The following is a 113,627-nucleotide window of genomic DNA, read 5'->3' as shown; positions in this document are numbered from 1 at the left end:
CGCGCGTTCCTCTCCATTTCGGCCATGCCGTGAAGGCGGCGCAGGGTGAACAGGCGCTGGAGCGCATCGTGATCGCGCCTGTCGGTGGTGACGGGGCTTATGCGAGCGGAGCGGAGATGACCTTTGAGGCCGACGCGCTCTGCATCGGCCATGGGCTCGTTCCGGGCGCCGAGGTCACGAAGCTCCTGCGCGCCGAACATCGCTTCGATCGCCTGCGTGGCGGTTTCGTCCCGGTGCTCGACGCCTATGGCCGAACGACGGTCGAGCGCCTTTTTGCTTGCGGCGACGGCGCCGGCCTGCGCGGCGCCATCATCGCCGAGCAGGCCGGGCGTTTGGCGGGCCTCACTGCTGCCCATGATGCCGGCGCCCTGCCTGCCGACCGGTTTGCGCAGATCGCAGATCCGATCCTGGCCGCGATCTCGCGTGCCCGCCCCTTCTCCGACGCGATGGCCGGCATCATGGCGCTTCGCCCGGCGCAGGTCGCGGCGATCGCGCCGGAGACGGTCGTCTGCCGCTGCGAGGATGTGACGCGCAGCGAGATCGATGCGGCGCATGAAGCGGGCGCACATGACCTGAATCAGCTCAAGCATTTCACGCGCTGCGGCATGGGCCCGTGCCAGGGCCGCATGTGCGGCGACGTCGCGGCCGAATTGCTGGCGAGCAAGGTCGGCTCGCGCGAGCGGGCCGGCTACTGGACCGGGCGACCGCCGCTGCGCCCCGTGCCGTTCGACGCCCTGATGGGAGCGTTCGACTATTCCGACATCCCCATTCCGGAGCCCGCCCCCCTGTGATCCACGATCTCGCCGTTGTCGGGGGAGGAGTGCATGGTGCGACCGTCGCGTTGTTCGCGGCGCGCGGCGGCATGGATGTGACCCTGCTCGAGCGCGGCGCCCTCTGCCGCGAGGCGTCCGGCGTCAATGCCGGCACGCTGACGATGCAGATGACGCGGGTCGCGCTGATTCCCTATGCGCTGCGCGCCCATGCGATGTGGGCCTCGACGCGGCAATGGCTTGGGCATGAGGTCGGGGTCGTCATCTGCGACGGGCTCTCGCTTGCCTTCACTGAGCGGGAGGAGGAGCTTCTGACCTATCGCGCCGGCAAGCGGCGCGAGGCGGGAGCGCCGATCGAGCTGATCACGGGCGCACAGGCCAGCGCGGTCGAGCCAGGCGTCTCCGACACGGTGCGGCTGGCCGGCTACTGCCGCGTCGACGGCTTCGCCAACGCCTATCTGACCGGGCTCGCCTATCGCCGCGCGCTTCTCGACGCTGGCGTCGCGCTGCGCGAATACATGCCCGTCATCGGTGTCGAGCGTGAGGCGGGCAGTTTCGCCCTGCAGACGCCAGCCGGATTGGTGCGCGCGCGTCGCATCGTCCTTGCGGGCGGTGTCTGGCTCGAACCCATGCTGGCCTGGCTCGGCGTGCATCTGCCGATCAAGACGCTGGTGAACCAGCTCGCCGTCAGCGAGCGTGTCGCCCCTGTCATGCGCACCGTCGTCGGCATCGCCAACGGCCTGCTTTCGCTGAAGCAATATCCGCATGGCACCGTCGTGATCGGCGGCGGTTGGCAGGGCCTGGGTGATCGCGAGCGAGGCGGCGTCGAGCTCTTGCCCGACCGGCTTATCGGCAATGTCCGCCTTGCCTGCCACGCCATTCCGGCGCTGCGGAGCGCAAGGCTGGCGCGCGCCTGGGCCGGGCTCGAGGCCGAGACGAAGGATGCGCTGCCCGCCGTCGGCCCCGTTCCCGGCGTTGACGGCGCCTATGTCTGCGGCAGCGTCCACTCCGGCTATACGAGCGGCCCCTATATCGCGCGCCTGCTTGCCGACCATCTGCTCGGGCGCGAACCCGAACTTCCGCTCTTTCCGATCGATCGCCTGCTTTCGCCGGGCGACGCCGCGCGAGGCCGTGCATGACCAAATCCGTTTCCGAGACCAAGTTCTTATCCGAAACTAAGTCCTTTTCCGAACGCCTGCGCGGCATCCATGCGGCGACGATCGTGCCGATGAAGCCGGACTTCTCGATCGACGAGGCCGCCTTGGCGCAGCATATTGCGTCCGTCACCGCCGTTGCCGGCATCAATGGGCTGCTGGTCAACGGCCATGCCGGCGAGAATTTCGTGCTGTCGCTGGCCGAGAAGCGGCGTGTCGTCGAGATCGCCCGCGAACAGTGCCCGCGTGAGTGCCTCATCGTCTCCGGCGTGAACCATGAATCCAGCCTGGAGGCTGCGCGCGAAGCGGCCGTGCTGGAGCAGGCCGGCGCCGACGGGCTGCTGGTGTTTCCGCCCAATAGCTGGGCGCTCGGGCATGCCGATGCCTGCGTGATCGAGCATCATGAGCGCGTACGCGACGCCACGAGCGCGCCGCTGATGCTTTACGGCGCGCCGGTCAGCGCCGGCGCCATGGCCTATTCGCCGGCCGTGCTGGGGCGCCTGGTGACGGATCCACGCTTCCTGGCGATCAAGGAGGGAAGCTGGGAAGTAGCGGCCTATGAGGAAAATCTGCGGCTGATCCAGAAGCTTCGCCCCGATTTCAGCGTGCTGGGCTCGGGCGACGAGCATCTGCTGACGAGCTACATCATCGGCAGCGCTGGCAGCCAGGTCAGCCTGGCTGCGGTGGTGCCGGAACTCGTGGTGGCTCTCTGGAACGCGGCCGAGGCCGGCGATTGGACGCGGGCGCGGGCGGTGCATGAAAAGCTCTATCCGCTCTCCGTCGCCGTCTATCGCGATGCGCCGGGCGGACGCGCGACCGCACGCCTCAAGGCCTGCCTGAAGCTGCTAGGGCGCCTCCCGAACGATGTGTTGCGCCCGCCGCAGCCCTCCGTGACGGAGGACGAACTGCGCACGCTCGCGGCGGCCCTCCAGACCGCCGGCTACGAGAGTCGGCCCATTGGCGTGGACGCCGTCACGGGAGCAGCACTGGGAAGGCGAGCCAGCCGATGAGCCAGCCGAGCGACGCTTCATGACTGCGGCCACGGCATGATCTCGAAACGGCCCACGCGGGAACGATGCTTGCAGCACCGGTAAGGCGACCGCTACTGTATGAGGACGGGGATCAAGAGCTGGAAATCAGCCGGAGCGAGGAAACGGCATGTCGGATGCCTTGCGCATTGCGCATGGAGCCTTCGGGCGGGTGGCGTTGCTCGACATGGACCGAAGCCTGGTCCGGCACGCGCATCCCCATTGCCATGTCCTGCTCAAGGTCGATGGCGACGATACCCAGTTCCTCGTCGGCGATCATGTCGCGCCCCTGACCGATGATCTCGCGGTGCTGGTCAATGCCTGGGAGAGCCACGCCTATATTCACGATTCGCGCCGCAAGAACGCACTGATCCTGGCGCTGTATATCGAGCCGGACTGGCTGCGCAGCTTCAGGCCGAACTGGGCCGCGAGCGGCGCTCCGGGGTTCTTCGAGCATTCGGCTGGCGAGGTTACGGCACATATCCGCCAGACCGCGCTCGACCTTGCCGCCGAGATGGTTCACGAGCCCGGCGCCTCGCATCGGCAGGAGAGCCTGCTCTCGGAACTGATGATCGCGGTGATCGAGCGTTTCACACCCTGGCGCACTATCGGCGCCTCGCTGCGCGAGATCGCGCGCGCCAATGCGATCGACTGGCGCGTCGGCAAGGCGATTTCGCTGATGCGGACCGATCCGGCCGCTCCTCTCAGCATCGACAGGCTGGCGAAGGAGGCAGGTCTTTCGCGGGCGCATTTCTTTCGCATCTTCGAGGATTCGACCGGCGTGACGCCGCATGTCTTCCTGAACGTCGTCAAGGTCGAGATGGCGGTAGGTGCGATCGTCGAGGGCGAGGAGACCTTCTCGGCGATTTCGGACCGGCTCGGCTTCAGCGTGCCCGCCCATTTCACCCGCTTCTTCCGCGATCACTGCAGCGTCGCGCCGAGCGCCTTCCGGCAGGTGGCGCGGCTGGGTCGATAGGAAGCCTTCCGCCGCCGCATCATTTTGAGACTTTTCGGTAAGTAGCGAGACCCTGCGGGATCGCGCTACGACCGCTGATCGCCGAGCCTCCCGCCCCAGACGCCCATCAAGAGCGCGTCATCGGGAGCAGGCGACGGTGCGGCCAGAGACCATCACATGGACGGGACAATCGGTGGAGCGCGTCGAGGACGCGGCCCTGCTGACCGGCCGTGGCCGTTTCATCGACGATCTCGGCGTCAGGCCCGGCACACTCCATGCCGCCATCCTGCGCTCGCCCCATGCCCATGCCGATATCCTCTCCATAGACGCAGCGACTGCCGCCGCCATGCCCGGCGTCGCCGCGATCGTCACGGGCCGCGACCTCGCGAGGCTGACGACGCCGATGGTCGCCGGGCTCAAGGTCGCGGTCGAGAACTGGCCGATGGCCGTCGAGCGCGTGCGCTATGTCGGCGAGCCGGTCGCTATCGTCGTCGCCCAGGATCGGTATCTCGCCGAGGACGCTCTGGACGCGATCGAGATCGAATACGAACCGCGCCCCTGCGTCGTCGATCCGCTGGCGAGCCTCGGGGCCGATGCGCCGGTCCTCCACGACAAGGCCGGAGCCAACCTCGTCAGCGACCGTTTCTTTCGCTATGGCGAGCCGGAGGCCGCCTTCGCGGAGGCCGCCCACCGCATCGAAGTCTCCATCGCCTATCCGCGCAATACCGGCTCGCCGATGGAGACCTTCGGCGTCGTCGCCGACTACGACCCTCATGAGGACGCCTACGAGATCCTGGCCAATTTCCAGGGACCGTTCAGCATCCATGCGGTGATGGCGCGCTGCCTGAAGGTTCCGGGCAACCGGCTGCGCCTGCGCATGCCGCCCGATTCGGGCGGCAGCTTCGGCGTCAAGCAGGGCGTCGCGCCCTATGCGGTGCTGATCGGCGTTGCCGCGCGGTTGGCCGGGGCCCCGGTCAAATGGATCGAGGATCGGCTCGAGCATCTGAGCGCCGCCGTGGCGGCGACGAACCGCGTCACGACGCTGAAGGCCGCAGTCACCAGCGAGGGCCGCATTACGGCGCTGGACTGGGACCAGGTCGAGGATTGCGGCGCCTATCCGCGCGCGCCCGAGCCCGCCACGCTCTACCGCATGCACGGCAACATGACCGGCGCCTATGACATCCGGAATCTCGCCATTCGCAACCGCGTCGTGCTGACCAACAAGGCCCCGACCGGCCTCGTCCGCGGCTTCGGCGGCCCGCAGGTGTATTATGCGCTGGAGCGGCTGATGCAGCGCATCGCCGTCGCGCTCGGGCTCGATCCGCTGGCCGTGATCCGTGCCAACCTCATTCAGCGCGGGCAGTTTCCCTACCGCACAGCCTCCGGCGCGCTCTACGATTCCGGCGACTATGCGAAGGCAATAGACCTCGCCGTGGCAGATGGCAGGCTCGCCGAGCTGGAGAGGCGCCGCAATGAGGCCCGCGCCGCCGGCAGGCGCTACGGCATCGGCTTTGCGGCCACCGTCGAGCCCAGCGTCTCCAATATGGGCTACATCACCACGGTTCTCACCGCAGCCGAGCGGCAGAAGGCCGGCCCTAAGAACGGTGCGCAGGCGACGGCGACCGTATCGCTCGATCCCGTCGGCTCGGTCAGCGTCCATGTCGCCTCCGTGCCGCAGGGACAGGGCCATCGCACGGTACTGGCGCAGGTCGTGGCCGATGTCTTCGGCCTGCCGCGCGAAGCGATCAGCGTCGTCGTCGATCTCGATACCGGCAAGGACGCCTGGTCGATCGCATCGGGCAATTATTCGAGCCGCTTTGCGGCTGCGGTCGCCGGCACGGCGCATCTGGCCGCCACCCGCCTGCGCGACAAGCTGGCTGCGATCGCCGCGAGCCAGTTCGACGTCGCACCCGCTCAGATCGGGTTTGCGGGCGGCGCCGTCTTCGCGGCGGGCGACGCGACCAAGACACTGCCCTTCGGCCGCATCGCCGCTCTCTCGCACTGGTCGCCGGCGCTGCTGCCCGACGGTGTCGATCAGGCGATCCGCGAGACCGCCTTCTGGACGCCGCCGGAGCTGTCGGCTCCCACGGAGGACGACCAGGTCAACTCCTCGCTCTGCCATGGCTTCATCTTCGACATGGCGGGCGTCGAGGTCGATGTCGATACCGGCAAGGTTCGCATCGACCGCTATGTCACCATGCATGATTGCGGGCGCGTGCTGCATCCCGGCATGGTCGAGGGGCAGATCAGGGGCGGCTTCGCGCAGGCGCTCGGCGCGACCTTCTACGAGGAACTCGCCTATGCCGATGACGGCGCTTTCCTGACCGGCACCTTCGCCGACTACCTGCTGCCGACCGCGACCGAGACGCCCGATATCGCGATCCTGCATATCGAGACGCCATCGCCCTTCACGCCGCTCGGCGCCAAGGGCGTCGGCGAAGGCAACTGCATGTCGACGCCGGTCTGCCTCGCCAATGCCGTGGCCGACGCACTCGGGGTGGCGGAGCTCGATTTGCCGCTGACGCCGGCGCGGGTCGCCGCGCTCGTCGCCGCCCCCGAGCCGGCGAGGCCGGCATCGGAGCGCGGCCGGGCAGCCTTGCTGGGCGCAGCCAAGCCCGGCGACCGCACGCTGCGCGGGGAAGGACAGGCCAAGGTCGCGGCCCCACCCGAAGCGATCTGGGCGATGCTGCTCGACGCCGAGCAATTGGCATCGATCATCCCTGGCTGCCACGGCGTCAGGAAGCTGTCGGAGACTCATTTCAAAGCCGATGTGACGCTCGGCGTCGGCCCGGTTAAGGGGCGCTACAAGGCCGAGATCAGGCTCTCGGACCTCGATGAGCCAAAGGCCGCGACGCTGACCGGCTCGGTCTCCGGCGCGCTCGGCACCGGCAGCGGGTCCGGCCGCGTGATCCTGTCGGCTGGCGAAGGCGGGCTGACCGTCATCTCCTATAGCTACGAGGCCGCTGTCGGCGGCAAGGTCGCGGCCATCGGTGGACGCCTGCTCGACGGCGCGGCCAAGGCCATCATCGGGCAGTTCTTCGCGGCGCTTGCGCGCAAGGCCGCCCCTGCAAGCGCCAGGACCGGCTTCTTCGCCCGCCTGTTGGGGAGGCGCGGATGAAGCCCTCGGCTTTCGACTATATCCGTGCCGGCGACCTCTCCGAGGCCCTGGACGCGCTCGCCCGGCATGGATCGGATGCCCGCATCATCGCCGGCGGCCAATCGCTGCTGCCGATGCTCAATATGCGGCTGGCGAAGCCCGCCGTGCTGATCGACGTGATGGGCATCCCCGGGCTCGACAAGGTTCGGCGCGAGGGCGATGCCATCGTCGTGCCCGCCGGCGTGCGGCAGGCCGCGCTGATGCGCCGGCCCGACCTCAGTACCAAACAGCCGCTGCTGGCGGCCGCGCTGCCCTGGCTCGGCCATTACCAGACACGGGCGCGCGGCACCGTCTGCGGCTCGGCCGCCCATGCCGATCCAAGCGCCGAGATTCCGCTCTGCCTCGTGGCCCTCGACGGCGAGATCAGGCTGCGCTCGCGCAAAGCGAGCCGAACCGTGAAAGCGGGCGATTTCTTTGCCGGCATGATGGTGACCGACAAGGGCGATGACGAGCTGATCGAAGCAGTCGTCTTCCCGGCCGCCCGCCCCGGAACCGGCCATGCCTTCAAGGAGGTCGCGCGCCGCCACGGCGATTTCGCCATCGTCGGCTGTGCCGCGGTGGTGACGGCGGATGCGATTCACCTCGCCGTCGCAGGCGTCGCCGACAAGCCGGAGCGCCGCAGCTTTCCTTTGCTGGACGGGTCCGCCCTGTCCGACGCGCTCAACGCCTTTGCCTGGGATCTCGACGCGCGCGACGATTTCCACGCGACCGCGCGGCTGCGCCGCGATCTGGTGCGTTCGCTCGGCCGTGAGACGATCGCGGAGGCGCTGTCATGTCGCGCCTGAGCGCCGCGACGCGCCACCGCGTCGCCTTCACGCTGAACGGCAGGCCGGTGTCGCTGGAAGCCGAGCCGCGTCTGCTGGCAACCGACGCGCTGCGTCATGGCCTTGGCGCCACCGGGACCCATGTCGGCTGCGAGCACGGCGTCTGCGGGGCCTGCACCATCCAGATCGACGGCGCGCCGGCACGCGCCTGCCTGACGCTGGCGGTCCAGCTCGAAGGCCGCGATGTCAGGACGGTGGAAGGCTTGAGCCCCGCTGCCGACAGGCTGTCGGTGATGCAGGCGGCCTTCCGCCGCCACCACGCTTTGCAATGCGGCTTCTGTACCGCCGGCATCCTGATCTCGCTCGACGCTTTCCTGCGCGAGCAGCCTCACCCGACCGAGGATGAGCTGCGCGAGGTCGTTGGCGGACATCTCTGCCGCTGCACCGGCTACACGCCGATCATCCGGGCCGCCCTCGATGCAGCCGCCCAGTTGCGCGATGCGCCATCCCTCCCGGAACCTGCCCATGTTTGATCTCGGCACCAGCTTCATGGCCAGCGTCGCGCGCGATCCCGATGCGCTCGCGATCGTCGATGGCGATGTCCGGCTGAGCTATGCGCAATGGCTCGCGCGAATCTCGTCGCTGGTCGCGGCCTTCGACGGCATGGGCCTGAAGGCCGGCGAGCATCTCGTGACCGTGCTGCAGAACCGCTGGGAGGCTGCGACCCTGCACTGGGCCTGCCAGTTCGCGGGGCTGACGATCGTGCCGATCAACTGGCGCGCCAAAGCCGACGAGATCGATTTCGTCATCGAGAATTGCGGCGCCCGTGCGATCGCGTTCGAAGCCGTCGCCGGGCCGGCGATCGGCGAGAGCCGGCTCGCATCATCCATCCCGCGCATCACTGTGGGTGCCGATGCGGGCCAGGCCGAACTGAGCTTCGCCGAGATGGTGGCGGAGCCTGCTGCCACGGTCGTTCCGCGCGTCGCCGCCGATGCCTGGTCGCTGATGCTCTATACCTCCGGGACCACGGCCAAGCCCAAAGGCGTGCCGCGCCGGCACCGGGCCGAGCGCATGGCCGGCCTCGCCCATGTCGCCCAGAACCTCTATGCGAACGGCGAGCGCACGCTCGGCGTCATGCCGCTCTATCACACCATGGGCGTGCGCTCGCTCATCGCCATGTCGCTGATCGGCGGCGTCTTCGTCTGCCAGCCGCGCTTCGATGTCGGCCAGGCGCTGGCGCTGATCGAGGCCGAGGCGATCACCAATCTCTATCTCGTGCCGACGCTCTATCATGACGTCGTCCACCACCCGCTTTTCGCACGGACGGACGTGACCAGCGTGCGCAAGCTCGGCTTCGCGGGCGCGCCGATGACCGACGGACTGCTCCGCAAGCTCACCGAAGCGTTTTCCCCGGAGCTCTTCGTCAATCATTACGGCTCGTCGGAAATCTACACCTTCACGATCAACCAGAAGGCCGCCGACAAGCCCGGCTGTGCCGGCAGGGCCGGGCTGAACCAGCTCATCCGCGTGGTCAAGCTCGGCGCGGCTTCGGCGCATGAGCTCGCCGTCGCCGGCGAAGAGGGCGAGATCGTTGCGCTCGCAGCAAGCGACGAGGCCTTCGAGGGCTACTGGAAGCGCCCCGAGGCAGACGCCAAGTCCCTGCGGGACGGTTGGTACTTCACCGGCGACACCGGCTATTTCGACGGCGATGGCGACCTCTACGTCTCAGGCCGCGTCGATGACATGATCATCACCGGCGGCGAGAACGTCTCCCCGGTCGAGATCGAAAGCTGCCTTTCGCTGCATCCGGGCGTGTCCGAGGTCGCCGTCGTCGGCCTGCCCGACGAACGCTGGGGCAAGATCGTCGTCGCCTTCGTCCAGCGCGCGGGCCCGGTCACCACTGACGAACTCGACCAGCATTGCAAGGCAGCCGGGCTCGCCAACTTCAAGCGCCCGCGCCGCTTCGAATTCGTCAAGGCCATCCCGAAATCGCCCGTCGGCAAGCTGCTGCGCCGCGAACTGGTGGCCGGCGCCTACGAACGCGAACAGCCCGCCACCGCCGGATGACCGTCTCCCTTCACAACGAGCGAAAGACCAACCCTATGAACGCCCCGACCCCGCTTCATCCCGCATTGGCCGATCTGGACGGCTTCAGCGTCGAGATCGACGCCGCCCGCGAGCGCGCCGACGTCATCCTCGGCCGCCCGCCGATGAACGTCATCTCGATGCCGCAGCGCGACCAGTTGCGGAAGGTGTTCGAGGCGCTGGACGAGGACGATCGCGTCCGCGTCATCGTGCTGCGCGCCATCGGCGAGAACTTCTCTTCCGGCGGCTACATCAAGGGCTTCCTCGAAGCCTCCCCGGAGCATGTCTCCAAGCTAGCCTGGAACATCGCCGCCCCCGCGCGCTGCACCAAGCCGGTGATCGTCGCCAATCGCGGCTACGCCTTCGGCGTCGGCTTCGAGATCTCGCTCGCCTGCGATTTCCGCATCGTCTCGGAGACCTGCCAATACGCATTGCCCGAGCAGAAGCTCGGCCAGATTCCAGGCTCGGGCGGCTCCGCTCGGCTCCAGAAGATGGTCGGCATCACCCGGACCAAGGACATCGTGATGCGCTCGAAGCGCATCTCCGGACAGCAGGCCTATGACTGGGGCGTGGCCACCGAATGCGTACCCGACGCCGAGCTGGAAGCGGCGACCGACCGGCTGGTCGAGGAACTGCGCGGCTTCTCGCCGATCGCCCAGCGCACCGCCAAGAAGCTGCTCAACGACACCGAGGATTCGACGCTCGCCATCGCGATCGAACTGGAGGGGCATTGCTACAGCCGCCTGCGCCAGTCCGACGATTTTCGCGAGGGCGTCGAGGCCTTCCACGCCAAGCGCGCCCCGAAATTCAGCGGGCGTTGAGCCCATCCGCGCGGCGAAGGACACGCCGCGCGACCGCCTGAAGCTGTCCAACCAGAACAAGACAAACCTGAGGGAAACGACCATGAAGACCGCAGCCAAGACGATATTCGCCGCCGGCCTGCTTGCCGCAACAGCCCCGAGCGGGAGTGCATTCGCCCAGTCGGGCCCGATCAAGATCGGCGTGGTCACGCCGCTCTCGGGTACCTACACGCCGATCGGCCAGCAGGTCCGCTGGGGGCTCGAACTTGCAGCCAGGGAAATCAACGCGGCCGGCGGCATCGCCGGGCGCCAGGTCAATCTGCTGTTCGAGGACGAGGAGGCGAACCCGTCGGTTGCCGTGCAGAAGGCCGAGAAGCTCTTCCAGGTCGAAAAAGTCGACTTCCTGACTGGCACCGTCAATTCCGGCTCGACGCTCGCCGTCGCCCAGCTCGCCGAGCGCAATGCCAAGCTCGCGGCAACGACGGTCTCCTTCGCCGACTCGATCACCACAGACAAATGCTCGCCCAACATGTTCCGGGTGAATGCGCGAGCGGAGCAGCAGTCGGTCGCGCTCGCGGCCTGGCTCGCCAAGGAGAAGCCCAAGGCCAAGGTCTACTATCTTGGGCCCGACTACGAGATGGGGCGCTCAACCGTCGCCGCGTTCAAGAGCAGCGCCGAAAAGACCGGCTCGGCGACCGGTGGTGAGGTCTTCGCGCCGCTCGATTCCAAGGATTACACGCAGTATTTCGGCCAGATTCGCGCGACCCGCCCGCAGGTGCTCTACACCTCCGTCGCCGGCAACGACACGGTGCGGCTGCTGACGCAGCTGCAGGATTTCGGACTGCTCACGGGCCTGACCGTGGTGGGCGCATCCGGCACCGTGACCTCGCAGAACATCACCGCGATCGGCGCGGCCGCGGAGGGCTTCGCCACCGGCGTCGGCTATTCCCCGCAGATCGACAGCCCCGCGAACAAGACCTTCGTCGCGGCCTTCCGCGCGGCCAACAAGACCGATCCCGATCTCTACGGGGCAGACAGCTACGGCCTGCTCTTCGCCTACAAGGCCGCCGTCGAGAAGGCGGGCTCGACCGAGACCGACAAGGTCCGCGAGGCCTTGCGCGGCCTGAGCTGGCAGACCCCGCAGGGCACCAAGACCATCCGCGCCGGCGACCACCAGGCGATGCAGCCGATGTATGTGGTGCGCGTGACCAAGGGCAAGTTCGACATCATCGACAACGTCTCCTCGGAAAACGCCATCGGCCCCGACACCTGCACGCGGTTCTGAGCCGCCACGGCACGCCCCTCCCCCTTCTGGGGAGGGGCGACAGCGCCGAGCCCTTCATCGAGGCCCCGCCATGACCCCCATCGACTATCTTCAATTCGTCCTCGCCCCGCAGGTCGTCAACGGGCTCGCGCTCGGGGTCGCGGTCGTGCTGGTGGCGCTGGGGCTGACCATCATCTTCGGCATGCTCGACGTCATCAACATGAGCCATGGCGAGTTCTACGCGATCGGCGCCTATGCGGCGCTGGCGCTCGGCGCGGCCGGCATCGGCTTCTGGTTCCTGCTGGTGCTGGTGCCGGTGCTGATGATCCCGCTCGGCATGGCCGCGGAACGGCTGCTGATCCGGCCGGTCTTCGACAGCAGGGACCGCCACGTCACCACGCTGCTCGTGACCTTCGGCCTTGGCCTCATCGTCGAAGACGTGCTGAAGATCGTCTTCGGCGCCAACACCCAGCGCCCGCCGACGCCGATCCCCGGCGCGACCGAGATCCTCGGCATCATCCTGCCGAACTACCGGATCTTCCTCATTCTGGTCGGCGCGGCGATCGTGCTGGGCGTGGCCTTTGTCGTCTACAAGACGCGGCTGGGCGCGATGGTCCGCGCGGCGGCCTTCGACCGCAACATGGCGGCTTCGCTCGGGGTGCCCGTGTCGCTGGTCTATGCCGGCACCTTTGCCTTCGGCGTCAGCCTTGCCGGGCTCGCCGGCGTGCTGCTCGCACCGATCTATTCGGTCTTCCCGACCATGGGGCGCGACTTCATCCTGCTTGCCTTCACCGTCGTCATCGTCGGCGGCATGGGCTCGATCTGGGGCGCGGTCGTCGCCGGCCTCCTGCTGACCCAGGTCCAGGCGCTGGCAAGCCTCGTGATCTCGCCGGTCTGGACCGACCCGATCGTGTTCGGGACCATGGTCGCCTTCCTGGTTTTCCGCCCGCAGGGCCTGTTTGGGAGGCTCGGCCATGCATGACCGGCTGACGCAATCCATGCGCGCGAGCCATCTGCTCGCGCTGCTCTTCGTCCTCGCCGCGCTTGGCCTCGCCGCGACGGGCGCCGCGACCGGCGACACCTTCTATCTGCGGCTCGGCACGGAAGCCCTGATCTTCGCCGGGCTCGCCCTGTCGGTCGACCTGCTGCTCGGCTATTCCGGCGCGCTCTCGCTCGGCCAGGCACTCTATTTCGGCATCGGCGCCTATGTCTCGGCGCTGACGCTGATGAAGCTGCCGTCCTTCTGGCTCGCCATGGCTGCAGCCTTCCTGGCGACGCTGATCGCCTCCGTCATCGGCGGTTTGATCGCCAACCGGGTGCGCGGCGTCTATTTCGCGCTGATCACCTTCGGCCTGGCGCAGGTCATGGCCAAGGTCGTCTACAACACCCGCGAACTCGGCGCCTCCGACGGCATGATCGGCATCCCCGTTATCGAGATCGGGCTGGGGCCGTTCTCCGTCTCGGCGGGCAGCCCGGTCGGCTTCTTCCTGATCGTGCTCGTCATCATCATGGCGCTCTACGCGCTGACCGCCTATCTGCTCGATACGCCCTTCGGCCGCGTCCTCACCGCGCTGAAGGCCAACGAGAAGCGCGTGCCGTTCCTGGGCTATTCGGTCTGGCGCGCGCGGATGGCAGCCTATGTGCTGGCCGGCGTCATCGCGGGGCTTTCGGGGGCGCTGTATCCGATGCTGCGCGGCTTCGTCTCGCCGGAGCTGATGTTCTTCGCGACCTCCGGCAATGCGGTGATCTCGGTGGTGCTCGGCGGCGTCGGCACGCTGATCGGCGCGATCTACGGCTCGGTCCTGCTCGTCATCCTGAAATCGATCATCGGCAGCTGGACCGAGCACCACCTCATCGTCATCGGCCTGCTCTTCATGCTGTGCGTCATGTTCCTGCCCAAGGGACTGGCGGGCGTCGTGCGTCCCGCCATCGAAACCTGGCTCTCGCGCCGGCGCCTTGCCCCCGGCCCACAGGCAGACCCAGCGGGGCTGCCCGCGATCGTCGCCGAAACCGCGAGGACCTCCCCATGAAGCCCGTTCTCGACATTCGCGATCTCGGCATCTCCTTCGGCGGGCTCAAAGCCGTCGATCAGGTCAGCTTCCAGGCGCAGCGCCACAGGATCACAACCGTGATCGGGCCCAACGGCGCCGGCAAGTCGACTTTGTTCAACCTGATCAGCGGCGCGCTCAAGCCCCATCATGGTCAGGTCCTGATCGACGGCGTCGACATGACAGGTGCTGCGCCCGAGCGCACCAAGGCGGCCGGGCTTTCGCGCTCCTTCCAGATCACCAGCCTGTTTCCGGAACTGACCGTCGCAGAGAACCTCAGGCTGGCGGCGCAGGTGCTGGAGCCGACCGGGCGTGCCTTTCTGCCGGTCGACCGCTCGACGCGGGCGCTGGCCAAGACCGGCCAGATGCTGGAGCGCTTCCAGCTCGCCCATAAGCGCGACGATCTGGCCGGGAATCTCTCTCATGGCGACCAGCGCCGGCTCGAGATCGCGGTCTGCCTCGCCTCGGAACCGAAGATCCTGCTGCTCGACGAGCCGACGCAGGGCATGAGCCATGGCGACACGGCGCAGACGGCCAGGCTCGTGCGCAGCCTGACCGACGACGTCACCATACTCCTGATCGAGCACGATATCGGCCTCGTCATGGACCTGTCGGACCATGTCGTGGTCATGCATCAGGGCCGCAAGCTGGCCGAAGGCCCACCCGATCTGGTGCGGGCCGATCCTGCCGTCCAGGCCGCCTATTTCGGACATGCTTGAGGAACCGGCCATGCTCGCCATCAGCGGACTGCACAGCCATTACGGCCATAGCCACATCATCCAGGGCGTCGATATCACGGCGGGTCCAGGCGAGGTCATCGGCATCTTCGGCCGCAACGGCGTCGGCAAGACGACGCTGCTCAAGACCATCGCGGGCTGGGTCCGCCCCAGCGAAGGCGCGATCACGCTCGACGGCGAGACGCTGACCGGCCTGACGCCCGACCGCATCTGCCATGCCGGCGTCGGCTTCGTGCCGGAAGACCGGCGCATCTTTCCCGGGCTGACCGTGGAGGAAAACCTCTCGCTCGGCCTGCTGCAGGTCAAGAACCGCTCGTCGAAGGACGAGAAGCGGACGATCGAGGGCATCTATGACCGCTTTCACCGGCTGGGCGAACGTCGCCACCAGCTCGGCACGACCCTGTCGGGCGGCGAGCAGCAGATGCTGGCGATGGCCCGGGTCATGGTCGGCAAGCCGCGCCTCGTCCTGATCGACGAGCCGAGCGAGGGCCTCGCCCCGATGATCGTCGCCGAGATCTTCGCGATCGTGCGCGAACTGCGCGACCAGGGCGCGATTATCCTGCTGGTCGAGCAGAACGTGCATGAAGCGCTGTCAGTCGCCGACCGTTTCCACGTCATCGAGCGCGGTCAGATCGTCTTCAGCGGCGAGGCCGAGTCCCAACCGGATCGCGAGCAACTGCTGCGGCTCATCGCTGTCTAGTTGCGATGCGCCGGGCGGACGCGCAGATCGCCCGGATCTCGGACATAGCAGCAAACGCTCCACGCATGCCGACTGCCGGCTCCAAGAACAGGGCAAGCCCTATCGAAAGGGAGAATCGAGCGCTTCCCCGGGAGACGCTGGATCGGATGGCTCAGGCAGGACGAGCGGCCCGGCGACATGGTGCACGGCACCGGGATCGATCCGGCTACGACGCCGGTGCTCGCGCGGCTCACGCTGCTCTTGAGCGACCGTCGCGCGGGCCGCCGACCGGCGCCACCTCCGTGACGATCTCGGCGTCAGGCAAACTCACACAGCACCGCTTGGCCACCACGGCCGCGACCTTGACCAGATCGACGGACCCGTCGACGACAACAGCGCGGAGATCGTGATCAGCGTCGATCATGCTGCGCGCATCGCGACCGAGCTGCTTGGCCATCTCAAGATAGATCAACTGCCCGAGCCGTTGCAGTTCAGAATCGGAGAGTCCCTCGCACATCGCACACACCCGCCCACGGACGCGCTGGCGCCCTCGGACGGTAGATGGTGGCAACGGGTCGGCTGCGCCAGAGGCTGCGTCAGCGCTGCTGTTTGCCCGTCACTGCAGCCGCGGCCGGCTCTGGCCGGCGGCAAGCTGATCCACCCGTACCGCAGCTAGCCTAAATCCACTGACTGATTGTGCCAGGGCCGATCTGATGCAGATCAAGTTCTGAGTCGCTGAGGCGCCGCTGCAATTTGAAGACCGGATCTGACAGCAAGCCCGAATGGGCCGTCAGGGCCAGGATCGCAGCGTCTTCCGAATCCGCCTCGACAAAGAAGACCTGCTTCAAGCTCTGAGTCGCCGAGGTCACTTCGATCTGAAATGCTTTTATCAAACTCATTCACGTCCCCCATCGCCGAGGGGGCGCGGTAGCACGGCCACCAGCGCCCGACCATCCGCGATCGTGGGCGACACGCCTCCCTGAACAGCGTCCCCGTCCGCCTGATCTTCGTGCGCAACGAAAACGGCAACCACGATCCCCATGAAGCGATGGAGATCGACGATGTCCTCGACGCCTGCGCCGTGCTGACGAGCTAGTTTGCGGATCGGGCCATCTAGAACATGCTGCCTTGGCTCGGAAACGCTGCGTCACCCTGCACAAGCTGTGAAGCCACGTAGTCCCGGGATCCATCGTGGAGTGCAGTTCTCTACGATGGATCCCGGGACGACCTTCGATCGCCCAGGATGACGGCTTGGTTCAGAGCATGAACAGTGCGCGCGAGAAACAGATGCGGTCACCACCAAGCCAGGGCGGGATCAGTCAGAAAATAAGGATGTTCGCAGCGCTGCGCTGCGCCCAGCTCGGTCACAACAAACGAAGCTCGCTGCGCCTTAAGGCTGGCAACAAACGCAACGTCTCATGGCAGGCGGTAGAGTTGGAAGCTCTGAACCACCCCTAGCCAGTGACGACAACCATTAGTTGTCTCTCGACTCCAAAAATTCCTGCTCGCAAAACCACTCGTCCGCCGCTAATGCCGCAAACATTACTCGCCGCCAGTTGTTTACAGGAAACGACAATGTCCGAGATTTCTCAGAAAGATAGTTCGAAAATTCTTGTGGGCTACTCATCACCATCGATGTTCGCCGCGTTTGAATGGTTTCCGGCAAATCCGCAGCCGCCTCGACCGAAAACTTATCCGCTAACCCATAATCGTCGAAATGCGCCTTTACACGAGATTTATGGGATGAATCCCAACTCTCCGGCGGCCTAACAAAATATTCTAGAACGGGAGGTGAGCTCTGAATGACATTCGCATAGATCCATTTATCGTCAAAGAATCGATCATGATCAAAATAGGGATGAAGGGTTTGATCTTTCATCGCGCCGGCAAAAGCATTAAGCTTTTCAGAATTGCAGTCCCGACAACACGGGATCAAATTAGCCGGCATGACCGAATAAAGCGGAAAGTTAGACTTCGGTAAATAATGATCCAAAGTTCGAACATGACCGACACCACCGCAAAGAGGGCACTTTCCATTAGCAGTAACCTTTATGTCCTCGTAAATTCGTCTTGCCGCCTTATCTTTTGGGACGAAATACTGCGTATACAACCTCATCAAGTCAGATTTTCGAAGATGTGCAATAATAATTGGGTCGTCCAGCGTCGTCACCCTCGGCTGCGCGTGCAGCGTAGCGGCTGTTGCGCAATCCGCGTAATGGGTTTCGATCGCATGCGCGTCGAGGAAGGCGCTCTGGTAAGTTTGGCGTTGTGAAACGTCACCAATTCCCGAAATAGCTTCATTCAAGGCAGTGGCAAAATTCACGGCCGGCAACGATAGTTTTTTCATCGGATTATTGCCGCTCGGCCCTGTGCATTATGGAGCGCAGGATCGCCCTCCCCTCAAATCCCAACTGATCGTTGAAAGTCGCGAGAACATCCTCGTAGGTCCTACTCCGGTCGGCCTCCGATATCAGCAGCGCATTAAAGCCGGACTTCGAGACCTCAAGGCCGAAAACCTCGCGCGTCAATAAGCCGACATTTTCACCGAAGGTCTCCGTCTCTGGTCGCTGCCATGCGGACGAGAGACCAGAACGTGTGATTTTCCACACACAAGACCTGGGGACCTCTTGGAGCACTACCGGAGAATGCGTCGCCAAGATCGCAATCGCGTTTCTGTTCGAGAGCAGCCTGCCAAGGCTGCGGACCAAGGCCGACAACAATGGGGGGTGAAGATGGCTCTCTGGCTCATCGAATAAAACGAGAGTTTTTTCGTCAACTCTCGCAACCAATTTAGTAATCGTTAGCAAAACGATAGCGTGCCCGGAGCTCATGCGCTTCAACAGCGAGCGCGCAAGCTGTTCGAGCGACTCTCCCCGAAGTTCAGACAACTGAGTAAGATTCATTTCGGCGAAGTTGTCATCGGACTCTAGATTTCGTATCGCTTCTACCCACCTCAGATTCCGAGAGGGCTCACTTAGACAAATAGCTAGACTCTCTATTAATTCATCCGACAAATCGTTCTGAGATTTTAATAATGCGCCGCTGTCGTCGGCATAATTCTTAAGACCAACATAAAAATAACACGTTCCCTTCGAAGGATCAGATTGCTCTTCTGGCGGATTGAAAGGATCAAAAGCGCTAAATGAAATTGACACAAGACCGCTAAAATAATCGCTCGAAATTACGTCATACTGAAACCAACTAGAAGTTTCGAAGCGTGAATCTGGATTATTTTGAAGCGCGATAGACTTGGTCATATTATTTAACAGCGTTGTCTTCCCGACACCATTTCGCCCAATTATCGCATGAATATTCGTAGACGGAGTTGACCCTGCCTTGACCTCAAAATCCAACACGTAACCGGCGCGGCGCTCGCCTTCATCTTGAGTAAATCGAAACGAATAATCGGTTAATGGCGCCCCGCCAGACAGCACGCGCCGAAACTGATCAACAACTGTATTGATACTCAGGGACCTGAGATGAGATACCTGGAATACCTTCTCGCCAGCAGCAAATTGCAAAACCGCGTCATCGTGAGCGACATCACGAAGAGAACCTAGATAAAAATCGCAAAACTCTCGAGAAACCTTTCGTGACAAAGTCAGATAATAATCGATATCGAGACCAACCGAAAAATAACTCGGCCCCAACTCTTTGAAATCAGGAGTAAGTGTAGAAAACGTAGAGGTAGATTCGGTTTGGTCCTGGAAACCAACTTTAACGTTACCGAGATCGTGTCGAGCCGAATTCTCGTCAAATATGACTACCTCGAACATTGTAACGAATGAATAATCGTTCCAATGATCAATTTTCAGATAAGCCGCGTTTTTTCCTTCGGAAGGAAAATTCCCGCTTCTAGGAATCACATGGAAATGGATCAATGGACTACCCCCTGCCGGATTTAGGCCGGCAAAATGATGGCTGTAAAGAAGGGCATGGCGTCGCACTTTTTGCGTGCAGAACGCGCGCTCTGGACCAGCGCTGCTTTTTCGATGGCGAGGCGATATCGCGACGGTGAAGGTCAGCGCGATCAAGAGCGATCCGATCGAACTGAAGCAACGCAAGGCGGGCCGCGCGACGTGCCTCCCTATCATGCCGATGCTTGGCAAAGTGCTCGATGCCGCAGACCTGCCAGGACCGACCGACCTTTAAACGGCCGATCGTGAGACATTCTCAATGGAGGGGGCAGGCAGGGCGTATGGTGGAATGGACTGCAGCAGCCGGAATAGGGCCGGGATGCACGATCCACGGCCTCGCAAGACGCTCGGATCGATGCCTATGGATGGCGGCGCGACGACGCCCCAGATCATGGACACCCACGGCCATACCGACATTACGCACGCCGAACTCTAAGCGCGGGTCGCTTATCAGGAGCGGCTCGCATGCGATGGAATGGGCCATGCCGTGCGATTGATGGGCAAGAACACGATCAAGCCAATTTGGGCTTTGTCAAATCCTCGCCGATCACATTTGGCAAAGGCATCAGAAAACGTCTGATTTCTTAGCGCCGAATGGCGCTCCCACGAGGAATAGAACCCCGGTTTTTGCCGTGAGAGGAAGGCGGCAAGCGCATCGCGTTTATAAAATTCAATAACTTAGACCTGCATCTGTAGGCACACGCCATAGGCAATTCGTTTCAAATATTTTGGACGAAATTTCTGAGGCGCATTATCTGTCGCTGGGGGGAGGAAATTGGGAGCCCACCATGGCCCCGCCGGGGTGCAGGAGCTGAGGAAGTTCTTCGGTCTAGGCACTCTCATCATCCACTTCGACCCGATCGATGGCCAAACCGGCCCCGGCGTCAATGCCCGGCTCCGCTTCTACCTTGCGCCATGCCGTAGCTCGACCCCGCTTGCCCGGGACCTGCTCGATCACCCCTTTTTTTCGCATCCCAACGAAGATGTCCTTCATCTGAACATCTCGACGGATGCCGGTAATCCTCCGAGCTTCCTGGTTGGTAATTGTAGGGTTCTCGTCGAGGTACTCTGCCACGATCGATGCCGGAGAATGCAACCTGGTGTGCCTGACGAAGACCGTGACGGAGTTTTCATTTTCGGTGATCTCAGGGTCTTTGAGGCGAATGCGCCTCATGGCCTCGAAGGCCGTATTCAGCCCCTCTCCCACATCCTTGTTCGGAGGATTTGGGAACTTGTTGATCAGCCTGACGATCTTCGGATTACGGGCGAACTGCTCTTCCAGGATGTTGTTCGCCGTGATGTGCCCCGGAAGGCGACCGGGACTCTCCACTTCAACCCGGTCGTCGTAGACGCGGATTTGCACATCGGTGGGGTGGCTGTAATCCCGATGAAGAACCGCGTTCGTAATGATCTCGTGTAGAGTTTCGTCGGGATAGCTGATGTCTTCTAGACCGTCTTCGCCAAGTCGTTTGATGCCCTCAACGATGTCCTTTGTCGTACCGACAGCCTTGGAGATCAGGTCGTAAATCGGGCCCTCAATCGTCAAAGGGTCGAATGCAAGGCGCTCCCTGTCGATCCCCTCGTCGGCGGTCTTGAAGCGGAACACCTTGATGGCGGCCCGCTTTGGCAACGCGGCCTGAGGTTCATCCGCGAACAACAGGATGCCTGCAACGGTTGGTTTGTCCCCGTGAAGCAGAAACTGCGACTTAAGCCATGGCTCCGGCTCTGCCGATGGAACTTCTCCGATCAGGAATTCAATGGTCGTCACGGAATTGGAGATCGTGTCCGGTGGAACATTGACCGTTTCGTCCTCAAAACTATGGAGACCTTTGTCGAGCCGAAGACGTTTGAGGGCTTCATCGCCCACTACGGGTATTTTTTGCGCCCCGCGGCGAACGTAAGCAACGCCGTCAGAACTCGTAATGAGATCACGGGTCTTCTGAATAATAAGATGCAGAACTAACCCAGGGAGCCCGTCGCACTCCAAGAACTGGACAACATAGAAGTTGCCGAGTGGCGATAGCCCGTGGACCGCTTGAAGGAGACCATTGGCTGCTTCAATATTCGCGAAGCCGCTCCAATTGCGGTCAACATCTGCTCCACGATTGATCTCTTCAATACCGATAAAAAGTTCTCCGCCGGCCGTATTTGCGAAGGCTGAGATGGTCTGAGTGAGTTTTCCGGGGGCGATCTCCTTTCGCTTCAGGTCACGAAAGTGGTTCTCATCGTAGGCGAGGACTACTCGCGCCTCCTCGTGATCGATTTTCCTGACGTCCAAGTCGACCTCCCCGAAATCCGATATGTAGTAGATCAGAACCCGCAGTGCCCAGCAATGGAACCTCCGAAGTCCGCAAGGGTATGCCGTTGCGGACAATCAAGTAGGGTGTTTTGGGCACGATTTCGCTGCTCATGACTGCCAAATGTATGACACACGAGCCGAGTAAGGCGTTGATTTTCCGAGAATTTAAGCCTTTCAGAGGCTTATCTGGCCGATGGCGCTCCCATGGGGAATCGAACCCCAGTTTTCGCCGTGAGAGGGCGACGTCCTAACCGCTAGACGATGGGAGCAGCGCGGCAAGGGCTGCTGTGTAATCGGGCTGCGGCCGCTCTGCAACTGCTTTTTGCGCAAAGCCCGCAAGGAATTCGCGGCGACGGCCGAAGGCCGTCGCCGCAGCACCACATTGGAAGCCGCGAAGCCTGGCGGCTCAGGCCGCCTTGTCGGCCAGGGCGGGATAGTCGGTATAGCCCTTGGCATCGCCGCCATAGAAGGTCGCGACATCGGGTTCGTTCAGCGGGGCGTTGCGCTCCAATCGCGCGACCAGGTCGGGATTGGCGATGAAGAGCCGGCCGAAGGCGATGGCGTCGGCCTCGCCCTTTTCGACCGTCTCGATGGCGAGCTCGCGGTTGAAGCCGTTATTGGCGATATAGGCGCCCTTGAAGGCGCGGCGCAGCGCGCCATAGTCGAAGGGCAGGTAGTCGCGCGCCTCGCGCGTCGCGCCCTCCACGACATGGATGAAGGCGATGCCCTGTTCGCTGAGCTTCGTCACCAGATGGGTGAACAGCGCCTGCGGATCGGAATCGCGCGCATCATTGGCCGGGCTGACCGGCGAGATGCGGATGCCGACGCGGCCCTTGCCGAACACCTTCGACACCGCGGCGACAGCCTCGAGCGCGAAGCGCACGCGGTTCTCGATCGAGCCGCCATAGGCATCGCTGCGCTTGTTGGAATCGTCGCGCAGGAACTGGTCGATCAGATAGCCATGGGCGCCGTGCAGTTCGACGCCGTCGAAGCCGGCGGCCTTGGCGTTCTCGGCGGCGGTGACGAACTCGCCGATGATCGCGGGGATTTCCGCCAGCGCCAGCTCGCGCGGGGTCGAGACCTCGGCAAAGCCGCTTTCGATATAGGTCTTGGTCTTGGCCGTGATCGGCGACGGGCTGACCGGAGCCTGGCCATCCGGCTGCAGCGAGACATGGCTGACGCGGCCGACATGCCAGAGCTGCGCGATGATCTTGCCGCCTTGCGCATGGACGGCGTCGGTCACGGCCTTCCAGCCGGCGATCTGCGCCTCGCTGTACAGGCCCGGCGTCCAGACATAGCCCTGGCCCTGCTGCGAAACCTGCGTGCCCTCGGTGATGATCAGCCCGGCGCCGGCGCGCTGGCGGTAATATTCGACATTCAGGTCATTGGGGGCGTCATTGCCGCGCGTCGCGCGATTGCGCGTCAACGGCGCCATGACGACGCGGTTCCTGAGTTCGATGTCGCCGAGGCGAAACGGCGTGAACAGGGCAGGTTTGGCAGAGCTGGATTGGCTCATGGGAGTGGTCCTTCGGATCGCGGCTGGCGCCGCGTGAGTGACTAGCTATTGAACGCCCGACAGCGCGCCCGCGCCCGGCGGCATCGGCATTCGACAAGGCTCAGATAGGCATGACACAGTGGAATGGCAGGGGCGTGGGGAGCGCCTCCGCCATGCCCGAAAGGATTCCCTCCGCGGAGGCCTGTTTGGAGACGATCGATACCGCCGAACCCGGGTCGGGGAGACCGGGATTGCACACCCGCCTTCTCGTCGGAGGCCGCCATGCGCTGCGCGCCGGGCTCAATGCCGCGCTCGGCATCGTCTATCCGCCGAGTTGCATCGCCTGCCATGCTGCGACCGGGGAAGCGCAGGCGCTCTGCCCCGCCTGCTGGGCCGGCATCGGCTTCATCGAGCGTCCCTTCTGCGAACGCCTCGGCACGCCCTTTGCGGTCGATCTCGGCGAGGGCCTGCTCTCGCCGGCCGCGATCGCCGATCCGCCGGTCTTCCGCAGGGCGCGCGCGGTCTGCCGCTTCGACGGCGCCGCGCGCGAACTGGTGCACAGGCTGAAATATGACGACCGGCTGGAACTGGCGCTGACGCTGGGCCGGATGATGACGCAGGCCGGGCGCGAATTGCTGGGGGAGGCCGAGATGATCGTGCCGGTGCCCCTGCATCGCACCCGGCTCTGGAGCCGCCGCTTCAACCAGGCAGCGGCGCTGGCCCATGTCGTCGCCAGGCAGAGCCGGGTCCCGCTCGCGCCAGGCCTGCTGGCGCGGGTCAAGCGCACAAAGCAGCAGGTCGGGCTGACGCGGGCGCAGCGCGCTGACAATCTGCAGGGCGCGTTCAAGGTTCCGCTCGCGGCGCGACGGCAGATCGAAGGGCGGCGCATCCTGCTGATCGACGACGTGCTGACCACGGGCTCGACCGTCAACGCCTCGGCCCGCGCCCTGCTGCGCGCGGGCGCCGCCCAGGTCGATGTGCTGACCTTCGCCCGGGTGGTGACGGATGCGTGAGAGCCCGTTTGGAAACTCCAGCCCTCATCCTGAGGAGCTGCGAAGCAGCGTCTCGAAGGATGCTCCAGATGGTTCGGGAGCCTCCTGGAGCATCCTTCGAGACGCCATTCCAAAGGAATGGCTCCTCAGGATGAGGGCTCGCGAAGTTTCCAAACGGGTTCTGAGCGCACTGCAGCACCGAACCGAATACCGTATTCAGCCCGATGCCGTAGCTCTTTGATTTTGCGTCGGCTTCGTCCGAAAACCGGACTCCACTTTTCGCGCCGGCGCACTAAATAGGATGCAGCACACCATCCACGAAGGTCATTCCATGCCGCCCGTCACGATCTACACCACCTCCTGGTGCCCCTATTGCCAGTCGGCGAAGGCGCTGCTGAGCAAGAAAGGCGTCGCCTTCGAGGAAATCGACGTCGACGGCAAGCCGGAGCTGCGCCAGGCGATGACGGCCAAGGCGCGTGGGCGCACCTCGGTGCCGCAGATCTTCATCGGCGCCACCCATGTCGGCGGCTCCGACGATCTGCACGCGCTCGACTCGCGCGGCGAGCTCGACAAGCTGCTGGCGGCGTGAGGCGCAAGCAAAACCGCTTGGCGGGAGAGGCTGCTTGCAAAGGGCTCGCAAGGGATTACCTGCTGGAGATGCAATTCAGCACCGGTCCCTCGCACTGACATGATCCGCTACGCCCTCATCTGCGACAACGCCCACGACTTCGAGAGCTGGTTCTCGACCTCGGCGAGCTTCGAGGAGCAGGCCGGGCGTGGCCTGGTGAGCTGCCCCTTCTGCGGCAGCCCGAAGGTCGAGCGCGCGATCATGGCGCCCAATGTCGCACGCACCGATCGCGAGCGGGCCGCTCCGGCCGAGACCGGACCGGATGCAGCCACGACGGAGGCCCCCGCCGCGCCGGCCCCCGTCGCCCTGATGGGCGAGAAGGAGATCGCCTTCCGGGAGATGCTTGTAGCCCTGCACAAGCATGTCGCCGAGAACGCCGAGAATGTCGGCAAGCGCTTCGCCGAAGAGGCGATCAAGATCCATCACGGCGAGAGCGACGGCCGCGCCATCTATGGCGAGGCGACACCTGACGACGCCAAGATGCTGCAGGAGGAAGGCGTCGCCTTCATGCCCCTGCCCCGCCTGCCCCGCGCGGGGAATTGAAGCGCTCTTCATTGCAATAGCGCGCGCGACCAGCCCGCAGCGGCGCTCGCCTTTGGTTGAGAAGCGCTCCATGGAAACCGGCTCGGCGCTTTGCTCCGGCTGGAATGACGGGCTTTTCCAGTGCGGCATTCGCGGCGCTATGGATGGAATCCTTTCGCTCCGAACGTTAAAATTTTTCGTTTAATCATAACAGCTTAATAGAACTCTCGCCGGAAAGAAGCGCCCTCCGCAGCTCCCTTTCCTGCCTCTGCCCTTCCTTTCCGGATTAACTTTCTGTTAAGGGTTATGGGTTTCCTTGCCCGTGATCTCGGTGCGCCGCCCACGGCAATTCAGGATCCCGAACCCAGGAGTTACCGCATGAAGCGGATCGTGATCGCTGCACATGGTCTCCGTTCCAACGGAGTTGCCCGCCGCGGCAGTAGATCGATCCCGCTTCTGATGTCGCTGCTGGCACCGGCTCTGGGCGCCTGCAGCGTCTCGCCCGTCCAGACGGCCGCGGTCTCCGCACCGGCAACGAAGGAACCCACCGCCGCGCGCAAGCGCGCCGTCGCCCTGGCGAAGGCCGACCCCAGGGAAAAGGACTGCCTGGTTCGCGCGATGTATTTCGAATCGAACCGGTCGAGCGAAGCGGGGCTGCTCAGCGTCGGCACGGTCGTGATGAACCGGGTTGAAGCCCCCAAATACCCTGAGACGATCTGCGGCGTGGTCGGAGCGCCCCGCCAGTTCGCCTCCGGCGTCCTGACGCGCCCGATGACGGAGAAGAGCCTGCCGAAGATCGAGGCGATCGCCGAGGACATCCTCAACGGCCGCCGCAATGAGACGATCGGACCGGCCAAGCATTTCCACACGGCCGGGCTGCGCTTCGGCTACACCAACATGCACTACATGACGGTCGCCGGCGGCAACGCCTTCTATGTTAAGGGCGAGCGGCCCGAGCGTCGGCGCATCGAGGAGCCTGCATTCCAGGTCGCCGAAGCCTCCGCGCCCGCGCCTGTTGCAACGGCTTCGCCTGTCGCCTCCGCCTCCTTCGCATCCGCTCCGCTGGCCTTCGCGCCCAAGACGCCTGCGTTCGAGACGCCTGCGCCCAAGACGCTCGCGCTCGACACCCCCGCAGTGATGCTGGTCAAGAATGTGCGGCTGCCGCCGGACCGGCCGCTCGATCTCGATCTGCCCAAGCTCAAGCGCGCCTTAGCCGCTCCGCCCAAGGTCGACCGGCGCCTGGCGGCGCTTATGCCGTCGACCGTCGAGATCAAGGGCAGCCTTTCCCCGCGATAAGCGCCATTCGGGAATTTCCACAGCCCTCATCCTGAGGAGCGCTCCGTAGGAGTGCGTCTCGAAGGATGCTCCAGGAGGTTCCCGAACCATCTGGAGCATCCTTCGAGACGCTGCTTCGCAGCTCCTCAGGATGAGGGCTGGAGTTTCCAAACGGTGTCCAAGCGCTCGACATCTGGCCGGCGCGGATTTTGGGACACCAAGGAATTGCGCGTGTCCATGAAAACCGGACGCGCTCGCACCAAATTTTCGTCCTCCTAACGTCGAGGGGGACATCGCCACGGCTCTGGCGCTATCTTCGCCGCAGTGCAACATTCAGATTGCTCTGCAATACGGGGAAACGCCATGACCGCGACGAAGCCCGACGGCCAGCAGCCCACGCCGCGCGATAAGCCCACGCCACGCGACAAGCCTTGGATCTTCCGCACCTATGCGGGCCATTCCGACGCCTCGGAATCCAACAGGCTCTATCGCAACAACCTCGCCAAGGGGCAGACCGGCCTCTCCGTCGCCTTCGATCTGCCGACGCAGACCGGCTACGACCCCGACCATGTGCTGGCGCGCGGCGAGGTCGGCAAGGTCGGCGTGCCGATCAGCCATCTCGGCGATATGCGGGCTCTCTTCGCCGACATCCCACTTGCGCAGATGAACACCTCGATGACGATCAACGCGACGGCGGCCTGGCTGCTCTCGCTCTATATCGCGGTGGCCGATGAGCAGGGCGCGGCCCGCAACGCCTTGCAGGGCACGACCCAGAACGACCTCGTCAAGGAATACCTCTCGCGCGGCACCTATGTCTTCCCGCCGCGCCCCTCGATGGCGCTCACCACCGACATCGTCGTGTTCACGGCGCGCGAATTGCCGAAATGGAACCCGACCAATGTCTGCTCCTATCATCTGCAGGAAGCCGGCGCCTCGCCGGTGCAGGAGCTCTCCTTCGCGCTGGCGACCGCGATCGCGCTGCTCGATTCGATCCGGGCGCGGCCCGAGGTCTCGGCCGAGGAGTTCCCCGAGGTCGTCGGGCGAATCTCCTTCTTCGTCAATGCCGGCATGCGTTTCGTCACCGAGCTCTGCAAGATGCGCAGCTTTGTCGAGCTCTGGGACGAGATCACGCTTGGCCGCTATGGCGTGGCGGATGAGGCGATGCGCCGCTTCCGCTATGGCGTGCAGGTCAATTCGCTGGGGCTGACCGAGCCCCAGCCCGAGAACAATGTCTATCGCATCCTGATCGAGATGCTGGCGGTGACGCTCTCCAAGAAGGCGCGCGCCCGGGCCGTTCAGCTCCCGGCCTGGAACGAGGCGCTGGGATTGCCGCGCCCCTTCGACCAGCAATGGTCGCTGCGCATGCAGCAGGTGCTGGCCTATGAGACCGATCTGCTCGAATTCGGCGACATCTTCGACGGCTCCACGGTGATCGACGCCAAGGTCGCCGATCTCAAGGCTGCGGCGCTTGAGGAGCTGGCGAAGATCGCCGATATGGGCGGCGCGCTGGCGGCGATCGAGACCGGCTATATGAAGCAGGCGCTGGTCGAGAACGGCGCCCGCCGGATCGAGGCGATCGAGCGTGGCGAGCAGATCGTCATCGGCGTCAACAAGTTCACCAATAGCGAGCCCTCCCCGCTCTCGGCCGGCGAAGGCAATGTCGTGACCGTGCCGGATTCGGTCGAATTGGAGGCCGTCGGCCGGCTCAAGGCCTGGCGCTCGGCCCGCGACACGAAGGCTGCGGAAACCGCGCTGGCGGAACTGGCCTCCGCGGCGAAGGAAACGCGCAATGTCATGCCGGCTTCGATCGCCTGCGCCAAGGCCGGCGTCACCACCGGCGAATGGGCCCAGACCCTGCGCGAGATCTTTGGCGAATACCGCGCCCCGACAGGCGTGGACACGAGCAAGCTCGGCGACGATGCGGGCCTCGCCACGGTCAAGGCAGCGGTTGCTCGCGCCACTGAAAAGCTCGGCCGCCCGCCGCGCTTCCTTGTCGGCAAGCCGGGGCTCGACGGCCATTCCAACGGCGCCGAGCAGATCTCCGTGCGCGCGCGCGACGCAGGCATGGCCGTGAGCTATGGCGGCATCCGCCAGACGCCCGAGGAGATCGTGGCGCAGGCCCAGGAGACCGACGCCGACATCATCGGCCTGTCGATCCTCTCGGGCTCGCATCTGCCGCTGGTGCGCGATGTCACGGCCCGCCTGCGCGTCGCAGGCATGACCACTCCCGTCGTGGTCGGCGGCATCATCCCGCCCGATGACGAGAACGCCCTGCGCAATATGGGGGTGGCCGCAGTCTACACGCCGAAGGATTTCGCGCTGGACGGCATTATCGCGGATGTCGCGGGGCTGGCGGCGAAGGGGCGAGGCTGAGCCGCAGCGTCATGCTCGGGCTTGACGCGAGAATCTCATGCAGGAGAATCTTCGGCGAGAGATGCTCGGGTCAAGCCCGAGCATGACGCTGCCGCCTAAACCATCCCCACGCTCTTCAACTGCTGATAGGCCTTCAGGATCTCCTGAAGCGTGCCTTCGCGCGAACGGTCGCCGCCATTGGCGTCGGGGTGGAAACGCTTCACCAGTTCCTTGTAGCGCGCCTTGATCGCGGCGGAATCGGCGGTGATGTCGAGATTGAGGGCCTCGAGCGCCTTCCGGGCGACGACGCCGACGCGCGGCTCCGGATTGGCCGCCTCCTGGGCGCGCCGGGAGCCGAAGATGTTGAAGCCGTCCTGCACATCGGCCTCGCCACCACCCGCCACGCGCCCGCGCTGGGCCATCCGCGCCGCCTTGGAGTTGACGCCGAGCTTCCAGGTCGGCCGATGGCCTATCTCTTCCTGCTTGGCGTAGGCGGCCAGCGCCTCGTCATCCATGCCGGCGAAATAATTATAGGTCGCGTTATAGGCCTTCACATGCTCCATGCAGAACAGGAAGAACTTGCCCTCGCGGCCACGCCCCTGGGGCGCGCGGAATTCACCCACCCGGGAACAGCCGGCGTGGTCGCAGCGGGGCGCATCGGACTCCTCGACCGCTTCCGCCTCGGAAGGGCCGATCCTGATACGGTCGAAAAGGCGTGAGTTGAAGTTCATGCTCGAATGGTTATGAGACGCGCAATCGGAACCGGCAAGTGCGGCGCAACATGCGCCAGCCGATCCCCCCAAGAGCAGGATGCGAAAAAGTGGGAACCGGTTTTTCGCATTGATCCTGCTCTCACTCTTAAGTTGTAGAGACGGATTCAGATTTCAGATGGAACCACTTCGTGATTCCATCTGAAATCATCCGGCTCTATGACGACCGGAAGAATGTCGCGATCATGACCGCAATGGCTGAACGGATTACCAAGAAGCTGGAAAGCGCCTTGTCGCCGCAGCGCTTGAAGGTGATCGATGAATCGCACCAGCATCAGGGCCATGGTGGTTGGCGCGAAGGCGGCGAGACGCATTTCAGAGTTGATATCGTATCGGAAGCCTTTTCCGGCAAGAGCCGATTGGAGCGTCACCGCATGGTCAACGCCGCCCTGGCGCAGGAATTGGCGGATGGCGTGCATGCGCTGGCGATCATGGCGCGCGGTCCCGGCGAGAGCTGAGCCCGCTCACGGCGTGATCAACCTGACCGACGGAAAATAGTTCCGATAGCGCTTCGGATCGCGGGTCAGCAAAGACACAGCGGCAACCGCCGCATGCGCGCCGATGAAGAAATCGGGCAAAACGCCATTTCGCTGGCCTCCGAGGGAACGGTAGCGCCGAAACGCCTTGCCGGCGGCAAACAACGCCGGCCGCGACATCGCATCGATCACGACGCGAAAATCCGCCAGCATGGCGTCGAGCCCCTCGGCATCATCGAAGCGGACCGACAATTCGGCATAGATCACATCGATGATCACCAAGCGGCCTCTGGTCAGCGCGGCGCCAAGCTGGCCGGCGGACCATTCGCCCCACTCGCTGTCATTGGTGACGAGATCGAGAAAGACGTTGGTATCGACAAGCGTCACCGTCACGGCTCACCGCGGGTCATGGCCATGACTTCGTCCGTGCTCAGGCCCGGCCCGGCGCTGCCGCGCCATTTGTCGATCAAGCCTTCGCTTGCCGCGCTTGCCACCTTGAGCAGCACGACCCTGCCATCGGCCTCCATCCGGAAATCGACAGCGCTGCCCGGAACGATGCCGAGCCGATCGCGCACCGGCTTCGGGATCGTGACTTGCCCCTTGCTCGTGACAGTCGTCGCCATGGCAGCCTCTGTATTACCAACCCTGAGGAAGGTAATACCTCGCCATCTCCCGCACAAGCGCCGCGCCAGTCCTTGACCTCTCAGCTCTCCGCCCGCTCCGGCGTGAACGCATAGACCACGGCAGCCCCCAGCAGCAGCGCCGCAAAACCCCAATGCAGATTGGCGAAGGTCGTGGCCGCGTCGAAGCCTGAGGCGCGCTGCGTCGCGATGAACCAGCCCGAGCCGGACTGGAGCAGAGCCGCGCCCGAGATGAACAGGAAGTTCACCGCCGTCATGCCGCGCCCGAGCAGATGGGCCGGCAAAAAGATGCGCGCATGCGCCATCAGCACCGCATAGGTGAAGCCGACGGCTCCGATCGCCGAGAACAGCACGACCGCCAGCGCGGCCGAGGAGGCCCCTGTCAGCGCCAGCAAGGCGAAGGCGACCGCTGTCGCGACCGTGCCCCAGAGCACCAGCGGCTTGACCCGCCCGACAGCCTTTTCGAGCCCGCCATAGAGGAACGCACCAGCGACCATCGCAAGCGCCATCGCGGTCGCGGCATTGCCGGCGGTGATGGCGTCGAAGCCATGGACGTCGCCCATGAAGGGAGCGATCCACAAGCCTCGCGCGGTCGCCACGATGGCGTAGCCGATCAGGGTGATCGGTGCGAGCAGCCAGAGCGGCCGCAACCGCAGGATGCTGGCAAGCCCCTCGACCAGGCCCTCGGCCTTGCCGGAGGCGCTTTCGGCCCGTGGCGGATCGCGCAGCAGCATAGCGGCCAGCAGCGTCGCGACCAGGAAGCATGCGGCCATCGCCAGCATCGCCGCCCGCCAGCCATAATGCGCCGAAGCGACCGCCAGCGGGCCGGCTGCGAGGAGATTGCCGAGCGAGCCGAGGCCGATCAGCACCGAAGTCAGGAAGGCGAAACGCGCCGGCTCCGCCGTCCGGGCGAACAGGAACAGCGAGGCCATGAAGATCGGCGCGCAGCCGATGCCGATCAGCGCCATGGCGAACGTTCCCGCCAGGGCATTGTTCGCCATGGCGAAGAGAAAGGCGCCGACCGAACCGACCGCCATCGCGACCGAGACCGTTCGCCGCGGCCCGAGCCGGTCGAGCGCCCAGCCGATCGGGAATTGCGAGACGGCGAAGGCGATGAACCAGGCCGCACCGAGAAAGCCGAGTTCGCGCGGCCCGATCCCCAGATCCGCCATCACCGGATTGGCGATGACGCTTAGGAACGACCGGTAGAAGATCGAGAGGAAATAGGCCGGCAGCAGCGCGAAGAAGACGGTCACGGGGCGAACCGGCGTATCGGCCGCGTCACTTGATCCGCTCGAGCACCGAGACGTAGTTGGCGACCGCCGCCCCGCCCATGTTGAAGATGCCGCCGAGCTTGGCGTCCTGCACCTGCATGCCCTCCGGCGCCTCGCCGACGAGCTGCATCGCGCTCAGCACATGCATGGAGACGCCGGTCGCGCCGATCGGATGGCCCTTGGCCTTGAGGCCGCCGGAGACATTGACCGGCAGCTTGCCGTCCTTCTGGGTCCAGCCTTCCTTGATCGCGCGCGCGCCGTCGCCTTCCCGGGTCAGGCCCATCGCCTCATATTCGATGAGTTCGGCAATGGTGAAGCAGTCATGCGTCTCGACGAAGGAGAGATCGTCGAGCGTGACGCCGGCCTGCGCCAGCCCCTGCTTCCAAGCCAGGGTGCAGCCTTCGAACTTCAGGATGTCGCGCCGCGACAGCGGCAGGAAGTCCTGGACATGGGCCATGCCGCGGAAACCGACGGCGCGGCGCATGCCCATCGCTGTCTCCTCATCGGCCAGCACGATGGCTGCCGAGCCGTCAGAGACCAGCGAACAATCCGTGCGCTTCAGTGGGCCGGCGACGTAGGGGTTCTTCTCGCTCTCCTCGCGACAGAAGGCGTAGCCCAGATCCTTGCGCATCTGCGCATAGGGATTGTCGACGCCGTTCCTATGGTTCTTGGCGGCGATCATCGCCAGCGCGTCCGACTGGTCGCCATGGCGCTGGAAATAGGCGGCCGCGATCTGGCCGAATACGCCGGCGAAGCCGCCGGTCGTCTCGCCCTCCTCCTTGAGATAGGAGGCCTTCAACAGGAACTTGCCGATATCGGCGGAGGGCGTCTTGGTCATCTGCTCGACACCGACGACGAGCACGATCTTGGCATCGCCGGCCTTGATCGCGCGCACGCCCTGATGCACCGCGGCGGAACCGGTGGCGCAGGCGTTCTCGACGCGGGTGGTCGGCTTGAAGCGCAGCGCCGGATCGGCCTGCAGCACCAGCGAGGCGGTGAAATCCTGTGCGGAGAAGCCGGCATTGTAGTGTCCGAGCACGATCTCATCGACCTGGTCGGCCGTGATCCCGGCATCGACCAATGCATCGGTGGCGACCCGCACGATCAGGCTTTCGATGGTCTCGGCATCCTGCTTGCCGAACGGCGTGTGGGCCCAGCCGACGATCGCAGCGCTCATGACATTCTCCCTAAAAACCAGCTTTTCAGTCTAATTGCGCTTCGCAAGCGCACCCTGCAAGCCGGCAGAAGCGCATTTCTACCGTGCGCGGAAAGAGGGGCCACGATGCGGACCTTGAGACGGGTTTTCCCGCCTCTTTGTCGATTGAAACCGGTTGCGGGGGCGCTTTAGGAAATCGCCAGCAACAGCAACGCGCCGACACCGAGAACGATCAGCGCCATTCCCGCGAGCTCGCGGCGGCTCGTGCCTTCCGCGAAGATGCGGCGCGAGGCGATCTGCGCCAGCGGCACCTCGATCAGCGCAAGCGTGCGCACATTCGCGGCGCTGGTCAGCGAGAAGCCGAGGAACCAGCATTGCGAGGCGGCAGCGCCCAGAAAGCCCGCCGAAAGCGAGCGGCGCCAGTTGCGCAGGCTCATGACCAGGGCCGGGCGGTTCGCGACCAGCATGTAGAGCGTCAGCAGCACGGTCTGGAGCGTGAGGCCAAGCGCCAGGATCGTCGTGGCGCGGATGAAGAAGCCGCCCTCCGGCAAAGCCTGGATCGCACCACGAAAGCCGATCGCCGACAGCGCGAAGAAGGCTCCCGAGCCGATACCGAGCACCGCCGGGCGCATGCCGGCGGCGGTCAGTTTCTGGCCGGGCTTCCAGGACACGACGATGACGCCGATCGTCGCGACGATGATCGCCGCGAATTTCCCCCAGCCAAGTGGATCGCCCAGCAGCAGCGCCCCGAAGATCGCCACCTGCACCGGTTCGGTCTTGGTATAGGCGGTCGTCACGGCGAAGGAATGGGTGCGCATCGCCGCCAGCATCAGCGCGGTCGCCGCGATCTGCGCCAGCGCGCCGCCGAGCGCGAAGGCAAGCACCTTGCCGTCGATCGCCGGCGGCAGCCGCGCCGTGACGAGGCAGACCAGGACCAGGAACAGCAGCGCGAAGGGCAGGCCGAACAGGAAGCGCACCTGCGTCGCGCCGACGACGCCGATGATGTCGGTCAGCGAACGTTGCGTCAGATTGCGCGCCGTCTGCAGGAGCGAGGCCGCGATCGTCGCGGGAATCCAGAGAAGGGCGAGGCTCACGCGGCTTAATCCATCACAAGGGCAGAGGCCTTTTGGACCCCCGGCCGCGACTAGGCAAATCGCTCCGCTCCGGGTAGGTATGCGTCTGCGGGCGGACAAAAACCTCCGCCGTCTCGAAAATGCCGCACGCGTCGCGTTGAACCCGCCAGCCTCCGTCTCCGCGTCCCCACAGGTTCAAGACCGCACGATGATCTCATCCCGCTTTGCCGCCGTCCTCGCCTTTGGCCTTCTCGCCGGCCCCGCAGTGGCTGGCACCAGCCTCGTGATCGACGCCTCCAGCGGCGCGGTTCTCTCCGCCGAGAATCCGAGCCAGGCCTGGCACCCGGCTTCGACGACGAAGATGATGACGACCTATCTCGCCCTGAAGGCGGTGCGCGAACGGCGGCTCGGCCTGGAGACAGCGATCCCGGTCTCGAAGCTTGCGGCCGGCCAACCGCGCGTCAAGGTCTATATCAAGGCCGGGCAGGAGATCACGCTCGACAACGCGCTCCGCATCATGCTGGTCAAATCGGCCAACGACATCGCCTATGTCATCGCCGAAGGCGTCGGCGGCAATGTCGAGACCTTTGTCGGCATGATGAATGCGGAAGCCGCGCGGCTGGGCATGCGCGACACCCGTTTCACCAACCCCAATGGCTGGCACAACCCCGACCAGCAGGTCAGCGCGCGCGATCTCGCCATCCTCGCCATGGCGCTGATGCGCGAATTCCCGGATTACGCCGACTACTGGAACACGCCCTCGGTCCAGCTCGGCAAACAGGTGTTGAACAACACCAACGGGCTCGTCGGCCGCTATTCCGGCATCAACGGCATGAAGACCGGCTTCGTCTGCGCCTCGGGCTTCAATGTGGTCGCGACCGCGACGCGTGGCGGCCGCACCTTGATCGCGGTCGTGCTGGGCGCACTCTCGGGCGCCGAGCGCACCGTGAAGGCCGCGCAGCTGCTGGATGAGGGTTTCGGCAAATGGGGCGGCATCGGCTACGACGTCGCCTCCCTTCCCGCCAGCGGAACCCGTGCTCCCAATATCTGCGACGACGTCCGCCGCAAAGGCGGCGGGGCAGCGCTCGCCGACGATGTCGATGTTTCCGGGCCGATCTCCGCCCTGACGACGGCGGGCGGGGTCGGCGGCAACTCCGATGGCGCCGGCGACCGCTTCCTGACCATGAGCCCGCAGCCGCGCGCGACCGGCGCCATGCTGTCGCGCGCGCCGTCGGGCCGCATCGTGCTGGGTCCGCGTGCCGAGACCACGCCCGTTCCCGTCGCCTTCGGCCGCACGGCAGGCTCGGCTTCCGCCCCGCTTGCGGCCAATGCCACGGGCCGGCCCGACAGCCAGTTCGCGCGCGGCGCAGCACCCGTGATCGCGCCCGACAAGCCTGTCGCCGCCAGCCTGTTCGGCGGCGGCACGCCGGGCCTGTTCAGCGACACACGGCGCACAGCCTCCAGCAATGGCGGCATCCCGGGAGCGACCAGCGCCTTTGCGCCGACGGATGGCGCGACGCAACCGCCGGCCGATGCCTTCCAGGCAGGACCTCTCAAGCTCCAAGGCGCCGTGCAGCCGGGCAAGGCGACGGCCTCGAGCCTGCGCCCCGGTGCCGCTGCCGGCATCAAACCCGCAGCCCGCCCGCCGGCCAAGCCCCTGCTCGCCAAACCCAAAGGCGACAGCAAGACCGACCCCAAGAGCGAGGCGGAGAAGGCCAAGCCCGGCGCAGCCGCAGCCAAGCTCCAGCCCGCCAAGCCGCCGGCGAAGACCAAGGCCACGCCTGCTCCCAAGCCCAAGCCAAACGACGACGCCTGAGCAGGATATCTTGACCGCCGATCGCGACCGCGCCGCTGGGCAGCACGGGTTCCTCTTCGCCCTCGGCTCGGCGGCCGCCTACGGCACCAATATCGTCAGCGCCCAGATCGCCGGGCAAGCCGGCCTCAGCGGGCCATTGCTGGTGTTCTACCGCGTCTTCCTGATGCTGGCGCTCGCGAGCCTGGTCGCCCTGCTCTGGCGCGTCTCGCTCGCCGTGCCGCGCGGCGAGCGCCGGGCCCTGGCCCTGTTCGGCTTCGCCAGTGCGGGGGTCGGCTGCGCCTATCTCTCCTCGGTCGCCTTCGTCCCGGTCAGCGTCGCCGCCGTCGTTTTCTACACCTTCCCGATCCTGATCATCCTGGCCGAGCCTCTGCTCACCCCGGCCCGCTTCAGCCCGGACCGGCTGGCGGTAGCGCTGCTCGCCTTTGCCGGGGTCGCAATGGTGGTCGGGCCGGACCTCCACGGCCTCGACCCGCGCGGGCTCATGCTCGCGCTGGCGGCAAGCCTGCTCGCCGCGACGCAGTTCTTCGCTGCCAATGCCAGCCCCACCACCCCGCTGCTGCCCAGATTGTTCTGGTCACATCTGATGATCCTGCCGATCGCCGCCGGCATCCTTGTCCTGACGGGCGGATTCCTGTCGCCCGGCGCGCTGACGCTCGCGCCCGGCGCGGTCGCTGTCACGATGGGCGGCTACCTGATCGGCTTCCTGCTCCAGGTTCTGGCCCTGATGCGCGTCGCTCCCGGGAATGCCGGCCTCGCTTTCTGCGCCGAACCGGTCTTCGCCGTCGCGGTCGCAGCCTTCATGCTCGGCGAACGCCTCGGCGCCTTGCAATATGCCGGCGGCGCCCTTGTCGTGGCCGCGATCATGGCTAATGTAATACTAGAACAAAATCGACGCCGCCTGGCGCCGGCCTGAAGCCAGAAACCCAGACGCATGACCGGCCCCGACACCAGACCCACGCCAATCCCGCTGACCTTGCTGACCGGCTTCCTCGGGGCAGGCAAGACGACGCTGCTGAACCGCCTGCTCAAGGACCCGGCGCTCTCCGAGACCGTCGTCATCGTCAATGAATTCGGCGAGGTCGGCCTCGACCATCTGATGATCGAGGGCGTCGAGGAGAACATGATCCTGCTCGCCTCCGGCTGCCTCTGCTGCACGATCCGCGACGATCTCATCGTCACGCTGGAGGATCTGCTGCGCCGCCGGGACAATGGCCGGATCGCACCGTTCCAGCACGTGGTGATCGAGACGACAGGCCTTGCCGACCCCGCGCCGATCCTCAACGTCCTGATCAACCACCCCTATCTCGCCATGCGCTTCAAGCTCGACGGCGTGGTGACGCTGGTCGACGCCGTCAACGGCATGGCAACCCTCGACGCCCATGAGGAAGCGGTGAAGCAGGTCGTCGCGGCCGACCGCCTCATCCTGACCAAAGCCGACCTCGTCGCCAACGAGGCCGAACTCGCGCCGCTGCGCGACAGGCTGGCAGCGCTCAACCCGGGCATCACCCTGCTGAAGCCCGACGCGGCAGCGGAAGCCCTCGTCGGTTCCGGCCTCTACGATCTCGCCGAACGCCCGCAGATGCTGAGGCAATGGCTCGCAGATGAGGAGCTGGGCGAGGCCGATCACCATCATGGCCACGACCATGCTCATGACGACCATGCCCATGACGACCATCACGGCCACGGCCATCACCATCATCACGGGCAAGATTATCACGGGCATGACCATCACGACGTGAACCGGCATGACGCCAGCATCCGCGCCTTCGCACTCACAGCGGATGCGCCAATTGCCCAGGCGACCTTCGATCTGTTCTGGACCTTGCTGCGCTCGACGCATGGCCCCAAGCTGCTGCGATTGAAGGGGCTGGTGAACCTCGCCGAGCATCCCGGGCAGCCCCTGCTTGTCCATGCGGTCCAGCAGATCCTGCATCCACCGCTCCTGCTCGTGGCCTGGCCGGACGCCGACCACCGCTCGCGGCTCGTGCTCATCGTCAGGGATATCGACCCAAGCGTGGTGGAGCGGCTCTGGGCCGCCTTTCTCGGGCAGACTACCCACGCCGGAGCTGCGGCGCCCCCAGCCATAGTGTCACGGCCTGAGGCGGGAGCCTTGCGGCCTCGTTCTTGAAGCCCTCCCGGCCAGGGATCGCTCCCGACGTCGCGCCGTGCCGTTCCGGTACAAGCCCGCGCCGGAACGATCCAGCACAGCGGCGGGCAGGATCGGATGAACCAGATCATCGCTTTGAAGGGCGTCTCCCCGGGCAGCTCCACAGCCTATGCCGCGCCGAGCCGAACCCAGGACGCAGCCATCACGACCGAGATCCGCCTGCTTTCCGCCTGCGGCGAGATCCGGCAGGCCTGGACGGAGCTCGCCGCGCGGGCGGTCGAACCCAATCTGTTCTTCGAGCCGGATTTCGCGCTCGCGGCGGCGCAACACCTCATCGCCTTCCGCGACGTCGCGGTGCTGCTCGCCTGGCAGGGATCAACCGGTTCCCCGCAGCAACGCCTTCTTGGCCTGATCCCCTGCTTTCCGCGCAACCGGCTCTTCGTGCCCGACGAATTGATCGGCTTCTCCGATCCGCACATCTTCAACGGTGTGCCATTGCTCGACGTCACGCAGGCGCAAGCCGTCCTCGCGGCCGTGCTGAGCCTGCGCCAGGGCTGGGTGCTGGAGGGGCGCGGGCTCGTTCTGCGCCAGATCGACATGACCAGCCCCCTGGTCGCGCCGATCCGGCGCGCGGCCGAAACGCTCAGGCTGAGCACGACGTTGAGCCCTGCTAACCTGCCGCTTCCGCGGCGACACGGCATACCAGCGCCCAACGATATCGAGGCGATGCAGCACGCCCTGGCGCGGCGCGGCAAACTCGAACTGGTCGAGGCCACATCACGCATGGAGCTGCGCGACGCGGTCGAGATCCTGCTGGCGCTGGAGGCTTCCGGCCCGAAAGGCCGCGCCGGCAAGGCGGTCTTGCAGGACACGCGCGAGGTCGGGTTCCTGCGCGCCATGACGCGGGCGCTTGCCCGTTCCAGGCAATCCCGTGTCGCCCTGCTGACGCTGGACGGACGGCCGATCGCCGGTGCGCTGGTCATCGGGCGGGCGAAAGATGGTTGGCTCTACATGGCAGCGCGGGACGAGAGCGAAGCGCCCTTCTTCCCTGGGCAAGTCCTGCTTGCGCTGATGCGGCAAGCGGCGCCGGAGCGGACGATCCTGCAGCCGATGTCGCCAACCAGCGGACCCGACGCCGTCAGTTTTGGCGAAATACGGCTTTCACCTCGAGCCACAGGCAAGCCGCGCGATCTTGCCGGCCGGGCGCGTGCGGCGCTGCGGCGCAGCTTCAGGCTTCCGCCCGCAAGAGCCGCCGGATGATCTTGCCGGTGGTGGTGAGCGGCAACTCGTCGCGAAACGCGATCTCGCGCGGATATTCGTGCGCGGAGAGCCGCTTGCGCACGAAAGCCTGAAGCTCGGCAGCGAGCGCCTCGGACGGCTCGCGGCCGGCTTTCAACACGACGAAGGCCTTGACGATCTCGGTCCGGAGCGCATCGGGCTTGCCGACGACAGCCGCAAGCGACACCGCCTCATGCTTCAGCAGGCAATCCTCGATCTCGCCCGGCCCGATGCGATAGCCCGACGAGGTGATGACATCGTCGTCGCGACCGATGAAGCGGACATAGCCTTGCGCATCCTGCACGCCCTGATCGCCAGTCGTCATCCAGTCCCCGATGAATTTTTCCGCCGTGGCCTCGGGCTTGCGCCAATAGCCCAGGAACATCACCGGGTCGGGTCGCCTGACCGCGATCTGCCCCTCCTCGTCAGCCATACAGATGGAGCCGTCGGGGCGGATGATCACGACCTCATGGCCCGGCACCGCCTTGCCGATGCAGCCCGGCCGACTGACGCCGATGGCAGCACAGGAGGCGAGCACGAGATTGCACTCGGTCTGGCCATAGGCCTCGTTGACGGTGAGCCCCAATGCTTCGCGTCCCCAGGCCAGGGTCTCGGCGCCCAATGCCTCCCCGGCCGAAGCGATCGTGCGCAGCTTGAGCGCGAAGCGCTCGCGCGGCCTGTCGACGCTGCGCAGCATCCTGAGCGCGGTCGGCGGCACGAACGCATTGCGGATGCCGAGATCGGCGATCAGGCGATAAGCCTCCTCCGGCTCGAAGCGCGTTACCGGCCGCGCCACGACGGCGACGCCGAAATGCAAGCTGGGCAGCAGCATGTTGAGCAGGCCGCCGGCCCAGGCCCAATCGGCCGGGGTCCAGGCGAGATCGCCAGGCTGTGGCAGGAACTCATGCGGCATCTGCACGCCCGGCAGATGGCCCGGCAGGACCCGGTGGCCATGCAGGGCGCCCTTGGGATTGCCGGTGGTGCCTGAGGTGTAGATCATCAGGGCCGGGTCGTCGGGACCGGTATCGACGGCTGTGAAATCCGGGCCCGCCTGCGCCAGCAGGCTGCCCCAATCCTGCGCCGTCCCCTGCGCGCCGTCGGTCGAGATCACCAGGCCGAGTTCGGGCAGCGGTTCGGCGATCTGCCCGACCTTGATGAGCCCGGCCGCATCCGTGATCAGGACCTTGGCAGCGGCGTCGCTCAGCCGGTAGGCCAGCGCATCGACCCCGAACAGGGCCGCCAGCGGCACAGTGATGGCGCCAAGCTTGTAGGCGGCGAGATGCGCCATCAGCACGCTGCGTCCCTGCGGCAGCAGGATCGCGATCCGGTCGCCCCGTTCGACGCCGCGCGACCGCAGCGCATTGGCGAGCCGGTTCGACTGCTCGCGCAGGTGCCCGAAGCTGACCGGGCTCACGCGCCAGTCCTGTGAGACCTCGATGATCGCGGTGCGCCGCGGCTCGGCAGCCGCCCAGCGGTCGCAGATGTCGACAGCGATGTTGTAGCGGGCGGGAATGCGCCAGCGGAAGGCCGCACGCAAGCCGTCATAGTCGCGCAGGTCGGGCAGTATCAAGGCGATGGGGTCCGGAGAAAAGGCGCGGCACGATAGGCAGAGCGCCTTGCCCTGTCACCCTAGCGCTAGGTCACGCCGGTCGCGGCGAGGGAAGTCGCTCAGAATTGCCGCTCCGCGGCGGGCGGCAGAAACGCGCTCGTGAACGCATCGCCCGCCCTTGCCTTGTCCTTGAAGCTGTAGGTCAGGCTGATCTGGTCAAGCGCGCGCTCCCAGCGCGCCTTGTCGATGCCACCGAACCCGTTGGCTTTGGCGAAGGGCGTCACCACATTCTGGTCGAGCGTCATCTTCAGGCGCTCCAGCTCGACCTCGACCCTGGCGATGTCGTTGCGCTTGACCACCACTTGCGCACCGAGATCGGGATCGGCGACCGTGTCCTTGATGCTCCTGGCGAGCGCCCGCAGCAGTCCGCGCACCGCCTCGGGCTTTTCCGCCAGGAATTTGGGCGAGACCATGATGGCGTTGCCGTAGAGCTCGACGCCGTGATCGGCCATCAGCAGGACGACGATGTCGTCGACCGGGACGCCGCGCGACTTCAGGTTGATGTAGGAAGAGTTGGCGTAGCCGAAGACCGCGTCGACCTCGCCCGAGGCCAGCATCGGCTCGCGGACGGGGAAGCCGACATTCTCCAGCCGCGTCTTGCTGTCGTCGAGCTTGTTGATCGTCTTGAAGATCGGCCATTGCGCGAAAGCCGCATCGGCAGCGGGCGCACCGAACTTGCGGCCTTCCAGGCTCTTCACATCGGCGCTGACGCCGCGGCTCTTGCGCCCGACGATCGCGAAAGGCGGCCTGTCATAGACCATCATCACGGCCTTGAGATCGACGCTGGGATTCTCGTCGCGGTAGCGGATCAGCGAATTCACGTCGCCGAAGCCGACATCATAGGCGCCCGACGCCACACGCGGGATCGCTTCGCGCGAGCCATTTCCGGGCTCGATCGCGACATCGAGCCCCTCGGCTTTGAAATATCCCTTCTCGATCCCCATCAGGAACAGAGCCGCCGGCCCCTCGAACCGCCAGTCCAGCGTGAGGCGCACGGTTGTCTGCGCCTGGGCCGGTCCGATCATCGCCATGGGCGCGGTCGCCGCGAGCAGGAAAGCTGCACCGAGGCGGGCGATGCCACGCCGGGACAACGCCACGGCCGGGGCATGCGAAGGGTTGGGCATCTCGAACTCCGGAGGAACGGACGGGTGCGGACCTGGCTGAACGTAGAGATCGAACCGGCGACCGGCAGGCCGAACGATCATGCCTCCAAACTGGCCGAGCCACACGACAGGTCAAGCACAAAGCGCCCTTTGTGCAAGCAGAACGCGAAGAAAAAAGCGGCGTTCCGCTCGATCACGTTTTTCGTATTCGGACGGCACCGTCCGAATACGAAAAACCCGATCGCTTCTAAAAATTGAGAGCATTGCTCCCACGGAAAAACCGGTACCCACTTTTCGCGCAATGCTCCGACAGGATCAGAGCGGCAGCGCCCCATCGGTCTTGACCTCCTCCATCACCGCATAGGTGCGCGTCTCGCGTACCGCCGGCAGGGCCAGCAGAACCTCGCCGAGGAAGCGGCGATAGGCATTCATGTCGGCGACACGCGTCTTGACCAGATAGTCGAAGCCGCCGGCGACCATGTGGCACTCCAGCACCTCGGGCGCACGCTTCACGGCCGCAGCGAAACGCTCGAAAGCATCGGGCGTCGTCTTGTCGAGATAAACTTCGACGAAGACCAGCAGGTTGAGCCCAAGCTTCAGCGGATCGAGCGTCGCGCGATAGCCGGTGATGTAGCCCTCGCGCGACAGGCGCTTGAGCCGTTCGCCCACCGCCGTTGGTGAGAGCCCGACCTTTTCGGCAAGCTCGACGCCGGCAATGCGGCCATCGGATTGCAGGAGGGAGAGGATACGGCGGTCGGTGCGATCCAGCACGGGATTATTCTCTATAGCGAAAGCTAACAGCCAACATTAATACGGACGATATCGGAAAATAGCCAATTGATATGCGGCCCAAGAGGCCCGATCCTTCAGATCATCCCGCCCGCTCATCTGGAGCCGTTTCATGGCCACCGCCACCCCGCGTTTCGTCGAAGCGCCAGCCCTGTCAGCTTTCCGCGTTCCCTATGCGGAAGACGATGGCGCTATCGCCGCGACGCTGCTGACTGGGGCCCGGCGCGAGCCCGCCGCCAAGGCGCGCATCGACGCTCGCGCCACCGAACTGATCGAGGCGATCCGCACCCGCAAGGTCGGGCTGGGCGGCATCGAGGAGTTGCTGCGCGAATATTCGCTTTCGACCAAGGAGGGGCTGGCCCTGATGGTGCTGGCCGAGGCGCTGCTGCGCGTGCCCGACGCGGCGACCGCCGACCGGCTGATCGAGGATAAGCTCGGCCAGGGCGACTTCGCCAATCACGAGTCGAAATCGGACGCCTTCCTGGTCTCGGCTTCGGCCTGGGCGCTCGGTATCACCGCGCGCGTCATCCAGCCCGGCGAAACGCCGACGGGCATCATCGGCAGCCTCGCCAAGCGCCTCGGCGTGCCGACAGTGCGCACCGCGACGCGCCAGGCCATGCGCGTGATGGGCAACCATTTCGTGCTCGGCCAGACCATCGAGGAGGCGTTGAAGCGCGCCGGTTCCAAGACTGGCAAGCTCTATCGCTATTCCTTCGACATGCTGGGCGAAGGCGCACGCACGCAAGCCGACGCCGACCGCTATCTCGCCTCCTACAGCGCCGCGATCGACGCCATCGGCCGCTCCGCCGGCAATGAGCCGCTGCCGAACCGGCCGGGCATCTCGGTCAAGCTCTCAGCCCTGCATCCGCGCTATGACGCGACCAATCACGAGCGCGTGCTGGCCGAACTGACACCCAAGGTCATCAGGCTCGCGCAACAGGCCAAATCCTACGATCTCAACTTCACCATCGACGCCGAGGAGGCTGACCGGCTCGAACTCTCGCTCGACGTCATCGACGCCGTGGTGGCCGATGCCTCGCTCGCCGGCTGGGACGGCTTCGGCCTTGCCATCCAGGCCTATCAGAAGCGTGCCTCGGCCGTGATCGACCATGTCGCGGCGCTGGCCGAGGCCCATGGCCGTCGCATGATGGTGCGCCTCGTCAAGGGCGCCTATTGGGACACCGAGTTGAAGCGCGCCCAGGAGCGCGGCCTCGCCGACTATCCCGTCTTCACCCGCAAGGCGATGACCGACCTGAATTACGAAGCCTGCGCCGCGCAATTGCTGCGTCTGCGGCCGCGCATCATCCCGCAATTCGCGACGCATAACGCGCTGACGGTCGCAAGCGTCGCCGAGATGGCTGGCGATGCCGAGAATTTCGAGTTCCAGCGTCTGCACGGCATGGGCGAGGCGCTTTATGAGAAGCTGCTGGCCGACAAGGCGGGCTATGCCTGCCGCACCTACGCCCCGGTCGGCGGCCACCAGGATCTGCTCGCTTATCTCGTGCGCCGCCTGCTCGAGAACGGCGCCAACTCCTCCTTCGTCAGCGTCTCCGGCGATCCTGACGTGCCTGTCGCGCAATTGCTGGTGCCGCCCGCCGACCTGATCGGCAATGCCGGCGCCGCCCGGCATCGCCGCATCCCATTGCCAGCCGACCTCTACGGCCCGTCGCGGAAGAATTCGGCCGGCGTCGAACTCGGCCATGCCGAGAGCCTGGACGCCCTGCTCGCCGAGATCGCGGCAGCCACCGCCAAGCCATTCCCGGACGCCAGAGCGATCATCGACGGCAAGGCAGTGGGCGGCACACCCCGCCCGGTCCTCTCGCCGATCGACGGCAAGGCGATCGGCACTGTCGCGGAAGCCGACGCTGCCTTGGCTGGCCGCGCCATGCTCGCCGCCAAGGCCGGCTTCGATGACTGGAACCGCACGCCTGCCCGCACGCGCGCCGCAGCCTTGCGCAAGGCTGCCGACCTGATGGAGGCAAAGCGCGGCCTGCTGCTCGCCCTTCTCCAGGCCGAGGCCGGCAAGACGCTCGACGACGCCATCTCCGAGGTTCGCGAGGCGGTCGATTTCTGCCGCTATTATGCCGCCGAGGCCGAAGCCAAATTCGCCACGCCGACCGCCCTCCCCGGCCCGACCGGCGAGGAAAACCGCCTGATCCTGCGCGGGCGCGGCCCGTTCCTCTGCATCGCGCCGTGGAACTTCCCGCTCGCCATCTTTGCAGGGCAGGTCGCGGCCGCACTCGTCGCCGGCAACAGCGTCGTCGCCAAGCCAGCCCCGCAGACACCGCTGATCGCCACAGTAACCGTGCGCCTGCTGCACGAAGCCGGCGTGCCCGTCTCGGCCCTGCATCTCACGCCTGGAGACGGAGCGCTCGGCGCGGCGCTGGTTGCGCATCCCGCTGTCGCCGGCGTCGCCTTCACCGGCTCGACCGCCACCGCCCGCGCCATCAACCGCGCGCTCGCCGCCAAGGACGGGCCGATCGTCCCGCTCATCGCCGAGACCGGCGGGCTCAACGCCATGATCGTCGATGCGACGGCGCTGGCCGAGCAGGTTGCCGATGACGTCGTGATGTCGGCCTTCCGCTCTGCCGGCCAGCGCTGCTCGGCCCTGCGCCTGCTCGTGGTGCAGGAGGACGTCGCCGACAAGATGGTCGAGATGATCACCGGCGCGGGCGGCGAGTTGAAGCTCGGCGATCCGCGCCGGATCGAGACCCATATCGGCCCGGTCATCGACGCCGCCGCCAAGCAGCGGCTGGATAGCCATGTCGAGGCGATGCGCAAGCTCGGCCGTATCGTCTGGGCCGGCGACACGCCCGCGCTGGGCGGCACTTTTGTGGCCCCCCACGTCGTCTCGCTGAACAGCATCGCGGAGCTCGATCGCGAGCATTTCGGCCCGATCCTGCACGTCGTGCGCTGGAAGTCGGGTCAGCTCGACAAGGTCATCGAGGCGATCGAGGCGACCGGCTACGGCCTGACGCTGGGCGTGCATTCGCGCATCGAAACCACCGTCGAGGAGGTCGTCAGTCGCCTCTCGACCGGCAACATCTACGTCAACCGCAACATCATCGGTGCGGTCGTCGGCGTGCAGCCCTTCGGCGGCCATGGCCTCTCCGGCACCGGCCCCAAGGCCGGTGGGCCGAACTATCTGATGCGCTTTGCCACCGAGCAGACCGTGACCGTGAACACGGCCGCCGCCGGCGGCAATGCCAGCTTGATCGCCATGGGGGAGTGACAGGAGGGGCCACAGGCCCCTCTAGAGCAGGATGCGAAAAAGTGGGAACCGGTTTTTCGCATCCTGCTCTAACTCTTAGTTGAGAGACGGCTTCAGATTTCAGATGGGATCACTTCGTGAGCCCATCTGAAATCATCCGGCTCTTGCATCACGCCCTTGCATCACGCCGCGCGGTAGCGCGACAGCCAGTGGGCGTAGGGCGCCGGCAGCGTCTTCCAAGCCGCGTCCTCGATGCCCAGTGCCTTTGCCGCCGCATAGGGCCAGTGCGGGTCGGCCAGCAGCGGCCGACCCAGCGTGACGAGATCGACCTTGCCTTCGCGCACCAACGCATCGGCCTGCTCGGGCTGGCTGATGTACCAGCTCGTCGAGGCCGGAAGGCCGCTCTCGCGCCGCACACGCTCGGCAACAGGCGCCAGGAAGGCCGGCCCCCATGGAATCTTGGCCTCGTTGGTCGAGAAGCCGACACTGACATCGATGAAGTCGAGCCCCTCGGCCTTGAGGCGCTTCACCAGTTCAATGGCCTCGGCCAGCGTCTCCTCGTCCTGCCCGTCATATTCGATCACGCCGAGTCGGGCCGAGAGCGGGCGATCCTCCGGCCAGACCTTGCGGACCGCCACGAGCGTCTCGATCAGGAAGCGGGCGCGGTTCTCGAAGCTGCCGCCATAGGCGTCGTCGCGCTTGTTGGCGTGGCGCGACAGGAAGCTCTGTGCCAGATAGCCATGGGCGAAATGCAGCTTCAGCCACTGGATGCCGATATCGCGGGCCCGCTCCGCCGCCGCGACGAAATCGCCGCGCACGCGCTCGATATCGGCCAGCGTCATCGCCCGCGGCACACGCCCGAGGCCGCCCCCTTGAGCGACGGCGGACGGCGCGATTGTCTCCCAGCCGCTCGGGTCCCCTACCGCGATATGGTCATCGCCTTCCCAGGGAAGGTTGGCGCTGGCCTTGCGGCCGGCATGGCCGATCTGGATGCCGGCAACCGCACCGGCCTTGCGCATCTCGGCGACGATCGGCGCCAGCGCTTCGGCCTGCGCGTCGTTCCACAGTCCAAGACAAGCGGGTGTGATCCGCCCCTCCGGCGAGACGCCGGTAGCTTCGATGACGACGAGGCCGGCACCACCCCGCGCCAGCCCGGCGAGATGGGCGCGGTGCCATTCATTGGCGACGCCGTCCTGCGCCGAATACTGGCACATCGGCGAGGTCACGATGCGGTTGCGAAGCGTGATGTTCTTCAGGCTGAAGGGGTCGAAAAGACCGGGCATTGAGCGGCTCCGCGCTAAAGGGATTCCATTATTCGATGGTTCGATATTTTTCGAACTTTGGCAATATCAAAACCCTGTGATAGGCTCGTCACCATGCGACATGCCCGCCTGCCCGCTTCGGAAGAGATCGCGATCGAGGACGTCTTTCACGCGCTGAGCGATCCGTTTCGGCTGGATGTCGTCCGCAGGCTGGCAGTCGAAGGCGAGGCGAGCTGCCAGGCGCTCGAAGGCGACCGTCCGAAATCCAGCGTCTCCCATCACTTCCGGGTCCTGCGCGAGGCCGGGCTGATCCGGACACGTAACGAGGGCGCAACACGGATGAACGCATTGCGTCGGGAGGATATCGAGCGCCGTTTCCCGGGGCTGCTGTCCTGTGTTCTCTCGGCCCGCAACGACTGAGGTTTTCGCCCGCCCGTTTCGCTCACCGACACGGTGTCTTAAGCTCGCCGGATGGACCTCCCTTATCGCCCCAATGTCGGCATCGCCCTGTTCAATGCCGGCGGCCTGGTTTTCGCCGGCCGCTCGCACAGCGCCGGCCCGGAGATCGTGCAGCCCGGTTTCGACTGGCAGATGCCGCAAGGCGGCATCGATCCCGATGAGGACATCGTCGCGGCAGCGCGTCGCGAGCTCACTGAGGAAACAGGCGTGACGAGCGCCACGGTCCTGGCGCTGACGCAGGAGTGGTGGACTTACGACTTCCCGCCCTATGACGGCCCGGCGCATAAGCTCTGCGCCTTCCGGGGCCAGCGCCAGCGCTGGGTCGCCTTCCGCTTTGAGGGGCAAGACAGCGAGATCGACATCACCCGCCCCAATGGCGACGAGCCGGCGGAGTTCAGTGAATGGGCCTGGCTGCCCTTGGCTGAGATGCCGTCCCGCATCGTGCCGTTCAAGCGACCGGTCTATGAGCGGGTCGTGCAGGCCTTCTCGCACTTCGCCGCCCCCGGTGCCCTGATTTCGCCCTAACCCCCTGGAGCCTGCGATGAGCCTGATCAGCTTCGACCATTGCGTCATTCACGTCTCGGACTGGGAGCGCTCGAACGCCTTCTACCGCGATGTGATCGGAGCCGAGATCCTCCCCAACGGCGCGGGCTTCGTCTATCGCATCGGCGCGGCGCAATTGAACTGCCATGGGCCGGGCCTGAACCCGACCCCGGTCGCGCGCCTGCCGGTGCCGCCCGGCGGCAGCGACCTCTGCTTCACCTGGTCAGGGCCGATCGCTGACGCCATCGCGCATCTGCAGGCGCGAAGGGTCGCAATCGAACTCGGGCCGGTTCCGCGCTTCGGCCGCGGCGGTCCGGGAACCAGCGTCTATTTCCGCGATCCCGACGGCTCGCTGCTGGAATTCATCAGCTACGCATGAAAAAGGCCGCTCGCGCGGCCTTTCGACAGTCTCTGAGGTAAAGGCTGCTGCCTACGCCGCCTTGCGGCTCTCGAAGACGTGCTTGAACTCGCGCAGCTGCACCAGAACGTCGTGCAGGCGCTTGCGCTCGTCTTCGTCATGCGTACCGGCGAGCTTGGTCTCGGCGGTCAGGATCTCCTTGTCGAGAACGGCGGCATCGACGTCCTCGAGGAAGTTCGCCTGCTCAGCCAGGATCGTCGTCGCAGCATGGTTGACCTCGACGAGGCCGCCATTAACGAAGAATTCCTTGCCGTTGCTGCCATCGGTCTGGGTGAAGACGATGCCCGCCTTCAACGTGGCGACCAGCGGCGCATGACCGGCCAGCACGGTGATCTCGCCCTCGACGGACGGGATGATGACGCTGACGACGTCGCCCGAGAACAGGATGCGCTCAGGCGAGACGAGTTCGAACTTGAAGGTTGCCATTGCTACTCTCTTCCGGGCTCGTCATGGCCGGGCTTGACCCGGCCATCTCGAAAACCAGTGTGCACTCGTCCAGAGTTTCTCGGGACGAGCCCGAGAATGACGCCCCTTACGCCGCTTCGGCGGCCAGGCGCTGCGCCTTCTCGATCGCTTCGTCGATCGAGCCGACCATGTAGAAGGCGGCTTCCGGCAGGTGGTCGTACTTGCCCTCGACCAGGCCCTTGAAGCCCTTGATCGTGTCCTCGAGCGCAACCAGCTTGCCCGGCGAGCCGGTGAAGATTTCCGCGACGTGGAAGGGCTGCGACAGGAAGCGCTCGATCTTGCGGGCGCGGGCGACCGAGATCTTGTCCTCTTCCGAGAGCTCGTCCATGCCCAGGATCGCGATGATGTCCTGCAGTGCCTTGTAGCGCTGGAGGATCTGCTGGACCTGACGGGCGATGGCGTAGTGCTCCTCGCCGACGATCGCCGCCGAGAGCATGCGCGAGGTCGAGTCGAGCGGGTCGACCGCCGGATAGATGCCCTTTTCCGCGATCGAGCGCGAGAGCACGGTCGTGGCGTCAAGGTGAGCAAACGAGGTCGCGGGCGCCGGGTCGGTCAGATCGTCGGCCGGCACGTAGATCGCCTGCACCGAGGTGATCGAGCCCTTATTGGTAGTGGTGATGCGCTCCTGAAGGTTGCCCATGTCGGTCGCCAGCGTCGGCTGGTAACCCACCGCCGAGGGAATGCGGCCGAGCAGAGCCGACACTTCCGAACCTGCCTGCGTGAAGCGGAAGATGTTGTCGACGAAGAACAGCACGTCCTGGCCCTGGTCGCGGAAATGCTCGGCGACGGTCAGGCCCGACAGGGCGACGCGCATGCGGGCGCCCGGAGGCTCGTTCATCTGGCCGTAGACCAGGGCGCATTTCGAGCCCTTGGCCGAACCGCCATGTTCCTTCGGATCGACGTTGACCTTGGACTCGATCATCTCGTGATAGAGGTCGTTGCCTTCGCGGGTGCGCTCGCCGACACCGGCGAACACCGAATAGCCGCCATGGGCCTTCGCGACGTTGTTGATCAGCTCCATGATCAGCACGGTCTTGCCGACGCCGGCGCCGCCGAACAGGCCGATCTTGCCGCCCCTGGCGTAAGGCGCCAGGAGGTCGACGACCTTGATGCCTGTGACGAGGATCTGCGCCTCGGTCGACTGCTCGGAATAGGACGGAGCCGGCTGGTGGATGCCGCGCGTCGTGGCAGCGCCGATCGGGCCGAGTTCGTCAACCGGCTCGCCGATGACGTTCATGATGCGGCCGAGGCACTCGTCACCGACCGGCACCGAGATCGGCGCGCCGGTATCGGTGACCGACTGGCCGCGAACCAGGCCTTCGGAGGAGTCCATCGCGATGGTGCGGACCGTGTTCTCGCCGAGATGCTGGGCGACTTCGAGCACAAGGCGGTTGCCGAGATTGTCGGTCTCGAGTGCGTTCAGGATCTCCGGCAGAGCACCATCGAACTGCACGTCGACGACGGCGCCGATGACCTGCACGATGCGGCCGGTGCCGGTGTTGGCAGGCTTCTCTGCGGCGACGGTCTTCTTGGTAGCGGCTTTGGCCATGGTTTCGAACCTCGGGTACAGCGTGTCAGGTGGCCGGCATGCCAGCCTAATTGCTAGACGTTAGAGCGCTTCCGCGCCGGAGATGATTTCGATCAGTTCCTTGGTGATCATCGCCTGACGCGAGCGGTTATAGAGCTGCGTCTGCTTCTTGATCATTTCGCCGGCATTGCGCGTGGCGGAATCCATCGCCGACATGCGCGCGCCCTGCTCGGAAGCCGCGTTCTCCAGGATCGCGCGCAGCACCTGCACCGTGAGGTTGCGCGGCAGCAGCGTCTCCAGGATCTCGCCTTCATCGGGCTCGTAGTCGTAGACGGCCTCGGTCGTCTTCGTGCCGGCCGGAATTTCGGCGGGAATGATGCGCTGCGCCGTCGGGATTTGCGAGATCACCGATTTGAACTTCGAGAAGAACAGCGTCGCGACGTCGAACTCGCCCTCGGCGAAGCGCGCCAGGATGTTCTGGGCGATCGCCTCGGCATTGACGAAGCCGACCTGCTTGAAAGCGCGCAGGTCGATCAGCTCGATGATGTCCTTCTCGAACTGGCGCTTCAGGACGTCATGGCCCTTCTTGCCGACGCAGATGATCTTGACCGTCTTGCCTTCGGCCTTGAGCGCATTCGCCTTGTCGCGCGCCAGACGCGCGATCGAGGAGTTGAACGCGCCGCAAAGCCCGCGCTCGGCCGTGCAGACCACCAGCAGATGCACCTTGTCGGCGCCCGTGCCGGCGATCAGCTTCGGCGCGCTCGAACCCGAGACGCCGGAGGCCAGATTGGCCAGCACCGTCTCCATGCGCTCGGCATAGGGACGCGCCGCTTCGGCCGCAGCCTGCGCCCGGCGCAGCTTCGCAGCCGCGACCATCTGCATGGCCTTGGTGATCTTCTGCGTCGCCTTCACGGAGGCGATGCGGTTTCGTAGATCCTTCAAGGAAGGCATCGACGATCCTCATATTGGCGGAGCGCTCAGCGCCCCGCGCGGCCTCAGGCGAACGACTTGGCGTAGTCCGTGACGAGATCCTTCAGCTTCGCGGCATTCGCGTCCGAAAGATCCTTGCTGTCGCGGATTGCGTTGAGCAGGTCGAGATGCTTGCCGCGCACCAGCGCGAGCAGCCCGTCCTCGAAGGCACGGACCTTGTTGACCGGCAGCGGGTCGAGATAGCCGTTGACGCCGGCATAGATCACGACCGTCTGCTCTTCCATCTTCAGCGGCGAGAACTGCGCCTGCTTCAGGAGCTCGGTCAGGCGGGCGCCACGGTTGAGCAGGCGCTGGGTGACCGCGTCGAGATCGGAGCCGAACTGCGCGAAGGCGGCCATCTCGCGATACTGCGCGAGCTCGCCCTTGATCTTGCCGGCAACCTTCTTGGTCGCCTTGGTCTGCGCGGCCGAACCGACGCGGCTGACGGAGAGGCCGACGTTCACGGCCGGGCGGATGCCCTGGTAGAACAGGTCGGTCTCGAGGAAGATCTGGCCGTCGGTGATCGAGATCACATTGGTCGGGATATAAGCCGAGACGTCGTTGGCCTGGGTCTCGATGACCGGCAGCGCCGTCAGCGAACCGTTGCCGGCAGCGTCGCCCATCTTGGCGGCGCGCTCGAGCAGGCGGGAGTGGAGATAGAACACGTCGCCCGGATAGGCCTCGCGGCCCGGCGGGCGGCGCAGCAGCAGCGACATCTGGCGGTAGGCGACGGCCTGCTTCGACAGATCGTCATAGATGATGACGGCATGCATGCCGTTGTCGCGGAAATACTCGCCCATGGCGCAGCCGGCGAAGGGCGCCAGGAACTGCATCGGGGCAGCGTCGGAGGCAGTCGCGGCGACGACGATCGAATATTCCAGCGCGCCGCGCTCTTCGAGCACCTTCACGAACTGGGCGACGGTGGAGCGCTTCTGGCCGATGGCGACATAGACGCAGTAGAGCTTCTGGCTCTCATCCGTGCCTTCGTTATTGGCCTTCTGGTTCAGGATCGTGTCGAGCGCCACGGCGGTCTTGCCGGTCTGGCGGTCGCCGATGATCAGCTCGCGCTGGCCGCGACCGATCGGGATCAGGGCGTCGATCGCCTTGAGGCCGGTCGCCATCGGCTCATGCACCGACTTGCGCGGGATGATGCCGGGCGCCTTGACGTCGACGCGGGCACGGGCCTTGGCCTTGATCGGGCCCTTGCCGTCGATCGGGTTGCCGAGCGCGTCGACGACGCGGCCGAGCAGCTCCTTGCCGACCGGCACGTCCACGATCGCGCCAGTGCGCTTGACCGTCTGGCCTTCCTTGATCTCGCGGTCGGAGCCGAAGATCACGACGCCGACATTGTCGCTCTCGAGGTTGAGCGCCATGCCGCGCACGCCGCTCTCGAACTCGACCATCTCACCGGCCTGGACCTTGTCGAGACCGTAGACGCGGGCGATGCCGTCGCCGACGGAGAGAACCTGGCCAACCTCGGTGACGGAGGCTTCGGACCCAAAGTTGGAAATCTGGGCCTTCAGGATCGTGGAGATTTCAGCGGGGCGGATTTCCATCAGCCGACCTCTTTCATGGCAAGACGAATTGAATTGAGTTTGGTTTTCAGCGAGGCGTCGACCATGCGGGACCCCATCTTGACGATGAGCCCGCCGATCAGCGCCGGATCGATCTTGATCGCGACATCGACATCCTTGCCGGCGACGCCCTTGAGGGCGGACCGGATTTCCTCGACGCGCTTGGCCGTGGGCTGCTCAGCGAGTGTGACCTCGGCGCTGACGATGCCCTTGGCCTCGGCAACAAGGTTGCGATAGCCCTGGATCATGCCTGGCAGCGTGAACAGGCGGCGCTTGCTGGCGACCAACCCGATGAAGTTCCCGGCGATGCCGGAGATGCCTGCCTTGGCGAGGATCGCCTTGATCGCGGCGACCTGATCCTCAGCCGAGAAGGCCGGGCTCTCGACCAGCCGGCGCAGATCGGCGCTCTCGGCCAGCATCGCGTTGAAGCTGGAAAGGTCGGCGGAAACGGCGTCGATGGCATTGGCCTCGCTCGCCAGCTCGAAGAGCGCCGTGGCGTAGCGCCCGGCGACGCCCGAAACCAGTACTCGATCCTGCGATCCGCCTTCAGCCACGCGTCACGTCTCTCGTTCAAAGGACCACACCGGCGACCCCCTGCGAGGGCGGAGTGCATCGTCCTAGCGCTGCGATGTATCGATCAGGCGAAATGCGCGCTGGCAAGCGCACTTAACACCGAGAATGCGGCGGTGCACTAGCATGCGATCCGGGGGTGCGCAACCCGAAGAACGCCACAGTTCGGTCTCAATCTGGGGATGGCGCCGGGCAGGCTTTCGCCTCCCCGCGATCAATGATCCATCAGCTCTCGCCACCGGATTGGAGCCCGCGACCCATCGAGAACCGGTTTCCACTTTTCGACGCCATGCACTAACTTCACCGGACGATCGAATGCATCGGACCCCGACACGGGCTGGATCGATCGCGCTCGCCCGCTGCCGGCCGAAGCATCGGCACAAGCCGGGATACGGAGATCGACATGGCAAGGAACAGGATCGGTCTCGGGCTCTTCACCGGCCTTCATATCCTGGTCGGCGCATTTGCCGCAGCCTGGCCGCTCGCGCCGCCACCGGCCTTCGCCCAGGACGGAGCGGAAATCCGCTACATGCAATTGAATGACGAGACGGTCGGCGGCCGGCGGCTCACCTTCCGCGACAAGACCGTGATCTCGCTCTACAGGAATCACGACTACACCATCTCCGGCCCGCTCCATGTCGGCTTCTATGAATCAGGCGGCAAGAAGCCGACGCGAGGCAAATGGGAGGTCCGCTACGGCAACACCCTCTATGTGACGATGGAGGACGCCTCGTCGCGCGCCTCGGTCTTCTTCAAGATCGGCGACAAGCTCTATTTGCGCACGGTAACCGGCGGCGTGCCCAACTATGGCGACCTCATCCTCAACATCACGCCGTTGCGGTGAGACGACGTGATCGATTCTAAAAGCTTGGAGCATTGCTCCTGCGAAAATCGGGTACCCGCTGTTTCGCGCAATGCTCTCACGTCTTACAAAAAGCTCTGCGGATCGACATCGACCGCGACCCTGACCGAGCCTTTCGGCTTCGGCCCGCGCTTGAGCCAGGCCCGCAGATAATCCTGCAAATTGACCTCGCGCGTCGTCTTGACGATCAATCGCACGCGGTGGCGCCCGCGCAGCACCGCAAGGGGCGCCTCGGCCGGCCCCAGCACCGAGACACCATCAGGCGCATCGGCACAGCGCGCCAGCGCGCGCGCATGCCCCTCCGCCTCCGCCGCCGTATTGGCCGACACGATCAAGCCGGCGAGCCTTCCGAAAGGCGGCAGGCCGGCCGCCTCGCGTGAAGCGGTCTCGGCGGCGTAGAACCGCTCCGGATCGCCCGAGATCAGCGCCTTCAGCACGGGGTGCCCGGGATCATGCGTCTGCAGCAGCGCACGGCCGGGCCGTTCGCCGCGCCCGGCCCGGCCCGTCACCTGCCGCAGCACCTGGAAGGTCCGCTCGGCTGCGCGCGGATCGCCCGAGGTCAGGCCGAGATCGGCATCGACCACGCCGACCAGGGTCATGCCCGGAAAATTATGCCCCTTGGCGACGAGCTGCGTGCCGATGACGATGTCGAACTCGCCCGATGCGACCGCCATCAGCTCCTGCTTCAAGCGCTCGGTGCCACCCGGAAAATCGCTGGACAGCACGATGCCCCGCGCCTGAGGGAACAGCGTCGCGACCTCCTCGGCCAGGCGCTCGACACCCGGCCCGCAGGCCGAGAGGCTCTCAGTCGCATGGCAGGCCGGGCATTCATGCGGCCGGCGCTCGACATGGCCGCAATGATGGCAGACCAGCGCCCGCCGGAAGCGATGATCGACCAGCCAGGCCGAGCAGTTCGGACATTGGAAACGATGGCCGCAATCGCGGCACAGTGTCAGCGGCGCGTAGCCGCGACGGTTGAGGAAGAGCAGCGACTGCTCCTTGGCCTCCAGATTGTCGGCGATCGCCTTGATCAAGGCGCCCGAGATCCAGCGCCCGCGCTCGGGCTTGTCCTGGCGCAGATCGACCAGCCCCAGCGTCGGCAATTCGCGCCCGCCGAAGCGCTCGGGCAGCTTGAGATGCGTATAGCGCCCGCGCTCGGCATTGACGCGCGTCTCGAGCGAGGGCGTCGCCGAGGTCAGGATGACCGGCGCGTTCTCGATGCGCCCGCGCACCACAGCCATGTCGCGGGCATGATAGCTGACGCCGTCCTCCTGCTTATAGGCGGCCTCATGCTCCTCATCGACGACGATCAGGCCGAGATCGCGATAGGGCAGGAACAGCGCCGAGCGCGCGCCCGCCACCACCCTGGCCTCGCCGCTCGCGATCGCCGCCTGCAACCGCTCGCGCTTGCGGCCCGTCACGGCCGAATGCCAAAGGCCCGGCCTGACCCCGAAGCGCGCTTCGAAACGGTCGATGAACTGCGCCGTCAGCGCGATCTCCGGCATCAGGATCAGGCTCTGGCGACCCTGCCGGATCGCCTGCGCCACCGCCTCGAAATAGACTTCGGTCTTGCCCGAGCCGGTGACCCCCTCGAGCAGGGTCACGCCGAAAGCCGCAGCCTGAACCGAAGCCACCAGCTCCTTGGCCGCTGCCGCCTGCCCCTCCGACAGGACCGGCTGCGCGTGATCGGGGTCGGGCATCGCCGCAACAGCATCGCGCGGCAGCGCCTCGACGCTGAAGGTGCCGGCATCGACCAGCGAGTCGATCACCGCCATGCTGACCGAGGCCGCCTCCGCCAGCGCCGCCTTGCCCGTCAGCAGGCCGCCCTCTGCGGCGGCAATGGCGCGGGCGCGGGCCGGCGTCATGCGGGCTGGCGGCGCGCCGACGAGGCGGACGCCGAGCTTGGGCCGCTCCGGCGTATCGTCGGGCTGCCGGCGCAGGACCAGCGCCAGCACCGAGCCCTTGGGGGCAAGCGTGTACCAGGCGACCCAGTCGACCAGCTTCATCAAAGCGGGATCGAGCGGCGGCATGTCGACCCGGCCCGTCACCCGCTTGAGATTGCCGCCGCGCCCCGAGCCCAGGCTCCAGACCACACCCACGGTCTCGCGCGGGCCGAGCGGAACCTGCACGACATCGCCGGGCTTGAGCGCGAGCCCGTTCGGCACCGCATAGCTATAGGCCTGGTCGAGTCCGAGCGGGATCAGCACGTCGACCGTACCGCCCTCTTCCCCGCTGTCTGGCTCATCATTCATGGCGCCGTGTCTAGAGGCTGTTAGGGACTTTGGGGAGGATTTGATGAGGTCAAAACGACGGAGATGGGAGGAGCATTGCGCAGACGATACCATCGGTATCGGCAAGCGATGCGACGCTGCAGCTCCGCCGTTTTCACCTCACCCGCAGGGCGCGGCGCTTTTGCGCGACTGCGGCGTCGTTCTTCGTAGCAAGCCGGAAGGCTTGCGTCCTCGAACTCCTGGCATTCGCGCAAAATCGCCAGCGTCAAATCATCCCAAAAGTCCCTAACAGCCTCTAGCATCGATTCGCGACCTGTTAAGGCGGGAGCCTCATGCTCAGGGAACAACCGCGTCATGGCCGGGCTTGCCCCTGCCATCTCTTGCAGAGCCAAACGCGGGACGAGATGGTCGGGCCGGGCCCGACCATGACGGGAGCCCCGAGCCGTGACCGATTTCGACACCCTGCGCCGCGACTGGCTCGCCCATCTGGCAAATGAGCGCCGGCTCTCGCCCAAGACGCTCGAAGCCTATGGCCGCGATCTCGGCCAGTTCTCCACCTTTCTGGAGGGCCATCTCGGCGGCCCGGCCTCGCTCGCCGACATCGCGGCGCTGAAGCCCTTCGATCTGCGCGCCTTCCTCGGCCAGCGCCGGCGCGAGAATGTCGGCAACCGCACATTGATGCGCCAACTCGCGAGCTTGCGCTCCTTCGCCCGCTTCGGCGAGCGCACCGGCAAGCTGAAAGCCGCGGCCTTCGCCGCGACGCGCGGGCCGCGCATCGGCAAGTCGCTGCCGCGCCCGCTCGACGCCCGCGCCGCCAAGGCCGTGACCCAGGTCGAGATCCGCGCCGGCGAGGAGCGCGAGGCCTGGGTGTTGGCGCGCGATGCCGCCGTGCTGGCGCTGCTCTATGGCTGCGGATTGCGCATTTCGGAGGCGCTGTCGCTGACCCGCGCCCAGGCGCCGACAAGCGCCGGCGACACCCTGACGGTGATCGGCAAGGGCCAGAAGACCCGCATGGTCCCTGTCCTGCCGGCCGTGGTGACGGCCATTGCCGAATACATCGCGCTTTGCCCCTGGCGCTTGCCGCCGGATGGTCCGCTTTTCCTCGGCGTCAAGGGCGGCCCACTCTCGCCCCGCATCATCCAGCTCGCTGTCGAGGGCTTGCGCGGCGCACTTGGCCTGCCCTCCTCGGCAACGCCGCATTCCCTGCGGCACTCCTTCGCGACCCATCTGCTGGGTCGCGGCGGCGATCTGCGCGCTATCCAAGAGCTGCTCGGCCACGCCTCGCTCTCGACGACGCAGATCTACACCCGCATCGACTCGACGCGCTTGATGGCGGCCTATGACGCCGCCCATCCTCGCGCCGGGCGCTAGAGCAGGATGCGAAAAAATGGGAACCGGTTTTTCGCATCCTGCTCTAACTTCTGGACGAGAGACGGATTCAGATTTCAGACGGTGTCACTTTGTGACTCCGCTTGAAATCATCCGGCTCTAACGCGGAAAAAGCGCGGAACCCGTTCAGCCGACATTCACCTGTCGCCTTGGAGGAAGGACATGGCGTTCAACCGCGAATCGCGGGACGGGGGATGATTGATGTCTGAGCATTTCGAGGCGCCGGAAGGCGGCAACAAGAAGATCGCGCTGCTGATCGCCATTCTCGCGCTCATGCTGGCGCTGGCCGAGATCGGCGGCAAGCAGGCCGAGAACGAAGCTGTCGCCAAGAACATCGAAGCCTCGAATCTGTGGGCCTTCTTCCAAGCCAAGACCATTCGCGGCACCACTGTGCGCACCGCGTCGGAAGCGATGGAGATCGACCTCGCCGCCACGATCGACCCGGCCGCCCGCGAGCGCATGCAGAAGCGGATCGACGGCTGGAAGGCCACTGCCGCGCGCTACGATTCGGAGCCCGAGACCAATGAGGGCCGCAAGGAACTGATGGCCCGCGCCAAAGCGGCCGAGCATGAACGCGACGACTACAAGGCCAAGAACGAGAATTTCGAGATCGCCTCGGGCCTGCTCCAGATCGGCATCGTCGTCGCCTCGGCCTCGATCATCACCGGGGTCGTCATGCTCGCCTTCGTCGGCGGCGGCCTCGGCGCCCTGGCCCTTGGCTTCATGAGTCTGGCGATGTTCGCCCCGCATCTGCTGTTTTGAGACCCCCTCGCCGTAAAGCGCCAGGTTCAGGCTTTCGCTGAGGGCCGCGCCCATGGCCGCCTGGCGCCGTCGGCCTCGCGAAATCGCGTGATCTCGCCGGCAAAAGACCGCGTCACGTCGATATCGTCCCAGCCATTGAGCAATTGCTCGCGCCAGACCGGATCGATCGCGAAGGTGACCGCGCGATTGCCCCAGGCAACCGTCTGCTCCGCGAGATCGACACTGACCGGCAGATCCGGCGTCGCGGTCAGGGCCGCCAGCAGATCCTCGATATCGGCCTCGTCGAGCGCAGCCGGCAAGAGCCCGTTCTTGACCGCGTTGGATGCGAAGATGTCGCCGAAGGTCGGCGCCAGCACGACGCGGACACCATGGTCGGCCAGCGCATAGACCGCCGCCTCCCGCGACGAGCCGGAGCCGAAATTGCGCCGCGCTACTATGATCTCGGCCCCGCGCCAGACCGGGCGGTTGAGCGGAAAATCGGGCGTCTCGACCCCGGCCTCGTCGCGGCGCAGGTCATGCAGCAGGAAGCCGCCATAGCCCTCCGAACGCGGCCGCTTCATGAAACGGGCCGGGATCAATTGGTCGGTGTCGACGCCGGCGAGGCCGAGCGGGCAAGCCGGGCCGCTGACCCCAGTCAATGGCTTCACGACCGGCCCTCCAGCATCGGCCGGACATCGGTAAGATGCCCGGTGACGGCCGCAGCGGCGACCATGGCCGGCGACATCAGATGGGTGCGGGCGCCCGGCCCTTGCCGGCCGCGGAAATTGCGGTTCGTCGTCGAGGCGCAGCGCTCGCCGGAGGGCACGCTGTCGCCATTCATGCCAACGCACATCGAGCAGCCGGATTCGACCCATTCGAGCCCGGCCGCGATGAAGATGCGATCGAGCCCCTCCTCCTCGGCCTGCCGCTTAACCTGGCTCGAGCCCGGCGAGACCAAGCCCGGCACGCGCGCCTTGCGGCCCGCAAGCACGCTCGCAGCCGCGCGCAGATCCTCGATGCGGGCATTGGTGCAGGAGCCGATGAAGACGCGGTCGACCGCGATCTCGCTGAGCTTCTGCCCCGGCTGCAGCCCCATATAGGCGAGCGCATCGCGCATGGCGGCAGCACGACCGTCATCGGCGAGCGTGGCGGGATCGGGCACGCTGGCGCCGATCGGCAATGCATCCTCCGGGCTCGTCCCCCAGGTGACGATCGGTGCGATCGCGCCTGCATCAAGCGTGATCTCGCGATCGAAGACGGCACCCGCATCGCTCGGCAGTTGACGCCACGCGGCGATGGCTGCCTCCAGCGCCGCTCCCTTGGGCGCATAGGGCTTGCCGGCAATCCAGCCGAAAGTCGTCTCGTCGGGCGCGATCAGCCCGCAGCGCGCGCCCGCCTCGATCGACATGTTGCACATGGTCATGCGGCCCGCCATCGAGAGCGCCCGCACCGTCTCGCCGGCATATTCGACGGCGTAGCCGCGCGCCCCGTCCGCGCCGATCCTGGCGATGATGCTGAGGATGAAGTCCTTCGCCCCAACGCCCGGAGCAGGCGTGCCGTCTATGGTGATGCGCATGCGCCGGGGCTTCTTCTGCCAGAGCGTCTGCGTCATCAATACATGCGCGACCTCCGAGGCGCCGATGCCGAAGGCATAGGCGCCGAAGGCGCCATGGGTCGAGGTATGGCTGTCGCCGCAGACCATCGTCAGCCCCGGCAGCGTCAGCCCTTGCTCGGGTCCGACGACATGGACGATGCCCTGGCGCGGATCGTTCAGCCCGAAGAGTGTCACATCATGGCGCGCCGTATTCGCCTCGAGATCGTCGATCATCCGGGCGATCTCGGGATTGGCGATGTGGTCGCGGCCGCGCGTCGGCACGTAATGGTCGGCGATGCCGAAGGTCAGGCCGGGCTCGACGACGACCCCGTCGCGACCCGCGACTTGCGCAAAGGCATGAAACGAACCTTCATGCACGAAATGCCGGTCGATCCAGATCAGCGCATCGCCTGACGGCCGCTCGACGACGACATGCGCGTCCCAGAGCTTGTCGAACAGCGTGCGCGGTCCGGCTTCGGACTTGCTTGCGCTCCCAGGCGTTCCCGCGGTCATGGTTGCGGCTGTCATCGGGCCTACCCTCTCCACACCGATCATAGCGACCACACGGCGCTTGACGCAAGCAAGTTGTCCTATACGCTATACAGATAGATGTTCTGATAGACAGTCAGATCATCCGCCATTGAAAGGCCCCACGTGGACGCTTCGCTCGAACCCCTCAAGGCGCGACGCATCTATCTGCTGCTGCGTGAGCGCATCGCCAGCGGCGAGATTTCACCCGGCACGCGCCTGGCGAGCGAGCCGGCCCTGGCACTGCAGCACGGCGTCTCGCGCGTCACCATCCGTCGCGCGCTCGACAGCCTCGCGACGGACGGCCTGATCGATCGGCGCGTCGGCGCGGGCACCTTCGTGCGCGAGCCCGAGGCGCCCCGGCCGATCGTCGCGGATTTCTCGAACATGCTGACCCATCTGGTCGAGATGGGTCGCCGCACCGGCGTGCGCCTGCTCGCCTTCTCCTATGTCCAGCCGCCCGAGGCGGTGGCCCAGGCGCTCGCGCTTGGCCCGGGCGAGCGCACCCAGCGCTCGGTTCGCGTGCGCCTGATCGACGGCCAGCCCTTCTCCTATCTGACGACGCATGTACCCGAGCGCATCGGCCTGACCTATTCGGAGGCCGATCTCGCGACCGTGCCGCTGCTGACGCTGCTCGAACACTCGGGCGCGTTGGTCGAGCGTGCCAGCCAGGCGATCAGCGCGACCCTGGCCGGTCCTGATGTCGCCGAGGCGCTAGGCCTCGAGATCGGCTCGCCGCTCCTGTCCCTGACGCGCGTCGTCCTCGGGCCTGACGGCAGCGGCGTCGAGCATCTGCACGCGCTCTATCGGCCCGACCGCTACTCCTTCCAGATGGAACTCCACCGCGACGGCGAGGCTGGCGAGAGGCGCTGGTCGCCAGTACCGGCCAAGGCCTGCTGATCGCACGAGACAAGCCCGGCGCGAGACCGGGCCCGACGCACCGCAAACAGAACAGAGGAGAATGTGAGATGACCAGGACCACCGAGCTTTCCCGCCGCACGCTGTTGAAGACGGCGGCGATCGGCGGAGCGGCGACCATCGCCATGCCCGGCCTGCTGCGCGCACAAGCCCCCGCCATCAAGGTCGGCATCCTGCAGCCCGTCACCGGCGCTCTCGCCTATGACGGTCAGCAGGGCCAGATCGGCGCGGAGGCCGCGATCAAGGCGATCAACGAAGCCGGCGGCATCAAGTCGATGGGCGGAGCGAAACTTCAGATGGTCTTCGGCGACGCTCGCTCGACGCCCGAAGGCGGCACGGCGGAGGTCGAGCGCATGCAGGCCGAGGGCGTGGTCGCGATCGTCGGCGGCTTCGCCTCGCCGATCTGCCTCGCCGCCTCCCAGGCCGCCGCACGCTACGACCTGCCCTATATCGTCGATGTCGGCGTCGCCGATTCGATCGTCACGCGGGGACTGAAGAACACCTTCCGCTTCGGCCCCGGCTTCGGCACCGTGACCAAGACCGCGCTCGACAATCTCTCCAAGCTCAACGACGCCGCCGGCAAGCCGGCGAAGACCGTCGTGCTGGTGCATGAGGACGGGCTCTTCGGCTCGGGCATGGCCAAGCTGATGCAGGGCGAACTGCCCAAGCGCGGCTTCGAGGTGCTGGACACGATTGCCCATCCGACGCCCTCGCGCGACATGTCGAACGTCGCGCTCCAGATCCGCGCCAAGAACCCCGACCTCGTCATTCCCTCGAGCTATTACGGCGAATTCGCCCTGCTCGCCCGCACCATGCAGCAGCAGCGCATCAAGCCGAAAGGCATCTACGCCGTGCTCAACGGCGCGGCCTCGAATTTCCGCTTCGTCAAGGAATTCCAGGACGCCGCCCAGTTCGTGATGGACTGCAACCATTGGCACGATCCGCGCAAGCCTGTCGCCGAGGCGCTGCGCAAGCAGGTCGAGGCGTCGGGCAAGTTCTGGACCTACAACATCCCGCTCAACTACTCCTGCGTCCAGCTTCTCGCCGACGCGTTGGAGACGGCGGGCTCCGGCGACAAGGCCAAGCTGACCGAGGCGCTCATGGCCTCGACCTTCGCCGGCCACATCATGCCCTATGGCCCGACCAAGTTCGTCAACGGCCAGAACGAGGGCGGTGCGCCGGTGAACACCCAGGTGCAGGGCGCCGACATCAAGGTGATCTTCCCGACGGATTTCGCCGACGCCAAGCCGATCTTCCCCGTGCCGGCGTGAAGCGCGCTTTCCTTCTCCCCACTCATCTCGGGCTTGCCCGAGATGGGCAACCCAGAATGTCAAAGTCGGCAACAGCCGACTTTGACGGGGAGAAGGTGGCAGCGCGAAGCGCTGACGGATGAGGGAAGGCCAACGCCCAGAGGCCGCCGACTCTCACCCCGTCATTCCTTCCCTCATCCGTCGCCTTTGGCGACACCTTCTCCCCCGAGGGGAGAAGGGGAAACAAGCATGTTCGCACCAGATATCATCCTCGCAGCCGTGCTGAACGGCCTGATGACCGGCTCGGTCTATGCGCTGATCGCGCTGGGCCTGACGCTGGTCTATGGCGTGCTGCACATCATCAATTTCGCCCATGGCGCGACGCTGACGGCGGCGATGTTCGCCGTCTATGTCGCGCACACCGTCTTCAAGCTCGATCCCTACATCGCGCTCTTCATCGTCACGCCGCTGTTCTTCGGGCTGGGCTACGGCGTGCAGCGCTTCATCATCGGCCCGGCAAGCCATGGCGAAGACCGCAACATCCTGCTGGTGACGCTGGGTCTCTCGATCCTGATCGAGAACGCCATGCTCGCGATCTTCCGCTCCGATACGCGCTCGATCGACGTGCCCTACGCCTTCTCCTCGATCGATCTCGGCTTCACCTTCCTGGCGCTGCCACGCGTACTCGCCTTCGGCGTGGCGTTGCTGGTCGCGCTGCTGCTCGGCCTGCTGCTCACCCGCACCGATACCGGTAAGGCGATCCGCGCGGTTGCCCGCGAGAAGACCGGGGCGGCGCTGGCCGGCATCGACGTCGCCCATATCTACGCCGTCACCTTTGGCCTGGGCGCGGCTTGCGTGGCCATCGCCGCCTGCCTGCTGATGCCGACCTTTTATGTCACACCCCGCGCGGGAAACGCCTTCGTGCTGGTCGCCTTCACCATCGTCGTGCTCGGCGGCATGGGCTCGATCCCCGGAGCGCTCCTGGGCGCCCTCTTCATCGGCGTGGTCGAGAGCCTGTGCGGTTTGTTCTTCGGCGAGAGCCTGGGCCAGATCGGCATCTTCCTGATCTTCATCCTGGTGCTGCTGGTGCGGCCCACCGGCCTGTTCGGAGCGCGCGCATGAGCACCTCGCGCGCCTTCGCTCCCGCGCTCGTCCTGCTCCTGCTGGCGGCGCTGATCCCGGTCTTCGTCACCGCCAACACGGTGCTGAACTTCATCGTCTTCACGCTGATCATCGCACTGGCGGCCCAGGGCTGGAATCTGCTCGGCGGGCTCTGCGGCCAGTTCTCCTTCGGCCACGCCGCCTTCTTCGGCAGCGGCGCCTATGCGGCCGCACTGCTGCAGGCGCGCTATGGCGTCAATCCCTGGGCAGCCTTCGCTGCGGCCATCGGATTCGCCGCGCTGGTCGGCTGGATCATAGGCTATCTCAGCTTCCGCTCGGGGCTGCGCGGCTCCTATTTCGCCCTGGTGACGCTCGCCTTCGCCGAGGTCTTCCGCATCCTTGCCAATGCCTCGGCCTTTACCGGCGGGGCGGCCGGCACGCTGATCAAGCTCGATATCCGGCCCGAGAACTTCCAGTTCGCCAGCCGCGCTGCCTTCGTCTGGATCGCGCTCGCGCTCGTCGGCTTCACCTTGCTGCTGACGACGGCGATCGCCTGCTCGCGCCTCGGCGCCTGGTTTGCCGCCGTGCGCGAAAACGAGGACGCGGCGCGCGCACTCGGCGTCGACACGCTTGCCGTGAAGCTCAAGGCGATCACGCTCTCGGCCGGCATCACCGGCGCGGCCGGCGCGCTTTATGTGCAATATTACCTCTATCTCGACGCCAACATCGCCTATGGCTCCTGGATCTCGATCGAGGCGCTGATCGCCCCGATCATCGGCGGCATCGGCACGCCATTGGGGCCGATCGTCGGCGCGGTAACACTGCATGGCCTGGGCGAGCTGACGAAACTCTTCGCGGGCGGCATTCCCGGCATCGATCTCGTGATCTATGGCGCGCTGCTCGTCGCCGCGATCGCCTTCGCGCCCGACGGCATGATGGGGCTGTTGAAGCGATTGGGCCGCGGCAAGAGCACGTCCAAGACGATCGACGCCAAGACGGAAGGAGCTGCCTGATGCTCGCCGTCGAGACCATCACCAAGCGCTTCGGCGGGCTCGTCGCGGTCAATGCCGCAAGCCTCAAGGTCAGCGCCGGCTCGATCACCGGGCTGATCGGCCCCAACGGCGCCGGCAAGACCACCCTGTTTGCCGTCATCGCCGGGTTCGAGAAGGCCAGCGAAGGCCGCATTCTCTTCGCGGGCCAGGACATCACGGCGCAGCCCGCCCATCTGCGGGCTCAGGCCGGCATCGCTCGCACCTTCCAGATCGTCCAGCCTTTCGCCGGCCTCAGCGTTGTCGAGAACATCGCGGTCGGCGCCTATCTGCGTCATTCCGGCCGGGTCGAGGCGCAAGGCCGGGCGCGCGAGGTCGCAAGCCTGGTCGGTCTCGGCGCCATGCTCGACCAGCCGGCCTCCTCACTCACGGTCTCCGGCCGCAAGCGGCTCGAACTGGCGCGCGCGCTGGCGACGGAACCCAGGCTTCTGCTGCTCGACGAGGTGCTGGCCGGGCTCAACCCATCGGAAATCCGCGACATGATCCCGGTCATCCGCCAGATCCGCGATCGGGGCGTCACCATCCTGATGGTTGAGCATGTCATGCAGGCCGTGATGAGCCTGTGCGAGGACATCCATGTGCTGGCACAGGGCCGCATCATCGCGCAGGGAACACCAAGCGAGATCGCCGGCGACCCGGCGGTGATAGAAGCCTATCTCGGCCAGGGCGCAGCCAAGCGGCTGCAGGGGTCGGCGGGCATGGGAGCAAACCATGCTTGAGGTCGAGAACCTGATCGCGGGCTATGGCGGCGCAGACGTGCTGCGCGGCATCGGCCTGGAGGTAAAGCCGGGCGAGATCGTCGCGGTGCTGGGCGCCAACGGCGTCGGCAAGACGACGCTGAACCGCGCCTTATCCGGCCTGATCAAGCCGCGCGCCGGCACGATCCGCTTCCTGGGTCAGGAGATCGCCGGCCTCAAGGCCTCGGCCATCGTCGCCGCCGGGTTGATCCATGTGCCGGAAGGCCGACGGATCTTCCCCAATATGAGCGTGCGCGACAATCTCGTGCTCGGCAGCTACCGGCGCGGCAAACCGGCACGCGAGGCCAATCTGGAGCGCATGTTCCAGCTCTTCCCGCGTCTGCGCGAACGCATGGGCCAGGCCGCCGGCACGCTCTCGGGTGGCGAGCAGCAGATGCTCGCGATCGGGCGCGGGCTGATGGGCGAGCCGAAGCTCCTGATCCTGGACGAACCGTCGCTCGGCCTCTCGCCGCTCCTCGTCGAGGAGATGTTTGCTCTGATCGCCCGCATCGCCGGCGAGGGCCTCGCCGTGCTGCTGGTCGAGCAGAATGTCGTGCAGTCGCTCGAACTCGCCGCCCGCGCCTATGTGCTCGAAAACGGCCGCATCGTCGTCGAAGGTCCCTCAAGCCGGATCGCCGCCGACCCGGCCCTGAAACACGCCTATCTCGGATTGTGAGGCCGTCATGAACGTAAACGCCGCCGTCAGCGCCCCGTCCCGCGCCGAACCTGTGATGCAGCGCCCCGCCACGCCGGGCTGGCTTAGCGAGCTCGCGGCCTTCTGCGCAGCCTTGCGCTTCGAGCACCTGCCGCCCGAGGTCGTTTCGCGCACCGTTCAGGTTATCGCCGACTCGGTCGCCGCCATCGCCGCCGGCGCTCAGGAGCCGGAGACGATCGCGCTCTCCGACCGGCTCGCACCGGCCGACGACCTCTCGGGCGCCGCCATCATCGGCAGCGGCCGCAAGGCGACGCCGAGCCTCGCCGCTTTTCTCAACGGCACGGCCGGCACCATGCTGGAGCTCGACGAGGGTAACCAGTTCGCCCGCGGCCATCCCGGCATCCATGTCGTACCCGCTGTGCTCGCAGCGGCCGTCCAGGCCAAGGCGAGCGGCAAGGAGGTGATCACCGCGATCGCGCTCGGCTACGAGATCGGCGCCCGCATCGGCATCGCCTCAAAGCTGCGCATCACCATGCATCCGCACGGCACCTGGGGCACGGTCGGCGCTGCCGTCGCCATAGCCTGGCTGCACAAGCGCGATGCCGCCGCGATGATCGAGACGATCAACGTCGCCTCCTCGCTCGGCCTCACCACCAGCCGCCGGACGATGCTGGAGGGCGGCACGGTCCGCAACACATTCGCCGGTTTCTCCAACCAGATCGGCCTGATGGTCGATGGTCTCGTCGCCTCGGGCTTCACCGGCGAGGCCGATGGCTTGGGCACCGTCTATGGCTCGGTCATCGCCGATAATTGGCAGCCTGACGTGATGATCGAGGCGCTGGGGCAGCGCTGGGAGATCGCGCGCAATTATTTCAAGCGCCATGCCTGCTGCCGCTATAATCACGGCGCGCTCGATGCGCTCAGCCGGATCGTGGCCAGCGAGGGCGGCCGCATCGCCCCGGAGCAGATCGCCCGCATCGATGTCGGCACCTATATCTGGGCGGCGCAGCTCGCAGGCCAGGAGCCGCACAACATGCTGGCGGCGAAGTTCTCGCTGCCCTTCTCGATCGCGACCACGATCGTCCACGGCGCGGCGACCGTCGAGGCCTTCCGCGAACCGGCGCGGCTCGAACCCGTCACCCGCGATCTCGCCCGCCGCATCTTCGTCCGCGAGGACGAGGCAGCAACCGCCAAGCTGCCGGCGCTGCGCCCGGCCAAGGTCACGATCACCTTGACCGATGGCCGCGTGCTGGAAGCCGAAGCGCTGACCAATCGCGGCGACACCGAGGATCCCTATAGCGCAGCCGAGATTCGCGAGAAATTCTTCGATCTCGCCGGCCCGGTCTGGGGCGAGGCTCATGCCGCCGCGATCCTCGCCCAAATCGACGCCCTGCCGCAGGCCGGGACACTCGACACGCTGAACGCCCTGCTCGCAGCCGCGCCCGCTACCCCGAACGGACATCAATCATGACCCTCTCCCTGAAGGCGCGCTTCGCTCAGGCGGAGATCGTGCTGGCGCCGGGCGTCTATGACGCGCTTACCGCCTCGTTGGCTGAGGCAGCCGGCTTCGAGGCGCTCTACGTCTCCGGCGCCTCGATCGCCTATACCCGCCTCGGCCGGCCCGATATCGGGCTCGTTTCGATGGCCGAGGTCGCTGACACCATCACCATGATCCGCGACCGCATAGCGACGCCGCTGATCGTCGATGCCGATACCGGCTATGGCAATGCGCTCAACATGCAGCGCACCATGCGCCTGTTCGAGCGCGCCGGCGCCAATGCCCTGCAGATCGAGGACCAGAGCTTTCCCAAGCGCTGCGGCCACCTCGCCGACAAGGGCGTGATTCCGGCCGCCGAGATGGTCGGCAAGATCAAGGCCGCCGTCGATGCTCGTGCCTCGCAGGAAACACTGATCATCGCCCGCACCGACGCCATCGCGGTGGAGGGCTTCGAAGCCGCCCTCGAACGCGCCCATCTCTACGCGCAGGCCGGCGCGGATATGCTCTTTGTCGAGGCGCCGGGCTCCGCCGACGAGCTTGGCCGCGTCACTGCCGAGCTGAAGGGCCTGGCTCCGCTGATGGCCAATATGGTCGAGGGCGGGCGCACGCCGATCAAATCGGCTGGGGAGTTGGAGGCGCTCGGTTTCTCGCTCGTGATCTTCCCCGGTGGCATCGTGCGGGCGCTCGCCCGCGCCGCCCAGGATTTCTACGGCACGCTGAAGCGCGACGGCTCGACCGGCGCCTTCCGCAACCAGATGTTCGATTTCGACCAGCTCAACGCCGTGATCGGCACGCCGCAGATGATCGCGGCCGGCCGGAGCTATGAAGCCGACCAGATCATAGCCGCGGCCGAAAAGAGCAAGCAGGCATGACCATGACGCTCGATCCCGTCACGCTCGCCGTGCTGAAGGGCCGGCTGGAGCAGATCGCCAACGAGATGGACGCGACGCTCTACCGCTCCGCCTTCAACCCGATCATCGCCGAGGCGCATGATGCCTGCCACGGCCTCTATCACGCCACCACCGGCGCGACACTGGTGCAGGGTACCTCGGGCCTGCCGATCTTCGTCGGCGCCATGGCCTTCGCGGTGAAGGCCGTGATCGACCGGGTCGAGGCTGGCGCCACCAACGACCCCGGCGACACCTGGCTCTTCAACGACCCCTATGAGGGCGGCACGCATCTCAACGACATGCGCCTGGTGCGGCCGATCTTCCGCAACGGCAAACTGTTCTGCTGGCTGGCTTCCGTCGGCCATTGGCTCGATGTCGGCGGCAATGTGCCCGGCAATTTCAACGCGAAGGCGACGGAAAGCTTTCAGGAGGGCTTCCGCATCCCGCCGGTGAAGCTCGTGCGCAAGGGTGAATTCCAGCACGACATCGTCGAGATCCTGAATGCCAATTCGCGCCTGCCGCAATCGAACTGGGGCGATCTCAACGGCCAGCTGAACGCGCTCGATCTCGGCGAGCAACGCCTCGACGCGCTCCTGGCGGACTACGGTGTGCCGACAGTCGATGCCGCGCTCGACGCCTTCAGCGCCCGCGCCGAGGCGCTGATGCGCGCCGAGATCGCAGCTCTCCCGGATGGCCGCTATTCCTTCGACGATTTCCTCGACAATGACGGCATCACCGACACCCCGCTCAGGATCGCGCTCGATCTGACGATCGCGGGCGATCTGATGACGCTCGATTTCTCGCGCTCCGCCCCGCCCTGCCAGGGCCCGCTCAACATCGCCTATTCCACGGCGGTCGCCTGCTGCTATGTCGCGCTGAAGCACATCTTCCCGCATGTCCCGGCCAATGCCGGCGTGCTCAAGCCGATCAGCTTCATCATCCCCGACAGCACCCTGCTCGGCGTCAAGGCGCCGAAACCCGTCGGCGGCTACACCGAGACTATCCTGCGCGTCATCGACACCGTCTTCGGCGTCTTCGCCCAGATCGCGCCCGAGCGCACCAATGGCTCGCCCTATGCCACGATCAACGCGCTCTCGCTGGCGGGCCATCGCGACGACGGCTCGCGCTTCGTGATGTTCTCCTTCTTCGGCGGCGGGCTGGGTGGCAATCCCGAAGGCGATGGCCTCAACCACGGCAACAATCCGATCTCGACCGCGACGATCCCGCCGGCGGAAATCTTGGAGGCCGCCTATCCCGTGATGTTCACGCAATGGGCGCTCAGGCCCGATTCCGGCGGAGCCGGCCGTCATCGCGGCGGCTGCGGCGCGATCTACGAGATCGAGGCGCTGGCTCAGTCGGGCGCCGACGTCTTCCTGCTCGGCGAGCGCGGCAAATTCCCGCCCTTCGGCGTCGTCGGCGGAGGCCCCGCCGCGATGAACCGCTTCGTCTATGACGGCCCGGACGGCCCGACATCGCCGCCGCTCGTCACCAAGATCACCGACATCCATATCGCCAAAGGGCAGCGCGTCCGGCTCGAAAGCCCCGGCGGTGGCGGCTATGGCGAGCCAAGGGAGCGCGATGCGGCCGCGGTGCGGCGCGATGTGGCGAACGGCTATGTCAGCCCTGAGGAAGCGCAACGCCTATATGGCTTGGTGACGGAGGCGAGACGATGATTTGCATCTCGCTTCATCAAGCAAGCGCGATCTCCTTCTCCCCAGCCATCTCGGGCCTGCCCGAGATGGGCAACTCAAAGTGTCAAAGTCGGCAACAGCCGACTTTGATGGGGAGAAGGTGGCAGCGCGTAGCGCTGACGGATGAGGGAAGTCTCGCACCGCACTCATCCACCCTTCCCTCATCCGACCCGGCTACGCCGGGCCACCTTCTCCCCCGAGGGGAGAAGGAGATCGCGCCATGACCAGCACATCCTCCCCCAAAGCCGTCGTCGGCGTCGACGTCGGCGGCACCTTCACCGATCTGTTCTGGTTCGACGAGGCGGAAAAGCGCTTCCGCGTCGCGAAAGTTCCCTCCCAGCGTGGTGACGAGGCCAAAGGCTTCATCGCCGGCTTGACGACCTTCGGACCCGTCTCCGGCCTCGCCTCGATCGTCCACGGCACCACCGTCGGCACCAACGCCCTGCTCGAGCGCAAGGGCGCCAAGGTCGGCGTCATCACCACGCCGGGCTTCCGCGACGCATTGGAGATGCGTCGCCGCGACCGCCGCCAGACCTGGGGGCTGTGGGGTGACTTCACGCCCGCCGCCAGCCGCGAGAACCGGCTGGAGGTGCCCGAGCGGACGCTTGCCGACGGCACGATCCGCACGGCTGTCGACCTCGACGCCGTGCGCGAGGCGGCCAAGACGCTTGCAGCCCAAGGCTGCGAGGCGCTGGCGATCATTTTCATCAACGCCTACGCCAACCCCGCCAATGAGCGCGCTGCGCTGGAAGCGGCCCGCGCGGTCTGGCCGAACGAGCACCTTGCCTGCTCCAGCGCGATCCTGCCCGAGATCCGCGAATTCGAACGCGCCTCGACGACCGCGCTCAACGCCACGCTCCAGCCTTTGGTCGGCTCCTATCTAGGCCGGCTGGAGGATGCACTGGCGCAGGACGGCTTCACCGGCCGCTTCCACATCGTCCAGAGCAATGGCGGCGTGATGTCGACGGCTACCGCCCGCAAGCTCCCCATCCGCACCGCCCTGTCTGGCCCTGCCGCGGGCGTCATCGCGGCGGCCGCGATCGCCCGCGCGGCCGGCTTCCCCGATGTCATCACTGGCGATCTCGGCGGCACCTCCTTCGACGTCTCGCTGATCGCGGACGGAGAGGCGGCGCTCGCCGCCCAGAGCACGATCGATTTCGGCATGGTGATCCGCACGCCGATGATCGAGATCACCACGATCGGCGCCGGCGGCGGCTCGATCGCTCGCGTCGATGCCGGCGGCCTGCTCGAAGTGGGGCCGGAAAGTGCGGGCTCGCGCCCCGGCCCGGTCTGCTATGGCGGGGGCAATGACCGCCCGACCCTGACCGACGCCAATCTCGTGCTCGGCCGCATCGACGGCTCGAAACCGCTTGGCACCTTGCAGAGCCTGGATGTCGAGGCCGCGCGCGAGGCGATCCGTCGCAAGATCGCCGAGCCGCTCGGGCTCGACGTGATGACGGCGGCGGAAGCGATCGTGAAGATCGCGAATGCCCGCATGGCCGGCGCGATCCGGCTGGTCTCGATCGAGCGCGGCCATGATCCGGCGAAATTCCTGGCCATGCCCTTCGGCGGTGGCGGCGCGCTCCATGCCGGCGCGCTGATCAAGGAGGTCGGCCTGCGCGGCGCGCTGGTGCCACGCTTCCCGGGCGTCACCTCGGCGCTCGGCTGCGTCATCGCCGATATCCGCCATGACGGCGTGCAGACGGTGAATTTGATGCTCGACGGTCTCGACGCGGCCGCGCTCGACGCCCGCATGGTCGAGGCGGGCGCAGAAGCCCATGCGATCGTCGCCGATGCCGGTTTGAGCGTCGAGCGCATCGACGTGCTCTACGAACTCGACATGCATTATCTCGGGCAGACCCATACCGTCGCAGTGCCCCTGCCGGTGACGCTCACCGAGGGGCGCACCGGCGTGACCGGCGCCATCATCCGCGAAGCCTTCGACAAGGCCTATGGCGCGGCCTTCAGCCGCCTCTTGCCCGGCATTCCCGTGCGCATCGTCACGCTGCGCACGGCCGCGATCGGCCGCCGACCGGCCTTCGACCTGACGGCGTTGGCACCGGCCGAGGGCGCGACGCTGGAAGCCGCAAGGCGTGGCTCGCGCCAGGTCTATCTCGAAGGCCAGTGGCGCGAGACGGCGATCTGGTCGCGGCTCGATCTGCCTGTCGGCGCCAGGATCGAGGGGCCGGCGATGCTTGAGCAATCCGACGCCACGATCCTGCTCGATCCCGGCCTGACCGCGGAGGTCGACGCGCTGGGCAATCTCGTGATCCTCAGGAGCTGAACCATGGCAGCCGCCATCACCTCCCTCGCCCATACCGCCTTGCTGATCGTCGATCTGCAGAACGACTTCATCCACCCCGACGGCGCCTATGCGCGCGGCAAGGCCGCCTCCCCGCAGGCGCAGGCATTGCCGGTCAAGCTCAAACCGCTGGCCGATCTCGTCCGCGCCAAGGGCGGGCTCGTCGCCGCTACCCAGTTCACCCTGGTGCCGGGACGTGGCGGCGCGCCGCTGATCTCGCCGCATCTCCTGCAGATGCGCCCCTTCCTGCGCAAGGGCGATTTCCTGCCCGGCGGCTGGGGCCATCAGGTGGTCGACGCCCTGCAGCCCATCGATATCGCAGTCGAGAAGATCGCCTATTCCGCCTTCTACCAGACCAGGCTGGAATGGCTGTTGCGCAAGCTCGCCATCGAGCACCTGATCGTCTGCGGCATCGTCACCAATGGCGGCGTCGCCTCGACGGTTCGCGACGCCCATGTCCGCGACATCGAGGTGACCGTGCTGGAAGATGGCTGCGCCGCCCCCACCGAAGCGATGCATGCAGAAGCCATCGCCGCGCTCCGGCCCGTGGCGCGCATCGCAACAATCGGAGATGCCATGGCCGAGATAGTCGCGTCATGAACGCTGTCCGCCCAGTCGATAGCATCGCCTTCGAGGCGGAGGCCGATGTCCTGATCATCGGCGCGGGTGCAGCAGGGCTTGTCGCGGCGCTCGCCGCGAAGGAGGCCGGTGCCGAGGTCGTCATCGTCGAGCGCGACGCGGTGCCCTCGGGCTCGACCGCGCTTTCGGCCGGGCTCATCCCGGCCGCCGGCACGCGCTTCCAGCGGCAGGCAGGCATTGAGGACAGTCCGGCCCTGTTCGCCCGGGACATCCTCGAAAAAGCACATCACGAACCCGATACCGCCATGGTCGGGCAATTGGCCGAGCACATCGGCCCGGTGCTTGAATGGCTCGCCGACCGTCATGGCCTGCCCTTCGATGTCATCACCAACTTCTCCTATCCCGGCCATTCCGCCCGGCGCATGCACGGCCTGCCCAAGCGCACGGGCTCGGAGCTGATCGACCGTTTGCGCGAGGCCGTGGAGGCGCAGGAGATCCCGATCCTGACCGGGTTTCGCGCCACCACCCTGTTCCGGAGGCCGGACGGCGTGATCGCGGGCATCGCCGGAACCCGCCCCGATGGCGGCGAGGAGAGGATCGGCTGCAAAGCGCTCGTGCTCGCCTGCAACGGCTATGGCGGCAACCGCGCGCTGGTGGCGCGCCACATCCCGCAAATGGCTGACGCACTCTGGTTCGGCCATTCCGGCAATGAGGGCGACGCCGTGCTCTGGGGCGAGCAGATCGGCGCGGATCTCGTCGATATGTCGGGCCATCAGGGCCATGGCTCGGTCGCCCAGCCGCATGGCATCCTGATCAGCTGGGCGACGATCATGGAGGGCGGTTTTCAGGTCAACGCCCTGGGCGAGCGCTTCTCCGACGAGAGCCATGGCTATTCCGAACAGGCCGCCACCGTCCTGCGCCAGCCCAAGGGCAAGGCCTGGACGATCTTCGATGCCCGCATCGCCGGCATCGCCCGCCAGTTCGAGGATTTCCAGAACGCGGAGGCGCAGGGCGCAATCGTCAGTGCAGATTCGATCGAAGACCTCGCAGCAAAGACCGGCCTGCCGGAAGCCGCACTCACGGCCACTGCAATCGAGGTCGCGGCGCTGAAGCGTGGCGAGCTACAGGATCGCTTCAGGCGCGACTTCTCAAACGTGCCGCCCCTGGCAGCGCCGTTCCATGCAGTCCGCGTCACCGGAGCCTTGTTCCACACCCAGGGCGGGTTGCGCGTGGATGACGCCGCCCGCGTCCTGGACAAGGGCGGCCGGGCCTTCCTCAATCTCCACGCCTGCGGCGGCGCGGCGGTCGGCGTCTCCGGTGCGCAGGCCTCGGGCTACCTCTCCGGCAACGGCCTGCTGACCGCCGTCGCGCTCGGCGAGATCGCAGGCAGGGCGGCCGCAGCCTTTCCTTCTCCCCTCATGGGAGAAGGTGTCTGCGCAGCAGACGGATGAGGGAAGGGCCGCGGAAGCGGCCCTTTTCTTGTCGCTACGCGGAGAATTCCCTCATCCGTCAGCGCTTCGCGCTGCCACCTTCTCCCCCGAGGGGAGAAGGGAAGGCCACGCCGGCATCGGCGCGCGCAAACCCTCCCAGGCCCTCGCCATCCGCAGCACGCCGAGATCATCAAAACGCCGCCCGGTGATCTGCAGCCCGATCGGCAAACCGCCCTTGGTCATTGCGGCATGTACCGAGATCGAGGGCTGGTCCGACATATTGGCGGGAAGCGTGAAGCAGATATGCTCGAAGGGCCGATCCGGATCATGGATCGGCGAGGCGAGCTCGGCCGGATAGCTCGGCACCGGCGAAACCGGCGACAGCACGAAATCGAACGGCGCGCTCTGCTTCAGCGCCGCATCCTTGATCGCCAGCATTTGGCTCATGCCGCGATAGACCCGCTCGCCCGAGAGCGCCTTTCCGCGCTCCGCCCATTGGAAGATATAGGGCAGCACCTTTGCCTGCTTCTCCGGCGTCAGCGCACCAATATCGGCCCAGGCGCGCTGGCTCCAGAAATCATCGAGCCCGTCGAGCATGCTGCGCGTCATGAAGGCCGGAGCGGAGGTCACGGTCGCGCCCGCCGCTGCGAAAGCCTTGCCCGCCGCCTCGATTGCGGCCTTCGTCTCGGGCTCGACTTCGATGCCGATGCCGGGGTCGAGCTGCAGGCCGATCCGCAGGCCCTTCAGATCGATGCCGAGCGACAGCCAGTCGATCTCCTGCGGCGGCAGGCTCATGCCGTCGCGCGCATCGGGCTTGGACAATTCGCGCATCATCAGCGCCGCGTCGGTCACTGTGCGCGTCATCGGGCCGGCGACGCGGCCGTAATAGCTCGGGTCGATCGGCACGCGCCCAAAACTGGGCTTCAGGCCGACGAGCCCGCACCAGCCGGCCGGCAGCCTGACCGAGCCGCCGATATCGGTGCCGACATGCAAGGGACCGTAACCGGCAGCGCCTGCTGCTCCTGCGCCAGCAGAGGAACCACCGGGGTTCATCGCCAGATTCCAGGGATTGCGGGCGAGTTCGTGAAAGCTGGAGAGCCCGGAGGAGAGCATGCCGTAATCGGGCATCGTCGTCTTGGCGAGCGTGATGAAACCCGCCTCGTTCAGCCGGGCCGCGACCGGTGCGTCCTCTGCAGCCGGGGCGAGATCGCGCGCCGCCGTCCCGATCGGCATCGGCACGCCCTTGGTCGCAATGTTCTCCTTGATCGTACCCGGCACGCCGTCGAGAGGCAGCGCCTCGCCCTTGAACCAGCGCGCCTCGGAACCTCTGGCAGCGGCAAGCGCGGCAGTCGGATCATAGGCATAGAGCGCCCTAAGTTTGGGCTCATAGGCGTCGATCCGGGCGATCACAGCCTCCGTCACTTCGACGGGAGAGAGCGTCTTGGCGCGATAGGCATCGAGCAGATCGGCCGCGCTCAGATCGGCGGGGTTGGTCATCGGGGTATCCTCGTCCTGGATTCGGCTGCGACAGGCGACGCCAGCGTCGCGCGTCATCCCCGCCTCTAGCAAGCTCCGCGCCGCGCAGGGCGGTCAGACGAAATAGTCGGGATGCGTCGCGCGCAGATGGACGAGGTCCGGCAGCAATGTACCGAGATGCTTGCGCATCGCCGCCTGCGCCGCCGGGCCGTCCTTGCGCCGCACCGCATCGACGATCGAGAGATGCTCGCGGATCACCATCTCCATCCGGCCCGGCACCGGCAGCGTCATGCGCCGGCAGCGGTCGATCTGACTCTTGGCAGCATGCGCCAGCTTCCAGATGCCGGGGTAGCCGGCACAGACCGCGATTGTCTCGTGGAAAGCCTCGTCGAACAGGTGGAAGCGTTCCTGGTCGCCCTCGTCGAAGGCCTCATGCTGGCGCGCAATCACCGCATCGAGCCGCGCCACGATCTCCGGCGTCGCGATGCCGGCCACGAGGTCGACGGTGGCGCATTCAAGCGCCTGCCGGATGAACACGGCTTCCGGAATCGCCTCGATCGGGATCCGCGCCACAAAGGTGCCGGCCTGCGGAAAGACCTCGACCAGCCCCTCCTCCTTCAGCTTGATCAGCGCCTCGCGCACCGGCGTGCGGCTGATGCCGAAACGGGCCGTCAGCTCTTTCTCGACGAGAGCCGCACCCGGCGCGATCTGCATGGCCAGAATGGCGCGCCGCATCTCATCCTGCACCAGCGAGGCCGCCGTCGAGCGGCCGGAGGATGTCCCGGCACCGCGCATCGGCCGGCGCTCCCGGCGCACGAGATCGACCGCCGCGTCCCGCGCACTCGCCATCTCCGACATCGCCCTCGTCTCATCCACGCTCGGCGAAACTCCCCTTGGCACCAAGCCGCAGCAATCGTGCCGCAGCGTTCAATCGCGATAGCATGGCGTGGTTTGACACGCTAGTATATTAGTATATCTATCCGACGCTGCTCGGCTTGCACCGGCCGGCGCGTCCTGGAGTCTTGCTTGATGTTGTTGCACGATGATCGCCTCTTTCCTGCCGATCCGGTGACGCGCGGCATCGCGCGGCGGCTCTATGCGGGCATTCGCGATCTGCCGATCATCTCGCCGCATGGCCACACCGATCCGCGCTGGTTCGCCGAGAACAAGGCCTTTCCCGATCCTGCGACTCTCTTCGTCAAGCCGGACCATTACATCTTCCGCATGCTCTATTCGCAAGGCGTCCGGCTGGAGCAGCTCGGCATCACCCGCAAGGGCGGCAAGCCGGCCAAGAGCGATCCGCGCGCCATCTGGAAGCTCTTCGCCAGCCACTGGCATCTCTTCCGCGGCACGCCGACGCGGCTGTGGTTCGAGCACGCCGTCTCCAGCATCTTCGGCGTCAACGAGCGGCTTACCCCCGCCAATGCCGACGCGATCTACGACATCATCGCCGGGAAGCTCGAGCAGCCGGAGTTCAGGCCGCGTGCCCTGTTCGAACGCTTCAACATCGAGGCGATCTCGACGACCGAAGGCGCGCTCGACGATCTGAAATGGCACGACATGATCCGCGCCTCCGGCTGGGGCGGCAAGGTCGTCACCGCCTACAGGCCTGACAGCGTCGTCGATCCCGAATTCGAGGGCTTTGCCGAGAACCTCACCAGCCTTGGCGAATTGACCGGCGAGGACGTCTTCGCCTGGACCGGCTATCTCGAGGCGCATCGCAAGCGCCGGGCCTATTTCAAGGAGCGCGGCGCGACCTCCTCGGACCATGGCCATGCCACGGCCCGCACCGCAAACCTCTCGCAGGCCGAAGCCGAGAAGCTCTTCGCCAAGGTCGCCAAGGGCAAGGCCTCGGCCGAGGATGCCGACCTCTTCCGCGGCCAGATGCTGACCGAGATGGCCAAGATGAGCCTCGATGACGGGCTCGTCCTGCAGATCCACCCCGGCTCCTTCCGCAACCACAACGCCAGCCTGTTCGAGGAGTTCGGCCGCGATATGGGCGCTGACATTCCGCGCCAGACCGACTATGTCACGGCGCTGAAGCCGCTGCTCGATGCTGTCGGCAACGAGCCCAACCTCACCGTCATCGCCTTCACCCTCGACGAGACCAGCTATTCGCGCGAGCTCGCGCCGCTGGCAGGGCATTACCCGGCGCTGAAGCTCGGACCTGGCTGGTGGTTCCTCGATGCGCCCGAGGCCATGCTGCGCTTCCGCGAGCTGACCACCGAGACCGCCGGCTTCTACAACACCGTTGGCTTCAACGACGACACCCGCGCCTATCTCTCGATTCCGGCGCGCCACGACGTCGCCCGCCGCTGCGACTGCACCTACCTCGCCAAGCTCGTCGCCGAGCACCGGCTCGACGAGGACGAGGCCGCAGAAGTCGCCCATGACCTCGCCTACCGCCTGGCCAAGGAGGCCTACAAGCTGTGACCTCCGCGACGAAAACGATCGACGAGCGCCAGGCCGCCCATCCGCGCGACGTGAAGCGCTATGAGACGCAGACCCTGCGCGACGACTTCCTGATCGAGCGCATCTTCGTGCCCGGCGAGGTCACGCTGACCTACAGCCATTACGACCGCATGATCGTCGGCGGCGCGACGCCCGCTGCCAAGCCGCTGACGCTCGAGCCCTTCGCGCCGACGGGCACGCCCTTCTTCCTGGCGCGGCGCGAACTCGGCGTGATCAATCTCGGCGGCGCAGGCAGCGTCACCGTCGACGGCCAGCGCTTCGACATCCCCATTCTCGACGCGCTCTATGTCGGGCTCGGCGCGAAGGAGGTCTCCTTCGTCAGCGCGGACGCCGCCAACCCGGCGAAATTCTACCTGACCAGCGCCCCGGCGCACCGGGAAGCGCCGCACCAGCTGATCCGGAAGAGCGACGCCAACACCATCCATCTCGGCTCGGCCGAGACGTCCAACAAGCGCACCATCCGGCAATACATCATGCCCAACACCACCGGCACCAACCAATTGGTGATGGGCATGACGGCGCTGGAGCCCGGCTCGGTCTGGAACTCCATGCCTTGCCACACCCATACCAGGCGCATGGAGGCTTATCTCTACTTCAACCTCGACCCCGCCCACCGCGTCTTCCATTTCATGGGCGAGCCGACCGAGACCCGACATATCCTGGTCGCCAATGAACAGGCGGTGATCTCGCCGAACTGGTCGATCCATTGCGGCTGCGGCACCTCGAACTACGCCTTCGTCTGGGCCATGGCCGGCGACAATGTCGAGTTCACCGACATGGATCCGGCGCCCGTGGAGACGCTGCGCTGATGGCCCGCGGCTCGCCCTTCTCGCTCGAAGGCCGCACAGCGCTGGTCACCGGCGCCAATACCGGCATCGGCCAGGGCATCGCGCTGGCGCTGGCTGAGGCCGGCGCGACGATCGTCGCGGCAGGACGCTCGGATATGAGCGAGACGCTGGGGCTGATCGAGGCGGCGGGCGCAAGCGCGATACCGCTTCAACTCGATCTGCAGCAGCCCGGCAGCGCGGCCGAGGCGATCGCAAGCGCGGTGGCCACGGCCGGCCCGCTCGACATCCTCGTCAACAATGCCGGCATCATCCGCCGCGCCGACGCCCTCGATTTCAGCGAGGCCGATTGGGACGAGGTGATGAACGTCAACCTCAAGGCGGCATTCTTCCTCAGCCAGGCCTTCGCCAAGGCGGCTCTTGCCGCCGGCCGCGGAGCCCGCATCGTCAATATCGCCTCGCTGCTCTCCTTCCAGGGCGGCATCCGCGTCGCCTCCTACACTGCTAGCAAGAGCGGGCTTGCCGGGCTGACCAAGCTGCTCGCCTGCGAATGGGCGGCCAAGGGCATCAACGTCAACGCGATCGCGCCCGGCTATATCGAGACCAACAACACCCAAGCCCTGCGGGCCGACCCGGAGCGCAGCACGGCGATCCTTGCCCGCATTCCCGCCGCGCGCTGGGGCCAGCCCTCGGATATCGGCGGCGCCGCCGTGTTTCTGGCGAGCGATGCGGCGGCCTACATGCATGGCGCGATCCTTCCCGTCGACGGAGGCTGGCTGGCGCGATGACGAACCGTCTCAACTCCTTCTTCCAGCACGAGGCCACCCTGGCCTGGGAGCCGACCGAACCCGGCGTGAAGCGCAAGATCATGGCCTATGGCCCCGATCTGATGGTCGTGCGCGTCGTTTTTGACGCCGGCGCGGTCGGCAAGGCGCACAGCCATCCGCATCGGCAGGCGTCCTACGTCGAAAGCGGCGTCTTCGACGTCACCATCGACGGCCGGACCGAGCGCCTGATCACCGGTGACACATTCTTCGTGCCTGCCGATCTCGTCCACGGTGTCGTCGCGGTCGAGGCCGGCCAGCTCGTCGATTCCTTCACGCCGATGCGGGAGGAGTTTCTTTGATCTTCGCCTGACCGGCAGGGGCCGGCTGGCCGCCCATCACGGGCAAGAACGACCGGGAAAAACCGGCGCAAGACAATTGGGAGAGGACACCGACAATGTTGACCAAACGCACCTTCGCGGCCTTGGCCGGCGCGGCCATGTTCGCCGCCGTCACCGGCACCGCAAGCGCCCAGAACGTCACCCTGCGCTCGACCGACATCCACCCCGACGGCTATCCGACGATCGAAGCGGTCAAATATATGGGCCAGCTGCTCGATCAGCGCAGCAATGGCCGCATCAAGATCAACGTCTTTCACTCCGCCCAGCTTGGCCAGGAGAAGGACACGATCGACCAGACCCGCTTCGGCGTGATCGACCTGAACCGCATCAACATGGCGCCGTTCAACAATCTGATCCCGGCGACCAATGTGCCATCGCTGCCCTTCATCTTCCGCTCCGTCGACCACATGCGGAAGGTCATGGACGGGCCGATCGGCGACAATCTGCTCTCCGAATTCGACAAGCACGACCTGGTTGGGCTCGCCTTCTACGATTCCGGCTCGCGCTCCTTCTACAACTCCAAGCGCGCCATCAAGGCGCCCGCCGACATGAAGGGCATGAAGATCCGCGTCCAGCAGTCGGACATGTTCGTCGCCCTGGTCTCGGCACTCGGCGCCAACGCCACGCCGATGCCCTTCGGCGAAGTCTATTCGGCGCTCCAGACCGGCGTCATCGACGGAGCCGAGAACAACTGGCCGTCTTATGAATCGACGCGGCATTTCGAGGTCTCGAAATTCTACTCCATCACCGAACACTCGCTCTCGCCTGAGGTTCTGGTGATGTCGAAGCGCAGCTTCGCCAAGTTCTCGCCCGAGGACCAGAAGCTGATCCGGGTCGCCGCCAAGGACTCCGTCCTCAAGATGCGCGAGCTCTGGGATGCGCGCGAGAAGGAATCGGAAGCCAAGGTGAAAGCTGGCGGCGCCCAGGTGAACGCGCTGGAGAAGCAGCCCTTCATCGACGCGATGAAGCCGGTCTACGACAAGTTCGTCACCGACGCGAAGCTGAAGGACATGGTCGCGGCGATCCAGGCGGTGAAGTGAGGCCACGTGGTTAAGTAAGTCCTGGCGTCCGGTCTCCGGATCGGACGCAAAACCCGCCATTGCGGGAAGCCGAAGCGACGAAGCGGTCTAGGGGCCGTCGAGTGAGCTCTCCTGGATTGCTTCGCTTCGCTCGCCATGACGATCCAGCCTGCCCGTCGAAACAGACGCCCGGAGCCCCGATGCACGCCTTCACACAAGTCCTGACGCGCCTGGGAGCCAAGCTCTGCATCGCCGCGCTCCTGCTCGCGGGCGTCGGGCTCGTCCTGATGACCGTGATGGTCGCCTGGGGCGTCTTCGGCCGCTACGTGCTGAACGACACGCCGATCTGGGTCGAGGCCGGCTCTCTGTTCCTGATGGCCTGGTTCATTCTGCTCGGTTCGGCCGTCGGCGTGCGCGAAAGCGATCATCTCGGTTTTGAGGTCGGGCTCGCCATGTCGCCGCCATTGCTGCGCAAGGCGCTGATCATCCTGACCGAGGTCACCGTGCTGCTCTTCGGGCTGGCCATGCTCGGCTATGGCTGGCAGCTCGCTGCCGGCACCTGGAGCGACCGCATGCCGATCATCGGCATCTCGCGCGGCTGGGACTATGTCCCGATCGCAGCCGGCGGGGCGCTGATCGCGATCTTTTCCTTCGAGAAATTGATGCTGTTCCTGACCGGCGAGCGTCGCGCTTCGATCGGCTTTTCCCATTTCGCCGCTGCGCAGGAGTGACCCGTGGAACTCTGGATCCTGTTCGGCGTCTTCAGCCTCTTCCTGCTCGTCGGCACGCCGGTTGCCTTCAGTCTCGGCATCGCCTCGCTCGCCACGGTCGTCTATATGGGCCTGCCGCCGGTGGTGGTGTTCCAGCAGATGAGTTCGGGGATGGGCGCCTTCGCCATGATGGCGATCCCGTTCTTCATCTTCGCGGGCGACCTGATGATCCGCGGCGGCATCGCCGAGAAGCTCGTCCAGATGGCCTCCAGCATGGTCGGCCATCTGCGCGGCGGCCTGGGCCAGGTCAATGTCGTCACCTGCACGCTTTTCGGGGGCATTTCAGGCTCGGCGGTGGCTGACGCCTCCGCCATCGGCGGGCTGATGATCCCGCAAATGGTCAAGCGCGGCTATGACGCAGACTATGCGGTGAACGTCACGGCCAACGCCGCGATCATCGCGCTTCTGATCCCGCCCTCGCACAACATGATCATCTATGCGCTCTCGGCGGGCGGCAATCTCTCGATCGCCGACCTCTTCACCGCCGGCGTCATCCCGGGCCTGATGCTGTGCCTGGCGCTGATGGTGACGGCCTGGGCGGTGGCGGTCCGCCGCGGCTATCCCGCCGAAGCCTTTCCGGGCTTCAGGGCGGTCGGCCGCTATGTCGTGCTGGCGCTGCCGGGCATCCTGCTGATCGGCATCATCTTCGGCGGAGTGCGCTCGGGCGTCTTCACCGCGACGGAGTCCTCCTGCGTCGCCGTGGTCTACGCGCTCCTCGTCACCGTGCTGGTCTACCGGCAGCTCAGCTGGACCGGCTTCGTCGAGGCGACGCTGGGCGCCGTGCGCACCACCGCGATGGTGCTGCTCGTGATCGGCACCGCCGGCTCCTTCGGCTGGCTGATGGCCTTCCTGCAGGTGCCGCAGGCGACGATCGGCGCGATGAAGGCAGTCTCCGATAATCCCATCGTCGTCCTGCTGATGATCAATCTCATCCTGCTGGTGCTCGGCACCTTCATGGACATGGCGCCGATGATCATCATCTGCACGCCGATCTTCCTGCCGGTGGTCAAGGCCTTCGGCGTCGACCCCGTCCATTTCGGCGTGATCCTGATCCTCAATGCCGGCATCGGCCTGAACACCCCGCCTGTCGGTTCGGTGCAGTTCGTCGCCTGCGCCATCGGACGCATCTCCATCGGGCAGTCGATGAAAACGATCTGGCCCTTCTACGGCGCGAGCATTGCCGTGCTGATGCTGGTCACTTATGTGCCCAGCGTGTCCCTCTGGCTGCCGAGTGTATTCCGTTGACGAGACTGACGACCACAAGCCTCGCCGGCCTGTCCGCGAGCATTCGCCGCCCGGCCTATGAGCGCTCGCAGCTCAAGCCCGGCATCGTCCATTTGGGCCTGGGCGCCTTCGCCCGTGCCCATCTCGCCGAATACACCGAAGACGCGCTCGAGCGGGATTTCGGCGCCTGGGGCATTGTTGGAGCCAGCCTGCAGCGGCCCGACCAGCGCGACCGGCTGAAACCGCAGGATGGGCTCTACAGCTTCTTGAAGCGCGCGCCGGCTGGCCCGGAGCTGCGTGTCATCGGCTCCGTCCTCGACGTGCTCGTCGCGCCCGAGAATCCTGCCACCCTCATCGCCCGCATGGCCGCCGCCGAGACCCGCATCGTCTCGCTGACGATCACCGAGAAGGGCTATTGCCACGATCCCGCGACCGGCCGGCTCCGGGAAGACCATCCCGACATCCTGCATGATCTCGACCATCCCGATGCACCACGCTCGGCGATCGGCCTGATCACCGCCGCACTTGCGATCCGCAAGGCGGAAGGCCTTGCTCCCTTCACCGCGATGAGCTGCGACAACCTTCCCCATAATGGCAAGGTGCTGCGCGGCCTCATCCGCGACTTCGCCGCCTTGCGCGACGACACGCTCGCCCGATGGATCGAGGCCAACGGGGCCTTCCCCTCGACGATGGTCGACCGCATCGTGCCTGCGACCACCGAGGCCGACATCGCGGAGGTCGAGAGCCTGCTCGGATTGCACGACGCCGCCCCCGTCATCGGCGAGCCCTTCCGGCAATGGGCGATCGAAGATGTCTTCACTATCGGCCGCCCGGCCTGGGGCGAGGTCGGCGCGCAGCTCGTCTCGGAGGTCGCGCCTTTCGAGTTCATGAAGCTGCGCATGCTCAACGGCGCGCATTCGAGCCTGGCCTATCTCGGCTATCTCGCCGGCCATGACACGGTGGCGCAAGCCAGCGGCGATGCAGTCCTCGCCCGCTTCCTGCAGGGCCTCTGGAGCGAGGTCATCCCGACCGTGCCCGCGCCGGAAGGCGTCGTGCTCGCCGATTACGCCTCGGCCCTGCTCGCCCGCTTCCAGAATCCGGCGATACGCCACCGCACCTGGCAGATCGCCATGGACGGCTCGCAGAAGCTGCCGCAGCGCCTGCTCGGCACGATCCGCGACCGGCTGAAGGCCGGCGCCACGATCGACCATCTCGCGCTGGGCGTCGCAGCCTGGATGCGTTACGTCACCGGCACCGACGAAAAGGGCGGCGCGATCGACGTGCGCGACCCGCTCTCCGCCGAATTCGCCAAGCGCGCCGCTTCGGCCGGCCGCGACGCAAAGGCTCTGAGCGGGGCATTGCTCGGGATCGAGAGCATCTTCGGCACGGACCTGCCGCGCGAAGCCGCCTTCACACGGGCAGTGGAAACACAGCTGGCGAAACTGTTCGAGCATGGAGCCAGGGCGACCGCGGCCGCACTCGCTTCATAACCAGTTCGCTGGAGGAACCCCACCGTCATTCCGGGCGACCGAAGGTCGTCCTGGAATCCATCGGAGGGCGCTGAACTCTACGATGGATTCCGGATCTGCGCCGCTTTCGCGGCTTGTCCGGAATGACGGCGCGGTTGGGTCAGAATGTAGCAGGCGATCACAGGCCCCTTGCTCGCGCCGCCAAGCTCGCGCCAGATGTGCCGATGATGCGCCTGTTCGCCATCCTCGCTCTTGCCGTCTCGACATTGGCCGCAGGCCAGGCGGCGGCGCAATCGCGCGTCGTCGTGCCCAATTTCTGGGATCAGCGCATCAGGCTCGACCGGCCCGAACCCGGTCCACCCCGCATCGTCCGCTTCCTCACAGACGACGACTATCCGCCGCTGCATTTCTCGGCGGCCGACGGCACGCTGACCGGCTTCTCGGTCGAGCTTGCGCGCGCCGCCTGCGAAAAGCTCGGCTGGACCTGCGCGGTACAGGCGCGCCGCTTCGACACCCTGCTCGATTCACTGGCTGAGGGACGTGGCGACGTTCTGGCTGCAGCACTCAACCTCACCCCGCCGCTGCGCAGCCGCTTCGCCGCCAGCCATCTCTATTTCCGCAGCACCGCCCGCCTCGTCACCACGCGTGGCAATGCCCGGGCCGATCTCGATCCGCGCACGCTTCAGGGCAAGCGCGTCGCGGTCGTCGGCGGGACCGCGCACCAGGCCTTCCTCGAGCGGCTCCTGCCCTTCGTGCAGCGCCGCGAAACCGGCACGCTTGCCGGCGCGATCGCGGCGCTGCGCAGCGGCGAGGCCGAGTTCGTCTTCGCCGACGGCGTCGCGCTCTCGCTGTTGCTGGCCGGGACCGGCGGCGGCGAGCTCGCCTTCACCGGCAGCCCTTTTCTGGAAAGCCGCTATTTCGGCGAGGGCGTCGGCTTCCTCACCCGCAAGGACGACCTCGCCCTGAAGCGCGGCCTTGACTACGCGCTGCAATCGCTCTGGGACGACGGCACCTATGCAAGGCTCTATCTCCGGTTCTTCCCGGTGAGCCCGTTCTGAAAGGCTCTACCCCAAGCTCCCCGCGAACCGCTCCGCCAGCCGCTCGCGCCTGAACGCCTCGGTGACGAAATCGACGAAGGCGCGGGTCTTCGCCGGCAGCAGCGTGCGACTGGCGTAATAGAGCGAGATCGAACCGGCATCGGCATACCAGTGCGGCACGAGCCGGACCAGCGCGCCGCTCTCCAGGGCCGCCAGCACATCGGGCACCGCGACCAATGTGACGCCGAGGCCGAACTGCGCCGCGCGGCACATCGCGCTGGGATCGTTCAGCACGATCGTCTCCGGCTGCGCGGTCGCCATCTCGACCCCGGCTGCGTTGCGCATCGTCCAGTGCCGCGGGCGGCCCGTGCGAGCCGAGCGCATCACGATCCCGTCCAGCCCGGCGAGATCGGAGGGGTCCGTGGGCCAGGCCCGCCCAGTGAGATAGGCAGGTGACGCCACCGCGATGATATGGGCCGGAGCCAGCGCCCGCGCGACCACGCCGGGAGACAATGCGAACGCAGCGCCGATCGCCGCATCAAATCCTTCCGCGATCAGATCGACCGGCCGGTTCTCGAAACGCCAGTCCAGCCGGATGCGGGGATAACGCGCCAGGAAAGCCGGCAGCAGCGGCAGGATATGGTCTATCCCGAAGGTTGGGCTGAGGCTGACCTTGAGCACACCCGCCGGCTCCCCGCCTTCCTGCACCACGCCGGAGATGGCCGCCTGGAGCGCCTCGAGATTGTCGCCGATCCCCAGCAGGAAGCTCTCGCCGGCTTCCGTCAGCGTCAGCTTGCGCGTCGAGCGCTGGAACAGCCTGACACCGAGATTACGCTCCAGCATCGCGACATTGCGGCTCACCGCAGCCGGCGTCAGCGACAATCGCCGCGCAGCCTCCGAGAAGCTCAGCGTCTCCGCGCTGCGGACGAAGGATTCGAGATTGGCGAGCGTCTCCATCTGGTCTTTTTCAACATCTGGCGCCAAGTTTCAACATATGCTTGAAAATAATTCCAGCCATTCCCGGCTAATCCAGGAGAATGAAACAGGCGATATCGGCTCCACCAACAGAACGGAGCTTTTCCCATGACCACCATCGGCATCATCGGCGCAGGCCATATCGGCCAGGCCTTCGCCAGGACCCTCGCCCGGAACGGCCTCAAGGCCACCATCGCCAACAGCCGCGGCCCGGCCTCTCTCGCAGGGCTCGTTGCGGAACTCGGGCCCACCATCAAAGCCGGCACGCGCGAGGAAGCCGCGCAGGCCGATATCGTCCTCATCGCGGTCAATTGGTCGAAGCTGCCTGGCGCGCTCGCCGGCCTACCGGACTGGAACAGCCGCATCGTGATCGACGCCAATAACCCGATCGAGGCGCCGTTGTTCAAGCCGGCTGAGCTGAACGGACGCCTCTCCAGCGAGATCGTCGCCGATCTCGTCCCGGGCGCGCGGCTGGTCAAAGCCTTCAACCATCTCATAGCGAAACAGCTGGAAGCAGATCCCAAGGCCGAGGGCGGCCGGCGCGTGCTGTTCTATTCCGGCGACGACGCCAAGGCCAAGGCAGAGGTCGCCGCCCTGATCGACAGCCTCGGCTTCTTCGGCATCGATCTCGGCCCGCTCGCGCTCGGCGCGCACCTCGCCCAGTTCCCCGGCGGCCCGCTACCGATCCACAATCTGGTCAAATTCGACTGACCGGCGCGTTGGAGAGCTCGCCCTCCAGCGCCTGGCGCGCTACTGCCGCCAGCCATCCTGCCGTCGCCGGCAGGATGGCGTCGTTGAAGTCGTAGCGATCATTGTGCAATTCGCCGCCATCCCTAGCCGGGCCGTTGCCGACCCAGACATAGGCACCGGGCCGCTCCTTGAGCATCCAGGAAAAATCCTCGCCGGTGGTGCTGGCCGGAATGTCGCGGCGCAAGGTCAACCCGGCCGACTTGGCAGCGCTCGCCGCCATTTCTTCCTCCAGAGGCGTATTGATGGTGGCGAGACCGCCGGTCGAAAATTCGACCACGGCCTCCATCTCGAAGGTGGCAGCGATGTTCTCGGAGATGCCGCGGATGCGCGCCATCACACGCTCACGTACGGCGGGCTTGAAGGTCCGGTAGGTTCCGTCGATCCAGACGCTGGTCGGGATCTGGTTCGGCGCAAGTCCGCCATGGATCTGGCCGACGGAGACGACCGCTGAATCCATCGGGTCGACATTGCGGGCCACGATAGTCTGCAGCGCGACGAGAAGATGCCCCATCGCGATGATCGGATCGCGCGTCAGGTCGGGCTTCGCCGCATGGCCTGCCGTGCCCTTGAGTGTGACCTGGAAACGGCCGGGCTCCGACATCACCGGGCCATGGTGCACGGCAACGGCGCCGGCTTCCAGCCCCGGCCAGTTGTGCAGCCCGAAGATACGCTCCATCGGGAAACGCTCGAACAACCCGTCCGCGACCATCGCCTGGGCGCCGCCCGCCCCTTCTTCCGCCGGCTGGAAGACCAGCTGGACCGTGCCACTCCAGCTCTCGTCGCGGGCGAGGAGCGCAGCCGCGCCCAGCAGCGAGACCGTATGTCCGTCGTGCCCACAGGCATGCATGACGTTCGCAGTGCGCGATTTATAAGGCAGATCGCTCGCCTCCTGGATCGGCAGCGCGTCCATATCGGCGCGAAGCCCCACCGAACGATCGGACGTACCTCGCCTCAGCGTCGCCACGACACCATAGCCCCCGACACCCGTGACGAAGGGCACGCCGAGCTCGGTCAGCCTTTCCTGCACGAAGGCGCTCGTCGCCTTCTCGTACCGGCCGAGCTCGGGATGGGCATGCAGATGGCGCCGCCATGCGGTCAGTTTGTCCAGGAGATCACGATCCAAGGCGGTATCCTTTCGGGCGAAGCAAGCGTCAGCCTATACTGGCGCAGGGCATCGACAAGCCGCTGCAGCGGATGCCTCGTCCCAGCAACACGCATTGACGCCCCCCTTGGCGATCTGCCAAAGCCCGAGGCTCATTTTTCAAATTCCTGGAGAGGACCGCCCCGATCATGCCCGCCTTCGACCCCGCTCTTGTTGACGCCGCCCAGCGTTCGGCCGCCTGGCCGTTCGAGGAAGCACGCAAGCTCGTCGCGCGGATCGAGAAATCGGGCAAGAAAGAGGTGCTGTTCGAGACCGGCTATGGCCCGTCCGGCCTGCCGCATATCGGCACTTTCGGTGAGGTCGCGCGCACCTCGATGGTGCGCCATGCCTTCCGCGTGCTGACGGGCGATGCCGTTCCCACGCGCCTGATCGCCTTCTCCGACGACATGGACGGGCTTCGCAAGGTGCCCGACAACATGCCCAACAAGGAGCTGCTCGCCGCCAATCTCGGCAAGCCGCTGACCGAGGTGCCCGACCCCTTCGGCACGCATGACTCGTTCGGGCGCCACAACAATGCCCGCCTGCGCGCCTTCCTCGACCAGTTCGGCTTCGATTACGAGTTCAAGTCCTCGACCGATGCCTACAAGGCTGGTGAATTCGACGCGACGCTGCTGAAGATCCTCGCCCGCTACGACGCGGTGATGAAGATCATGCTCGCGACATTGCGCGAGGAGCGCGCCGCGACCTACTCGCCCTTCCTGCCGATCCACCCCAGGACCCGCGTGGTCATGCAGGTGCCGATCGACGAGGTCGATGTCGCCGCCGGCACCATCGCCTGGGCCGATCCGGCCACGGGCGAGCGCTTCGTCACGCCCGTCACCGGCGGCCATGTCAAGCTGCAGTGGAAGCCCGACTGGGCGATGCGCTGGACCGCGCTCGGCATCGATTACGAGATGGCCGGCAAGGATCTGATCGACTCGGTCAAGGTCTCCTCGGCGATCACGCGCGCGCTCGATGCAACGCCGCCCGAGGGCTTCAACTACGAACTCTTCCTCGACGAGCAAGGCCAGAAGATCTCGAAGTCGAAGGGCAACGGCCTGACCATCGACGAGTGGTTGACCTATGCCAGCCCCGAGAGCCTGTCGCTGTTCATGTATTCGCGTCCGCGCGAGGCCAAGAAGCTGCATTTCGACGTCATTCCGCGCGCGGTCGACGAATATCTGCAGTTCCTTGGCGGCTATGAGCGGCAGGACTGGAAGAACCGCCTCGGCAACCCGGTCTGGCACATCCACAATGGCGCGCCGCCGCAGCCGGAAATCATCGCCACCGGCGAAGGCGAGAACGCGACCAGGGCGCAGATCACCTTCGGCCTGCTGATGAACCTCGTCGCGGTGGCGAATTCCGAGGACAAGGGCGTGCTCTGGGGCTTCCTGCAGCGCTATTCGCCTGCGATCTCGCCTGCCACCCATCCGCGCCTCGACGCGCTGGTCGGCTACGCGATCGCCTATTTCCGTGATTTCGTGAAGCCGGCGAAGACCTATCGCCCCGCCGACGAGACCGAACGCGCGGCCTTCCTCGCGCTGGACGCTGCGCTCGCAGCCCTGCCTAAGGACGCCACTGCCGAAATGGTCCAGGACACGGCGCTCGACGTCGCCCGCGCGGTTCCGCGCTACCAGAACCTCACCGCCAAGGGCGCGACGCCCGAGCGGCCCGGCGTCAGCGGCGACTGGTGGAAGGCGATCTACCAGGTGCTGTTCGGCGAGGATCAGGGCCCGCGCTTCGGCTCTTTTGTGGCGATCTACGGCATCCCCGAGACCCGCGCGTTGATCGCCAAAGCGCTTGCCGGCGAATTGGTGAGCGAACACGCGGCCTTCGTCGAAGCGCGCAAGGCGGGGTGACATTCGTCATTGCGAGCGTGAGCCGAAGCAATCCAGCAAGGCTCGCGCAGCCCCTGGATTGCTTCGTCGCTATCGCTCCTGCAATGACGAAAGCAGTGCAGCGGGAGGACCTTGAATGACCGACGCCGCCGAAGCCGTCGAACGCGCCATCGCCGCTCGCCGCGCCGTCCGCGCCTTCCTGCCCGATCCTGTCGAGCCCGCACTCCTGCACCGTATCCTGGCGGTCGCAGCGCAAGCGCCGAGCGGCACCAACATGCAACCCTGGAAGGTCCGGGTGATCGGCCCCGGCAGCCGCACCCGGCTGGAAGCGGCCCTGCTCGCAGCGCTGGATTCGCCGGATCTGCCGGCGGCGGAAGAGTACCGCTACTATCCCGAGAGCTTCCGCGAGCCCTATCTCTCGCGCCGCCGCAAGGTCGGTTGGGACCTCTACGGCCTGCTCGGCGTCAAGAAGGGCGATACCGCGGGCATGAGGCGCCAGACCGCGGCGAATTTGCGTTTCTTCGACGCGCCGGTCGCGCTGATGGTGACGATCGACCGCGATCTCGAAATCGGCTCCTGGCTCGATCTCGGCATGTTCGTACAGAACATCCTGATCGCGGCACAGGGGCATGGGCTGAACTCCTGCCCGCAGGCGATCTTCGCCCGCTTTCACCCGGTGGTACGGCGCGAACTCGCTATCCCCGAGAACGAGGTGGTGGTCTGCGGCATCGCCATCGGCAAGGCCGATCCCGACGCGCCCGCCAACGCCCTCGTGCCGGAGCGCGAACCGGTCGAGGCCTTCACCACCTGGCTCGCCTAGAGCAGGTGCCTATCAGGTTCAGGCGCCGAGCGAGGCCTTGGGCGCGCTCTTCCTGATACTCTTCAGGAGTGGCGCAACGCCAAAATGCATGGCGAGGACCGCGACCGCGCCGATCAGCAATCCCAACACCGCCGAGAGCCCCGCCGTCACCAGCCATTCGACCGCCGACGCGAGCATAGCCACGACGCGGCCACCCGCCGTCGCGAGATCGTGGATGACGTGTTCGAGCCCGGCCAGCCCATAGTCGGCAAAGCCGTGAATGATGATGCCGCCGCCGACCCAGAGCATGGCGATCGTGCCGACCGCGCCAAGCCCGGTGAGAAAATACGGCATGCCGACGACGAGGCCCCGCCCCAGCAGGCGCACAGGCGCAAAGCGTCGCTTCGCCAGCGCCACACCGGCATCGTCCGCCTTCACGATCAGCGCGACGATGCCATAGACGAATGCGGTCATGCCAAGGCCGACCACGGCCAGGACAAATGCCTGCGTCCAGAACGACGAGTCCGAGACGCTGGCGAGCGTGATCGCCATGATCTCGGCGGAAAGGATCAGATCGGTCTTGATCGCGCCGCTGATCTTCTGGTTCTCGAGCGCCTTGGGGTCGAGCGGTTCAGCCTCAGCCGCCGCTTCGCCATGCCCGGCATGCGGCAGGAAGCGCTCGATCAGCTTTTCCGCACCCTCATAACAGAGATAGACGCCGCCGATCATCAGAAGCGGCGTGATCGCCCAGGGCGCAATGAGGGTCAGCACCAACGCCGCCGGCAACAGGATCAGGAGCTTGTTCTTCAGCGAACCGAGCGCGATCCGCCAGATGATCGGCAATTCGCGATCCGCCGCGAAACCAACCGCATAGCGCGGCGTCACGGCCGCATCGTCGATGACGATGCCCGCGGCCTTGGCCGAGGCCTTGGCAGCCTGGGAGGCGGCATCGTCGAGCGAAGCCGCCGCGACATTCGCCAATCCAGCGATATCGTCGAGCAGGGCAAACAGTCCTGAACTCACCGGGGCCTCCCATGCCGCTTCTGCCGCAATGCAGCGAAACAAGCATGAATGGCCCTGATATGACAGCGCCGGAGCAAGGTTCGTTGGGAGCAGGGTTGTTAGGAGAAAGCCACCGCAACCCGCCCAAGCACGCCGAAATCGCCGTCGAGCCTGTCACCAGGCGAAATCGCGATTGGCACGAGGCAGGTTCCCGTCGTCACCACCTCGCCTGCTTTCAGCACCACGCCAAGGGTGGAGAGTTCGTTGACCAGCCAGGTCAGCGCGATGCGTGGATCGCCCAGCACATTGCCGCCAAGCCCTTCCTGATCCTGCCGGCCCGGCATCCGCGCAACCGGCCGGAACGCTGCGAGATCAAGCCCACGCCACGCCGCGCCTGTGCTTTCGCCAAGCACGAACTCATGGGCGCAGCCATTATCGGCAACGAGCTGGACGCCTCCTGCCGCGGCGAAATCCACGAAGCGTGAATCCGGCAGCTCGATCGCGGGGTGAAGGCTTTCGACCGCCGCCAAAACCTCGTCCTGCGAATAGACCGTCTCGCGCGGCGGCAGATCGCGACCCATCCGGAAAGCGAATTCGAGTTCAGCCACGCGCATGGCGTTGCCGCCGAGCGAGGTCGTCGCGCCATCCGCCAGCACGCGCTCGGCAAGAATCCGTCCGGCGAGCGGTCCCGCGACGCCGATATGCGCCTGTCCCGCCTTGCTGGTGGCGGCGATCTTCCAGCCGAACAACGGCGATGCGCTGCTGTGTTCGAACAGCGCCTGTATTCCATAGGCTTCGCGCAGATCCGCCGGGCGCAGGACCTCCGGCATCGCCGCGCATTTCGTGCCCCCGCGCCAATGCGCGAGCAGGAAAGCCGTCGCCGCCGGCAGCTTGTCGTCCGGCCTCATGCCGCCAGCCCGCCCGCCGCTAGCCCTCCCGCCACGTCGACACGGCGCAGATGATGCGCGGTATCGCCGAACAGGCTCTCGATCATGGTCAGGCGCTTGAAGTAATGCGCGCCGAGATACTCCATCGTCATGCCGATGCCGCCATGGAGCTGCACCGCCTCCTGGCCGACGATGCGGCAGGAGCGGTTGACCTGCACCTTGACCGCCGAGAGCGCTGCGCCGCGCTCGGCGGCATTGTCGTGCTCCACCATCATCGCCGCATAGGCCGCCATCGAGCGCGCCTGCTCCAGCGCGATCAGCATGTCGACGGCGCGGTGCTGCAGCACCTGGAAATTGCCGATCGGCGCGCCGAATTGCTGGCGCGTCTTGAGATACTCCACCGTCAGCCCATGCAGAGCTTCCATGATGCCGACAGCCTCGGCCGCAAGCGCGGCGATGGCGAATTCGGAGACGCGCTCCAGGATCGGCAGGCCCTGGTCCAATGGCCCGATCAATTCGGCCGCCCCGACCTGAACGCCCGACAGAGCGACCTCGGCAGCGCGCCCGCCATCCTGCGTCGCATAGCCATGGATCTTCACACCGGGCGCGTCGGCCGTAACGAGGAACAGGCTGATGCCAGCCTTGTCGCGTCGGTTGCCGGAGGTGCGGGCGCTGACGACGAGATGCTGGGCGCTGTCGCCATTGATGACGACGCTCTTGGCGCCTTCCAGCACGAAGCCGTCGCCCGCTTTGCGCGCTGTGGTGGCAACGTCGTTGAGGTCGTAGCGCGACTGCTTCTCGGTGAAGGCCAGCGCCAGCCTTGAGCTGCCCTCGACGATGCCGGAAATGACGCGCTGCTTGAGCTCATCCGATCCGCCGAGCCTGACCGCGCCGCCGCCGAGTACGACGGTTGCGAGATAAGGCTCCAGCGCCAGCCCCTTGCCCAGCGCCTCCATCACCACCAGCGTCTCGACCGGCCCGCCGCCGAAGCCGCCCTCCTCCTCCGTGAAGGGAATGCCGAGCAGTCCCATCTCGGCGAATTGCGCCCAGCTCTTCTCGCTGAAGCCGAGCGGGCCGGCGCCTTGCGCCTTGCGCTGTTCGAGCGAGCCATAGGTCGCAGCCACGAGCCGCTCGACGCCGTCCTTGAGCTGCGTCTGTTCGGAGGAGAGATCGAAATCCATGATGCCGTTCCATGTTCAGCAGCGGTCGCCACATCGTCATGGTCGGGCTTGTCCCGACCATCCACGTCTTCCTTCATCCGCGTCGCAAGACGTGGATGCTCGGCACAAGGCCGAGCATGACGGGAGAGGCCCGTCAGCCGATGCCGCTAGAGCCCCAAGACGGCTTTCGCGATAATATTCTTCTGGATCTCGTTCGAGCCGCCATAGATCGAGACCTTGCGGTTGTTGAAATAGCTCGCCGCCGCCGCATCGGCCCAATCATAGTCGAAGGGCCAGTCATTGGTCAGGTCGCCCGAGCGCACGGGAGCCGCCAGCGCGAAGGGCCCGGCCACTTCGAGCAAAAGCTCCGTCGTCGCCTGCTGCAGCTGCGAGCCCTTGATCTTCAGGATCGAGGAGGCCGGATCGGGCTTGTTGGGGTCGCGCTTGCCTTGCGCCGCGACGACCCGCATCTGCGTGATCTCCAGCGCCTTCAATTCGATCTCGACCTCGGCCACCCGCTCGCGGAAATCGCGATCGTCCCAGAGCGTGCCCTCGCCGGCCGGCATCTCCCGGGCCAGGCGCTTGATCCGCGCCAGCCGCTCCTTGGAGAGGCCGATGCGGGCAATGCCGGTGCGCTCATTGGCAAGCAGGAACTTGGCGTAGTCCCAGCCCTTGTTCTCCTCGCCGACCAGGTTCTCGACCGGCACCTTGACGTTGTCGAAGAAGACCTCGTTGACCTCGTGGCGCCCCTCAAGCGTGATGATCGGGCGCACCGTGATGCCCGGCGTCTTCATGTCGATCAGGATGAATGAGATGCCGGCCTGCTTCTTGGCGGCGGGGTCGGTGCGCACCAGGCAGAAGATCCAGTCGGCGTATTGGCCAAGCGTCGTCCAGGTCTTCTGGCCGTTGACGATGTAGTGGGCGCCTTCGCGCACCGCCTTGGTCTTGAGCGAGGCGAGGTCGGAACCCGCACCCGGTTCGGAGAAGCCCTGGCACCACCACTCGTCGAGATTGGCTATCTTGGCGAGGTGCTTTTCCTTCTGCGCCTGATTGCCGAAAGCGGCGATCACCGGCCCGACCATGTAGCAGTTGAACTGCAACGGCAGCGGCACGGCCGCCAGCAGCATCTCTTCGGTGAAGATGTAGCGCTGGATCGGCGTCCAGTCCTGCCCGCCCCATTCCCTGGGCCAATGCGGCACGGCCCAGCCCTTGGCGTTCAGCACGCGCTGCGAGGTGATGTAGTCCTCGCGCGTCATGCCGCGGCCTTCGGAGACCTTCTTGCGGATCTCGGCCGGGACTTCGGTACGGAAGAACTGCCGCACCTCGTCGCGGAAAGCGATCTCCTCGGGCGTGAAGCGAAGGTCCATCGTCATCGTCCTCTTATCGTTTCGCTCGTAAACACCCCGTCATCCTGGACAAGCCGCGAAGCGGCGCAGCTCCGGGATCCATCATAGGACTAGACATCGCCCTATAATGGATCCCGGGCCGAGCTTCGCTCGCCCAGGATGACGGCGTGGTTCCAGCGCAAGCTCATCAGCCTTGATTGATCTCGAACAGGCCGGCGCAGCCCATGCCGCCGGCGACGCACATGGTGACGACCGCGTAGCGCGCCTTGCGGCGGCGGCCCTCCAGCAGCGCATGGCCGACAAGGCGCGCCCCGCTCATGCCGAAGGGATGGCCGATCGCAATCGCACCGCCATTGACGTTGACCTTCTCGGGATCGATGCCGAGCACGTCGCGGCAATAGAGCGACTGCGAGGCGAAGGCCTCGTTCAGCTCCCAGAGATCGATGTCGGCGACGGTCAGGCCATTGCGCTCCAGCAGGCGCGGCACCGCAAAGACCGGGCCGATGCCCATCTCGTCGGGCTCGCAACCGGCCGAGGCGAAGCCGCGGAAGGTGCCAAGCGGCGCAAGGCCACGCCGCGCCGCTTCCTTGGCCGACATCACCACGCTGGCCGAGGCACCGTCCGAGAGCTGGCTGGCATTGCCGGCGGTGACGAACTGGTCCTCGCCGCGCACCGGCTTGAGCTTGAGCAGGCCCTCCAGCGTCGTATCGGGCCGGTTGCCCTCATCCTTCGACAGCGTCACCTCTTCCTGGCGCACCTCACCGCTCGCCTTGTCGGTCACGGCCATGACCGCGCTCATCGGCACGATCTCGTCATCGAAGAGCTGGCGCTGCTGGGCCGAGGCCGTACGGCGCTGGCTCTCCAGCGAGAACTCATCCTGGGCCTGCCGCGAGATGCCGTAGCGCTTCGCGACATTGTCGGCGGTCTCGATCATGGAGGTGTAGATCGTCGGCTTATTGGCCATCAGCCAATCATTCTGGGTCAGCTCGCGCCGGACCACCGGCTGCACCAGCGAAATCGACTCGACGCCGCCGCCGACCGCAACCGGCACGCCGTCCAGGATCACGCGCCGCGCCGCGTGCGCAATCGCCTCCAGCCCGGAAGCGCAGAAGCGGCTGACCGTGACGCCGGCCGACTGCACCGGGATGCCGGCGACAAGCGCGGCATGGCGCGCGACATTGCCACCGGTCGCGGCCTCCGGGTAGCCACAGCCCAGCACCACCTCCTCGATCGTCTCAGGCTCGACCTTGGCGCGGGCGAGCGCGTGACGGATCGCGTGGGCGGCCATATCGGCGCCGCGGAGCTGGTTGAAGGCGCCGCGATGGGCCTTGCCGATCGGCGTGCGGGCAGTGGAGACGATGACGGCTTCGGTCATGGCTGAGCTTTGTCCTATGCGGCGGAATCGGTAGCGGCCGAAGCCACCTGTTTCTGTTTTTCCTCGGCCACCAGCACTTTGGCCAGCAGCTTGCCGGCGGCGCTGCGCGGCAGGCTCTCGCGGAATTCGAGCGCGCGCGGCATTTCGTGCCGGCCGAGCCGGTCCTTCAGGAAGACGGTGAGCTCTTCCAGCGAAAACGGCGCATGGCCGGTCTTGAGCTTGACGAAGGCTTTCGCCGCCTGGCCGCGATAAGCGTCATCGACGCCGATCACGACGACCTCCTGCACCGCCGGGTGCTCGTAGATCGCGCTCTCGATCGCGACGGGATAGACGTTGTAGCCGCTTGAAATGATCATGTTCTTGCGACGGTCGACGATCTCGAACAGCCCGTTCTCGTCCATCCGGCCGAGATCGCCGGTCAGGAACCAGCCCTCATGGAAGGCCTCCTGCGTCGCGGCCTCGTCGTCGAGATAGCCCTTGAAGACATTGGGGCCCTTGATCGCGATCTCGCCGATCTCGCCGGGCGGAAAGTCGTCGCGCTCGGGCTCGAGCGAGACGATCTTCATGGTGATGCCCGGCAGGGGCACGCCGATCAGCCCCGGCCGCGGTTTGGCGTCGCCGGGCACGCGCGAGCCCGCCGGCGCGGTCTCGGTCATGCCCCAGCCATTATTGAGCCGGACGCCGAGAATGCCTTCGAGCTTCGTCTGCACCTCGAAGGGCAGCGGCGCGCCGCCGGAGACACAGGAGCGCAGCGAGGAGAAGTCGACAGTCTCGACGCCTTCGCGGTTCAAGAGAGCGAACCACATCGTCGGCACGCCGGAGAACAGCGTCGCGCGCTTGACCGAAATATCGGCGATCAGCGTTTCCACATCGAAGCGCTGGCGCAGCAGGATCTCGTTGCCGTCCCGGATATGGCGCAGCAGCAGCGTCGTCAGCGCGTAGATATGGAACAGCGGCAACACGCAGATCGTCTTCTGCGCGCCGGGCTCCAGCGGCTCGCCATCGGTCCAGAGCCGATAGATATTCACGGCGGAGACGAGGTTGCCATGGCTCAGCATCGCCGCCTTGGGCAGGCCGGTGGTGCCGCCAGTGAACTGCAGCAGCATGACGTCGTCGGGCGAGACCACAGGCCATGACGCCGGTGGAGCTGCGTCCATGAGGTCGTCGAGCCGGGCGACGCTCGCCTGGTTCGGGATCGCCGATGGCGCGGCCTCGCCTGGCCCCCAGCGGCCATCCTCGCCGACGAGCAGGCGAGGAACGGCGCCTGCCTCCAACAGGCTCCGTGCGTTCGGCAGGAAACCCGGCAGATTGGTCGTGATCAACCGGCCCGGCTTGGTCGCCTTGAGCTTGTGTTCCAGCTCGCGCGGCGCATCCAGCGCCGAGAGATGCACCACGCTCGCTCCGCAGCGCGCGATGGCGAAGAAGGCGATCGGGTGCCAGAGCGTGTTGGGCAGGAGCAGCGCGACGCGGTCGCCAGGCTTGACGCCGTCGGCGATCAGTCCGGCCGCCAACTGCGCGACCATGGCGTCAAGTTCGGCATAGCTCGTCCGGCGCTCGCGGAATTCGATCGCGGGCGCATCCGGGCGCGCCGCCACGGCAGCCGCGAGCAGATACGGCACGATGCCGGTCTCGACGCTCGCCTGCCAGTCACAGGCTTTGGGGAAGCGCTGCTGCCAGACCGGCCGCATGCCGAAATTCCCGGCCGCGCTCATGCGGCTTGCGCCTTCAGCTCCGAGAACCCCTTGCCCTCAGTGGCGAGCCTGCGCAGCAGCGGCGACGGTTCGAGCGTCGCGTCGCCGCTCTCGGCCGCTTGCGCCTCGAGCCGTTTGACGATCACGTCGAGCCCGACCGTATCGGCCCAATGCATCGGCCCACCGCGCCAGGCCGGCCAGTTATAGCCGTTGAGCCAGATGATATCGATATCGCCCGGCCGCGCCGCGATGCCCTCTTCGAGGATGCGCGCGCCCTCATTGACCATCGGGTCCATCAAGCGCGCCACGATCTCATCTGCCGTGAAGGAGCGCCGCGTCACGCCCTTCTGCGCCGAGATGCTTGCGATCAACGCCTCAACCTCGGGGTCGCGCTGGCCCGCGCGCGCCCCGGCCGGGTAGAGATAATAGCCCTTGCCGGTCTTCTGGCCGAAGCGCCCGGCCTCGCAGAGAGCATCAGCGACCGCAGCCTTCTTCCCCAATGATTTGCGCGTGCGCCAGCCGATATCGTTGCCGGCGAGATCCGACATCGCGAAGGGCCCCATCTTGAAGCCGAAAGCGGTCACGGCCGCATCGACCTCATGGGGCAGCGCGCCGGCGATCAGCAAGCGCTCGGCCGCCCGCGTGCGCTGCGCCAGCATGCGGTTGCCCACGAAACCGAAGCAATTGCCGACCACGACCGGCACCTTGCCGAGCGTGCGCCCGAGCGCCACCGCGGTCGCGACGACATCGTCGGCGACGCCGGCGGGCCGCACCACCTCCAGGAGCTTCATGACATTGGCCGGGCTGAAGAAATGCATCCCGATCACATCCTGCGGCCGCTTGGTCGCAGCCGCGATCGTCGGGATGTCGAGATAGGAGGTGTTGCTGGCAAGGATCGCACCCGGCTTGGCGATGCCGTCGAGCGCCCCAAAAATCTGCTTCTTGACACCCATCTCCTCGAAGGCCGCTTCGATGACGATATCCGCATCGGCTGCCGCAGCTAGTCCCACAGCAGGCGTGATCAGCGCCATGCGCTCGTCGCGCTTCTCCGGCGTCAACGAGCCCCGCGTCACCGACATCTCGTAGATCGCCGCGACCCGGTTGATGCCGTTGTCGATCTGGGCCTGCTCGGTCTCGATCAAGGTCACGGGGATGCCGGCATTGGCGAAGCACATGGCGATGCCGCCGCCCATCGTGCCGGCGCCGATCACCGCCGCTTTGGCGATCGGGCGCGGCTTCACACTCGCCTCGATGCCTGGCACCTTGGCCGCCTCGCGCTCGGCGAAGAAGGCATAGCGCAACGCCTTGGAGCGCTCATCGGCGACGAGCGTGCGGAACAGGGCCCGCTCGGCCGCCATGCCCTCCGCGAAGGGCAGCGTGAACACGCCACGCACCGCCTCGATCAGCGCCATCGCATTGGGCATGTCGCCGGATTTCTTGGTCGCGTCGGCTGCCAGCGCCTCAAAAGCCTCGCGATCGGCCGGGGTCAACGCCTCCGCGCGGTCTGCAGTCCGGGGCGGCGCGCCCTGGCTCGCAAGATCCAGCGCCAGGGCTGCTGCCGCCTCGACGACGTCGCCGAGCGCGACCATGTCGACGAGCCCGTATCCGGCAGCCTTGTCGGCCGAGATCGGTTCGCCGCTCAGCATCATCGGAAACGCCTTCGCCGCACCGATCAGGCGTGGCAGGCGCTGCGTGCCGCCGGCGCCCGGGATGATGCCGAGCTTGATCTCGGGCAGGCCGAGCCTGGCCGCGGGCGAAGCCACGCGGGCATGGCAGGCCAAAGCCACCTCCAGGCCGCCGCCCAAGGCCACGCCCTGGATCGCCGCGACCACGGGCTTGGCGCAACTCTCGATCGCCTCGAGCACATCGGGCAGGATCGGCGCCGCCGGCGGCTTGCCGAACTCGCTGATATCAGCGCCCGCGATGAAGGCCTTGCCGGCGGCCGCGATCACGATCGCGTCCACTGCGGGATCGGAGCCGGCCTTCGCGACGGCCTCTGCGAGCCCGGCGCGGACGCCTGCGCTCAGCGCATTGACCGGCGGATTGGCGATCGTCGCGACCGCGACCCTGCCGCGAAGGGCAAGCTGGACCAACTCCATGAACGTCTTCCTCTCGTCGAGATCTATGTTCTGCACTGCAGAACGACCGTCTGCATTTATGGTCCCTAGGAAGTGGCTCGTCAGCGCTTTGTCAAGATGCAGGCTAGAGACTTAGCGGAGCCGGGCCAATGTCGCACCTCGCATCATGCTGCAATGCGGAATTGATGTCCGCCGCTTGACCGCTCCTAAAACCCCGTGCCATGCCATTGGCAACGCCACATCATGCCGCGAAACGGCCCGGTGAAGAAGCACTTCGGAGGAATTCATGACCCGCAGGAATTGTCTTGCAACGGCCTGCCTCGCCGCGACCATCGCCTTTGCCGCAAATGCGCGCGCCGAGGACATCACGATCGGCGCGCATATGCCGTTGACCGGTTCGCTCGCCCGCTCGGGCCAGGCCTTCAACGAGGGCATGCAGGTTGCGCTCAAGGTCTTCAACGAGAGCCAGAGCAAGCACAGGATCAAGGTCACGGTCATCGATGACGAGAGCCAGCCGGCCAAGGCCGTCACCGCTGTCGAGAAGCTCTCCTCCGAGGGTGCGGCTGCGATCATCGGCGGCTACGGCTCCAACATCGTCGGCCCCGCCTCCGACACCTCCAATCGCCTCGGCAAGGTCTACATCACCGGCGGCGCGGTCTCCGACGAGCTGGTCCAGCGCGGCAACAAGAACTTCTTCCGGATCAACAACAATGCCGGCTACCAGCGCGGCGTCGAGGGCTTGATCGAAGAGGTGAAGCCAAACGGCGTTTCGATCATCGCCTCCACCAAGGAAGCGCCGATGCTGCTGGCGAAGGGGCTCGAGGAGAGCCTCGCCAAGAAGGGCTACAAGGTCACGCTGCACCCCTTCGACCCCGCCATCACCGATTTCAAGCCGATCATCAACAAGGTGAAGCTGCAGGACAAGTCCGAGATCATCTTCATGTCGGCTTATGAGAACGACTATGTCGGCATCATCCGTGCCGCCAAGGTCCTCAAGCCCCCGGTGAAGGCCATCGTCGGCGCCTGGTCGCTGGCGACGCCGAAGATGTATTCCGATTTCCCCGACCTGATGCAGAACGTCATCGGCACCACCTTCCTGCCCTTCCCCGTCGAGGTGAAGGACGAGGAGGGCCGGAAATTCGCCGCCGTCTACAAGGAGATGTTCGGCAAGGAGATCGAGTACGCCTCGACGCTCGCCTTCGTCGAGACGATGGTGCTGAGCGAGGCGCTTGCCCGCTCCGCCGATGCCGGCACGCTTAAGAGCGCGGGACTGCTCGCCGAGATGAAGACGACCAACCGTCCCTCGCCGCTCGGCCGCATCACCTTCAACGACGTCGGCGACAACCCGAATTTCGCGCTCAGCATGGGCCAGCACCGCGACGGCAAGATCCCGCTGGTTTCGCCGGCCGAATTCGCCACCGGCAAGCTCGCCTACCCCGCCGTGCCGTGGTGATGTGACGAGAGTTTCGCCATCCCTCAGCCCTCATCCTGAGGAGCCGCGAAGCGGCGTCTCGAAGGATGCTCCAGCGAGAACTGGAACCATCCTTCGAGACGCGCTCCTGCGGAGCGCTCCTCAGGATGAGGGCTGAGGAGAACAGCCGATCACGGAAAGACGACAGGCCCCAATCGCTTCATGCTCGAACTCCTCCAGCAATCCCTCTTCTCCGGCCTGCTCGTCGGCTCGGTCTATGCGCTGGTCGCGCTCGGCATCGCGCTGACCTTCGGCGCGATGAAGATCATCAACCTCGCCCATGGCGAACTCGTGCTGCTCGCAGCCTACATGGCCTATGTCATCGAGAGCCGGACAGGCTGGAACCCTTACGCCGCGATCCCGCTCGCCTTCGTCGTCACCGGCATCGTCAGCGTCGTGATCTACCTGCTGATCGAGCGCATCCGCGAACACCGCGAATTGAATTCGCTGATCCTGACCTTCGCCATCGGCATCATCCTGACCAATGCGATCCTGCTGGTCTTCGCCAGCGATGTGCGCTCGACCGGATCGCCCTTCCTGCAGGACGCCATCTCCCTCGGCTCGGTCTACGCCATGAAGGGCGAGATCACCGCCTTCATCATCAGCCTTGCCGTGATGGCGGGCCTCTGGTGGTGGCTGAAGAACAGCTGGTATGGCCGCGCCGTGCGCGCCGTCTCCTCCAACCGTGACGCCTCGATGCTGATGGGCATCGATCCGCGCCGCGTCGAGCTCGCGGCCTTCATCGTCGCGGGCATCCTCGCCAGCGTGGCGGGCGTGGCGCTCTATACGATGAGCGTCGTACAGCCGGCGCTCGGACCCGGGCTCACCATCAAGGCCTTCATCGTCACCGTGCTGGCAGGCGTCGGTTCGATTCCCGGCGTATTCTGCGCCGCGCTGCTGCTGGGCGTCACCGAGGCAATGACGGTAACGCTGGCAAGCTCGGCATTGCAGGAGCTCGTCGGCATGGTGCTCTTCCTGCTCGTGCTCTTCTTCATGCCGAACGGCCTGTTCGGCGCACGCGCCAGGCGCGGTTGAGGAGCCCGATGATGCGCAGCCTTCCCGCTCTCCTGATCCTCGCCGTCGCGATCGCCGTGCCCATCGCCTTCGGCGGCAATTCCTACGTCATGGGGCTGATGGTCTCCGGCCTCATCGTCGCCGGCGTCGCACTCGCCTGGGCGCTGCTCGGCAATCTCGGCGGCATGGTCTCCTTCGGCCACGCCGCCTTCTTCGGCGTCGGCGCCTATACCTCGGCGATCCTCTCGGCAAAGTTCGGCCTGCCCGTGCCGCTCGCGCTGCTGGCGGGCGCCTGCGGGGCCGCACTCTGCTCGGTCGTGATGCTGCCGGCGCTCAGGCTGTCGGGCCCCTATTTTGCGCTCGCCATCCTGGCCTACGCCCATATCTTCAAGATCCTGGCGACGGAGGCGACCTCGATCACCGGCGGCTCGGCCGGCTTCCAGCGCTTCCCGCCATTGCCGACGATCTTGGGCCTCGATCTGTCGAGCCGCGTCGGCAGCTACGGCCTGCTCGTGATCCTGGTGGCGATATGCGCTGCGATCTATCTTGCGGTGAAGCGCAGCCATGTCGGCACGGCCTTGCGCGCCATGGCCGAGAGCGAGGATGCAACCCGCGTCGTCGGCGTCAACGCAACCTTGCTGAAAGCCTGGATGCTGCTGCTCTCGGCCTTCATCACCGGGCTGTTCGGCGCGATGAACGCCCACATCATCAACTTCCTCGAGCCCGATTACGCCTTCTCGGCGAGCTGGAGCATCCTGCCGATCATCGCCGCGATCTTCGGCGGCTACCGCACCATCCTGGGGCCGGTCGCAGGCGCGGTGCTGATCTATCTGTTCGACCAGATCGTCGCCAAGGAACTGCTGCCGGTGGGCCACGAGATCCTGCTCGGCGTCCTGCTCGCCGGCATGATCCTGATCGCGCCCAACGGGCTCTTTGGAATGTTCCAGCGCAAGACTGCCAAGGGAGCCGCCCATGCTGCGGCTTGAGGACGTCACTGTCCGCTTCGGCGGGTTGACCGCATTGAAGGATGTCTCCTTCGCCATGGGCGCCGGCGAGATCCTCGGCCTGGTCGGTCCCAATGGTGCCGGCAAGACCACGCTGTTCAACACCATTTCCGGGCTGGTCCGGCCGAAGACCGGGCGCATCCTGTTCGCGGAGCGCGAGATCGGCCGGCTGCCGCTGCATGCCCGCGCCCGGCTCGGTCTCGGCCGCACCTTCCAGATCCCGCAACCGATGCATCACCTGACCGTGCGCGAGAACCTCACCGTCGCGCAGGTCTTTGGCGCCGGCAAAGCCGACGCCGCCCGCGTCGACGAGATCCTCGAGGTGATGGAGCTGAGCCAGCATGCCGAGCGCAACGCCGCGACGGAACTCGCGCTGCAGGAATTGAAGCGGCTCGAAATCGCCAAGGCGCTCGCCACCAACCCGAAGCTCCTGCTGCTCGACGAGGTTCTGGCGGGGCTGGAAAGCAAGGCCAAGCGCCGCTTCGTCGACAAGCTGCGCGAACTGCATGAGCGCTACAAGCTCGCCATCGTCATCGTCGAGCACGACATCGAGACGATCTCGACGCTGTGCTCGCGCGCCGTCGTGCTGAATTTCGGCCAGATGATCGCCGACGGCACGCCGGCCGAGGTCTTCCGGAACCCCGCCGTGGTCGAGAGCTATACGGGAGCCGCCGATGCTTGAGGTCAGGCAATTGCGCGCCGGCTACGGCGCCATCAACGTGCTCTGGGACGTCTCGCTCGGCTTTCCCCAGGGCGAGCTCACCGCGATCGTCGGCCCCAACGGCGCCGGCAAGACGACGCTGTTTCGTGCCCTGATGGGGCTGATCCCGCATCAGGGCGAGATCAGGCTCGACGGGCGCGCGCTCAAGGCCAGGACCTGGGATCTGCTCGAAGCCGGCCTCGTCATGGTTCCCGAGGGCCGCATGGTCTTCAAGGATATGAGCGTCGAGGAAAACCTCTCGCTGGGCGCCTATCCGCGCCGCTGCCGCAATGCCCGCGCCCGCAATCTCGAACGCGTCTACGACCTCTTCCCCCGCCTCAGGGAGCGCCACCGCCAGCTCGCCGGCTCGCTCTCGGGCGGCGAGGCGCAGATGGTGGCGATGGGGCGCGGCATGATGAGCGAGCCACGCATCCTGCTGATCGACGAGCCGTCGCTGGGCCTCGCTCCCGTCATCGTCAAGGAGGTCTTCTCGATCATCCGCCGGCTCAAGAGCGAGGGCGTCACCATCGCGCTGATCGAGCAGAACACGCATATCGCGCTCTCGGTCGCCGACCATGTCCATCTCATGCGCTCGGGCAAGCTGCTCCTGAGCCAGAAGGCGGACAAGGTCGATCTGGAGCGCCTGCACGATCTTTACCTCGCCCGCGAAACCGGCGCGGCAAGCTTCTAACGGAGACCAGAATGGCCCTGCCCGCCTCACTCGCCGACACGCTCAGCCTCCCGGTCATCGGTTCGCCGATGTTCATCGTCTCGGGTCCTGAGCTCGTCATCGCGCAATGCCTGAATGGCGTCGTCGGCTCCTTTCCGGCGCTCAATGCCCGCCCGGCCGAGCAACTCGAGCTCTGGATCACCCGGATCAAGACGGAGCTCGCCGCCGCCAAGGCCGCCGACCCGGCACGAAAGATCGCGCCCTTCGCGGTCAACCAGATCGTCCACGCCTCGAACGACCGGCTGATGCACGACATGGAGGTCTGCGTCCGCCAGGAAGTGCCGATCATCATCACCTCGCTGCGCGCGCCCAATGAGGTCGTCGACGCCGCCCATTCCTATGGCGGGCTCGTCTTCCACGACGTCACCACCATCCGCCACGCCCAGAAGGCGCTCGAAGCCGGCGTCGACGGCCTGATCCTGGTCTGCGCCGGCGCAGGCGGCCATGCCGGCACCTTGAGCCCCTTCGCGCTGGTCGGCGAGGTCAGGCGCTTCTTCGACGGGCCGATCATCCTCTCGGGCGCGATCGCGACCGGGCAGGCGATTCTCGCCACCCAGGCGATGGGCGCCGATCTCGCCTATATCGGCACCCGCTTCATCGCCACAGAGGAGGGCAATGCGGCGCAGGGCTACAAGGAGATGATCGTCGAGGCCGCTGCCGCCGACATCGTCTACACGCCCTTCTTCACCGGCGTGCCCGGAAACTACCTCAAGCCCTCGATCGCGGCCCAGGGGCTCGACCCCGACGATCTGCCTCATGCCGACAAGAGCAAGATGAGCTTCGGCTCGGGAACCGCCAAGGCCTGGCGCGACATCTGGGGCTCAGGCCAGGGTGTCGGGCTGATCGACGACGCGCCCTCCGCCGCCACCGTGATCGCCCGGCTCAAAGCCGAATATGAACAGGCGAAAGCCGCTCTCTGCAGCCGCTGACCAAGGATGAGACCATGACCGAAACCATCCTGAGCCAAACCGTCTTGAGTCAAACCGTCTTGCCCGGCATCGTCCAGGTCACGATGAATCGGCCCGAGCGCAAGAACGCGCTCGACCGTGCCAGCTATCAGGGGCTGATCGACGCGATCGGGGCGGCGGAAGCCGATCCGCAGATCCGCGCGATCGTGCTGACGGGGTCTGGCGGCTGCTTCACCAGCGGCAACGACATCAAGGACTTTGCCGCGGTCAGCGACAGCGGCCCGCGCGTCGCCATGGATTTCCTCAATGCGATCTCGACCGCGAAGAAGCCGGTCGTTGCCGCGGTCGAGGGTTTTGCCGTCGGCATCGGCACCACCATGCTGCTGCATTGCGACCTCGCTTTTGCGGCCAAGGGCGCGAGCTTCCGCCTGCCTTTCGTCGCGCTGGGCCTGAGCCCCGAAGGCGCATCGAGCTACCTCCTGCCCTTGGTCGCCGGCAGCAAGCGCGCCGCCGAACTGCTGATGCTGGGCGAGGCCTTCGGGCCTGAAACCGCGGCTGAAGCCGGCCTGGTCAATGCCGTGACCGCGGAGGGCGGCGCGCTCGCCATCGCGCTGGAGAAGGCCAGGGCGCTCGCCGCCCTGCCGCCGGAATCGGTCGCGCTGACGAAATCGCTGCTGAAGCGCGGCAACGCTGTCCATGTCGCCGAGACGATCGCCACCGAAGGCCGGCTCTTCGGCGAGCGGCTGCTCTCGGCCGAGGCCAAGGCCGCTTTCGCCGCCTTCCTGAAGCGCTAGAGCGTTTTCGAGCGAAGTGGACTCCGGTTCGCGTGAAGAAAACGCGTTAAAATAAAAGGTTAGCCGGTGGAGGCCATCCTGCGAGCAAGCTCTCACTCCGACGCAGACGCGCACACCGACGATCTCGCCGGTCCCAGGGAGGACCGCCATTTCGTCACGGCGCTGGCGCGCGGCCTTGAGGTGCTGGCCTGCTTCAGGCGCGGCGAGGCGGCGCTTGCCAATTCCGAGATCGCCGCGCGCTGCGGCTTGGCCCGTTCGACCGTCTCGCGCCTGACCTACACCCTGACCAAGCTCGGCTATCTCCACCATGTCCCGGAATCCGGCAGCTATCGGCTCGGCACGGCGCTGATCGCGCTCGGCGCCAATGCGCTTGCCGGGCTCGATGTCCGTCGCCTCGCGCGGGTCGGCATGCGCGACCTCGCGAGCTTCGCCAACGCCACGGTGGGGCTCGGCGTCCGTGAGCGGCTCAGCATGCGCTATATCGAATGCTGCCGCGGCGAAGCCGCGATCGCGCTCAACATGGATACCGGCTCCAGGCTCTCGCTCGCGCGCAGCGCCATGGGCCGCGCTTATCTCGCCGTCTGCAGCGAAACCGAGCGGCGCGCGATCATGGAGGATATCCATTCGGTCGACGATGCCGCCTGGCCGCGCTTGCGCGAGGGCATCGACCGGGCGCTGGAAGACTACGCGACCTGGGGCTGCGCCCGCTCCTTCGGCGAGTGGCAGCCGACGGTGAGCGCCATCGCGGTCGCCTTCCACCCCGGCGGCGGCCTGCCACCGATGTCGATCAATTGCGGCGCGCCGACCGTGATCCTCGACCGGAATTTCCTGATGGACGAGGTCCGGCCGCGGCTGATCGCGCTCGCCGCAAGCCTGGAGGGAGTGATGGGTTCGTGAGGGCGGTTGTGACGGTCCGTCCTATCGCCGCCGCTGACGCGCCGCGTTTCCGAGAGGTGCTCGATGAGGTTGCGCGTGAGCGGCGCTACCTGGCCTTCGAAGAGGCTCCGCCGATCGAGCGCATCGCCGTCTTTGTCGAAGCCAATATTGCGACTGGAAACACACATCTTGTCGGGCTCGTCGACGATATGCTCGTCGGCTGGTGCGACATCGTCCGCGACGTCAGTAGACCGACACGGCGCCACTGCGGCACGCTCGGCATCGGCATCCTCGCGCAATATCGCGGTTTGGGGCTGGGTCGTTTGCTGATGCAACAGGCGATGGCAGGCGCTGCCGCGTCCGGGCTCAAGCGCATAGAGTTGACCGTTCGCAGCTCCAACCAGCGCGCCATAGCCCTCTATGCGCAACTGGGCTTCGTGCATGAAGGGTGCCAGCGAAACGCGATCATGGCCGAGGACGGGTATGAAGACCGCGATCTGATGGCTTATCTCGTACCTGAGCAGCCCCAACAAGCAGCGTGACATGCCGATGACCGACCTCGACCTCCCTCTGTCCGGCATCCGCGTGCTCGATCTCTCGCGCATCCTCGCCGGCCCCTGGTGCGGCCAGGTGCTGGCCGATCTCGGCGCCGAGGTGATCAAGGTCGAGCACCCCCTGCGCGGCGACGACACGCGCGACTGGGGCTTTCGGCTGGGCGAGCGCAACACCTGCTATTTCAACAGCGTCAACCGCAACAAGCGCTCGATCGGCGTCGATGTCGGCAAGCCCGAGGGGCTGGCGATCGTGCGCGACCTCGCCGCCAGGAGCGACGTGCTGATCCAGAACTTCAAGACCGGCGGCGCCGATAAGCTCGGCCTCGGCTACGAGGCGCTGAGCGCGCTCAACCCCGGCCTGGTCTACTGCTCGATCGCCGGCTACGGCTCGGATGGGCCGGAGGCCTCTCGCCCCGGCTACGACCTCGTCATCCAGGGCGAATCCGGGCTCATGGGGATGAATGGCAATGACGACCAGCCGCCACTGAAATTCGGCGTCGCCATCGTCGACCTCTTCACCGGGCAATATTCGGCCCAGGCCGTGCTCGCCGCGCTGATCCAGCGCGGGCGTACCGGCAAGGGTCGGCATATCGAGATGGCGCTGTTCGATTGCGGCCTCTCGGTCACCTCCTATTACGGTTTGGAAGCGCTGGCATTGGGCGAGAACCCGCCACGCTACGGCAACGCTCATCCCTCGATCGTGCCCTATGGCGTCTTCGACGCCGCCGACGGCCCGCTCGTCATCACCGTCGGCAACAACGCCCAGTATGAGCGCTTCTGCCGGACCGTGATCGAGCGGCCGGACCTGGCGGAGGATGCGCGCTTCGCCACCAACCTGCTGCGCACCCAGAACCGCCCGGAGCTGCTGCCGATGATCGAGGCGGAGCTGCGGGCGAGGCCGCGCGCGCTGCTGCTGCAAAGGCTCGCCGCCAACGGCATTCCCTGCGGCGAGGTGCTGGGCCTGAACCAGGCGCTGCGCTCGGAGCGCGCAACGCAGGCCGGCATGGTCAGCGACGACGCCGGCAATGCCGACACGCCCGCCGTGCTCGCCCCGCCCTACCGCCTCGACGGCAAGCGCGCGCCCCTGCGCCACCGCCCGCCTGGGTTGGGCCAGGATACGGACGCGGTGCTGGGCGAGCTGGGCCTATCGCCGGATCGGGTCGCCACGCTCAAGGGCAACGGCGTGATCGGGTAGTTCAAGGCCGCGGGGTCGGGTTCATCAAAGGCCGCACACCACCGGCAACACCGACTTGCCGACCTTCTCGACGATCCTGCCGGTGCTGAGCTCGCCGCCGGCAACCGCGGCGGGAAGCGAAAGCCCCGCCTTCGCGATCACGGCCTGCAAGGCCGTCGCGCCCGCCACCGCATAGGCCCGTTGCGGCGCGACGCCGGCGATCAGGATCTTGTCGGAGGGGTTGGCCGTGACCAACCCCGCCAGGCGGCCCTGCCGGTCGAAGACCGGGCTGCCGGCCTGGCCCGGCTGGAGCGGCGCGAACACGGCGGCGCTCGCCCCGATCCGCACAGCCTGCCCCGGCAAGGCGAGGGCGGCGCGCTTGCCGGCATCATCGCCGAACGCCACCAGGACGAGGTTTTCGCGCTCGCCCAGCGCCTCGGAGCGCGAGCCGAGCGCGGTCAGTGCCGGCCCGCCATCGACATCGAGCAAGGCGAGCCCGCTCGCATCATCCTTGGCGCGCAACCGCGCCGGACGCCCGCCGACCCGCAGCGAGCGGCAGCCCTCGATCGCGGAAGCCGCCGTGGCCACGACCTTGTCCGCTACGACGAGGCCGACGCCATAGCGCTCGGTCGGGGGCGCGGCCGGGCGAGCAGCGGGCAGCGGCGAGCCCGCCACGCTGGCGATCGCGCTCGCCGGGCTCGCCGGCGCGGGTCCGGTCGGGAAGGGCTCGAAACTCCCGGCGATGGCGATCACCAGCTTGTCGACACTCGCCGACAGCGTTTTGTCGTAGCCGATCGAGAAGCCGCGCAGGCCCTGCGGCCCCGACGCCAGCCGGCGGTAGAACTTGCCCGTGGCGGTCTCGCCGGTGACCACGAAGAAATCCGGGCGCAGCAGCTTGTAGGTGATCTTGCGGCCGGGATTGTTGGGATTGACCAGGGTCGCTTTCTCGAAGACCGAATCCAGCGTCTCTCCCGGCGGACTCGTGGTCGCGTCGAGCGTGATCTTGCCGTCGGCGCTCTGCCAGCGGCTGCCGCCGGTCGGCGTCGCCTCGCGCTTGGGCAGCACCTTTTCAGGAATGCCGATCCGCATGCCGGTGCGCGCGTCATCGATCAGGCGAAACCCCGCCGCTTCGCGCGCGCCGCGCGCCGTTTGTGCAAGCGCCGCGCGCTCGGCGGGTGCGAGCACGCCATTGGGCTCCCCACGCCCGGCCTTGAGCGCATTGATGGCGCGGAAGGTCAGCGGGCCATAGGAGCCGCTCACCGCTGCGTTGAACAGGCCGGCCCAGATCAGGTCGCTCTGGATCGCCTTGCGCTCGGCTTCGGGCAGCGCCTCGAAACTCGCCTGCGCCGCGGCAAGCTGGGGATTGGGCGCCGGCGCGGGAGCCTGCGCCAGCGCCATCAATGGCAAGAGCGCGAAAGCAGGAGCGGCCAGAGCCAGCCGCAGCCCCACCGCCCGCCCGAAACGGGTTCTGTTCGCCTTCGCCATCGCATACCTCCGCCCCAGCAAGGAGGCCGCATTGAGCGTCAGATCGCGCGCGCCCGCAACTGCGATGACGAAGCGGAACAAGATCGCGTGCAAGATCAAGTGAGAGCCCGCCTCATCCGGCAGACCGCACCTTTCGTATTGCGCCGGCAAGCGCTGATGCTAGCTTGCCCGCGGGCTCTAGGCTGTCATCGGGCGGACGCGGATCGCACCGAGATTGACGCGCAGACTCGACCGAAGAGGACGTAAGATCATGACCCTGCTCGCCCGTCTCGCGTTGCTTTTTGGTCTGGCGCTCGCGGCGCAACCGGCCCTCGCCCAGAAGGCCTATGTCCGCAACGACCTCGCCGCCGACGGGCAGCGGCTGGAGGAGCGCTTGAAGCGCGAGGTTTCGGTCAGCGGCAGGCAGGCGACTGAGGCCCTGCGGATCGGTGCCTCCGCACTCGCCCGCGGCGATGCCCGCTCCGCCTTGCCCCAGGCCAATGCCGCCGTCGTCGCCGAGCCCAACAACGCCGCCGCATGGCGCTTGATGGCGAATGCCGCCAACGCGATCGAGCCGCGCGACTATCGCGAACGCTGGGAGCTGCGCGAACGCGCGATCTCGGCCGCCTATCTCGCCTATCAGCGCGCCAGCTCGCGCCCCGAGGAGGCCGCGTCGCTCGGCGTGCTCGCCCGCACCTTCGAGAAGAACGAACTCTGGCGGCCGGCACTGACGACCTATCGGCTGAGCCTCGATCTCGCCGACAATGCCGGCCTGCGCACCGCCTATGAATCCCTGCGCGACAAGCGCGGCTTCCGCCTCCTCTCCAACAAGGTCGATGCCGACGCCGCCTCGCCCCGCGCCTGTTTCGAGTTCTCCGAGCCGCTGGCGCGCGGCCGCGTCGATTTCGCGCCTTATGTCGCGATCTCCGGCGGTAAGGGTGATTTCGCTGTTTCGGCCGAGGAGCGCCAGATCTGCGTCGACGGACTGCGTCATGGCGAGCGCTACGCTTTCGTCATCCGCC

102 protein-coding genes and 1 tRNA gene (2 of these 103 cut by a window edge) are annotated in these 113,627 nt (G+C 66.1%); 66 read left to right on the top strand and 37 right to left on the bottom strand.

The genetic code is table 11. From position 1 onward, the window contains the following. The 14 genes from J2Y55_RS02855 to J2Y55_RS02790 all read left to right on the top strand — a co-directional run. A protein-coding gene (locus J2Y55_RS02855; RefSeq protein ID WP_310147394.1) for an FAD-dependent oxidoreductase crosses the window boundary here: on the top strand, positions 1–791 show its 3' portion. It extends 628 nt beyond the left edge of the window; only the last 791 of its 1,419 coding nucleotides appear in the window; its start codon lies off the left edge, out of view; its stop codon occupies positions 789–791. Then, positions 788–1,909 carry an NAD(P)/FAD-dependent oxidoreductase gene (locus tag J2Y55_RS02850; protein WP_310147392.1) on the top strand — a complete coding sequence of 374 codons (1,122 nt, stop codon included), beginning with the start codon at positions 788–790 and terminating at the stop codon, positions 1,907–1,909. The genes J2Y55_RS02855 and J2Y55_RS02850 overlap by 4 nt, the downstream gene beginning before the upstream one ends. Further along, on the top strand, positions 1,906–2,934 hold the full coding sequence (locus J2Y55_RS02845; protein WP_310147390.1) for a dihydrodipicolinate synthase family protein: 1,029 nt from the start codon (positions 1,906–1,908) through the stop codon (positions 2,932–2,934). Before J2Y55_RS02850 ends, J2Y55_RS02845 begins: the two co-directional genes overlap by 4 nt. 148 nt (positions 2,935–3,082) lie before the next feature. Continuing rightward, a complete protein-coding gene (locus J2Y55_RS02840) occupies positions 3,083–3,928 on the top strand; it encodes a helix-turn-helix domain-containing protein (RefSeq protein ID WP_310147389.1) in 846 nt (281 codons plus the stop codon). 136 nt (positions 3,929–4,064) lie between these two features. Then, entirely contained in the window at positions 4,065–7,025 is a 2,961-nt protein-coding gene (locus J2Y55_RS02835; protein WP_310147387.1) for a xanthine dehydrogenase family protein molybdopterin-binding subunit, read from the top strand. Beyond that, entirely contained in the window at positions 7,022–7,849 is an 828-nt protein-coding gene (locus J2Y55_RS02830) for an FAD binding domain-containing protein (RefSeq protein WP_310147384.1), read from the top strand. The genes J2Y55_RS02835 and J2Y55_RS02830 overlap by 4 nt, the downstream gene beginning before the upstream one ends. After that, the gene (locus J2Y55_RS02825; protein WP_310147382.1) at positions 7,837–8,361 is read left to right on the top strand and encodes a (2Fe-2S)-binding protein; all 525 of its coding nucleotides are present in this window, start codon (positions 7,837–7,839) and stop codon (positions 8,359–8,361) included. The genes J2Y55_RS02830 and J2Y55_RS02825 overlap by 13 nt, the downstream gene beginning before the upstream one ends. Continuing rightward, positions 8,354–9,895 carry an AMP-binding protein gene (locus J2Y55_RS02820; RefSeq protein ID WP_310147380.1) on the top strand — a complete coding sequence of 514 codons (1,542 nt, stop codon included), beginning with the start codon at positions 8,354–8,356 and terminating at the stop codon, positions 9,893–9,895. Before J2Y55_RS02825 ends, J2Y55_RS02820 begins: the two co-directional genes overlap by 8 nt. A gap of 35 nt (positions 9,896–9,930) precedes the next feature. Beyond that, complete coding sequence (locus tag J2Y55_RS02815; RefSeq protein WP_310147379.1) at positions 9,931–10,734, top strand: enoyl-CoA hydratase/isomerase family protein; 804 nt, start codon at positions 9,931–9,933, stop codon at positions 10,732–10,734. Positions 10,735–10,816: 82 nt separating this feature from the next. Further along, positions 10,817–11,998: an ABC transporter substrate-binding protein gene (locus tag J2Y55_RS02810; RefSeq protein WP_310147377.1), complete on the top strand. Its 1,182-nt coding sequence runs from the start codon at positions 10,817–10,819 to the stop codon at positions 11,996–11,998. Positions 11,999–12,068: 70 nt separating this feature from the next. Next, positions 12,069–12,959, top strand: coding sequence for a branched-chain amino acid ABC transporter permease (locus tag J2Y55_RS02805; protein WP_310147375.1), 891 nt, complete (start codon positions 12,069–12,071; stop codon positions 12,957–12,959). Next, complete coding sequence (locus tag J2Y55_RS02800; protein ID WP_310147373.1) at positions 12,952–14,007, top strand: branched-chain amino acid ABC transporter permease; 1,056 nt, start codon at positions 12,952–12,954, stop codon at positions 14,005–14,007. Before J2Y55_RS02805 ends, J2Y55_RS02800 begins: the two co-directional genes overlap by 8 nt. Next, positions 14,004–14,744 carry an ABC transporter ATP-binding protein gene (locus J2Y55_RS02795; RefSeq protein WP_310147372.1) on the top strand — a complete coding sequence of 247 codons (741 nt, stop codon included), beginning with the start codon at positions 14,004–14,006 and terminating at the stop codon, positions 14,742–14,744. Before J2Y55_RS02800 ends, J2Y55_RS02795 begins: the two co-directional genes overlap by 4 nt. Positions 14,745–14,754: 10 nt before the next feature. After that, positions 14,755–15,462 carry an ABC transporter ATP-binding protein gene (locus J2Y55_RS02790; RefSeq protein ID WP_310147371.1) on the top strand — a complete coding sequence of 236 codons (708 nt, stop codon included), beginning with the start codon at positions 14,755–14,757 and terminating at the stop codon, positions 15,460–15,462. A 229-nt stretch (positions 15,463–15,691) separates the two neighbouring features. Here the strand turns inward: J2Y55_RS02790 and J2Y55_RS02785 are convergent, their stop codons facing one another. The 7 genes from J2Y55_RS02785 to J2Y55_RS02755 all read right to left on the bottom strand — a co-directional run bounded on the left by J2Y55_RS02785 (position 15,692) and on the right by J2Y55_RS02755 (position 23,173). Further along, complete coding sequence (locus J2Y55_RS02785) at positions 15,692–15,958, bottom strand: hypothetical protein (protein WP_310147370.1); 267 nt, start codon at positions 15,956–15,958, stop codon at positions 15,692–15,694. 160 nt (positions 15,959–16,118) lie between these two features. Continuing rightward, a complete protein-coding gene (locus J2Y55_RS02780; protein WP_310147369.1) occupies positions 16,119–16,340 on the bottom strand; it encodes a hypothetical protein in 222 nt (73 codons plus the stop codon). 575 nt (positions 16,341–16,915) lie between these two features. After that, positions 16,916–17,788, bottom strand: coding sequence for an HNH endonuclease (locus J2Y55_RS02775; RefSeq protein WP_310147366.1), 873 nt, complete (start codon positions 17,786–17,788; stop codon positions 16,916–16,918). Between the two features lie 4 nt (positions 17,789–17,792). Then, positions 17,793–19,475, bottom strand: coding sequence for an AAA family ATPase (locus J2Y55_RS02770; RefSeq protein ID WP_310147364.1), 1,683 nt, complete (start codon positions 19,473–19,475; stop codon positions 17,793–17,795). Between the two features lie 712 nt (positions 19,476–20,187). After that, a complete protein-coding gene (locus J2Y55_RS02765; RefSeq protein ID WP_310147362.1) occupies positions 20,188–21,636 on the bottom strand; it encodes an ATP-binding protein in 1,449 nt (482 codons plus the stop codon). 215 nt (positions 21,637–21,851) lie between these two features. Next, positions 21,852–21,926, bottom strand: a tRNA-Glu gene (locus tag J2Y55_RS02760). 137 nt (positions 21,927–22,063) lie between these two features. Continuing rightward, complete coding sequence (locus J2Y55_RS02755; RefSeq protein WP_310147360.1) at positions 22,064–23,173, bottom strand: alkene reductase; 1,110 nt, start codon at positions 23,171–23,173, stop codon at positions 22,064–22,066. Positions 23,174–23,403: 230 nt separating this feature from the next. Between J2Y55_RS02755 and J2Y55_RS02750 the strand changes: the two genes are divergently transcribed. From J2Y55_RS02750 to J2Y55_RS02730, 5 genes are all read left to right on the top strand, one after another. Continuing rightward, positions 23,404–24,165 (top strand): ComF family protein, encoded by a 762-nt coding sequence (locus tag J2Y55_RS02750; RefSeq protein WP_310147358.1) that lies wholly within the window; start codon positions 23,404–23,406, stop codon positions 24,163–24,165. A gap of 310 nt (positions 24,166–24,475) precedes the next feature. Then, positions 24,476–24,733 carry a glutaredoxin 3 gene (gene grxC, locus J2Y55_RS02745; RefSeq protein WP_103719399.1) on the top strand — a complete coding sequence of 86 codons (258 nt, stop codon included), beginning with the start codon at positions 24,476–24,478 and terminating at the stop codon, positions 24,731–24,733. A 99-nt stretch (positions 24,734–24,832) separates the two neighbouring features. Then, on the top strand, positions 24,833–25,315 hold the full coding sequence (locus tag J2Y55_RS02740) for a DUF1178 family protein (protein WP_310147353.1): 483 nt from the start codon (positions 24,833–24,835) through the stop codon (positions 25,313–25,315). 357 nt (positions 25,316–25,672) lie between these two features. After that, positions 25,673–26,590, top strand: coding sequence for a cell wall hydrolase (locus J2Y55_RS02735; protein ID WP_310147351.1), 918 nt, complete (start codon positions 25,673–25,675; stop codon positions 26,588–26,590). Positions 26,591–26,932: 342 nt separating this feature from the next. Beyond that, complete coding sequence (locus tag J2Y55_RS02730; RefSeq protein ID WP_310147349.1) at positions 26,933–28,942, top strand: methylmalonyl-CoA mutase family protein; 2,010 nt, start codon at positions 26,933–26,935, stop codon at positions 28,940–28,942. A 95-nt stretch (positions 28,943–29,037) separates the two neighbouring features. Here the strand turns inward: J2Y55_RS02730 and J2Y55_RS02725 are convergent, their stop codons facing one another. Then, a complete protein-coding gene (locus tag J2Y55_RS02725; protein WP_310147347.1) occupies positions 29,038–29,652 on the bottom strand; it encodes a J domain-containing protein in 615 nt (204 codons plus the stop codon). 224 nt (positions 29,653–29,876) lie between these two features. Here J2Y55_RS02725 and J2Y55_RS02720 point away from each other — a divergent pair, with 224 nt between their 5' ends. Continuing rightward, the gene (locus tag J2Y55_RS02720; protein ID WP_465247466.1) at positions 29,877–30,149 is read left to right on the top strand and encodes a BolA family protein; all 273 of its coding nucleotides are present in this window, start codon (positions 29,877–29,879) and stop codon (positions 30,147–30,149) included. 6 nt (positions 30,150–30,155) lie between these two features. Here the strand turns inward: J2Y55_RS02720 and J2Y55_RS02715 are convergent, their stop codons facing one another. The 5 genes from J2Y55_RS02715 to J2Y55_RS02695 form a co-directional block, all read right to left on the bottom strand. After that, entirely contained in the window at positions 30,156–30,554 is a 399-nt protein-coding gene (locus J2Y55_RS02715; RefSeq protein ID WP_310147345.1) for a type II toxin-antitoxin system VapC family toxin, read from the bottom strand. 2 nt (positions 30,555–30,556) lie between these two features. Next, entirely contained in the window at positions 30,557–30,790 is a 234-nt protein-coding gene (locus J2Y55_RS02710) for an AbrB/MazE/SpoVT family DNA-binding domain-containing protein (RefSeq protein ID WP_310147343.1), read from the bottom strand. A gap of 80 nt (positions 30,791–30,870) precedes the next feature. Next, on the bottom strand, positions 30,871–32,064 hold the full coding sequence (locus tag J2Y55_RS02705) for an MFS transporter (protein WP_310147341.1): 1,194 nt from the start codon (positions 32,062–32,064) through the stop codon (positions 30,871–30,873). 25 nt (positions 32,065–32,089) lie between these two features. Beyond that, a complete protein-coding gene (locus J2Y55_RS02700; RefSeq protein WP_310147339.1) occupies positions 32,090–33,259 on the bottom strand; it encodes an acetyl-CoA acetyltransferase in 1,170 nt (389 codons plus the stop codon). Between the two features lie 167 nt (positions 33,260–33,426). Next, the gene (locus J2Y55_RS02695) at positions 33,427–34,332 is read right to left on the bottom strand and encodes an EamA family transporter (RefSeq protein WP_310147337.1); all 906 of its coding nucleotides are present in this window, start codon (positions 34,330–34,332) and stop codon (positions 33,427–33,429) included. 187 nt (positions 34,333–34,519) lie between these two features. Between J2Y55_RS02695 and J2Y55_RS02690 the strand changes: the two genes are divergently transcribed. The 4 genes from J2Y55_RS02690 (at position 34,520) to J2Y55_RS02675 (ending at position 39,494) form a co-directional block, all read left to right on the top strand. Next, positions 34,520–36,127 carry a D-alanyl-D-alanine carboxypeptidase family protein gene (locus J2Y55_RS02690; RefSeq protein WP_310147335.1) on the top strand — a complete coding sequence of 536 codons (1,608 nt, stop codon included), beginning with the start codon at positions 34,520–34,522 and terminating at the stop codon, positions 36,125–36,127. Positions 36,128–36,137: 10 nt separating this feature from the next. After that, positions 36,138–37,040: a DMT family transporter gene (locus tag J2Y55_RS02685; RefSeq protein WP_310147331.1), complete on the top strand. Its 903-nt coding sequence runs from the start codon at positions 36,138–36,140 to the stop codon at positions 37,038–37,040. A gap of 18 nt (positions 37,041–37,058) precedes the next feature. After that, positions 37,059–38,255, top strand: coding sequence for a CobW family GTP-binding protein (locus J2Y55_RS02680; RefSeq protein ID WP_310147329.1), 1,197 nt, complete (start codon positions 37,059–37,061; stop codon positions 38,253–38,255). Positions 38,256–38,351: 96 nt separating this feature from the next. Continuing rightward, positions 38,352–39,494 carry a GNAT family N-acetyltransferase gene (locus tag J2Y55_RS02675; RefSeq protein WP_310147327.1) on the top strand — a complete coding sequence of 381 codons (1,143 nt, stop codon included), beginning with the start codon at positions 38,352–38,354 and terminating at the stop codon, positions 39,492–39,494. On the opposite strand, the gene J2Y55_RS02670 is transcribed toward J2Y55_RS02675, so the two are convergent. The 3 genes from J2Y55_RS02670 to J2Y55_RS02660 all read right to left on the bottom strand — a co-directional run bounded on the left by J2Y55_RS02670 (position 39,463) and on the right by J2Y55_RS02660 (position 42,995). Next, positions 39,463–41,079 (bottom strand): acyl-CoA synthetase, encoded by a 1,617-nt coding sequence (locus J2Y55_RS02670; protein WP_310148667.1) that lies wholly within the window; start codon positions 41,077–41,079, stop codon positions 39,463–39,465. The genes J2Y55_RS02675 and J2Y55_RS02670 overlap by 32 nt on opposite strands. A gap of 101 nt (positions 41,080–41,180) precedes the next feature. Further along, positions 41,181–42,245, bottom strand: a complete 1,065-nt coding sequence (locus J2Y55_RS02665) for an ABC transporter substrate-binding protein (RefSeq protein WP_310147325.1) — start codon at positions 42,243–42,245, stop codon at positions 41,181–41,183. A 294-nt stretch (positions 42,246–42,539) separates the two neighbouring features. After that, the gene (locus tag J2Y55_RS02660) at positions 42,540–42,995 is read right to left on the bottom strand and encodes an Lrp/AsnC ligand binding domain-containing protein (protein ID WP_069693100.1); all 456 of its coding nucleotides are present in this window, start codon (positions 42,993–42,995) and stop codon (positions 42,540–42,542) included. A 130-nt stretch (positions 42,996–43,125) separates the two neighbouring features. On the opposite strand from J2Y55_RS02660, the gene putA reads away from it, so the two are divergent. Beyond that, complete coding sequence (gene putA / locus J2Y55_RS02655) at positions 43,126–46,245, top strand: bifunctional proline dehydrogenase/L-glutamate gamma-semialdehyde dehydrogenase PutA (RefSeq protein ID WP_310147322.1); 3,120 nt, start codon at positions 43,126–43,128, stop codon at positions 46,243–46,245. A 161-nt stretch (positions 46,246–46,406) separates the two neighbouring features. Here the strand turns inward: putA and J2Y55_RS02650 are convergent, their stop codons facing one another. Further along, positions 46,407–47,507, bottom strand: coding sequence for an NADH:flavin oxidoreductase/NADH oxidase (locus J2Y55_RS02650; protein WP_310147319.1), 1,101 nt, complete (start codon positions 47,505–47,507; stop codon positions 46,407–46,409). Between the two features lie 93 nt (positions 47,508–47,600). Between J2Y55_RS02650 and J2Y55_RS02645 the strand changes: the two genes are divergently transcribed. The 3 genes from J2Y55_RS02645 to J2Y55_RS02635 are packed head-to-tail and all read left to right on the top strand — an operon-like array spanning position 47,601 to position 48,867. Beyond that, positions 47,601–47,906 carry an ArsR/SmtB family transcription factor gene (locus tag J2Y55_RS02645; RefSeq protein ID WP_310147317.1) on the top strand — a complete coding sequence of 102 codons (306 nt, stop codon included), beginning with the start codon at positions 47,601–47,603 and terminating at the stop codon, positions 47,904–47,906. Between the two features lie 51 nt (positions 47,907–47,957). Then, the gene (locus J2Y55_RS02640) at positions 47,958–48,470 is read left to right on the top strand and encodes an RNA pyrophosphohydrolase (protein WP_310147315.1); all 513 of its coding nucleotides are present in this window, start codon (positions 47,958–47,960) and stop codon (positions 48,468–48,470) included. A gap of 16 nt (positions 48,471–48,486) precedes the next feature. Continuing rightward, the gene (locus tag J2Y55_RS02635) at positions 48,487–48,867 is read left to right on the top strand and encodes a VOC family protein (protein WP_310147313.1); all 381 of its coding nucleotides are present in this window, start codon (positions 48,487–48,489) and stop codon (positions 48,865–48,867) included. Positions 48,868–48,918: 51 nt separating this feature from the next. On the opposite strand, the gene J2Y55_RS02630 is transcribed toward J2Y55_RS02635, so the two are convergent. From J2Y55_RS02630 to J2Y55_RS02610, 5 genes are all read right to left on the bottom strand, one after another. Continuing rightward, entirely contained in the window at positions 48,919–49,332 is a 414-nt protein-coding gene (locus J2Y55_RS02630) for a F0F1 ATP synthase subunit epsilon (protein WP_310147311.1), read from the bottom strand. Between the two features lie 106 nt (positions 49,333–49,438). After that, positions 49,439–50,920, bottom strand: coding sequence for a F0F1 ATP synthase subunit beta (atpD, locus tag J2Y55_RS02625; protein ID WP_092167799.1), 1,482 nt, complete (start codon positions 50,918–50,920; stop codon positions 49,439–49,441). Positions 50,921–50,980: 60 nt separating this feature from the next. After that, positions 50,981–51,850: a F0F1 ATP synthase subunit gamma gene (locus tag J2Y55_RS02620; protein ID WP_310147306.1), complete on the bottom strand. Its 870-nt coding sequence runs from the start codon at positions 51,848–51,850 to the stop codon at positions 50,981–50,983. A 44-nt stretch (positions 51,851–51,894) separates the two neighbouring features. Next, the gene (atpA, locus tag J2Y55_RS02615) at positions 51,895–53,424 is read right to left on the bottom strand and encodes a F0F1 ATP synthase subunit alpha (protein ID WP_310147304.1); all 1,530 of its coding nucleotides are present in this window, start codon (positions 53,422–53,424) and stop codon (positions 51,895–51,897) included. After that, entirely contained in the window at positions 53,424–53,996 is a 573-nt protein-coding gene (locus tag J2Y55_RS02610; RefSeq protein WP_310147301.1) for a F0F1 ATP synthase subunit delta, read from the bottom strand. Before J2Y55_RS02610 ends, atpA begins: the two co-directional genes overlap by 1 nt. 419 nt (positions 53,997–54,415) lie before the next feature. Here J2Y55_RS02610 and J2Y55_RS02605 point away from each other — a divergent pair, with 419 nt between their 5' ends. Further along, on the top strand, positions 54,416–54,856 hold the full coding sequence (locus J2Y55_RS02605; protein WP_310147300.1) for a hypothetical protein: 441 nt from the start codon (positions 54,416–54,418) through the stop codon (positions 54,854–54,856). Between the two features lie 83 nt (positions 54,857–54,939). On the opposite strand, the gene J2Y55_RS02600 is transcribed toward J2Y55_RS02605, so the two are convergent. Beyond that, entirely contained in the window at positions 54,940–57,126 is a 2,187-nt protein-coding gene (locus J2Y55_RS02600; protein ID WP_310147298.1) for a primosomal protein N', read from the bottom strand. 423 nt (positions 57,127–57,549) lie between these two features. On the opposite strand from J2Y55_RS02600, the gene J2Y55_RS02595 reads away from it, so the two are divergent. Together J2Y55_RS02595 and J2Y55_RS02590 are read left to right on the top strand one after the other, a co-directional pair. Further along, complete coding sequence (locus J2Y55_RS02595) at positions 57,550–58,476, top strand: tyrosine recombinase XerC (protein WP_310147295.1); 927 nt, start codon at positions 57,550–57,552, stop codon at positions 58,474–58,476. A 219-nt stretch (positions 58,477–58,695) separates the two neighbouring features. Then, on the top strand, positions 58,696–59,256 hold the full coding sequence (locus J2Y55_RS02590; protein WP_310147293.1) for a DUF4337 domain-containing protein: 561 nt from the start codon (positions 58,696–58,698) through the stop codon (positions 59,254–59,256). A 26-nt stretch (positions 59,257–59,282) separates the two neighbouring features. On the opposite strand, the gene leuD is transcribed toward J2Y55_RS02590, so the two are convergent. Next, the gene (gene leuD, locus J2Y55_RS02585; protein WP_310147291.1) at positions 59,283–59,903 is read right to left on the bottom strand and encodes a 3-isopropylmalate dehydratase small subunit; all 621 of its coding nucleotides are present in this window, start codon (positions 59,901–59,903) and stop codon (positions 59,283–59,285) included. Beyond that, positions 59,900–61,357: a 3-isopropylmalate dehydratase large subunit gene (leuC, locus tag J2Y55_RS02580; protein ID WP_310147289.1), complete on the bottom strand. Its 1,458-nt coding sequence runs from the start codon at positions 61,355–61,357 to the stop codon at positions 59,900–59,902. Before leuC ends, leuD begins: the two co-directional genes overlap by 4 nt. A gap of 126 nt (positions 61,358–61,483) precedes the next feature. Here leuC and J2Y55_RS02575 point away from each other — a divergent pair, with 126 nt between their 5' ends. The 12 genes from J2Y55_RS02575 (at position 61,484) to J2Y55_RS02520 (ending at position 75,478) form a co-directional block, all read left to right on the top strand. Then, a complete protein-coding gene (locus J2Y55_RS02575) occupies positions 61,484–62,257 on the top strand; it encodes a GntR family transcriptional regulator (protein ID WP_310147287.1) in 774 nt (257 codons plus the stop codon). A gap of 68 nt (positions 62,258–62,325) precedes the next feature. Then, positions 62,326–63,546 (top strand): ABC transporter substrate-binding protein, encoded by a 1,221-nt coding sequence (locus tag J2Y55_RS02570; protein ID WP_310147285.1) that lies wholly within the window; start codon positions 62,326–62,328, stop codon positions 63,544–63,546. A 228-nt stretch (positions 63,547–63,774) separates the two neighbouring features. Beyond that, a complete protein-coding gene (locus tag J2Y55_RS02565) occupies positions 63,775–64,647 on the top strand; it encodes a branched-chain amino acid ABC transporter permease (protein WP_310147282.1) in 873 nt (290 codons plus the stop codon). Beyond that, entirely contained in the window at positions 64,644–65,639 is a 996-nt protein-coding gene (locus tag J2Y55_RS02560) for a branched-chain amino acid ABC transporter permease (protein WP_310147280.1), read from the top strand. The genes J2Y55_RS02565 and J2Y55_RS02560 overlap by 4 nt, the downstream gene beginning before the upstream one ends. Next, complete coding sequence (locus J2Y55_RS02555; RefSeq protein ID WP_310147278.1) at positions 65,639–66,394, top strand: ABC transporter ATP-binding protein; 756 nt, start codon at positions 65,639–65,641, stop codon at positions 66,392–66,394. Before J2Y55_RS02560 ends, J2Y55_RS02555 begins: the two co-directional genes overlap by 1 nt. Continuing rightward, positions 66,387–67,088 carry an ABC transporter ATP-binding protein gene (locus J2Y55_RS02550; protein WP_310147274.1) on the top strand — a complete coding sequence of 234 codons (702 nt, stop codon included), beginning with the start codon at positions 66,387–66,389 and terminating at the stop codon, positions 67,086–67,088. Before J2Y55_RS02555 ends, J2Y55_RS02550 begins: the two co-directional genes overlap by 8 nt. A gap of 7 nt (positions 67,089–67,095) precedes the next feature. Then, the gene (locus tag J2Y55_RS02545; RefSeq protein ID WP_310147272.1) at positions 67,096–68,538 is read left to right on the top strand and encodes an MmgE/PrpD family protein; all 1,443 of its coding nucleotides are present in this window, start codon (positions 67,096–67,098) and stop codon (positions 68,536–68,538) included. Next, entirely contained in the window at positions 68,535–69,437 is a 903-nt protein-coding gene (locus J2Y55_RS02540) for an isocitrate lyase/PEP mutase family protein (RefSeq protein ID WP_310147270.1), read from the top strand. The genes J2Y55_RS02545 and J2Y55_RS02540 overlap by 4 nt, the downstream gene beginning before the upstream one ends. Beyond that, positions 69,434–71,128: a hydantoinase B/oxoprolinase family protein gene (locus tag J2Y55_RS02535; protein WP_310147268.1), complete on the top strand. Its 1,695-nt coding sequence runs from the start codon at positions 69,434–69,436 to the stop codon at positions 71,126–71,128. Before J2Y55_RS02540 ends, J2Y55_RS02535 begins: the two co-directional genes overlap by 4 nt. Positions 71,129–71,366: 238 nt before the next feature. Continuing rightward, positions 71,367–73,430 carry a hydantoinase/oxoprolinase family protein gene (locus tag J2Y55_RS02530; RefSeq protein ID WP_310147266.1) on the top strand — a complete coding sequence of 688 codons (2,064 nt, stop codon included), beginning with the start codon at positions 71,367–71,369 and terminating at the stop codon, positions 73,428–73,430. Positions 73,431–73,433: 3 nt separating this feature from the next. Continuing rightward, positions 73,434–74,048 carry a cysteine hydrolase family protein gene (locus J2Y55_RS02525; RefSeq protein ID WP_310147264.1) on the top strand — a complete coding sequence of 205 codons (615 nt, stop codon included), beginning with the start codon at positions 73,434–73,436 and terminating at the stop codon, positions 74,046–74,048. Then, positions 74,045–75,478: an FAD-dependent oxidoreductase gene (locus J2Y55_RS02520; RefSeq protein ID WP_310147261.1), complete on the top strand. Its 1,434-nt coding sequence runs from the start codon at positions 74,045–74,047 to the stop codon at positions 75,476–75,478. The genes J2Y55_RS02525 and J2Y55_RS02520 overlap by 4 nt, the downstream gene beginning before the upstream one ends. A 51-nt stretch (positions 75,479–75,529) precedes the next feature. On the opposite strand, the gene J2Y55_RS02515 is transcribed toward J2Y55_RS02520, so the two are convergent. Together J2Y55_RS02515 and J2Y55_RS02510 are read right to left on the bottom strand one after the other, a co-directional pair. Beyond that, on the bottom strand, positions 75,530–76,954 hold the full coding sequence (locus J2Y55_RS02515) for an amidase (RefSeq protein WP_310147259.1): 1,425 nt from the start codon (positions 76,952–76,954) through the stop codon (positions 75,530–75,532). A gap of 93 nt (positions 76,955–77,047) precedes the next feature. After that, positions 77,048–77,809 carry a GntR family transcriptional regulator gene (locus tag J2Y55_RS02510; protein WP_310147257.1) on the bottom strand — a complete coding sequence of 254 codons (762 nt, stop codon included), beginning with the start codon at positions 77,807–77,809 and terminating at the stop codon, positions 77,048–77,050. 153 nt (positions 77,810–77,962) lie between these two features. Here J2Y55_RS02510 and uxaC point away from each other — a divergent pair, with 153 nt between their 5' ends. The 9 genes from uxaC to J2Y55_RS02465 all read left to right on the top strand — a co-directional run bounded on the left by uxaC (position 77,963) and on the right by J2Y55_RS02465 (position 86,895). Beyond that, on the top strand, positions 77,963–79,366 hold the full coding sequence (gene uxaC / locus J2Y55_RS02505; protein ID WP_310147255.1) for a glucuronate isomerase: 1,404 nt from the start codon (positions 77,963–77,965) through the stop codon (positions 79,364–79,366). Then, positions 79,363–80,214, top strand: a complete 852-nt coding sequence (gene kduI, locus J2Y55_RS02500; protein WP_404978795.1) for a 5-dehydro-4-deoxy-D-glucuronate isomerase — start codon at positions 79,363–79,365, stop codon at positions 80,212–80,214. The genes uxaC and kduI overlap by 4 nt, the downstream gene beginning before the upstream one ends. Then, entirely contained in the window at positions 80,214–80,978 is a 765-nt protein-coding gene (gene kduD / locus J2Y55_RS02495) for a 2-dehydro-3-deoxy-D-gluconate 5-dehydrogenase KduD (RefSeq protein ID WP_310147253.1), read from the top strand. The genes kduI and kduD overlap by 1 nt, the downstream gene beginning before the upstream one ends. After that, positions 80,975–81,316, top strand: a complete 342-nt coding sequence (locus tag J2Y55_RS02490) for a cupin domain-containing protein (protein ID WP_310147250.1) — start codon at positions 80,975–80,977, stop codon at positions 81,314–81,316. Before kduD ends, J2Y55_RS02490 begins: the two co-directional genes overlap by 4 nt. Positions 81,317–81,411: 95 nt before the next feature. Further along, a complete protein-coding gene (locus J2Y55_RS02485; protein WP_310147248.1) occupies positions 81,412–82,395 on the top strand; it encodes a TRAP transporter substrate-binding protein in 984 nt (327 codons plus the stop codon). Positions 82,396–82,574: 179 nt separating this feature from the next. Beyond that, positions 82,575–83,105 carry a TRAP transporter small permease gene (locus J2Y55_RS02480; RefSeq protein ID WP_310147245.1) on the top strand — a complete coding sequence of 177 codons (531 nt, stop codon included), beginning with the start codon at positions 82,575–82,577 and terminating at the stop codon, positions 83,103–83,105. Positions 83,106–83,108: 3 nt separating this feature from the next. Beyond that, complete coding sequence (locus J2Y55_RS02475; protein WP_310147243.1) at positions 83,109–84,389, top strand: TRAP transporter large permease; 1,281 nt, start codon at positions 83,109–83,111, stop codon at positions 84,387–84,389. Beyond that, positions 84,386–85,858 carry a mannitol dehydrogenase family protein gene (locus J2Y55_RS02470; RefSeq protein ID WP_310147241.1) on the top strand — a complete coding sequence of 491 codons (1,473 nt, stop codon included), beginning with the start codon at positions 84,386–84,388 and terminating at the stop codon, positions 85,856–85,858. Before J2Y55_RS02475 ends, J2Y55_RS02470 begins: the two co-directional genes overlap by 4 nt. Before the next feature lie 206 nt (positions 85,859–86,064). After that, positions 86,065–86,895: a transporter substrate-binding domain-containing protein gene (locus J2Y55_RS02465; RefSeq protein ID WP_310147239.1), complete on the top strand. Its 831-nt coding sequence runs from the start codon at positions 86,065–86,067 to the stop codon at positions 86,893–86,895. 6 nt (positions 86,896–86,901) lie between these two features. Here J2Y55_RS02465 and J2Y55_RS02460 read toward each other — a convergent pair whose 3' ends face one another. Then, a complete protein-coding gene (locus J2Y55_RS02460) occupies positions 86,902–87,831 on the bottom strand; it encodes a LysR family transcriptional regulator (protein WP_310147237.1) in 930 nt (309 codons plus the stop codon). A gap of 126 nt (positions 87,832–87,957) precedes the next feature. Here J2Y55_RS02460 and J2Y55_RS02455 point away from each other — a divergent pair, with 126 nt between their 5' ends. After that, entirely contained in the window at positions 87,958–88,560 is a 603-nt protein-coding gene (locus J2Y55_RS02455) for an NADPH-dependent F420 reductase (RefSeq protein WP_310147236.1), read from the top strand. Here J2Y55_RS02455 and J2Y55_RS02450 read toward each other — a convergent pair. Next, a complete protein-coding gene (locus J2Y55_RS02450) occupies positions 88,547–89,722 on the bottom strand; it encodes an amidohydrolase (RefSeq protein ID WP_310147234.1) in 1,176 nt (391 codons plus the stop codon). The two genes, J2Y55_RS02455 and J2Y55_RS02450, sit on opposite strands and share 14 nt — an antisense overlap. A 167-nt stretch (positions 89,723–89,889) precedes the next feature. Here J2Y55_RS02450 and J2Y55_RS02445 point away from each other — a divergent pair, with 167 nt between their 5' ends. Then, positions 89,890–91,599: a lysine--tRNA ligase gene (locus J2Y55_RS02445; protein WP_310147231.1), complete on the top strand. Its 1,710-nt coding sequence runs from the start codon at positions 89,890–89,892 to the stop codon at positions 91,597–91,599. A 115-nt stretch (positions 91,600–91,714) separates the two neighbouring features. Continuing rightward, positions 91,715–92,398: a nitroreductase gene (locus J2Y55_RS02440; RefSeq protein WP_310147229.1), complete on the top strand. Its 684-nt coding sequence runs from the start codon at positions 91,715–91,717 to the stop codon at positions 92,396–92,398. Between the two features lie 18 nt (positions 92,399–92,416). Here the strand turns inward: J2Y55_RS02440 and J2Y55_RS02435 are convergent, their stop codons facing one another. The 7 genes from J2Y55_RS02435 to J2Y55_RS02405 form a co-directional block, all read right to left on the bottom strand. Next, positions 92,417–93,400, bottom strand: coding sequence for a DUF808 domain-containing protein (locus J2Y55_RS02435; RefSeq protein WP_310147228.1), 984 nt, complete (start codon positions 93,398–93,400; stop codon positions 92,417–92,419). A 98-nt stretch (positions 93,401–93,498) separates the two neighbouring features. Continuing rightward, positions 93,499–94,287 (bottom strand): 2-keto-4-pentenoate hydratase, encoded by a 789-nt coding sequence (locus J2Y55_RS02430; RefSeq protein WP_310147225.1) that lies wholly within the window; start codon positions 94,285–94,287, stop codon positions 93,499–93,501. Further along, positions 94,284–95,447, bottom strand: a complete 1,164-nt coding sequence (locus J2Y55_RS02425; RefSeq protein WP_310147224.1) for an acyl-CoA dehydrogenase family protein — start codon at positions 95,445–95,447, stop codon at positions 94,284–94,286. The genes J2Y55_RS02430 and J2Y55_RS02425 overlap by 4 nt, the downstream gene beginning before the upstream one ends. Positions 95,448–95,593: 146 nt before the next feature. Continuing rightward, positions 95,594–96,793, bottom strand: coding sequence for a pimeloyl-CoA dehydrogenase large subunit (gene pimC, locus J2Y55_RS02420; protein WP_310148660.1), 1,200 nt, complete (start codon positions 96,791–96,793; stop codon positions 95,594–95,596). Between the two features lie 166 nt (positions 96,794–96,959). Beyond that, entirely contained in the window at positions 96,960–98,147 is a 1,188-nt protein-coding gene (locus J2Y55_RS02415) for an acetyl-CoA C-acyltransferase (protein WP_310147222.1), read from the bottom strand. Between the two features lie 14 nt (positions 98,148–98,161). Further along, the gene (locus J2Y55_RS02410) at positions 98,162–99,859 is read right to left on the bottom strand and encodes an AMP-binding protein (RefSeq protein ID WP_310147220.1); all 1,698 of its coding nucleotides are present in this window, start codon (positions 99,857–99,859) and stop codon (positions 98,162–98,164) included. Beyond that, positions 99,856–101,937: a 3-hydroxyacyl-CoA dehydrogenase NAD-binding domain-containing protein gene (locus J2Y55_RS02405; RefSeq protein WP_310147218.1), complete on the bottom strand. Its 2,082-nt coding sequence runs from the start codon at positions 101,935–101,937 to the stop codon at positions 99,856–99,858. The genes J2Y55_RS02410 and J2Y55_RS02405 overlap by 4 nt, the downstream gene beginning before the upstream one ends. 265 nt (positions 101,938–102,202) lie before the next feature. On the opposite strand from J2Y55_RS02405, the gene J2Y55_RS02400 reads away from it, so the two are divergent. From J2Y55_RS02400 to J2Y55_RS02355, 10 genes are all read left to right on the top strand, one after another. Then, on the top strand, positions 102,203–103,369 hold the full coding sequence (locus J2Y55_RS02400) for an ABC transporter substrate-binding protein (protein WP_310147216.1): 1,167 nt from the start codon (positions 102,203–102,205) through the stop codon (positions 103,367–103,369). A gap of 180 nt (positions 103,370–103,549) precedes the next feature. Further along, positions 103,550–104,422, top strand: coding sequence for a branched-chain amino acid ABC transporter permease (locus tag J2Y55_RS02395; protein WP_310147214.1), 873 nt, complete (start codon positions 103,550–103,552; stop codon positions 104,420–104,422). Positions 104,423–104,433: 11 nt separating this feature from the next. Beyond that, complete coding sequence (locus tag J2Y55_RS02390; RefSeq protein WP_310147212.1) at positions 104,434–105,387, top strand: branched-chain amino acid ABC transporter permease; 954 nt, start codon at positions 104,434–104,436, stop codon at positions 105,385–105,387. Further along, positions 105,374–106,087, top strand: a complete 714-nt coding sequence (locus J2Y55_RS02385; RefSeq protein WP_310147210.1) for an ABC transporter ATP-binding protein — start codon at positions 105,374–105,376, stop codon at positions 106,085–106,087. The genes J2Y55_RS02390 and J2Y55_RS02385 overlap by 14 nt, the downstream gene beginning before the upstream one ends. Further along, on the top strand, positions 106,080–106,796 hold the full coding sequence (locus tag J2Y55_RS02380) for an ABC transporter ATP-binding protein (protein WP_310147208.1): 717 nt from the start codon (positions 106,080–106,082) through the stop codon (positions 106,794–106,796). Before J2Y55_RS02385 ends, J2Y55_RS02380 begins: the two co-directional genes overlap by 8 nt. A gap of 11 nt (positions 106,797–106,807) precedes the next feature. After that, positions 106,808–107,764, top strand: a complete 957-nt coding sequence (locus tag J2Y55_RS02375; protein WP_310147206.1) for an NAD(P)H-dependent flavin oxidoreductase — start codon at positions 106,808–106,810, stop codon at positions 107,762–107,764. Between the two features lie 14 nt (positions 107,765–107,778). Continuing rightward, entirely contained in the window at positions 107,779–108,537 is a 759-nt protein-coding gene (locus J2Y55_RS02370) for an enoyl-CoA hydratase-related protein (protein ID WP_310147203.1), read from the top strand. A gap of 66 nt (positions 108,538–108,603) precedes the next feature. Continuing rightward, the gene (locus J2Y55_RS02365; protein ID WP_310147201.1) at positions 108,604–109,434 is read left to right on the top strand and encodes an IclR family transcriptional regulator; all 831 of its coding nucleotides are present in this window, start codon (positions 108,604–108,606) and stop codon (positions 109,432–109,434) included. Between the two features lie 8 nt (positions 109,435–109,442). Beyond that, positions 109,443–109,955, top strand: a complete 513-nt coding sequence (locus J2Y55_RS02360) for a GNAT family N-acetyltransferase (RefSeq protein ID WP_310147199.1) — start codon at positions 109,443–109,445, stop codon at positions 109,953–109,955. A 1-nt stretch (position 109,956) separates the two neighbouring features. Beyond that, positions 109,957–111,162 carry a CaiB/BaiF CoA transferase family protein gene (locus J2Y55_RS02355; RefSeq protein WP_310147198.1) on the top strand — a complete coding sequence of 402 codons (1,206 nt, stop codon included), beginning with the start codon at positions 109,957–109,959 and terminating at the stop codon, positions 111,160–111,162. Positions 111,163–111,186: 24 nt separating this feature from the next. Here the strand turns inward: J2Y55_RS02355 and J2Y55_RS02350 are convergent, their stop codons facing one another. After that, a complete protein-coding gene (locus J2Y55_RS02350; RefSeq protein ID WP_310147196.1) occupies positions 111,187–112,626 on the bottom strand; it encodes a S1 family peptidase in 1,440 nt (479 codons plus the stop codon). Between the two features lie 250 nt (positions 112,627–112,876). Between J2Y55_RS02350 and J2Y55_RS02345 the strand changes: the two genes are divergently transcribed. Next, on the top strand, positions 112,877–113,627 hold the beginning of the coding sequence (locus J2Y55_RS02345; RefSeq protein WP_310147192.1) for an alpha-2-macroglobulin. 4,502 nt of this gene lie beyond the right edge of the window; 751 of the gene's 5,253 nt are visible here — the first part of the coding sequence; the start codon lies at positions 112,877–112,879; its stop codon lies off the right edge, out of view.

This window comes from Allobosea sp. BE125 (assembly GCF_031456075.1).
GTDB lineage: Bacteria > Pseudomonadota > Alphaproteobacteria > Rhizobiales > Beijerinckiaceae > Allobosea.
This window is presented reverse-complemented; position numbering and strand designations above follow the sequence as displayed.

What these genes read in the sequence shown, in the direction of transcription:
- J2Y55_RS02825 (WP_310147382.1), top strand. Translation starts at nt 7,837, where the DNA reads ATGTCGCGCCTGAGCGCCGCGACGCGCCACCGCGTCGCCTTCACGCTG.
- J2Y55_RS02725 (WP_310147347.1), bottom strand. Translation starts at nt 29,652, where the DNA reads ATGAACTTCAACTCACGCCTTTTCGACCGTATCAGGATCGGCCCTTCC.
- J2Y55_RS02590 (WP_310147293.1), top strand. Translation starts at nt 58,696, where the DNA reads ATGTCTGAGCATTTCGAGGCGCCGGAAGGCGGCAACAAGAAGATCGCG.
- leuC (WP_310147289.1), bottom strand. Translation starts at nt 61,357, where the DNA reads ATGACAGCCGCAACCATGACCGCGGGAACGCCTGGGAGCGCAAGCAAG.
- uxaC (WP_310147255.1), top strand. Translation starts at nt 77,963, where the DNA reads ATGTTGTTGCACGATGATCGCCTCTTTCCTGCCGATCCGGTGACGCGC.
- J2Y55_RS02535 (WP_310147268.1), top strand. Translation starts at nt 69,434, where the DNA reads ATGACCATGACGCTCGATCCCGTCACGCTCGCCGTGCTGAAGGGCCGG.
- J2Y55_RS02390 (WP_310147212.1), top strand. Translation starts at nt 104,434, where the DNA reads ATGCGCAGCCTTCCCGCTCTCCTGATCCTCGCCGTCGCGATCGCCGTG.
- grxC (WP_103719399.1), top strand. Translation starts at nt 24,476, where the DNA reads ATGCCGCCCGTCACGATCTACACCACCTCCTGGTGCCCCTATTGCCAG.
- J2Y55_RS02425 (WP_310147224.1), bottom strand. Translation starts at nt 95,447, where the DNA reads ATGGATTTCGATCTCTCCTCCGAACAGACGCAGCTCAAGGACGGCGTC.
- J2Y55_RS02455 (WP_310147236.1), top strand. Translation starts at nt 87,958, where the DNA reads ATGACCACCATCGGCATCATCGGCGCAGGCCATATCGGCCAGGCCTTC.
- J2Y55_RS02385 (WP_310147210.1), top strand. Translation starts at nt 105,374, where the DNA reads ATGCTGCGGCTTGAGGACGTCACTGTCCGCTTCGGCGGGTTGACCGCA.
- pimC (WP_310148660.1), bottom strand. Translation starts at nt 96,793, where the DNA reads ATGGACCTTCGCTTCACGCCCGAGGAGATCGCTTTCCGCGACGAGGTG.
- J2Y55_RS02540 (WP_310147270.1), top strand. Translation starts at nt 68,535, where the DNA reads ATGACCCTCTCCCTGAAGGCGCGCTTCGCTCAGGCGGAGATCGTGCTG.
- J2Y55_RS02560 (WP_310147280.1), top strand. Translation starts at nt 64,644, where the DNA reads ATGAGCACCTCGCGCGCCTTCGCTCCCGCGCTCGTCCTGCTCCTGCTG.
- J2Y55_RS02805 (WP_310147375.1), top strand. Translation starts at nt 12,069, where the DNA reads ATGACCCCCATCGACTATCTTCAATTCGTCCTCGCCCCGCAGGTCGTC.
- J2Y55_RS02485 (WP_310147248.1), top strand. Translation starts at nt 81,412, where the DNA reads ATGTTGACCAAACGCACCTTCGCGGCCTTGGCCGGCGCGGCCATGTTC.
- J2Y55_RS02530 (WP_310147266.1), top strand. Translation starts at nt 71,367, where the DNA reads ATGACCAGCACATCCTCCCCCAAAGCCGTCGTCGGCGTCGACGTCGGC.
- J2Y55_RS02645 (WP_310147317.1), top strand. Translation starts at nt 47,601, where the DNA reads ATGCGACATGCCCGCCTGCCCGCTTCGGAAGAGATCGCGATCGAGGAC.
- putA (WP_310147322.1), top strand. Translation starts at nt 43,126, where the DNA reads ATGGCCACCGCCACCCCGCGTTTCGTCGAAGCGCCAGCCCTGTCAGCT.
- J2Y55_RS02555 (WP_310147278.1), top strand. Translation starts at nt 65,639, where the DNA reads ATGCTCGCCGTCGAGACCATCACCAAGCGCTTCGGCGGGCTCGTCGCG.
- J2Y55_RS02520 (WP_310147261.1), top strand. Translation starts at nt 74,045, where the DNA reads ATGAACGCTGTCCGCCCAGTCGATAGCATCGCCTTCGAGGCGGAGGCC.
- J2Y55_RS02465 (WP_310147239.1), top strand. Translation starts at nt 86,065, where the DNA reads ATGCGCCTGTTCGCCATCCTCGCTCTTGCCGTCTCGACATTGGCCGCA.
- J2Y55_RS02720 (WP_465247466.1), top strand. Translation starts at nt 29,877, where the DNA reads ATGACCGCAATGGCTGAACGGATTACCAAGAAGCTGGAAAGCGCCTTG.
- J2Y55_RS02445 (WP_310147231.1), top strand. Translation starts at nt 89,890, where the DNA reads ATGCCCGCCTTCGACCCCGCTCTTGTTGACGCCGCCCAGCGTTCGGCC.
- J2Y55_RS02740 (WP_310147353.1), top strand. Translation starts at nt 24,833, where the DNA reads ATGATCCGCTACGCCCTCATCTGCGACAACGCCCACGACTTCGAGAGC.
- J2Y55_RS02460 (WP_310147237.1), bottom strand. Translation starts at nt 87,831, where the DNA reads ATGGAGACGCTCGCCAATCTCGAATCCTTCGTCCGCAGCGCGGAGACG.
- J2Y55_RS02430 (WP_310147225.1), bottom strand. Translation starts at nt 94,287, where the DNA reads ATGAGGCCGGACGACAAGCTGCCGGCGGCGACGGCTTTCCTGCTCGCG.
- J2Y55_RS02355 (WP_310147198.1), top strand. Translation starts at nt 109,957, where the DNA reads ATGCCGATGACCGACCTCGACCTCCCTCTGTCCGGCATCCGCGTGCTC.
- J2Y55_RS02415 (WP_310147222.1), bottom strand. Translation starts at nt 98,147, where the DNA reads ATGACCGAAGCCGTCATCGTCTCCACTGCCCGCACGCCGATCGGCAAG.
- J2Y55_RS02490 (WP_310147250.1), top strand. Translation starts at nt 80,975, where the DNA reads ATGACGAACCGTCTCAACTCCTTCTTCCAGCACGAGGCCACCCTGGCC.
- J2Y55_RS02700 (WP_310147339.1), bottom strand. Translation starts at nt 33,259, where the DNA reads ATGAGCGCTGCGATCGTCGGCTGGGCCCACACGCCGTTCGGCAAGCAG.
- atpA (WP_310147304.1), bottom strand. Translation starts at nt 53,424, where the DNA reads ATGGAAATCCGCCCCGCTGAAATCTCCACGATCCTGAAGGCCCAGATT.
- J2Y55_RS02680 (WP_310147329.1), top strand. Translation starts at nt 37,059, where the DNA reads ATGACCGGCCCCGACACCAGACCCACGCCAATCCCGCTGACCTTGCTG.
- J2Y55_RS02775 (WP_310147366.1), bottom strand. Translation starts at nt 17,788, where the DNA reads ATGAAAAAACTATCGTTGCCGGCCGTGAATTTTGCCACTGCCTTGAAT.
- J2Y55_RS02570 (WP_310147285.1), top strand. Translation starts at nt 62,326, where the DNA reads ATGACCAGGACCACCGAGCTTTCCCGCCGCACGCTGTTGAAGACGGCG.
- J2Y55_RS02375 (WP_310147206.1), top strand. Translation starts at nt 106,808, where the DNA reads ATGGCCCTGCCCGCCTCACTCGCCGACACGCTCAGCCTCCCGGTCATC.
- J2Y55_RS02395 (WP_310147214.1), top strand. Translation starts at nt 103,550, where the DNA reads ATGCTCGAACTCCTCCAGCAATCCCTCTTCTCCGGCCTGCTCGTCGGC.
- J2Y55_RS02380 (WP_310147208.1), top strand. Translation starts at nt 106,080, where the DNA reads ATGCTTGAGGTCAGGCAATTGCGCGCCGGCTACGGCGCCATCAACGTG.
- kduD (WP_310147253.1), top strand. Translation starts at nt 80,214, where the DNA reads ATGGCCCGCGGCTCGCCCTTCTCGCTCGAAGGCCGCACAGCGCTGGTC.
- J2Y55_RS02845 (WP_310147390.1), top strand. Translation starts at nt 1,906, where the DNA reads ATGACCAAATCCGTTTCCGAGACCAAGTTCTTATCCGAAACTAAGTCC.
- J2Y55_RS02790 (WP_310147371.1), top strand. Translation starts at nt 14,755, where the DNA reads ATGCTCGCCATCAGCGGACTGCACAGCCATTACGGCCATAGCCACATC.
- J2Y55_RS02820 (WP_310147380.1), top strand. Translation starts at nt 8,354, where the DNA reads ATGTTTGATCTCGGCACCAGCTTCATGGCCAGCGTCGCGCGCGATCCC.
- J2Y55_RS02840 (WP_310147389.1), top strand. Translation starts at nt 3,083, where the DNA reads ATGTCGGATGCCTTGCGCATTGCGCATGGAGCCTTCGGGCGGGTGGCG.
- J2Y55_RS02480 (WP_310147245.1), top strand. Translation starts at nt 82,575, where the DNA reads ATGCACGCCTTCACACAAGTCCTGACGCGCCTGGGAGCCAAGCTCTGC.
- J2Y55_RS02710 (WP_310147343.1), bottom strand. Translation starts at nt 30,790, where the DNA reads ATGGCGACGACTGTCACGAGCAAGGGGCAAGTCACGATCCCGAAGCCG.
- J2Y55_RS02550 (WP_310147274.1), top strand. Translation starts at nt 66,387, where the DNA reads ATGCTTGAGGTCGAGAACCTGATCGCGGGCTATGGCGGCGCAGACGTG.
- J2Y55_RS02730 (WP_310147349.1), top strand. Translation starts at nt 26,933, where the DNA reads ATGACCGCGACGAAGCCCGACGGCCAGCAGCCCACGCCGCGCGATAAG.
- J2Y55_RS02350 (WP_310147196.1), bottom strand. Translation starts at nt 112,626, where the DNA reads ATGGCGAAGGCGAACAGAACCCGTTTCGGGCGGGCGGTGGGGCTGCGG.
- J2Y55_RS02620 (WP_310147306.1), bottom strand. Translation starts at nt 51,850, where the DNA reads ATGCCTTCCTTGAAGGATCTACGAAACCGCATCGCCTCCGTGAAGGCG.
- J2Y55_RS02735 (WP_310147351.1), top strand. Translation starts at nt 25,673, where the DNA reads ATGAAGCGGATCGTGATCGCTGCACATGGTCTCCGTTCCAACGGAGTT.
- J2Y55_RS02400 (WP_310147216.1), top strand. Translation starts at nt 102,203, where the DNA reads ATGACCCGCAGGAATTGTCTTGCAACGGCCTGCCTCGCCGCGACCATC.
- J2Y55_RS02690 (WP_310147335.1), top strand. Translation starts at nt 34,520, where the DNA reads ATGATCTCATCCCGCTTTGCCGCCGTCCTCGCCTTTGGCCTTCTCGCC.
- J2Y55_RS02830 (WP_310147384.1), top strand. Translation starts at nt 7,022, where the DNA reads ATGAAGCCCTCGGCTTTCGACTATATCCGTGCCGGCGACCTCTCCGAG.
- J2Y55_RS02410 (WP_310147220.1), bottom strand. Translation starts at nt 99,859, where the DNA reads ATGAGCGCGGCCGGGAATTTCGGCATGCGGCCGGTCTGGCAGCAGCGC.
- J2Y55_RS02515 (WP_310147259.1), bottom strand. Translation starts at nt 76,954, where the DNA reads ATGACCAACCCCGCCGATCTGAGCGCGGCCGATCTGCTCGATGCCTAT.
- J2Y55_RS02565 (WP_310147282.1), top strand. Translation starts at nt 63,775, where the DNA reads ATGTTCGCACCAGATATCATCCTCGCAGCCGTGCTGAACGGCCTGATG.
- J2Y55_RS02785 (WP_310147370.1), bottom strand. Translation starts at nt 15,958, where the DNA reads ATGTGCGAGGGACTCTCCGATTCTGAACTGCAACGGCTCGGGCAGTTG.
- J2Y55_RS02640 (WP_310147315.1), top strand. Translation starts at nt 47,958, where the DNA reads ATGGACCTCCCTTATCGCCCCAATGTCGGCATCGCCCTGTTCAATGCC.
- J2Y55_RS02605 (WP_310147300.1), top strand. Translation starts at nt 54,416, where the DNA reads ATGGCAAGGAACAGGATCGGTCTCGGGCTCTTCACCGGCCTTCATATC.
- J2Y55_RS02650 (WP_310147319.1), bottom strand. Translation starts at nt 47,507, where the DNA reads ATGCCCGGTCTTTTCGACCCCTTCAGCCTGAAGAACATCACGCTTCGC.
- J2Y55_RS02800 (WP_310147373.1), top strand. Translation starts at nt 12,952, where the DNA reads ATGCATGACCGGCTGACGCAATCCATGCGCGCGAGCCATCTGCTCGCG.
- J2Y55_RS02370 (WP_310147203.1), top strand. Translation starts at nt 107,779, where the DNA reads ATGACCGAAACCATCCTGAGCCAAACCGTCTTGAGTCAAACCGTCTTG.
- J2Y55_RS02545 (WP_310147272.1), top strand. Translation starts at nt 67,096, where the DNA reads ATGAACGTAAACGCCGCCGTCAGCGCCCCGTCCCGCGCCGAACCTGTG.
- J2Y55_RS02440 (WP_310147229.1), top strand. Translation starts at nt 91,715, where the DNA reads ATGACCGACGCCGCCGAAGCCGTCGAACGCGCCATCGCCGCTCGCCGC.
- J2Y55_RS02630 (WP_310147311.1), bottom strand. Translation starts at nt 49,332, where the DNA reads ATGGCAACCTTCAAGTTCGAACTCGTCTCGCCTGAGCGCATCCTGTTC.
- J2Y55_RS02795 (WP_310147372.1), top strand. Translation starts at nt 14,004, where the DNA reads ATGAAGCCCGTTCTCGACATTCGCGATCTCGGCATCTCCTTCGGCGGG.
- J2Y55_RS02600 (WP_310147298.1), bottom strand. Translation starts at nt 57,126, where the DNA reads ATGAATGATGAGCCAGACAGCGGGGAAGAGGGCGGTACGGTCGACGTG.
- J2Y55_RS02665 (WP_310147325.1), bottom strand. Translation starts at nt 42,245, where the DNA reads ATGCCCAACCCTTCGCATGCCCCGGCCGTGGCGTTGTCCCGGCGTGGC.
- J2Y55_RS02755 (WP_310147360.1), bottom strand. Translation starts at nt 23,173, where the DNA reads ATGAGCCAATCCAGCTCTGCCAAACCTGCCCTGTTCACGCCGTTTCGC.
- J2Y55_RS02635 (WP_310147313.1), top strand. Translation starts at nt 48,487, where the DNA reads ATGAGCCTGATCAGCTTCGACCATTGCGTCATTCACGTCTCGGACTGG.
- J2Y55_RS02815 (WP_310147379.1), top strand. Translation starts at nt 9,931, where the DNA reads ATGAACGCCCCGACCCCGCTTCATCCCGCATTGGCCGATCTGGACGGC.
- J2Y55_RS02405 (WP_310147218.1), bottom strand. Translation starts at nt 101,937, where the DNA reads ATGGAGTTGGTCCAGCTTGCCCTTCGCGGCAGGGTCGCGGTCGCGACG.
- J2Y55_RS02675 (WP_310147327.1), top strand. Translation starts at nt 38,352, where the DNA reads ATGAACCAGATCATCGCTTTGAAGGGCGTCTCCCCGGGCAGCTCCACA.
- J2Y55_RS02780 (WP_310147369.1), bottom strand. Translation starts at nt 16,340, where the DNA reads ATGAGTTTGATAAAAGCATTTCAGATCGAAGTGACCTCGGCGACTCAG.
- J2Y55_RS02525 (WP_310147264.1), top strand. Translation starts at nt 73,434, where the DNA reads ATGGCAGCCGCCATCACCTCCCTCGCCCATACCGCCTTGCTGATCGTC.
- atpD (WP_092167799.1), bottom strand. Translation starts at nt 50,920, where the DNA reads ATGGCCAAAGCCGCTACCAAGAAGACCGTCGCCGCAGAGAAGCCTGCC.
- J2Y55_RS02810 (WP_310147377.1), top strand. Translation starts at nt 10,817, where the DNA reads ATGAAGACCGCAGCCAAGACGATATTCGCCGCCGGCCTGCTTGCCGCA.